This is a genomic window from Microbacterium sp. NPDC059771, from assembly GCF_042732495.1.
GTDB lineage: Bacteria > Actinomycetota > Actinomycetes > Actinomycetales > Microbacteriaceae > Microbacterium > Microbacterium sufflavum.
In genome coordinates, this window is sequence record NZ_JBHWHK010000001.1 from 2125165 (window position 1) to 2236505 (window position 111341).

General features: G+C 70.3%; 110 protein-coding genes, 5 tRNA genes and 1 pseudogene (2 of these 116 only partly in view). 53 read left to right on the plus strand and 63 right to left on the minus strand.

Annotation, left to right across the window (positions count from 1 at the left end):
- Positions 1-1523: the 5' portion of a long-chain-fatty-acid--CoA ligase gene (locus ACFV3I_RS10085; RefSeq protein ID WP_378822766.1), read on the minus strand. The gene continues 178 nt to the left of window position 1, outside the view; only the first 1523 of its 1701 coding nucleotides appear in the window; the start codon lies at positions 1521-1523; its stop codon lies off the left edge, out of view.
- 64 nt (positions 1524-1587) lie between these two features.
- On the opposite strand from ACFV3I_RS10085, the gene gatC reads away from it, so the two are divergent.
- The 6 genes from gatC to ACFV3I_RS10115 are packed head-to-tail and all read left to right on the plus strand — an operon-like array spanning position 1588 to position 7146.
- Positions 1588-1887 (plus strand): Asp-tRNA(Asn)/Glu-tRNA(Gln) amidotransferase subunit GatC, encoded by a 300-nt coding sequence (gene gatC / locus ACFV3I_RS10090; RefSeq protein ID WP_136031845.1) that lies wholly within the window; start codon positions 1588-1590, stop codon positions 1885-1887.
- A complete protein-coding gene (gatA, locus tag ACFV3I_RS10095; RefSeq protein WP_136031847.1) occupies positions 1884-3401 on the plus strand; it encodes an Asp-tRNA(Asn)/Glu-tRNA(Gln) amidotransferase subunit GatA in 1518 nt (505 codons plus the stop codon). The genes gatC and gatA overlap by 4 nt, the downstream gene beginning before the upstream one ends.
- On the plus strand, positions 3401-4918 hold the full coding sequence (gatB, locus tag ACFV3I_RS10100; RefSeq protein WP_136037384.1) for an Asp-tRNA(Asn)/Glu-tRNA(Gln) amidotransferase subunit GatB: 1518 nt from the start codon (positions 3401-3403) through the stop codon (positions 4916-4918). Before gatA ends, gatB begins: the two co-directional genes overlap by 1 nt.
- A 47-nt stretch (positions 4919-4965) precedes the next feature.
- Positions 4966-6225, plus strand: coding sequence for a DNA polymerase IV (locus tag ACFV3I_RS10105; RefSeq protein WP_136037383.1), 1260 nt, complete (start codon positions 4966-4968; stop codon positions 6223-6225).
- Positions 6226-6263: 38 nt separating this feature from the next.
- Positions 6264-6581, plus strand: coding sequence for a hypothetical protein (locus tag ACFV3I_RS10110; RefSeq protein WP_136031854.1), 318 nt, complete (start codon positions 6264-6266; stop codon positions 6579-6581).
- The gene (locus tag ACFV3I_RS10115) at positions 6565-7146 is read left to right on the plus strand and encodes a hypothetical protein (protein WP_378822768.1); all 582 of its coding nucleotides are present in this window, start codon (positions 6565-6567) and stop codon (positions 7144-7146) included. Before ACFV3I_RS10110 ends, ACFV3I_RS10115 begins: the two co-directional genes overlap by 17 nt.
- Positions 7147-7162: 16 nt before the next feature.
- Here ACFV3I_RS10115 and ACFV3I_RS10120 read toward each other — a convergent pair whose 3' ends face one another.
- The 6 genes from ACFV3I_RS10120 to orn all read right to left on the minus strand — a co-directional run bounded on the left by ACFV3I_RS10120 (position 7163) and on the right by orn (position 9769).
- Positions 7163-7645 (minus strand): DUF2017 family protein, encoded by a 483-nt coding sequence (locus ACFV3I_RS10120; RefSeq protein WP_378803674.1) that lies wholly within the window; start codon positions 7643-7645, stop codon positions 7163-7165.
- Positions 7642-7932, minus strand: a complete 291-nt coding sequence (gene clpS, locus ACFV3I_RS10125) for an ATP-dependent Clp protease adapter ClpS (protein WP_136031860.1) — start codon at positions 7930-7932, stop codon at positions 7642-7644. The genes ACFV3I_RS10120 and clpS overlap by 4 nt, the downstream gene beginning before the upstream one ends.
- A gap of 2 nt (positions 7933-7934) precedes the next feature.
- On the minus strand, positions 7935-8282 hold the full coding sequence (locus ACFV3I_RS10130) for a metallopeptidase family protein (protein WP_247638756.1): 348 nt from the start codon (positions 8280-8282) through the stop codon (positions 7935-7937).
- Between the two features lie 33 nt (positions 8283-8315).
- The gene (locus tag ACFV3I_RS10135) at positions 8316-8945 is read right to left on the minus strand and encodes a LysE family transporter (RefSeq protein WP_378822769.1); all 630 of its coding nucleotides are present in this window, start codon (positions 8943-8945) and stop codon (positions 8316-8318) included.
- A gap of 88 nt (positions 8946-9033) precedes the next feature.
- Positions 9034-9106 (minus strand) — tRNA-His (locus ACFV3I_RS10140).
- Positions 9107-9142: 36 nt separating this feature from the next.
- The gene (gene orn, locus ACFV3I_RS10145) at positions 9143-9769 is read right to left on the minus strand and encodes an oligoribonuclease (protein ID WP_247638757.1); all 627 of its coding nucleotides are present in this window, start codon (positions 9767-9769) and stop codon (positions 9143-9145) included.
- Positions 9770-9830: 61 nt separating this feature from the next.
- Between orn and ACFV3I_RS10150 the strand changes: the two genes are divergently transcribed.
- Positions 9831-9903 (plus strand) — tRNA-Arg (locus ACFV3I_RS10150).
- 24 nt (positions 9904-9927) lie between these two features.
- Here ACFV3I_RS10150 and ACFV3I_RS10155 read toward each other — a convergent pair.
- The gene (locus tag ACFV3I_RS10155) at positions 9928-10197 is read right to left on the minus strand and encodes a hypothetical protein (protein ID WP_247638758.1); all 270 of its coding nucleotides are present in this window, start codon (positions 10195-10197) and stop codon (positions 9928-9930) included.
- Positions 10198-10402: 205 nt separating this feature from the next.
- On the opposite strand from ACFV3I_RS10155, the gene ACFV3I_RS10160 reads away from it, so the two are divergent.
- The 4 genes from ACFV3I_RS10160 (at position 10403) to ACFV3I_RS10175 (ending at position 13803) form a co-directional block, all read left to right on the plus strand.
- Entirely contained in the window at positions 10403-10981 is a 579-nt protein-coding gene (locus ACFV3I_RS10160) for a single-stranded DNA-binding protein (RefSeq protein WP_247638759.1), read from the plus strand.
- A 73-nt stretch (positions 10982-11054) separates the two neighbouring features.
- Entirely contained in the window at positions 11055-11549 is a 495-nt protein-coding gene (locus ACFV3I_RS10165; protein WP_240744576.1) for a DUF6993 domain-containing protein, read from the plus strand.
- 81 nt (positions 11550-11630) lie between these two features.
- Positions 11631-13310 carry an energy-dependent translational throttle protein EttA gene (gene ettA / locus ACFV3I_RS10170; RefSeq protein ID WP_136031871.1) on the plus strand — a complete coding sequence of 560 codons (1680 nt, stop codon included), beginning with the start codon at positions 11631-11633 and terminating at the stop codon, positions 13308-13310.
- Positions 13311-13314: 4 nt separating this feature from the next.
- Positions 13315-13803 carry a thioesterase family protein gene (locus ACFV3I_RS10175; RefSeq protein ID WP_136037378.1) on the plus strand — a complete coding sequence of 163 codons (489 nt, stop codon included), beginning with the start codon at positions 13315-13317 and terminating at the stop codon, positions 13801-13803.
- 36 nt (positions 13804-13839) lie between these two features.
- Here ACFV3I_RS10175 and ACFV3I_RS10180 read toward each other — a convergent pair whose 3' ends face one another.
- Entirely contained in the window at positions 13840-14730 is an 891-nt protein-coding gene (locus ACFV3I_RS10180) for an acyl-CoA thioesterase II (protein ID WP_247638760.1), read from the minus strand.
- Between the two features lie 51 nt (positions 14731-14781).
- On the opposite strand from ACFV3I_RS10180, the gene ACFV3I_RS10185 reads away from it, so the two are divergent.
- On the plus strand, positions 14782-15447 hold the full coding sequence (locus ACFV3I_RS10185) for a hypothetical protein (RefSeq protein ID WP_136031878.1): 666 nt from the start codon (positions 14782-14784) through the stop codon (positions 15445-15447).
- Between the two features lie 150 nt (positions 15448-15597).
- Here ACFV3I_RS10185 and ACFV3I_RS10190 read toward each other — a convergent pair whose 3' ends face one another.
- From ACFV3I_RS10190 to pepN, 4 genes are all read right to left on the minus strand, one after another.
- Positions 15598-17265 carry an FAD-binding dehydrogenase gene (locus ACFV3I_RS10190; RefSeq protein ID WP_247638761.1) on the minus strand — a complete coding sequence of 556 codons (1668 nt, stop codon included), beginning with the start codon at positions 17263-17265 and terminating at the stop codon, positions 15598-15600.
- Complete coding sequence (locus ACFV3I_RS10195) at positions 17262-17711, minus strand: globin (protein ID WP_136037375.1); 450 nt, start codon at positions 17709-17711, stop codon at positions 17262-17264. Before ACFV3I_RS10195 ends, ACFV3I_RS10190 begins: the two co-directional genes overlap by 4 nt.
- The gene (locus tag ACFV3I_RS10200; RefSeq protein WP_136031884.1) at positions 17708-18781 is read right to left on the minus strand and encodes a mechanosensitive ion channel family protein; all 1074 of its coding nucleotides are present in this window, start codon (positions 18779-18781) and stop codon (positions 17708-17710) included. Before ACFV3I_RS10200 ends, ACFV3I_RS10195 begins: the two co-directional genes overlap by 4 nt.
- A gap of 78 nt (positions 18782-18859) precedes the next feature.
- Positions 18860-21412: an aminopeptidase N gene (gene pepN / locus ACFV3I_RS10205; RefSeq protein ID WP_247638762.1), complete on the minus strand. Its 2553-nt coding sequence runs from the start codon at positions 21410-21412 to the stop codon at positions 18860-18862.
- 164 nt (positions 21413-21576) lie between these two features.
- On the opposite strand from pepN, the gene ACFV3I_RS10210 reads away from it, so the two are divergent.
- From ACFV3I_RS10210 to ACFV3I_RS10230, 5 genes are read left to right on the plus strand one after another with little or no spacing between them, the layout of a single operon-like run.
- Positions 21577-22761, plus strand: a complete 1185-nt coding sequence (locus ACFV3I_RS10210; protein ID WP_136037372.1) for a ferrochelatase — start codon at positions 21577-21579, stop codon at positions 22759-22761.
- 39 nt (positions 22762-22800) lie between these two features.
- Positions 22801-23286 (plus strand): ribose-5-phosphate isomerase, encoded by a 486-nt coding sequence (locus tag ACFV3I_RS10215; protein WP_136037371.1) that lies wholly within the window; start codon positions 22801-22803, stop codon positions 23284-23286.
- A gap of 1 nt (position 23287) precedes the next feature.
- Positions 23288-24286 carry an Fpg/Nei family DNA glycosylase gene (locus ACFV3I_RS10220; RefSeq protein WP_136031893.1) on the plus strand — a complete coding sequence of 333 codons (999 nt, stop codon included), beginning with the start codon at positions 23288-23290 and terminating at the stop codon, positions 24284-24286.
- A 39-nt stretch (positions 24287-24325) separates the two neighbouring features.
- On the plus strand, positions 24326-24967 hold the full coding sequence (locus ACFV3I_RS10225; protein ID WP_136031895.1) for an FMN-binding negative transcriptional regulator: 642 nt from the start codon (positions 24326-24328) through the stop codon (positions 24965-24967).
- Positions 24964-26460: an amidohydrolase gene (locus tag ACFV3I_RS10230; RefSeq protein WP_378822770.1), complete on the plus strand. Its 1497-nt coding sequence runs from the start codon at positions 24964-24966 to the stop codon at positions 26458-26460. The genes ACFV3I_RS10225 and ACFV3I_RS10230 overlap by 4 nt, the downstream gene beginning before the upstream one ends.
- Positions 26461-26526: 66 nt before the next feature.
- On the opposite strand, the gene ACFV3I_RS10235 is transcribed toward ACFV3I_RS10230, so the two are convergent.
- On the minus strand, positions 26527-27012 hold the full coding sequence (locus ACFV3I_RS10235; protein WP_136031899.1) for a Dps family protein: 486 nt from the start codon (positions 27010-27012) through the stop codon (positions 26527-26529).
- 132 nt (positions 27013-27144) lie between these two features.
- On the opposite strand from ACFV3I_RS10235, the gene ACFV3I_RS10240 reads away from it, so the two are divergent.
- The 4 genes from ACFV3I_RS10240 (at position 27145) to ACFV3I_RS10255 (ending at position 29510) form a co-directional block, all read left to right on the plus strand.
- On the plus strand, positions 27145-27711 hold the full coding sequence (locus tag ACFV3I_RS10240; RefSeq protein ID WP_247638765.1) for a gamma carbonic anhydrase family protein: 567 nt from the start codon (positions 27145-27147) through the stop codon (positions 27709-27711).
- Between the two features lie 13 nt (positions 27712-27724).
- Positions 27725-27798 (plus strand) — tRNA-Ile (locus tag ACFV3I_RS10245).
- Between the two features lie 45 nt (positions 27799-27843).
- A complete protein-coding gene (locus ACFV3I_RS10250) occupies positions 27844-29106 on the plus strand; it encodes a globin domain-containing protein (RefSeq protein WP_378822772.1) in 1263 nt (420 codons plus the stop codon).
- A gap of 143 nt (positions 29107-29249) precedes the next feature.
- Positions 29250-29510, plus strand: a complete 261-nt coding sequence (locus tag ACFV3I_RS10255) for a DUF6458 family protein (protein WP_136031905.1) — start codon at positions 29250-29252, stop codon at positions 29508-29510.
- Between the two features lie 50 nt (positions 29511-29560).
- Here ACFV3I_RS10255 and ACFV3I_RS10260 read toward each other — a convergent pair whose 3' ends face one another.
- Entirely contained in the window at positions 29561-29878 is a 318-nt protein-coding gene (locus ACFV3I_RS10260) for a hypothetical protein (RefSeq protein ID WP_136031908.1), read from the minus strand.
- 172 nt (positions 29879-30050) lie between these two features.
- Positions 30051-30968 carry an AraC family transcriptional regulator gene (locus ACFV3I_RS10265; RefSeq protein WP_136037365.1) on the minus strand — a complete coding sequence of 306 codons (918 nt, stop codon included), beginning with the start codon at positions 30966-30968 and terminating at the stop codon, positions 30051-30053.
- A 111-nt stretch (positions 30969-31079) separates the two neighbouring features.
- Here ACFV3I_RS10265 and ACFV3I_RS10270 point away from each other — a divergent pair, with 111 nt between their 5' ends.
- Positions 31080-31979 carry an alpha/beta fold hydrolase gene (locus ACFV3I_RS10270; RefSeq protein WP_378822773.1) on the plus strand — a complete coding sequence of 300 codons (900 nt, stop codon included), beginning with the start codon at positions 31080-31082 and terminating at the stop codon, positions 31977-31979.
- On the opposite strand, the gene ACFV3I_RS10275 is transcribed toward ACFV3I_RS10270, so the two are convergent.
- Positions 31939-32424 (minus strand): Lrp/AsnC family transcriptional regulator, encoded by a 486-nt coding sequence (locus ACFV3I_RS10275; protein ID WP_136032312.1) that lies wholly within the window; start codon positions 32422-32424, stop codon positions 31939-31941. The two genes, ACFV3I_RS10270 and ACFV3I_RS10275, sit on opposite strands and share 41 nt — an antisense overlap.
- A gap of 169 nt (positions 32425-32593) precedes the next feature.
- Between ACFV3I_RS10275 and pdhA the strand changes: the two genes are divergently transcribed.
- The 3 genes from pdhA to ACFV3I_RS10290 are packed head-to-tail and all read left to right on the plus strand — an operon-like array spanning position 32594 to position 36088.
- Positions 32594-33709, plus strand: a complete 1116-nt coding sequence (gene pdhA / locus ACFV3I_RS10280; RefSeq protein ID WP_247638767.1) for a pyruvate dehydrogenase (acetyl-transferring) E1 component subunit alpha — start codon at positions 32594-32596, stop codon at positions 33707-33709.
- Between the two features lies 1 nt (position 33710).
- A complete protein-coding gene (locus tag ACFV3I_RS10285) occupies positions 33711-34721 on the plus strand; it encodes an alpha-ketoacid dehydrogenase subunit beta (protein WP_136037361.1) in 1011 nt (336 codons plus the stop codon).
- Positions 34718-36088 (plus strand): dihydrolipoamide acetyltransferase family protein, encoded by a 1371-nt coding sequence (locus ACFV3I_RS10290; RefSeq protein ID WP_136045245.1) that lies wholly within the window; start codon positions 34718-34720, stop codon positions 36086-36088. The genes ACFV3I_RS10285 and ACFV3I_RS10290 overlap by 4 nt, the downstream gene beginning before the upstream one ends.
- Here the strand turns inward: ACFV3I_RS10290 and ACFV3I_RS10295 are convergent.
- The gene (locus ACFV3I_RS10295; RefSeq protein WP_136032319.1) at positions 36081-36683 is read right to left on the minus strand and encodes a TetR/AcrR family transcriptional regulator; all 603 of its coding nucleotides are present in this window, start codon (positions 36681-36683) and stop codon (positions 36081-36083) included. The two genes, ACFV3I_RS10290 and ACFV3I_RS10295, sit on opposite strands and share 8 nt — an antisense overlap.
- Before the next feature lie 112 nt (positions 36684-36795).
- Between ACFV3I_RS10295 and ACFV3I_RS10300 the strand changes: the two genes are divergently transcribed.
- The 5 genes from ACFV3I_RS10300 to ACFV3I_RS10320 are packed head-to-tail and all read left to right on the plus strand — an operon-like array spanning position 36796 to position 42726.
- Complete coding sequence (locus tag ACFV3I_RS10300) at positions 36796-38349, plus strand: carboxyl transferase domain-containing protein (RefSeq protein ID WP_247638768.1); 1554 nt, start codon at positions 36796-36798, stop codon at positions 38347-38349.
- Positions 38350-38354: 5 nt separating this feature from the next.
- Entirely contained in the window at positions 38355-40280 is a 1926-nt protein-coding gene (locus ACFV3I_RS10305; protein ID WP_378822774.1) for an acetyl/propionyl/methylcrotonyl-CoA carboxylase subunit alpha, read from the plus strand.
- On the plus strand, positions 40277-41428 hold the full coding sequence (locus ACFV3I_RS10310; RefSeq protein ID WP_378803677.1) for an acyl-CoA dehydrogenase family protein: 1152 nt from the start codon (positions 40277-40279) through the stop codon (positions 41426-41428). Before ACFV3I_RS10305 ends, ACFV3I_RS10310 begins: the two co-directional genes overlap by 4 nt.
- 9 nt (positions 41429-41437) lie before the next feature.
- A complete protein-coding gene (locus ACFV3I_RS10315; protein ID WP_378803678.1) occupies positions 41438-41923 on the plus strand; it encodes a MaoC family dehydratase in 486 nt (161 codons plus the stop codon).
- Complete coding sequence (locus ACFV3I_RS10320) at positions 41920-42726, plus strand: HpcH/HpaI aldolase/citrate lyase family protein (RefSeq protein ID WP_378803679.1); 807 nt, start codon at positions 41920-41922, stop codon at positions 42724-42726. Before ACFV3I_RS10315 ends, ACFV3I_RS10320 begins: the two co-directional genes overlap by 4 nt.
- Positions 42727-42763: 37 nt before the next feature.
- Here ACFV3I_RS10320 and ACFV3I_RS10325 read toward each other — a convergent pair whose 3' ends face one another.
- Entirely contained in the window at positions 42764-43351 is a 588-nt protein-coding gene (locus ACFV3I_RS10325) for a histidine phosphatase family protein (protein WP_136032331.1), read from the minus strand.
- A complete protein-coding gene (locus ACFV3I_RS10330; RefSeq protein ID WP_136032333.1) occupies positions 43348-44187 on the minus strand; it encodes a Sir2 family NAD-dependent protein deacetylase in 840 nt (279 codons plus the stop codon). The genes ACFV3I_RS10325 and ACFV3I_RS10330 overlap by 4 nt, the downstream gene beginning before the upstream one ends.
- A gap of 65 nt (positions 44188-44252) precedes the next feature.
- Between ACFV3I_RS10330 and ACFV3I_RS10335 the strand changes: the two are divergent.
- A pseudogene (locus ACFV3I_RS10335) lies at positions 44253-45042 on the plus strand (TrmH family RNA methyltransferase).
- 4 nt (positions 45043-45046) lie between these two features.
- Here the strand turns inward: ACFV3I_RS10335 and ACFV3I_RS10340 are convergent.
- Positions 45047-45874, minus strand: coding sequence for an SGNH/GDSL hydrolase family protein (locus tag ACFV3I_RS10340; RefSeq protein ID WP_136032337.1), 828 nt, complete (start codon positions 45872-45874; stop codon positions 45047-45049).
- A gap of 146 nt (positions 45875-46020) precedes the next feature.
- Here ACFV3I_RS10340 and ACFV3I_RS10345 point away from each other — a divergent pair, with 146 nt between their 5' ends.
- Positions 46021-47763: a DEAD/DEAH box helicase gene (locus ACFV3I_RS10345; RefSeq protein ID WP_136032340.1), complete on the plus strand. Its 1743-nt coding sequence runs from the start codon at positions 46021-46023 to the stop codon at positions 47761-47763.
- A 134-nt stretch (positions 47764-47897) separates the two neighbouring features.
- Positions 47898-48995 carry a VIT1/CCC1 family protein gene (locus ACFV3I_RS10350; protein ID WP_136032342.1) on the plus strand — a complete coding sequence of 366 codons (1098 nt, stop codon included), beginning with the start codon at positions 47898-47900 and terminating at the stop codon, positions 48993-48995.
- A 58-nt stretch (positions 48996-49053) separates the two neighbouring features.
- Here ACFV3I_RS10350 and ACFV3I_RS10355 read toward each other — a convergent pair.
- Positions 49054-49136: transfer RNA gene (locus ACFV3I_RS10355), tRNA-Leu, on the minus strand.
- A gap of 113 nt (positions 49137-49249) precedes the next feature.
- Here ACFV3I_RS10355 and ACFV3I_RS10360 point away from each other — a divergent pair.
- Positions 49250-50545, plus strand: a complete 1296-nt coding sequence (locus ACFV3I_RS10360) for a M20/M25/M40 family metallo-hydrolase (protein ID WP_378803681.1) — start codon at positions 49250-49252, stop codon at positions 50543-50545.
- Between the two features lie 47 nt (positions 50546-50592).
- Positions 50593-51417 (plus strand): undecaprenyl-diphosphate phosphatase, encoded by an 825-nt coding sequence (locus ACFV3I_RS10365; protein ID WP_136032346.1) that lies wholly within the window; start codon positions 50593-50595, stop codon positions 51415-51417.
- A 16-nt stretch (positions 51418-51433) separates the two neighbouring features.
- Here ACFV3I_RS10365 and ACFV3I_RS10370 read toward each other — a convergent pair whose 3' ends face one another.
- Positions 51434-52282 (minus strand): PAC2 family protein, encoded by an 849-nt coding sequence (locus ACFV3I_RS10370; RefSeq protein ID WP_136032441.1) that lies wholly within the window; start codon positions 52280-52282, stop codon positions 51434-51436.
- Between the two features lie 89 nt (positions 52283-52371).
- Between ACFV3I_RS10370 and ACFV3I_RS10375 the strand changes: the two genes are divergently transcribed.
- The 9 genes from ACFV3I_RS10375 to lnt all read left to right on the plus strand — a co-directional run bounded on the left by ACFV3I_RS10375 (position 52372) and on the right by lnt (position 62087).
- On the plus strand, positions 52372-53052 hold the full coding sequence (locus ACFV3I_RS10375) for an HAD family phosphatase (protein ID WP_206251255.1): 681 nt from the start codon (positions 52372-52374) through the stop codon (positions 53050-53052).
- Positions 53049-54062, plus strand: coding sequence for a tRNA (adenine-N1)-methyltransferase (locus tag ACFV3I_RS10380; protein WP_136032350.1), 1014 nt, complete (start codon positions 53049-53051; stop codon positions 54060-54062). Before ACFV3I_RS10375 ends, ACFV3I_RS10380 begins: the two co-directional genes overlap by 4 nt.
- Before the next feature lie 10 nt (positions 54063-54072).
- Entirely contained in the window at positions 54073-55005 is a 933-nt protein-coding gene (locus ACFV3I_RS10385; RefSeq protein ID WP_247638775.1) for a hypothetical protein, read from the plus strand.
- Complete coding sequence (locus tag ACFV3I_RS10390) at positions 55005-55997, plus strand: YafY family protein (RefSeq protein WP_136037354.1); 993 nt, start codon at positions 55005-55007, stop codon at positions 55995-55997. Before ACFV3I_RS10385 ends, ACFV3I_RS10390 begins: the two co-directional genes overlap by 1 nt.
- Entirely contained in the window at positions 55994-56977 is a 984-nt protein-coding gene (locus tag ACFV3I_RS10395; protein WP_136032356.1) for a YafY family protein, read from the plus strand. The genes ACFV3I_RS10390 and ACFV3I_RS10395 overlap by 4 nt, the downstream gene beginning before the upstream one ends.
- 45 nt (positions 56978-57022) lie before the next feature.
- Complete coding sequence (gene tatA, locus ACFV3I_RS10400) at positions 57023-57259, plus strand: Sec-independent protein translocase subunit TatA (protein ID WP_136032358.1); 237 nt, start codon at positions 57023-57025, stop codon at positions 57257-57259.
- 57 nt (positions 57260-57316) lie between these two features.
- Positions 57317-58075 (plus strand): twin-arginine translocase subunit TatC, encoded by a 759-nt coding sequence (gene tatC / locus ACFV3I_RS10405; protein WP_136032443.1) that lies wholly within the window; start codon positions 57317-57319, stop codon positions 58073-58075.
- Positions 58072-60546, plus strand: a complete 2475-nt coding sequence (locus ACFV3I_RS10410; RefSeq protein WP_378822775.1) for a DEAD/DEAH box helicase — start codon at positions 58072-58074, stop codon at positions 60544-60546. Before tatC ends, ACFV3I_RS10410 begins: the two co-directional genes overlap by 4 nt.
- 98 nt (positions 60547-60644) lie before the next feature.
- Positions 60645-62087 (plus strand): apolipoprotein N-acyltransferase, encoded by a 1443-nt coding sequence (gene lnt / locus ACFV3I_RS10415; RefSeq protein WP_378803863.1) that lies wholly within the window; start codon positions 60645-60647, stop codon positions 62085-62087.
- On the opposite strand, the gene ACFV3I_RS10420 is transcribed toward lnt, so the two are convergent.
- The 4 genes from ACFV3I_RS10420 to ACFV3I_RS10435 form a co-directional block, all read right to left on the minus strand.
- Positions 62084-62467 (minus strand): RNA polymerase-binding protein RbpA, encoded by a 384-nt coding sequence (locus ACFV3I_RS10420; RefSeq protein ID WP_136032364.1) that lies wholly within the window; start codon positions 62465-62467, stop codon positions 62084-62086. The genes lnt and ACFV3I_RS10420 overlap by 4 nt on opposite strands.
- Before the next feature lie 119 nt (positions 62468-62586).
- A complete protein-coding gene (locus tag ACFV3I_RS10425) occupies positions 62587-63363 on the minus strand; it encodes a glycerophosphodiester phosphodiesterase family protein (protein WP_378803683.1) in 777 nt (258 codons plus the stop codon).
- The gene (locus ACFV3I_RS10430; protein WP_247638778.1) at positions 63360-64289 is read right to left on the minus strand and encodes an SPFH domain-containing protein; all 930 of its coding nucleotides are present in this window, start codon (positions 64287-64289) and stop codon (positions 63360-63362) included. The genes ACFV3I_RS10425 and ACFV3I_RS10430 overlap by 4 nt, the downstream gene beginning before the upstream one ends.
- A gap of 8 nt (positions 64290-64297) precedes the next feature.
- Positions 64298-64771 (minus strand): NfeD family protein, encoded by a 474-nt coding sequence (locus ACFV3I_RS10435; RefSeq protein WP_136032370.1) that lies wholly within the window; start codon positions 64769-64771, stop codon positions 64298-64300.
- A 121-nt stretch (positions 64772-64892) separates the two neighbouring features.
- Between ACFV3I_RS10435 and ACFV3I_RS10440 the strand changes: the two genes are divergently transcribed.
- Positions 64893-65657: an SDR family oxidoreductase gene (locus tag ACFV3I_RS10440; RefSeq protein ID WP_136032372.1), complete on the plus strand. Its 765-nt coding sequence runs from the start codon at positions 64893-64895 to the stop codon at positions 65655-65657.
- Positions 65658-65720: 63 nt separating this feature from the next.
- Here the strand turns inward: ACFV3I_RS10440 and ACFV3I_RS10445 are convergent, their stop codons facing one another.
- A complete protein-coding gene (locus ACFV3I_RS10445) occupies positions 65721-66317 on the minus strand; it encodes an HdeD family acid-resistance protein (protein WP_136032374.1) in 597 nt (198 codons plus the stop codon).
- A gap of 180 nt (positions 66318-66497) precedes the next feature.
- Between ACFV3I_RS10445 and ACFV3I_RS10450 the strand changes: the two genes are divergently transcribed.
- Genes ACFV3I_RS10450 through ACFV3I_RS10460 form a run of 3 tightly spaced genes read left to right on the plus strand, consistent with a single transcriptional unit; the run spans position 66498 to position 69710 of the window.
- A complete protein-coding gene (locus ACFV3I_RS10450) occupies positions 66498-66896 on the plus strand; it encodes a helix-turn-helix transcriptional regulator (RefSeq protein WP_206253386.1) in 399 nt (132 codons plus the stop codon).
- 5 nt (positions 66897-66901) lie between these two features.
- On the plus strand, positions 66902-67312 hold the full coding sequence (locus tag ACFV3I_RS10455; RefSeq protein ID WP_247638779.1) for a VOC family protein: 411 nt from the start codon (positions 66902-66904) through the stop codon (positions 67310-67312).
- A gap of 37 nt (positions 67313-67349) precedes the next feature.
- A complete protein-coding gene (locus tag ACFV3I_RS10460) occupies positions 67350-69710 on the plus strand; it encodes an ATP-binding cassette domain-containing protein (RefSeq protein ID WP_378822777.1) in 2361 nt (786 codons plus the stop codon).
- A 538-nt stretch (positions 69711-70248) separates the two neighbouring features.
- Here ACFV3I_RS10460 and ACFV3I_RS10465 read toward each other — a convergent pair.
- Both ACFV3I_RS10465 and ACFV3I_RS10470 read right to left on the minus strand, forming a co-directional pair.
- A complete protein-coding gene (locus tag ACFV3I_RS10465) occupies positions 70249-70677 on the minus strand; it encodes a pyridoxamine 5'-phosphate oxidase family protein (protein WP_247638781.1) in 429 nt (142 codons plus the stop codon).
- A 30-nt stretch (positions 70678-70707) separates the two neighbouring features.
- A complete protein-coding gene (locus tag ACFV3I_RS10470; RefSeq protein WP_136037347.1) occupies positions 70708-71076 on the minus strand; it encodes a VOC family protein in 369 nt (122 codons plus the stop codon).
- A gap of 73 nt (positions 71077-71149) precedes the next feature.
- Between ACFV3I_RS10470 and ACFV3I_RS10475 the strand changes: the two genes are divergently transcribed.
- Both ACFV3I_RS10475 and ACFV3I_RS10480 read left to right on the plus strand, forming a co-directional pair.
- The gene (locus ACFV3I_RS10475; RefSeq protein ID WP_247638782.1) at positions 71150-72487 is read left to right on the plus strand and encodes an MFS transporter; all 1338 of its coding nucleotides are present in this window, start codon (positions 71150-71152) and stop codon (positions 72485-72487) included.
- Positions 72488-72491: 4 nt separating this feature from the next.
- Positions 72492-73670 (plus strand): DUF4232 domain-containing protein, encoded by a 1179-nt coding sequence (locus ACFV3I_RS10480; protein WP_247638783.1) that lies wholly within the window; start codon positions 72492-72494, stop codon positions 73668-73670.
- An 18-nt stretch (positions 73671-73688) separates the two neighbouring features.
- On the opposite strand, the gene ACFV3I_RS10485 is transcribed toward ACFV3I_RS10480, so the two are convergent.
- Genes ACFV3I_RS10485 through polA form a run of 7 tightly spaced genes read right to left on the minus strand, consistent with a single transcriptional unit; the run spans position 73689 to position 82920 of the window.
- Entirely contained in the window at positions 73689-74501 is an 813-nt protein-coding gene (locus tag ACFV3I_RS10485; RefSeq protein WP_136045223.1) for an arginase family protein, read from the minus strand.
- A 41-nt stretch (positions 74502-74542) separates the two neighbouring features.
- Entirely contained in the window at positions 74543-75289 is a 747-nt protein-coding gene (locus ACFV3I_RS10490; protein WP_247638784.1) for an SUMF1/EgtB/PvdO family nonheme iron enzyme, read from the minus strand.
- Positions 75286-76032 carry an SGNH/GDSL hydrolase family protein gene (locus ACFV3I_RS10495; protein ID WP_136037408.1) on the minus strand — a complete coding sequence of 249 codons (747 nt, stop codon included), beginning with the start codon at positions 76030-76032 and terminating at the stop codon, positions 75286-75288. The genes ACFV3I_RS10490 and ACFV3I_RS10495 overlap by 4 nt, the downstream gene beginning before the upstream one ends.
- A 43-nt stretch (positions 76033-76075) precedes the next feature.
- A complete protein-coding gene (locus tag ACFV3I_RS10500) occupies positions 76076-77428 on the minus strand; it encodes an MFS transporter (RefSeq protein WP_136037342.1) in 1353 nt (450 codons plus the stop codon).
- 50 nt (positions 77429-77478) lie between these two features.
- The gene (locus ACFV3I_RS10505; protein WP_241115011.1) at positions 77479-78513 is read right to left on the minus strand and encodes an LLM class flavin-dependent oxidoreductase; all 1035 of its coding nucleotides are present in this window, start codon (positions 78511-78513) and stop codon (positions 77479-77481) included.
- Positions 78514-78572: 59 nt separating this feature from the next.
- Positions 78573-80249, minus strand: a complete 1677-nt coding sequence (locus tag ACFV3I_RS10510) for a DUF885 domain-containing protein (RefSeq protein ID WP_136032400.1) — start codon at positions 80247-80249, stop codon at positions 78573-78575.
- 37 nt (positions 80250-80286) lie between these two features.
- Positions 80287-82920 (minus strand): DNA polymerase I, encoded by a 2634-nt coding sequence (gene polA, locus ACFV3I_RS10515; RefSeq protein WP_205828278.1) that lies wholly within the window; start codon positions 82918-82920, stop codon positions 80287-80289.
- A 45-nt stretch (positions 82921-82965) separates the two neighbouring features.
- On the opposite strand from polA, the gene ACFV3I_RS10520 reads away from it, so the two are divergent.
- Positions 82966-83394 carry a hotdog fold thioesterase gene (locus ACFV3I_RS10520; protein WP_136037340.1) on the plus strand — a complete coding sequence of 143 codons (429 nt, stop codon included), beginning with the start codon at positions 82966-82968 and terminating at the stop codon, positions 83392-83394.
- Here the strand turns inward: ACFV3I_RS10520 and ACFV3I_RS10525 are convergent.
- Together ACFV3I_RS10525 and ACFV3I_RS10530 are read right to left on the minus strand one after the other, a co-directional pair.
- Positions 83369-83932 carry a GNAT family N-acetyltransferase gene (locus ACFV3I_RS10525; protein ID WP_136032404.1) on the minus strand — a complete coding sequence of 188 codons (564 nt, stop codon included), beginning with the start codon at positions 83930-83932 and terminating at the stop codon, positions 83369-83371. The genes ACFV3I_RS10520 and ACFV3I_RS10525 overlap by 26 nt on opposite strands.
- Before the next feature lie 8 nt (positions 83933-83940).
- On the minus strand, positions 83941-84567 hold the full coding sequence (locus tag ACFV3I_RS10530; RefSeq protein ID WP_206253382.1) for a response regulator: 627 nt from the start codon (positions 84565-84567) through the stop codon (positions 83941-83943).
- 92 nt (positions 84568-84659) lie between these two features.
- Here ACFV3I_RS10530 and ACFV3I_RS10535 point away from each other — a divergent pair.
- Both ACFV3I_RS10535 and ACFV3I_RS10540 read left to right on the plus strand, forming a co-directional pair.
- Positions 84660-84742: transfer RNA gene (locus ACFV3I_RS10535), tRNA-Leu, on the plus strand.
- A 22-nt stretch (positions 84743-84764) separates the two neighbouring features.
- Positions 84765-86021 (plus strand): alpha/beta fold hydrolase, encoded by a 1257-nt coding sequence (locus ACFV3I_RS10540; RefSeq protein WP_378822778.1) that lies wholly within the window; start codon positions 84765-84767, stop codon positions 86019-86021.
- Between the two features lie 4 nt (positions 86022-86025).
- Here the strand turns inward: ACFV3I_RS10540 and ACFV3I_RS10545 are convergent, their stop codons facing one another.
- The 24 genes from ACFV3I_RS10545 to carB form a co-directional block, all read right to left on the minus strand.
- On the minus strand, positions 86026-86682 hold the full coding sequence (locus ACFV3I_RS10545; RefSeq protein WP_240744594.1) for an alpha/beta hydrolase: 657 nt from the start codon (positions 86680-86682) through the stop codon (positions 86026-86028).
- Positions 86679-87491 (minus strand): alpha/beta fold hydrolase, encoded by an 813-nt coding sequence (locus ACFV3I_RS10550; RefSeq protein ID WP_247638787.1) that lies wholly within the window; start codon positions 87489-87491, stop codon positions 86679-86681. The genes ACFV3I_RS10545 and ACFV3I_RS10550 overlap by 4 nt, the downstream gene beginning before the upstream one ends.
- A gap of 108 nt (positions 87492-87599) precedes the next feature.
- A complete protein-coding gene (gene pyk, locus ACFV3I_RS10555; protein ID WP_136032411.1) occupies positions 87600-89048 on the minus strand; it encodes a pyruvate kinase in 1449 nt (482 codons plus the stop codon).
- A 58-nt stretch (positions 89049-89106) separates the two neighbouring features.
- A complete protein-coding gene (locus tag ACFV3I_RS10560; RefSeq protein WP_247638788.1) occupies positions 89107-90573 on the minus strand; it encodes a glutamate synthase subunit beta in 1467 nt (488 codons plus the stop codon).
- Positions 90566-95089 carry a glutamate synthase large subunit gene (gene gltB, locus ACFV3I_RS10565; protein ID WP_136044697.1) on the minus strand — a complete coding sequence of 1508 codons (4524 nt, stop codon included), beginning with the start codon at positions 95087-95089 and terminating at the stop codon, positions 90566-90568. Before gltB ends, ACFV3I_RS10560 begins: the two co-directional genes overlap by 8 nt.
- Positions 95090-95233: 144 nt before the next feature.
- Positions 95234-96259, minus strand: a complete 1026-nt coding sequence (gene lgt, locus ACFV3I_RS10570; RefSeq protein ID WP_136037337.1) for a prolipoprotein diacylglyceryl transferase — start codon at positions 96257-96259, stop codon at positions 95234-95236.
- Between the two features lie 10 nt (positions 96260-96269).
- Positions 96270-97073: a tryptophan synthase subunit alpha gene (trpA, locus tag ACFV3I_RS10575; protein ID WP_378822779.1), complete on the minus strand. Its 804-nt coding sequence runs from the start codon at positions 97071-97073 to the stop codon at positions 96270-96272.
- The gene (gene trpB / locus ACFV3I_RS10580) at positions 97070-98338 is read right to left on the minus strand and encodes a tryptophan synthase subunit beta (protein ID WP_136032420.1); all 1269 of its coding nucleotides are present in this window, start codon (positions 98336-98338) and stop codon (positions 97070-97072) included. Before trpB ends, trpA begins: the two co-directional genes overlap by 4 nt.
- The gene (gene trpC, locus ACFV3I_RS10585) at positions 98335-99111 is read right to left on the minus strand and encodes an indole-3-glycerol phosphate synthase TrpC (protein ID WP_378803693.1); all 777 of its coding nucleotides are present in this window, start codon (positions 99109-99111) and stop codon (positions 98335-98337) included. The genes trpB and trpC overlap by 4 nt, the downstream gene beginning before the upstream one ends.
- A complete protein-coding gene (locus tag ACFV3I_RS10590; protein ID WP_136032424.1) occupies positions 99111-99341 on the minus strand; it encodes an HGxxPAAW family protein in 231 nt (76 codons plus the stop codon). Before ACFV3I_RS10590 ends, trpC begins: the two co-directional genes overlap by 1 nt.
- A gap of 44 nt (positions 99342-99385) precedes the next feature.
- The gene (locus ACFV3I_RS10595; protein ID WP_136032427.1) at positions 99386-99976 is read right to left on the minus strand and encodes a Trp biosynthesis-associated membrane protein; all 591 of its coding nucleotides are present in this window, start codon (positions 99974-99976) and stop codon (positions 99386-99388) included.
- Positions 99973-100359 carry a phosphoribosyl-AMP cyclohydrolase gene (gene hisI / locus ACFV3I_RS10600; protein WP_247638789.1) on the minus strand — a complete coding sequence of 129 codons (387 nt, stop codon included), beginning with the start codon at positions 100357-100359 and terminating at the stop codon, positions 99973-99975. Before hisI ends, ACFV3I_RS10595 begins: the two co-directional genes overlap by 4 nt.
- On the minus strand, positions 100356-101117 hold the full coding sequence (gene hisF / locus ACFV3I_RS10605; protein ID WP_136032431.1) for an imidazole glycerol phosphate synthase subunit HisF: 762 nt from the start codon (positions 101115-101117) through the stop codon (positions 100356-100358). Before hisF ends, hisI begins: the two co-directional genes overlap by 4 nt.
- Positions 101117-101956 (minus strand): ATP phosphoribosyltransferase, encoded by an 840-nt coding sequence (gene hisG, locus ACFV3I_RS10610; RefSeq protein WP_136032433.1) that lies wholly within the window; start codon positions 101954-101956, stop codon positions 101117-101119. The genes hisF and hisG overlap by 1 nt, the downstream gene beginning before the upstream one ends.
- A gap of 38 nt (positions 101957-101994) precedes the next feature.
- Positions 101995-102258: a phosphoribosyl-ATP diphosphatase gene (locus ACFV3I_RS10615; RefSeq protein WP_136032435.1), complete on the minus strand. Its 264-nt coding sequence runs from the start codon at positions 102256-102258 to the stop codon at positions 101995-101997.
- Positions 102255-102935: a ribulose-phosphate 3-epimerase gene (gene rpe, locus ACFV3I_RS10620; RefSeq protein ID WP_136032437.1), complete on the minus strand. Its 681-nt coding sequence runs from the start codon at positions 102933-102935 to the stop codon at positions 102255-102257. The genes ACFV3I_RS10615 and rpe overlap by 4 nt, the downstream gene beginning before the upstream one ends.
- 10 nt (positions 102936-102945) lie before the next feature.
- On the minus strand, positions 102946-104316 hold the full coding sequence (locus tag ACFV3I_RS10625) for an RsmB/NOP family class I SAM-dependent RNA methyltransferase (RefSeq protein WP_378823222.1): 1371 nt from the start codon (positions 104314-104316) through the stop codon (positions 102946-102948).
- Positions 104317-104399: 83 nt separating this feature from the next.
- Positions 104400-105317: a methionyl-tRNA formyltransferase gene (fmt, locus tag ACFV3I_RS10630; protein WP_378803694.1), complete on the minus strand. Its 918-nt coding sequence runs from the start codon at positions 105315-105317 to the stop codon at positions 104400-104402.
- Positions 105318-105336: 19 nt separating this feature from the next.
- The gene (locus tag ACFV3I_RS10635) at positions 105337-107295 is read right to left on the minus strand and encodes a primosomal protein N' (protein WP_378822780.1); all 1959 of its coding nucleotides are present in this window, start codon (positions 107293-107295) and stop codon (positions 105337-105339) included.
- A gap of 16 nt (positions 107296-107311) precedes the next feature.
- Complete coding sequence (metK, locus tag ACFV3I_RS10640; protein WP_136033699.1) at positions 107312-108505, minus strand: methionine adenosyltransferase; 1194 nt, start codon at positions 108503-108505, stop codon at positions 107312-107314.
- 88 nt (positions 108506-108593) lie between these two features.
- Positions 108594-108848, minus strand: coding sequence for a DNA-directed RNA polymerase subunit omega (rpoZ, locus tag ACFV3I_RS10645; protein ID WP_025103490.1), 255 nt, complete (start codon positions 108846-108848; stop codon positions 108594-108596).
- A 69-nt stretch (positions 108849-108917) separates the two neighbouring features.
- Positions 108918-109829 carry a guanylate kinase gene (gene gmk, locus ACFV3I_RS10650; protein ID WP_378803696.1) on the minus strand — a complete coding sequence of 304 codons (912 nt, stop codon included), beginning with the start codon at positions 109827-109829 and terminating at the stop codon, positions 108918-108920.
- Complete coding sequence (gene pyrF / locus ACFV3I_RS10655) at positions 109822-110667, minus strand: orotidine-5'-phosphate decarboxylase (protein ID WP_206251229.1); 846 nt, start codon at positions 110665-110667, stop codon at positions 109822-109824. Before pyrF ends, gmk begins: the two co-directional genes overlap by 8 nt.
- Positions 110664-111341 carry the end of a carbamoyl-phosphate synthase large subunit gene (gene carB, locus ACFV3I_RS10660; RefSeq protein ID WP_136044803.1) on the minus strand. It continues 2610 nt past the right edge of the window, so the window shows 678 of its 3288 coding nt (coding positions 2611-3288); its start codon lies off the right edge, out of view; its stop codon occupies positions 110664-110666. The genes pyrF and carB overlap by 4 nt, the downstream gene beginning before the upstream one ends.

Below are 111341 nucleotides of genomic sequence, written 5' to 3' on the forward strand. Positions count from 1 at the left end.
ACGACGATCGCGGCGACGACCTCCTCGCCCGAGTGCTCGCTGGGCAGTCCGACGACGGCGGCGTCCACGACCGACGGGTGCTGCCGCAGCGCGTTCTCGACCTCGGTGGGGGCGACGTTGAAGCCGCCGGTGATGATCAGCTCCTTGATGCGGTCGACGATGCGGACGAAGCCGGCCTCGTCGATCGTGACGATGTCTCCCGTGCGGTACCAGCCGTCGACGAACACGGCGTCGGTCTCCTCCGGCTTGCCGTAGTAGCCGGAGAACACCTGCGGGCCGCGGACGACGAGCTCGCCCGCCGACCCCGCCGGTACGTCCTGCGTCGGGTTCTCAGGGTCGACGACGCGGCACTCCGTTCCGGGGAGGGGGAGGCCGACGGTGCCCGGCACGCGGTTGTCGGCCACGGGGTTCGCCATCAGCACGGGCGAGCACTCGCTCAGCCCGTAGCCCTCGACGAGGTACCCGTGGGTCGCGGCCTCGAAGGGGACGACCAGCTCGTGCGGCAGGGCCATCGCCCCGGAGATCGCGACCTCGATGCCGTCCAGGGAGATGCCCTTCGCCTGCGCGGCCCCGAGCAGCCGGTCGGCGATCGGGGGCACGAGCGGGAGGAAGGTCGCGGGGTGCTTCTTGACGACATCGAGCACGAGGTCGGGGTCGAACTTGGGGAACAGCACGAGCCGCGCCCCCATCGACATCGCGAACGTGAGGCACAGCGTCAGCCCGTAGGCGTGGAACATCGGCAGCACGGCGTACACCACGCAGCCCTTGCCGCGCTGGATCGACGGCACCCATGCCTGCGCCTGCGCCGCGTTCGCCAGCAGGTTGCGGTGCGTCAGCGCGGCGCCCTTCGGAGTTCCGGTGGTGCCCGAGGTGTACTGGATGATCGCGAGGTCGTCCGTGTTCGGTCTCGGATGCGACGCCGGAAGCGGGTCGGAGGCCACGAGCGAGTCCCACACCACGGTTCCGCGCACGCGCTCGGTCAGCGCTGCCCTGGACTCGCGCGCCTTCGCGACGGGCAGCCGCAGAGCGAAGCGGGTGAGGGCGGGCATCGCGCGCGTCACGTCGACGGAGACGAGGTTCGTCACGGCGAGGTCGGCGGGGAAGTCCTGCACGGTGGCGACGACCTTGTTCCACACGATCGCGTGCTTGGCGCCGTGATCCTCGAACTGCTTCCGCAGCTCGCGCGGCGTATAGAGCGGGTTGTGCTCGACGACGACGGCGCCCAGACGCAGCACGGCGTAGAAGGCGATGATGTGCTGTGGGCAGTTCGGCAGCACGATCGCGACCGGGTCGCCCGCACGCACGCCGAGGTCGCGGAGTCCGGTGGCGGCCCGGTCGATCGCGTCCTGCAGTCGGGCGTACGTGGTCTCACGGCCGAAGAACTGCAGCGCGGGAGCGTCGGGGTAGTCGCGGGCGGACGCGGCGACGATGTCGACGAGGGAACCGGTGACGGGGGCGAGATCCTCGGGGACGCCGTCGGCGTAGCTGGCGATCCACGGGCGAGGAGGCTGGAACGTGCTCACGCGCCCAGCTTAGGCGCGCCGCGACGCGCCGAGCGGGCGACGGCACCCCAACTAGACTGGGGTCGTGTCTGAAATCACCCCTGATCTTGTGCGCCATCTCGGCGTGCTCGCGCGCATCCAGCTGAACGACGACGAGGTGACGCGGCTCACGGGCCAGCTCGACGCCATCGTCGACAACATCGCCAAGGTGTCGGAGGTGGCCACGGCCGACGTCGCCGCCACGAGCCATCCGATCCCCTTGAGCAACGTCTTCCGTCCGGACGTCGTCGGGCAGACGCTCACGCACGAGCAGGTGCTGCAGAACGCCCCCGACGCCGCCGACGGCCGCTTCCGGGTGACCGCGATCCTGGGAGAAGAGCAGTGAGCGACATCATCCGGCTGACCGCGGCGGAACTCGCCGACAAGCTCGCGGCGCGTGAGGTCTCCAGCGTCGAGGCCACCCAGGCGCACCTGGACCGTATCGCCGCGGTCGACGGCGACGTGCACGCGTTCCTCCACATCAACGAGCACGCGCTCGACGCGGCCGCTGCCGTCGACGCACGCCGTGCGGCAGGGGAGGAGCTCGGCCCGATCGCGGGGGTCCCGCTCGCCATCAAGGATGTCCTGGTCACCACCGACCAGCCGACGACCAGCGGCTCGCGCATCCTCGAGGGCTATCGGTCGCCGTACGACGCGACCGTCGTCGCCCGCTCGCGCGCGGCCGGTCTCATCCCGCTCGGCAAGACGAACATGGACGAGTTCGCCATGGGCTCGTCGACGGAGCACTCCGCGTACGGCCCGACGCGGAACCCCTGGGATCTCGACCGGATCCCCGGTGGATCCGGCGGCGGTTCGGCCGCCGCCGTGGCCGCGTTCGAGGCCCCGCTCGCGCTCGGCTCGGACACGGGCGGCTCGATCCGTCAGCCTGCTCACGTGACCGGCACGGTCGGGGTGAAGCCCACGTACGGCGGAGTCAGCCGCTACGGCGCGATCGCCCTCGCGTCGAGCCTCGACCAGGTCGGCCCGGTCACGCGCACGGTGCTCGACGCCGGTCTGCTGCACGATGCGATCGGCGGCCACGACCCGAAGGACTCGACGTCGCTCGACGAGCGGTGGCCGTCGTTCGCCGCTGCAGCGCGTGAAGGTGCGAGCGGGGACGGCCTCAGAGGTCTCCGCGTCGGTGTCATCCGCGAGCTTCCCGACAGCGGCTTCCAGCCGGGGGTCGCCGCGTCGTTCCGCAGCGCCCTCGCGCTCCTGGAGGCTCAGGGCGCCGAGATCGTCGAGATCGATGCGCCGCACTTCGAGTACGGCGTCGCCGCGTACTACCTGATCCTCCCGGCGGAGGCGTCCAGCAACCTGGCGAAGTTCGACTCGGTCCGCTTCGGTCTGCGCGTGACGCCGGAGGGTAACCCCACGGTCGAGGACGTCATGTCCGCCACGCGCGACGCCGGATTCGGCGACGAGGTGAAGCGACGCATCATCCTCGGCACCTACGCGCTGTCCGCGGGCTACTACGACGCGTACTACGGCAGCGCCCAGAAGGTCCGCACGCTCATCCAGCAGGACTTCGCCGCCGCCTTCGGCCAGGTCGACGTGATCGCCACGCCTTCGGCGCCGACCACGGCGTTCAAGCTCGGCGAGAAGATCGACGATCCGCTGCAGATGTATCTCAACGACATCACCACGATCCCCGCGAACCTCGCGGGTGTGCCCGGCATCTCGATCCCGAGCGGCCTGTCCGACGACGACGGCCTGCCCGTGGGCATCCAGTTCCTGGCTCCGGCCAGGGAGGATGCCCGTCTCTACCGCGTGGGAGCGGCGCTGGAGACACTCCTCGTCGACTCGTGGGGGGCACCGCTCCTCACCCGCGCACCGCAGCTCGCAGGAGGGAACCGCTGATGGCCGCCGCAGCCAAGCTGATGGACTTCGACAGGGCTCTCGAGCTGTTCGAGCCTGTGCTCGGGTTCGAGGTGCACGTCGAGCTCAACACGAACACCAAGATGTTCTCCGACGCGCCGAACCCGGCGAACGAGGCGTATCACGCCGCCGAGCCCAACACGCTCATCGCCCCGGTCGACCTCGGTCTGCCCGGGTCGCTGCCGGTCGTGAACGAGACGGCCGTGCGCTCGTCGATCAGCCTCGGACTCGCACTGGGCTGCTCGATCGCGGAGTCGAGCCGGTTCGCGCGGAAGAACTACTTCTACCCCGACCTCGGCAAGAACTACCAGATCTCGCAGTACGACGAGCCGATCGCGTTCGAGGGGTCGGTCGAGGTGGAGCTCGAAGACGGCACCATGGTGACCATCCCGATCGAGCGCGCGCACATGGAGGAGGACGCGGGCAAGCTCACCCACATGGGCGGCGCGACCGGACGCATCCAGGGCGCGGAGTACTCGCTGGTCGACTACAACCGCGCAGGGGTGCCGCTGGTGGAGATCGTCACCAAGACGATCTTCGGCACCGAGCACCGGGCGCCGGAGGTGGCGAAGGCGTACGTGGCGGCGATCCGCGACATCGTGCGCGGTCTGGGCATCTCGGAGGCCCGGCTGGAGCGGGGCAACCTGCGCTGCGACGCCAACGTGTCGCTGCGTCCGCGGGGGCAGGAGAAGCTCGGCACGCGTACCGAGACGAAGAACGTCAACTCGATGCGCTCCGTGGAACGCGCCGTCCGGTACGAGATCCAGCGCCAGGCGCAGATCCTCGCCGACGGCGGCACGATCATCCAGGAGACCCGCCACTGGCACGAGGACACCGGCACCACCTCGCCGGGCCGTCCGAAGTCCGACGCGGACGACTACCGGTACTTCCCCGAGCCGGACCTCCTCCCCGTGCAGCCGGCCCCGGAGCTGATCGAGGAGCTGCGCGCGGCACTGCCTGAGCAGCCCGTCGCCCGGCGCCGCCGGCTCATGGCCGAGTGGGGTTTCACGCCGCTGGAGTTCCAGGACGTCCGCAACGGCGGTCTGCTCGACGTCGTCGAGGCGACGATCGCGGCGGGCGCGACGCCGGCGACCGCGCGCAAGTGGTGGACGGGTGAGATCAGCCGCCTGGCGAACGCGCAGGAGAAGGACGCCGCGGAGCTGATCACCCCCGAGAACGTCGCGGCGTTGCAGAAGCTCGTCGACGAGGGGACCCTCACCGACAAGCTCGCCCGCCAGGTGCTCGAGGGCGTCATCGCCGGCGAGGGCACTCCGCAGCAGGTGGTCGATGCCCGGGGCCTGGCCGTGGTGTCCGACGACGGCGCGCTCGTCGCGGCGATCGATGAGGCCCTCGCCGCACAGCCCGACGTGATGGCGAAGATCCAGGACGGCAAGGTGCAGGCCGCCGGTGCGATCATCGGTGCGGTCATGAAGGCCATGAAGGGTCAGGCCGACGCCGCACGCGTGCGCGAGCTCATCCTCGAGCGCGCTGCCCAGTAGCCGTCTCTCCCGGGCCTCGTGTCCGGGGTCCGGGAGAGAATGGACGCATGGGACACGGTGACGGCAGAGGGCGCATGGTGTCCGCGGCCGATGCCGACGACACCGGAACCCGCATCCTGCATGTCGACATGGACGCGTTCTACGCCGCGGTCGAGGTGCTCGACGATCCGAGTCTGCGGGGCCTGCCCCTCATCATCGGCTCGCCGGACGGTCGTTCCGTCGTCTCCAGCGCCTCGTACGAGGCGCGGCGCTACGGCGTTCGGTCCGCGATGCCCGTCTCGCAGGCTCTCCGCCTGTGCCCGACGGCCAGGGTGGTACCGCCGCACTTCCCCCGCTATCAGGCGGTCTCGCGCCAGGTGATGGCCATCTTCGAGTCGTTCACCCCGCTGGTGGAGCCCCTGTCCGTCGATGAGGCGTTCCTCGATGTGCAGGGCGTGCGTCGGCTGTGGGGGAGCCCGGCGAGGATCGCCGCGCAAATCCGGGAGCGCGTCTCGGCGGAGGTCGGCATCACGTGCTCTGTGGGCGTGGCCGAGACGAAGCACGTCGCCAAGATGGCGTCGACGATCGCGAAACCCGACGGCATGCTCGTGGTATCGGCCGCGGAGACGCTCGACTTCCTGGCCCCGCGGTCGGTGCGCGCGTTGTGGGGCGTGGGACCGAAGGCGGCGGAGGCGCTGGAGGCGCGAGGCATCCGTACGATCGGCGACATCAGGGCGACCACGGCCGACATGCTCGACCGTGCAGTGGGCCCGGCGCTGAGTGCGCGGCTGGCGCAGCTCTCGTGGGGCCGGGATGCGCGGGCGGTGGACACCGAGCGCGTGGAGAAGAGTATCGGACACGAGGAGACGTTCGACGTCGATGTCGACGACCGCGCGTTCCTGCGTGCGGAGCTGTTGCGGCTGGCCGATCGCGTGGGCGCGCGGTTGCGTCGTGCCGGGTGGGAGACGTCGACCGTGTCGATCAAGATCCGCTTCGCCGACTTCCGCACGGTCACCCGGTCGCAGACCCTGAGCGACCCGACCGCCGTGAGCCAGCGCATCGGGGAAGCGGCGCAGAGTCTGTTCGAGCAGATCGATCGGCGCGATCCGATCCGTCTGGTCGGCGTGCGGGCCGAGAGACTGCAGCCGGCGGGCGGCTCCGCCCTGGCGCTCTGGGACGACGACGAGGACTGGCGCCGCGTGGAGGGGGCGGTGGACGAGGCGATCGCCCGCTTCGGGACGGCGACGATCAGCCGCGCGCGTCACATCGGTCGCGGCGAGGGTCGCGGGGCCGCGCGGCATCCGAAAGACCACGGCATCGCGGATTGAGGGGCGCGCACGCGGGCGGGGTCGGCTACCGTGGGAGCATGCCGAACATTGCACTGGAACTCGGGAAGCAGGTCGCGTCCTTCGGCGTGAAGAGCGCGTACGGTGAGCCGCAGGATGTCGACGGCGTGAGCGTGACGCCGGTCGCATTCACCTACTCCGGTTTCGGGGGCGGCAGCGGCGACGGTGCCGAGGGCGGCGGTGGGGGCGGTGTCTCGATTCCCGTCGGCGTCTACGTACGCCGCGAGGAGGGGCTCCGCTTCGAGCCGAACATCGTGACGCTGCTCGTCGTAGCGGTGCCCTTCGTGTGGGTCACCGGTCGTGCCCTCACGCGCATCATCCGTGCCCTCAAGAAGTGACGATCCCGTCGCGGCGGCGCTTCGCCAGGCCGCGGCACTGATCGCGCAGGACATCCGCGTCCTCGCTGCGGCGAACCCGATGGTGGTCGTCGACGGCGGGAGCGGTGCTGGCAAGACCTCGCTGGCGGAGCTGCTCGCGCGGAACTGGCCGCTCGTCGGACGGGTGCAGGTCATCGCCCTCGACTCGCTGTACCCGGGCTGGGACGGCCTGGAGTCCGGCGTGGAGCGAGCGGTGGACGGAATCCTGCGGCCGCACGGGCGGGGCCTGCTCGGCTCCTGGCGTCGGTGGGACTGGGAGCAGAACACGGAGGCGGAGAGTCATGCCGTCGACCCATCGCTCGGTGTGATCGTCGAAGGCAGCGGCATCCTCCGTCCGTCGACGGCCGACCTCGCCGATGTCCGCATCTGGGTGGAGGCGGGGGAGGAGTCGCGAAAGGCGCGCGCGCTCGCGAGGGACGGCGACACGTACCGACCGCACTGGGAGCGGTGGGCGGCGCAGGAGCGTCAGCACCTCCTGCAGCACCACCCGCGCGAGCTGGCGACGCGCATCGTCACGGTGCCGTGACCGCCGGTATCCGGTCTCAGGCCCCGATGTCGTCGGCCGCTTCGATGAGCAGTTCGAGCCGGTAGCCGAGCCAGTCGTACACGGCCATCGCCTCACCACCCGCGACGGGCTCCTCCACGGTGAGGCCGAGCCGCGTCGCGATCACCAGACGGATGGCGGTGAGGGTGCGCAGCCAGGAGTCGATGTCGCTTCGCCGGATCGTCACCTCCCGGAGCTCGCGGGCCTGTTCCGGCGTGAACGGCGCCTCCGGGTCGAAGGCGGAGAGCGCCGACCGCACGGTGCGCGCATCCAGGACACGCCGGTCGGTCACGTCGTCGCGAGTGGCCGCTGCGAACGCGGCCGCGGCACCCTCGTCGTCGGGATAGGGGTTGGGCGTCAGTCGGGCGATCGCGGGGTCACTCGGATCCTGCTCGGCGATGAGGGCGAGGAAGTCGTCGACGATCCGCAGGAGCTGGGCGCCCTCGATGGTGGCGACGGTGAGGATGAGGGGGGCGGTCATGCGGATGCCTTCCGCACGGTCGCCCAGAGCCCGTAGTCGTGCATCGCCTGCGCGTGGACCTCCATCGTCTCGCGCGGCCCTGTCGCCACGATCGCGTGGCCCTCGTTGTGCACGGCGAGCATGAGTGCGGTGGCGTGCTCCTCGGTGTAGCCGAAGTAGGTGCGGAAGACACGGACCACGTAGCTCATGAGGTTCACCGGGTCGTTCCAGACGACGACCTGCCAGGGCTCGAGCGGTGCGGCGGACAGATCCGTGCTCTCGTCGAGATCGGGGAGTGCCGTGCTCATCGTCACGCCCATCCCAGCTCGTGCAGGTGCGCATCGTCGATGCCGTGGAAGTGCGCGATCTCGTGCACGAGCGTCGTGTGGATCTCGTCGCGCAGATCATCGAGGGTCTCGCACTGGGCGAGGTGTGGCTCGCGGTAGACGATGATCCGATCCGGGAGTTCGCCCATGCCGTACTGTGTGCGTTCCGTCAGTGCGAGACCGTCGTACATCCCCAGCAGGTCGAGACTGCCGTCCTCGGGGCGGTCCTCGACCACGAACACGACGTTGTCGAGGCGGTCCACCATGTCGTCGGGCAGCAGGTCCAGCTCCTCGATCACGAGGGCCTCGAATGCGCCGGCGTCCATGTCCATCCAGACCAGCCTAGGGGCCATTCGGGACACCGGTCAGTGCAGCAGGACCAGCAGCGCTGCCACGAGGATGAACAGGCCGCCGAAGACGGCGTTGAGGATGCGCTGCCCGCGCGGCGAGGCCGTCAGGCGGCGGAAGGGCCGGGCCGCCACCGCGAAGAACCCCCACATCACCAGCACGTCGACCACGATGACCGTCGCGATCAGCGCGAGGTATTGGGGAAGCTGTGGCTGGTCGAGCCGGATGAACTGGGGAATGAACGCGAGGAAGAAGACGATCGCCTTGGGGTTGAGCAGGTTGACCCAGAAGCCCCGGCGCATCATCGACCAATGGCTCTCGTGCGCCGGTGCGGGGATGGGCGCGTCGTCGAGCGGTGGTGTCGGGCGGCTGAGGATGAGGCGGAGGCCGAGGAAGACGAGGTAGGCGGCGCCCGCGTAGCGGATGAGGGTGAACAGCACCTCGGATCGGGAGACGAGCAGACCGACGCCCGCGGCGACGATCACGACATGAACGATCAGAGCGATCTGCTGGCCGATGATGCCCCAGATGGAGCGCCGCCAGCCCTGCGACAGGGAGTTCGACATCGTGTTGATCGCGCCAGCGCCGGGCGTGAAGCTGATCACCACCGACGCGGTGAGGAGCGAGAACCAGACCGCCAGTGACACGGCTCCAGTCTAGAGCCGCAGGGCAGCGTCGATCCGCGCCTCGAAACGGAAGAAGCCCGGTTCCGAGGAACCGGGCTTCTTCTCTCCGGGTGAGTAACGGGGCTTGAACCCGCGACCTCCTGGACCACAACCAGGCGCTCTACCAACTGAGCTATACCCACCATGCGCCCGCCTGCGCGGGCAACCCTACGAGTCTATTACATGTTCGAGGTGAACTCCGACACGGTGCGCGTCGCGATCTCCTTGGCATCGTCGCTCGACGGCCCCGGCTCGTCGACGAACACGGCCTCCCGGTAGTAGCGGAGCTCACGGATGGACTCGAGGATGTCGGCGAGCGCGCGATGGCCACCGTCTTTCACCGGTGCCTGGAAGAACACTCGCGGATACCAGCGCCGGGAGAGCTCCTTGATGCTCGACACGTCCACGTTGCGGTAGTGCAGCCACTGGTCGACCTGCGGCATGTACTTGGCGAGGAACATGCGGTCGGTGCCGATCGTGTTGCCCGCGAGGGGTGCCTTGCGCTCGAGCGGGACGAAGCGACGGATGTAGGCGAGCGTCTGTTCCTCGGCTTCCGCGAGCGTGACGCCCCGCGGGATCTCCTCGATCAGCCCGGAGGTCTCGTGCATCTTCGTGACGAAGTCGTTCATGTGGGACAGCGCCTGATCGCTCGGCTTGATCACGACCTGGAATCCGGGGTCGAGGGGACGCAGCTCGAAGTCGGTGACGACGACCGCGATCTCGACGAGCTCATCCATGGAGAGATCGAGGCCCGTCATCTCGCAGTCGATCCAGACCAGGCGATCGTTCTCGGAGGCAGCTACCATGTCGTCATCCTATCGAGGGCACCGACATCGCCCGCCTGCCCGCGGTACGGTAGGACTGTCCGCCTCCGTAGCTCAGGGGATAGAGCAGGAGCCTTCTAATCTCTTGGTCGCAGGTTCGAATCCTGCCGGGGGCGCTTCCGATCGACGTAGCGACGGCATCAGCAGTGGCGAAGCGCGGCCACGGCATCGTCGGCACGCCAGAACTCTCCGATCAGCCGGAAGCGGCCGGTCGCGAGGTGCAGCCGCTCCGCCCGGTAGCGCAGACCGAGCGGGTCCGGCACGAGCCTCAGGTGACCGAGGACATACTCCCGCGAGTCCTGGACCCGCCACAGGTGGTCGGCGGCGCGGACGAGATGCTCCTTCTCCGAGGAGAGACGAGGTGCGGCGAAGGGCACCTCGGGGGCCGTGGCGGACGTTCGTTCAGACATCGATTTCTCCCTTCCTGCAACAACGCTAGGACGGGCCACCGACATTCGCGCCGCGCCGGGACACGCGTCTGACCGGGCTCTTCCTCCACGCTTCGTCGATGTCGGCGATGCGTCCCCACAGCGCGTGGATGCGTCAGTCGATGCTCCTGCCGTCACCGCAGGCTGGAGACATCCGGAGAGGCTCCGGCGACAGAAGGAGAACAGCATGACCGAGATGATCACCGTCGTGGGGCGTGTGGCGACCGATCCGCATCAGGGGCACACCGGCGCGGGGGTGCCCGTCACCAACTTCCGGCTGGCGAGCACGCACCGCCGCTTCGAACCGACGACCCAGACCTGGGTCGACTCCAAGACCAACTGGTTCTCCGTGGCGGCGTTCCGGCAGCTCGGTCAGAACGCCAGGGCGTCGCTGCGGGTGGGCGACAGCATCGTCGTGACCGGCCGCCTGCGCATCCGGGCCTGGGAGAGCAATGGGAAGCAGGGCACGAGTGCCGACATCGAAGCCGACGCGATCGGGCACGACCTGCGGTGGGGGACGACCGCGTTCCGGCCGTCGCCGAGACGCTCTCCGGAGACCGTGGCGGAGGGGGAGAAGGATGGGGAGCAGTCTCCCGGTGCCGACTCCGCGAGTGGAAGCGCGCGGACGGCGGCGAGTGGCCGAACCGGAGACGATCTGGGTGACCTGTGGGGCATCGACGGTTCCGGGGACGGGGGTGCGGCGACGGACCAGGCGTTCCCCGACGGCTTCCTCGGAGCGGGAGCCAGGGTGTCGGCGGGGCAGTAGGGGCAGGCGCGCAGCGTCAGCCACGCACCGTCAGCACGCCGGGCTGTGGGTGTGGGCGACGTAGACTCGGCTCGTGCTCCGAACGGCCCCGTCACTCGCCCGCACCGCCCGCGCGTTCGTCGGAGCCGGTGCGATCCTCGTCCTCCTCGTCGGATGCACGGCCGCCGCCGGCGAGCATCCGACGCCGCCGAGCTCCCTGTCGCCCTCGCCCGCGGATACGGCGACGGCGTCGCCGGCACTGCAGCCCGAGGGCACCGCGGAAGACAATCTTCCGTATTTCCGGGCGATCGCGGAGGGTGTGTGGGCCTCGGAACAGCGAGCGGAGGGTCGGGCCTATATCGACGCGCTGGTGGCCGGGGGCTTCGATCGCACCGCCATGCAGGTCACGCCCGACCAGACCACCGTGGGCAACCCGGTGGAGAGCCTCCAGTTCTCGGTGCGCTGGGGAGAGGAGTCCTGCCTGGTGGGACAGGTCGGTCCCTCGACGGGACAGGTGGTGGCCGTCGTCATGCCCCAGCTTGCCGAGGGACGCTGCCTGGTCGGGACGACGCGTCCGATCGACTGGTGATGCTTCGATCACGAACCCTGCCGCCGACGGCCGGTAGGCTGGAGTGTCGATCTTCGACGCCAACAGAAGGAGCGGTTTTCGGTGGCTGAGTACATCTACTCGATGGTGCGTGCGCGCAAGGCGGTGGGCGAGAAGCTCATCCTCGACGACGTCACGATGGCGTTCCTTCCCGGAGCGAAGATCGGCATGGTCGGCCCCAACGGCGCCGGCAAGTCGACGATCCTGAAGATCATGGCCGGGCTCGACACGCCGTCCAACGGCGAGGCGAAGCTGTCGCCCGGCTATTCGGTCGGGATCCTCATGCAGGAGCCGGAGCTGGACGAGTCGAAGACCGTGCTGGAGAACATCCAGGACGGCATCGCGATCAAGGCGAAGCTCGACCGCTTCAACGAGATCTCGGCGCTGATGGCCGATCCCGATGCGGACTTCGATGCGCTGCTCGCCGAGATGGGCACCCTGCAGGAGGAGATCGACGCGGCCGACGGCTGGGACCTCGACTCCCAGCTCGAGCAGGCCATGGACGCACTGCGCACGCCCCCCGGCGACGCCGCGATCGCCCCCCTCTCCGGTGGAGAGAAGCGACGTGTCGCCCTCGCCAAGCTCCTGCTGCAGAAGCCGGATCTGCTGCTCCTCGACGAGCCGACCAACCACCTGGACGCGGAGAGTGTGCTGTGGCTCGAACAGCACCTGCAGTCGTACAAGGGCGCCGTCATCGCCATCACCCACGACCGGTACTTCCTCGACCACGTGGCCGAGTGGATCGCGGAGGTCGACCGCGGTCGGCTGATCGGCTACGAGGGCAACTACTCGACCTACCTGGAGAAGAAGGCCGAGCGTCTCGACATCCAGGGCAAGAAGGACGCGAAGCTCGCCAAGCGCCTCAAGGACGAGCTCGAATGGGTCCGTTCCAGTGCCAAGGGTCGCCAGACGAAGTCGAAGGCGCGACTCGCGCGCTACGAGGAGATGGCCGCGGAGGCGGAGCGGACGCGGAAGCTCGACTTCGAGGAGATCCAGATCCCCGCGGGGCCGCGCCTGGGCAACGTGGTCATCGAGGCGAAGAACCTGAAGAAGGGCTTCGACGGACGCTCGCTGATCGATGGCCTCAGCTTCAGCCTTCCGCCGAACGGCATCGTCGGCGTGATCGGTCCGAACGGCGTCGGCAAGACCACACTGTTCAAGACCATCGTCGGTCTCGAGCCCCTCGACGGCGGCGACCTGAAGATCGGCGAGACGGTCAAGATCAGTTACGTCGACCAGTCGCGCTCGTCGATCGACCCGAACAAGACGCTGTGGGAGGTCGTCTCCGACGGGCTCGACTTCATCACGGTCGGCAAGACGGAGATCCCCTCGCGGGCCTACGTGTCGAAGTTCGGCTTCAAGGGTCCTGACCAGCAGAAGAAGGCCGGTGTGCTCTCGGGCGGTGAGCGCAACCGCCTGAACCTCGCGCTCACGCTGAAGGAGGGCGGCAACCTGCTGCTCCTCGATGAGCCGACCAACGACCTCGACGTCGAGACGCTGAGCTCGCTGGAGAACGCCCTTCTCGAGTTCCCCGGCTGTGCCGTGGTCATCACCCACGACCGGTGGTTCCTCGACCGCATCGCGACGCACATCCTGGCGTACGAGGGCACCGACGAGAAGCCCGACCAGTGGTACTGGTTCGAGGGCAACTTCGAGGCCTACGAGCAGAACAAGATCGAGCGCCTCGGGCCCGACGCGGCCAAGCCGCACCGGTCGACCCACCGCAAGCTCACGCGCGACTGACCCGATGACTGCGCCTTCGCCGGGAACCCGCCTGCACATCCCGATCCACCTCCGCTGGGGGGATCTGGACGCGTTCAACCACGTCAACAACACCTCGATGCTCAAGCTGCTCGAGGAGGCGCGCGTCCGCGCGTTCTGGCGGGCGGGTCCCGGCGAGGAGGCGCCGTCCACGGCGGTGCTCGACTCCGGCATCGACGAGGGCATCCTGACGCTGATCGCGCGGCAGGAGATCGAGTACCTCGCGCCGGTGCCGTATCAGCGTCGACCGCTCGAGGTGCAGATGTGGTTCGGCAAGCTCGGCGGGTCCAGTGTCGAGGTCTGCTACGAGGTGCACAACGACCCGGCCGCGGAGCCGCGGGTGCTGTACGCGCGGTCGACAGCAGTGATCGTGCTCGTCGAGGCCGCGACGGGTCGCCCCACGCGACTCACCTCCGAGATGCGCGAGGCCTGGGAGCCGTACGTCGGCCCTTCCATCGAGTACGCGCACCGCTGACCTCGACGGCCGTGTGACCCGCGCCGAACGCTCGGATCAGGATGCCTCCGACGGCACGCGGATCATAATCTCCTGCGCCACGCTCGCCACCAGCGAGCCGTCGCGCGTGTAGATCCGCCCGGTGGCCAGCCCGCGCCCGCCGCGCGCGTTCGGGGACTCCTGCGCATACAGCAGCCACTCGTCGACGCGCGCGGGACGGTGCCACCACATCGCGTGATCGAGGCTCGCGACCTTGAGTCCCTGGTGTGCCCACGAGACCCCGTGCGCGCGCAGGATGGACTCCTGGATCGTCATGTCGCTGAGGTACGCCAGTGCCGCGCGATGCAGCCGCTGGTCGTCGGGGAGCGGAGCGCGCAGTCGCATCCAGACGGCCTGACGCGGGACCCGGGCATCGTCGTTGGGGAGGTACAGCGGCGACTCGACGTGACGGATGTCCGCGGCGCGATCGGTGAGCATCCGCCGCGCGCCCCCGGTGAGTCCGGGAACGCGATCCTCGTCGGGGAACAGCGTCTCCGGGTCGGGCACGCCCTCGGGCATGGGCTCCGCGTGCTCGACTCCCGGATCCGCATCCTGGAAGGACGCGATCATCGAGAAGATCGGCACCCCGTTCTGGTACGCCTGCGTGCGGCGCGTCGAGAATGAGCGGCCGTCATGGATGCGGTCGACGGCGATCGTGATGCCCTGACTCGCGTCACCGGGCCGCAGGAAATAGCCGTGCATCGAATGGACGGCGCGATCCTCCGGCAGGGTGCGCTCCGCCGCGAGGAGCGTCTGCGCCAGCACCTGGCCTCCGTAGATGCGGCCGCTCGGCATCGGGTGCGAGGAGCCCGTGAAGATGTCCTCGGTCGTCCGGGCCTGGGTGGCGTCGAGGTCGAGAACCTCGAGGAGTCGATCGACGGTCTGGATGGCGTGGTCGTCCGCGCTCATGGGTTCCTCTCCGCGACCGCAGGCGCCGCACCTCTTGGTAGTTTAGAACGCGTGCCGCCTACGCTCCTGCTCGCCGATCCCGACACGGCGAAGGATGTCCTGACGTTCGTGGGCCGCGCCGGTCGCGCGGGCGACGGGGGAGTACGACTTCAGGCCTCGCGCGGGGTCCTGGCGCTGACCACGGCCGTGCTCTCGCCGCAGACCCTGTTCGATCAGACCCCCACGATCCTCGCGATGCGTATCGTGCACGCGGACCCTGAGCTCGAATGCGACCTGGTCGTCGACAGCCTGTCGCCCGCCGACACCCCCGAACGCCTCATGCTGCCGGACACCGGCCTGTCGCCGTCCTGGGCCGGGGTATCCCCGCCGCGCCAGGGCTGGACCGTGGAGGCGTCGCTGGAGGCGTCCGTCGTCGCGCAGCGCGCACAGTGGGGGATCTCCGCCGTGGCGCGGGGGGCGGGCGCCGGCTCGGGCGAGGAAGCGGTTCGCGCGCTCCGAGCGGCCATCTGGGGCGAGCCCGACGACGATCTCGGCGGGCTGCCGCGCGGTGTGGCGTTCGCCGCGGACGCCATGGGCTTCATCTCGGGCGAGGAACAGGTCGGGGTGTCGCGCGCCGGTCGCTGGTCGCGGCTCGCCTTCCGTCGCGGGCATGTGCTGGCACGAGGCCCCGTGGCATCCGGGCTCACGGGCGTGCGGGCCACCGGCACCCGAGCCTGACGGCGCTGCCACCTCGGAGCGACGGGACGGGCGCCAGGGCCTGATGGGACGGCCGAAGCGCCGGCGTGACCCGAGGGCGAGAGCCACGCTCGTCGATCGACCGCGCCGGGGCGTATCCGAGGGTTTCGCCACGAGCCCCGTGGCGCGGGGTCAGTCCGCCGCCGCGGCGGCCGACCTTCCCGCCTGTCGCCCGGAGAACAGGCACCCTCCGAGGAACGTGCCCTCCAACGCCCGGTACCCGTGGACACCGCCACCGCCGAAGCCGCTCGCCTCGCCCGCGGCGAACAGGCCAGGGATCGGGATGCCCTGGGCGTCCAGCGCACGACCGTCGAGGTCGGTGTGGATGCCGCCCAGCGACTTGCGGGTGAGGACGTGCAGCTTGACCGCGATCAACGGGCCGGCGGCCGGGTCCTGCAGCCGGTGCGGCGCTGCCGTCCGGATGAGCTTGTCACCGCGGTAGCCGCGCATCGAGCGCAGCATGCCGATCTGGGCATCCTTGGTGAACTCGTTCTCGATCTCGTGGTCGCGCGCGACCACCTCGCGCCGCACGGTGTCGATGTCGAGCAGCTCGCCACCGTCATGCCGGCTCATCTGCTCCAACAGCGACTCCAGGTCGTTCTCGACGATGAAGTCCTGTCCCTCGTCGAGGAACGCCTGGACGGGGCCGGTCGGTCCTTTGGCGAGCCGCGACTTCAGCAGCAGCCCTACATCCTTGCCGGTGAGGTCGGGGTTCTGCTCGCTCCCGGACAGGGCGAACTCCTTCTCCACGATCTGCCGCGACGTGACGAACCAGGAGTGGTCGTGACCGGTGCGCCGGAGGTGCGCGAGCGTCCCGAGCGTGTCGAACCCGGGGAACAGCGGCACGGGGAGGCGCGCGCCCGTCGCGTCGAGCCACAGGGACGAGGGGCCGGGGAGGATGCGGATGCCGTGCGCGGGCCACACCGGATCCCAGTTCGTGATCCCCTCCACGTAATGCCACATGCGGTCGCCGTTGATCAGGCGGGCGCCGGCGGCCGCGGTGACGGCCTGCATCGAGCCGTCGACATACGCCGGGACGCCGGAGAGCATGTGCGCCGGCGGCGTTCCCAGCCGTTCGGGCCACGCCGCACGGACGAGCTCGTGGTTGCCGCCGATCCCTCCGGACGACACGACGGTCGCCTTCGCCGTGATCTCGAACGCGCCGATCACCTCGCGGGAGGACGGCACTCCCCGTTCCGCACCGCTGGAGGCGAGGACGGAGCCGCGGGCGCCGGTGACACGTCCATCCGTGACGATGAGGCTCTCCACGCGGTGCCGCGCGAGCACGGTGAGCCGACCGCTGCGCTCGCCCTCCTCGACGGCCGCGGCGAAGGGGGCGACGATCCCGGGGCCGGTGCCCCAGGTGATGTGGAATCGCGGCACCGAGTTGCCCGGTCCGATCGCGCCGTAGCCGCCGCGCTCCGCCCAGCCGACCACGGGGAAGAAGCCCACGCCGAGGCTGCGCAGCCATGAGCGCTTCTCCCCGGCGGCGAACTGCAGATACGCCTCGGCCCAGCGGCGCGGCCACTCGTCCTCCGGGCGGTCGAAGCCCGCGTTGCCGAACCAGTCCTGGGTGGCGAGCTCGAGCGAGTCCTTGATGCCGAATCGGCGCTGCTCGGGGGAGTCCACGAAGAAGAGTCCGCCGAACGACCACCACGCCTGGCCGCCGAGGTTCGTCCGCGGCTCCTGGTCGACGACGATGACGCGGCGTCCGGCCGCCAGTGCCTCGCGGGCGGCGACCAGTCCGGCCAGCCCCCAACCGATCACCAGGACGTCCGTGGTCGGGGGCTTCGTCGTCATGTGTTCTCCGTTGATTCCTGACGTGCGCGGGTCTCGAGCGTCGGGCGCCCGTGGGGAGTCGTGCCGATGCCGGACGGCTCGAATGTGTTCACCATGGCATAGGCGGCGCGCTCCAGGTAGTCCCAGAGCGTGGATTCGTGCAGCGGAGACAACCGAGCCTCGTCGACGGCGGTGCGCATGTGACGAAGCCAACGATCACGCGCGTCCGGGTCGATGTGGAACGGCATGTGACGCATGCGCAGGCGCGGGTGTCCGCGGGTCTCGCCGTACGTGGTCGGACCGCCCCAGTACTGTTCCAGGAACATCCGCAGGCGGTCCTCGGCGGGGCCCAGATCCTCCTCGGGATACATCGGCTTGAGCACCGGATCGAGGGCGACCTCGCGGTAGAACACGGAGACGATCTTCCGGAACGTCTCTGCGCCCCCGACCTCGTCGTAGAACGTCATCTGTCGCCATTCCCCTCGGTCGACGGCTTCTTGCGGCGCCAGATGCCGCGGTCCGGGATGACCGGCACGCCCGTGACGGCGTTCGGCCGGGTCTTCGGCGGGTTCGCCCCGCGCACGCGCCGTGCGCCTTCGAGCCCTGTCGGCACGACATCGGACATGCGCGGCACCGCGATCTCCTTCTCCAGCAGAGCGGCCCGCAGCCGGCGCCGCAGCTCCTGTGCGACGTCGTCTCTGGCGTTCGCCCTGGTCTTGATGACGACGCGGACCACAAGGGCGTCGCCGTCGATGGATTCCAGGCCCCACAGCTCGGGCTTCTCGACGATGCGCGTCCGCCACTTGGGGTCCTTCGCGAGGCCCTGTGCCGTCTCGAGCATGATGTGCTCGACCTGGTCGAGGTCGGCGTCCGGGGCGACGCCGGTGTCGACGATCGCGCGTGCCCATCCCTGGGACATGTTGCCGATGCGCGTGACCTCGCCGTTGCGGACGTACCAGAGCGTCCCGTTCACGTCTCGCACCTGGGTGATCCGCACGCTCACGTACTCGACCACGCCGCTCGCCAGACCAAGGTCGACCACGTCACCGATGCCGATCTGGTCCTCCGCGACGAGGAACATCCCGTTGAGCACATCTTTGACGATGTTCTGGGCGCCGAAACCGAGACCAGCACCCACGGCGGCGGTCAGCAGCGTGAGCGACCCGAGCAGGCTGGGACTGAGAGCGTTCACGACCAGCACGATCGCGATGACCACCAGCATCACGTTGACGATGTTCTGGAGGATCGTGCCCAGGGTCCTCGTGCGCTGGACCAGACGCATATCGGCGAGCGGAGAGCGTTCGAGCGCCTGGGTGTCGTCGACCGACGCCTTGTTCTTCGCGCTGTCCACGATCCGGTGCACGACGCGCCTGATCACGCCCCGCAGCACGAAAGCGATCACCACGCAGGAGGCGATGATGATCGCGACGACGAGCGCTTTGCCGCCGATGTGTCCGAGCAGGGTCAGCAGGTCCTGGACCCAGTCGGGAAGCGGGGTGGGAGTGGGGTCTGGCGTGGTCTCGAGAGGGAGGATCATCGCTGCCGAGTTTACCGAGCGGGCCTCTGCCCCGGCTGGAAGCGCGGCGGCAGAGGCCCGGACGGAGGGTGGCGCCGATCAGTCCTCGGCGTCGCGGGACTGCGCCGCCAGCGCGCGCTCGACGTCGGCGAGGTTCTCCAGCACGAGGCGACGGAGCGCCGGCGGAGCGTCCTGGTGCGAGGACAGCCACGAGCGCGTCGCGTCGCGCAGCGCCACGTCGGCCAGCGCCGTGGGGAACAGGCCGACGATGAGGTACTGGGCGATCTGGTAGGTCCGCGACTCCCACACCGGCAGCAGCATGTCGAAGTACTTCGGCACGAACTCGCCGAGCACGTCGGCGCCTGCGGGGTGCACGAAGCCGAGGGCTGCCGACCGGACGATCGTGTTCGGCGCGTCATCCCGCTCGATCAGAGAGGCCCACGCGGCCTGCTTCGAGGCGGCGTCGGGAAGAGCGGCTCGTGCCTGCGCGGCGAACTCCGCGCCCTTGGCGGTGTTGTCGGCGGCGAGAGCGGCGTCGATCGTCGCGGCGTCCGTCGCTCCGATGGTCGCGAGTCCGACGAGCAGCTGCCAGTTCAGGTCGGCGTCGATCTCGAGACCGGGGAGGGTCTCCTCGCCGGAGCGCAGGCGCCCGACGATGCCGGCGTGCTCAGGGGTGACCAGGGCGTTCGCGAACGCCGTGACGAACTGGAGCTGGCTGTCGCTGCCCGCTTCTGCGGCTTCGGCGAGGGCCCACAGGCCGTCCGCGACCTTGAGTCGCGCCGCCTGGCGCTCCTCGGGTCGCACGTACAGCGTGGCCGCCGTGCGCAGCTGGGCGAGCGTCGTGCGGACCGTGGTCGACTCGGTCTCGCGGCCGATGTTGCCCAGCACGAGGTCGATGTAGTCCGAGGCCGCCGTCTCCGCGTCGCGCGTCTGGTCCCAGGCGGCGCCCCACACGAGGGAGCGCGCAAGCGGGTCGTGGATGTCGGCGAGGTGTGCGATCGCCGTCGCCAGCGACTTCTCGTCGAGACGGATCTTGGCGTAGGCGAGGTCGTCGTCGTTCAGCAGGATCAGGTCGGGGCGCGCGAGGCCCTGCAGTTCGGGGACCTCGGTGCGGTCGCCGTCGACATCGACCTCGACGTGGTGGACGCGCGTGAGCGTGCCGTCCTGCAGCGAGTAAAAGCCGATGCCCAGGCGGTGCGGACGGATGGTCGGGTAGTCCGCCGGGGCGGTCTGGGTGATCGCGAAACGCGAGATCTTGCCGTCGTCGCCCTCGGCCACCACGGGCTCGAGCGTGTTGACGCCGGCCGTCTCCAGCCACTTCTTCGACCAGGTGCCCAGGTCGCGTCCACTCGTGGCCTCGAGCTCCGACAGCAGGTCGCTGAGCTCGGTGTTGCCCCACGAGTGCTTCTGGAAGTACTGCGACACCCCGGCGAAGAACGCCTCGATGCCGACCCATGCGGCGAGCTGCTTCAGCACCGAGCCGCCCTTGGCATAGGTGATGCCGTCGAAGTTGACCTGCACGTCTTCCAGGTCGTTGATCTCCGCGACGATCGGGTGCGTGGAGGGGAGCTGATCCTGGCGATAGGCCCAGGTCTTCTCCATCGCGTTGAACGTGGTCCAGGCCTCGGTCCATTCGGTGGCCTCGGCCGTCGCGATGGTGGAGGCCCACTCCGCGAACGACTCGTTGAGCCACAGGTCGTTCCACCACTTCATGGTGACCAGGTCGCCGAACCACATGTGCGCGAGCTCGTGCAGGATCGTGACGACCCGGCGCTCCTTGACGGCGTCGGTGACCTTGCTGCGGAAGACGTACGTCTCGGTGAACGTGACCGCACCCGCGTTCTCCATCGCCCCGGCGTTGAACTCGGGCACGAACAGCTGGTCGTACTTCGCGAACGGGTAGGGGACGCCGAACTTCGATTCGAAGTACGCGAAGCCCTCACGGGTCTTGTCGAAGATGTAGTCGGCGTCGAGGTGCTGCCACAGGCTCTTGCGGCCGTAGACGCCGAGCGGGATCACGCGGCCGGAGGCGCTGGTGAGCTCGGAGAACGTGGACTCGTAGGGTCCCGCGACGAGGGCGGTGATGTAGGAGGAGATGCGCGGCGTCGGCTCGAATCCCCAGGTGGCGGTGACGTCGTCGTCGTGCACAATGGGCTCGGGCGTGGGGGAGTTGGACACGACCTTCCACGCCGCGGGCGCCGTGACCGTGAACTGGAACGTCGCCTTGAGGTCGGGCTGCTCGAAGACCGCGAAGACGCGGCGCGAGTCCGGCACCTCGAACTGCGAGTACAGGTAGACCTCGCCGTCGACGGGGTCGACGAATCGGTGCAGGCCCTCGCCCGTGTTGGTGTAGAGGCAGTCCGCGTCGACGACGAGCACGTTCTCGGCCTGCAACCCGGACAGCGCGATGCGAGAGTCGGCGAAGACCTCCTGCGGGTCGAGCTGCTCGCCGTTGAGAGAGATCTCGCGCACGTCGCGGGCGATCAGATCGATGAAGGTGAAACCGTCGGGCGTCGCGGAGAAGCGCACGACGCTGCGGGAACCGAAGACCTCGGCGCCCTTCGTCAGATCGAGGGCGACCTCATAGGAGTGCGTGTCGATGACATCGCGGCGCTCCTGCGCTTCGATTCGGGTGAGGTTCTCTCCAGGCACAGCTGTACTCCCAGGGGTGAGGGGATGTCACCGGGGTCGGCGCAGTTGGCGCCGACGGCAACCATGACAGCCTACGCCAGTGCGCGAGGCGGGCTCACGCTCTGTGCGCATTCTCCCGGCGGCGAGCGGACACCGGTGCCTCGACGAGGTGGGAGGATGGAGGGGTGACTGCGATCGAGCCGAATGTCGTCCCCTTTGCCTCGCCTGCCGCCGCCAGCGGTGCGCCCTTCGTGACCACGCCCGTCGCGTACGATGCGATCCTCCTCGCCGGCTTCGGTGGCCCGGAGGGTCAGGAGGACGTGATCCCGTTCCTCCGCAACGTGACGCGCGGCCGCGGCATCCCCGACGAGCGGTTGGAGGAGGTCGCGCACCACTATCGTCACTTCGGCGGCGTGAGCCCCATCAACGGGCAGAACCGCGTGCTCAAGGAGGCGCTCGAGCAGGCGCTCGTCGCGCGCGGCATCGAGCTGCCCGTGTACTGGGGCAACCGCAACTGGGCCCCCTACCTCGAGGAGGTCGTGCCCGAGGCGGCGCGCAACGGGCACACCACGCTGCTCGCGTTCGCCACGAGCGCCTACAGCTCGTTCTCCAGCTGCCGCCAGTACCGCGAGGACTTCGCGCGCGTGCTGGAGGAGACCGGCCTCGGGGAGACCGTCACGATCGACAAGATCCGCCCGTTCTATGACCACCCGGGTTTCGTCGAGGCCTTCGAGTCGGGAGTGCGGGAGGCCATCGAGGGCTTCCTGGCGCAGGGCATCGCCGCGCCGGACATCCAGATCCTGTTCTCGACGCACAGCATCCCGACGGCCGACGCCGAGCGTTCCGGCGCCCGCGACATCGACTGGGGCGAGGGCGGCGCCTACGCCGCGCAGCACCTGGCCGTCGCGGCCTGGGTGATGGACCGGGTACGGCAGTCCGTGCCGGCGGCGGCCGACGTGGCCTGGGAGCTCGTCTACCAGTCGCGCTCGGGGCCCGCGTCGCAGCCGTGGCTCGAGCCGGACGTGTGCGACGTGATCGGTGAGCTTCCCGCGCGAGGGCGGCGCGCGGTCGCGGTCGTGCCGGTGGGATTCATGAGCGACCACATGGAGGTGCTCTGGGATCTCGACACCGAGGCGGCGGAGGCGGCGGAAGACGCGGGACTCGCGTTCACGCGCACGCCGACGCCTGGCGTGTCGCCGACGTTCGTCGAGGGGATCGTCGACCTGATCGAGGAGCGGCTGCAGGGGCGTCCGAACGAGGAGCGCGCTCACGTCACATCGCTCCCCGGCGGCTTCGACGTCTGCCGGCCCGGCTGCTGCGAGAACGTCAGGGCGGGGTTCAAGCCGGCGGCCGCCGGCGTCGCCCCGTGACCGGAACGGGTGTCGGCGGCGGCTTCTAGGATGGAAGCCATGCGCATCCACATCGCCACCGATCACGCTGGACTCGATTTCTCCACGCAGCTGCAGGAGCACCTGCGGGCGGCGGGGCACGAGGTCGTCGACCACGGTCCGGTGGAGTACGACGCGCTCGACGACTACCCGGCGTTCTGCATCCGGGCTGCTCAGGCGGTGGTCGCCGATCAGGAGGCGGGCGTCGAGGCGCTGGGTGTCGTGTTCGGCGGATCCGGCAACGGCGAGCAGATCGCGGCGAACAAGGTGCGCGGTGTCCGCGCGGCCCTGGTGTGGAACCTCTCCACGGCCGAGCTCGCACGGGAGCACAACGACGCCAACGTGATCTCCATCGGCGCGCGGCAGCACACGTACGACGAGGTGACCTCCTTCATCGACCGGTTCATCTCGACCCCGTTCTCGGGCGACGAGCGTCATGTGCGCCGCATCGGACAGATCGCCGACTTCGAGCGCGACGGCTCGCTGCTCCCGGATCCGCGGGGCTGACATGCCCGAGGGTCACTCCGTCCACCGCATCGCCCGGCAGTTCGACCGCAACTTCGTCGGCAAGGTGCTCCGCGCCTCCAGCCCCCAGGGACGCTTCGCCGAGGGGGCGGCGATCCTCGACGGGCGCACGGCGACGAGCGTGCAGGCGGTCGGCAAGCAGATGTTCCTGGAGACCGAGGGCGACCTGTGGCTTCGCGTGCACCTGGGGCTCTACGGTGCCTGGGACTTCGCTGGCGAGATCCTCGTCGACCCCACGATCGCGTCTGCGAATGGACGTATGGGTCAGACGAACCAGCGAGGCACCGTGCTGGAGGACCCGATCCTGGACGACGCCGGAGAGAACTCTCTCGCCTCGATCGGCGCCCCGCGACGCACGCGGGTGCACGTGCGCATGTCCGAGCAGACGAAGGGTCTCGCGGACGAGGGGGTGGAATGGCCGCCGCCCGTGGTGGGGCAGGTGCGTCTGCGGCTCATGACCGACATCACGGCCGCCGACCTGCGCGGCCCTACGGCGTGCGTTCTGCAGACGCCCGAGGAGATGCTCGCGACGGTCGCCAAGCTCGGTCCGGATCCGCTCGTCGGTGATCCGGCCGAGAACGAGGAGCGCTTCGTCCGCGCGGTGCGCAAGAAGTCGACGCCCATCGCGCTGCTGCTGATGGACCAGGCGGTGGTGAGCGGCATCGGCAATGTGTATCGCGCGGAGATGCTCTACCGGCAGCGGCTCAATCCGCACACGCCCGGACGAGACGTGCCGGAGGATGTGGTGCGCGCCCTCTGGCACGACTGGGTGCGCCTGCTGGCGATCGGTGTCGAGACGGGTCAGATGATGACGATGGACGACCTGTCGCCCGACGAGTACCGTGCTGCGATGGCGAGCCGCGACGACCGGCATTGGGTGTACCACCGCGCCGGACTCCCGTGCCGGGTCTGCGGCACCGAGATCGCGCTCGAGGAGATCGGCGCGCGCAAGCTCTACTGGTGCCCCCGCTGCCAGGCGTGAGTCCGCGCTGGCGTGTGCGGGCGCCCCTAGGCTGAATCCATGCGACAGAATCCGAGCTTCACGCTCGCCGACGTGACCGAGATCCGGCGCGTGATCGAGGCCAACCCCTGGGCCACCATCGTGAGTTCGACCGACGACGGGCTCGTCGCCTCGCACTATGCCGTGCTGCTCGACGACGACCGCGACGACCTGACGATCGTGGCCCACGTCGGGCGTCCCGACGACCTCATCCACGGGCTGGGGGAGCGGGAACTGCTGGTGGTCTTCCAGGGCCCGCACGGCTACGTGTCGCCCGGCTGGTACGGCGATGTCCCCGCGGTGCCCACATGGAACTACACGGCCGTGCACCTGGCGGGCACACCCGAGATCCTGACGCCGGACGAGAACCTGCGGGTGCTCGACCGCCTCGTGGAGCGGTTCGAGAACGGCATGCCCGAGCCGCGGCTGATGTGGCAGCGTCCCAACGACGCCGCGTTCGTGGAACGGCTCGCCGCAGGGACAGTGGGATTCCGCCTCACCCCCGCGCGCGTCGTCGCAAAGCGCAAGCTCAGCCAGAACAAGCCCGTCGAGACGATCGAGTCGGTGATCGCGGCACTCGAGAGCGAAGGCCCGTACACCAACCGTCCTCTGGCGGCGGAGATGCGGCGCGCTCAGGTGGCGCGCGAGGGGAACCGGGCATGACGGCGCGGAACGACACCGTCGGGACGGTGCGCGCCGTTCGTCTGGCCGGTCCCGGCCGGGAGTTCCTCATCGACGACGAGCCGGTGGACCTTCACCTCGACGGCGGCGTCATCGTCGACATCGCGCCGACCGGCGCCCTGCGACCGCGTGGACAGGTGCTCGACGCCGATGGTCTCTGGGCGGTCCCCGGCTTGTGGGACAACCACGTGCACACGGTCCAGTGGGCGCTGGCGGCGGAGCGGGTCCCGTTGCATGACACGACCTCGGCGGCGGAAGCCGCGCTGCGGATGGGTGAGGCGCCGACGCTCCCCGACGGACGCCGCGTCGGTACGGGATTCCGCGACGCCCTGTGGCCGGATCGGCCGAGCCTGGAGCTGCTGGACGCGACGACGGGAGCGGCGCCCACCTACCTCATCAATGCCGACGTGCACAGCGTGTGGCTGAACACCGCTGCTCTCGCCCGCGAAGGCTTCCGTGCTGACGACGGGGTCCTGCGCGAGGAGGACGCCTTCGAGATCTCGCGCCGCCTCAACGCGGTCGACCCGGCGCACAGCGACGAGGCCGTGCTCCGCGCCGGTGAGGCCGCAGCGGCGCGAGGCGTCACCGGACTGGTCGATTTCGACATGGCGTGGAACGCCGCTGCTTGGCCGCGCCGCATCCGTGCGGGCTTCGCCTCGCACCGCGTGGAGTTCGCGTTCTATCCCGCAGACCTCGATCGTGCCGTGACCGAAGCGCTGCGTAGCGGCGAGCCGCACGAGGAACCGGACACTCCCGCGGAGGCGCGCGGTCTGATCCGTGTCGGCTCGCTCAAGATCATCACGGACGGGTCGCTGGGAACCCGCACCGCCGCGTGCTCTCACGCCTATCCGGACGACCCCGGCAACTACGGGGTCCTGACGGTACCGGGCGATGAGCTCGTCGCTCTGCTGACCACCGCGACCGGCGCGGGCATCACGGCGGCCGTGCACGCCATCGGCGACCGCGCTGTCACGTCCGCCCTCGACGCCTTCCTGGTCACCGGGGCGACCGGTTCTCTGGAGCACGCCCAGCTCGTGCGTCATGCCGACCTGGCGCGGTTCGCGCGCCTCGGTGTGATCGCCAGCGTGCAGCCGCAGCACGCCGTCGACGACCGTGACTTCGTCGAGCACCACTGGGCAGGGCAGACCTCTCTCGGTTACCCGCTGTCGTCTCTGTTCGCCGCCGGTGCCGAGGTGCGGTTCGGTTCCGACGCCCCGGTGGCGCCCCTCGACCCGTGGCAGGCCCTGTCGGCGGCGGTCTGGCGCACGGATGACGAGCGGGAATCGTGGCACCCGGAGGAACGCCTCACGGTCGACCAGGCGTTGAGCGCCAGCGTGCGCTCCACGCTCCGCCCCGGGGAGATCGCCGATATCGCGCTCACGTCCGCGGATCCGCGCACCGCAGATGCCGCCGCGTTGCGCGCGATGCCCGTGGCCGCCACCCTTCTCGCGGGCCGCGTGACCCACGTCGGCTGAGCCTCGCGCACGCGGAGAGGGCGGCCCCGGTATCCCGGGGCCGCCCTCTCCGAAGGTGCTGACTGGTCAGGCCGCGATGTGCGAAACGAGGAACCAGCGGTCCTTCTCCAGTCCGCGCTGGATCTCGATCGCGACGTCCTGGCTGGTCAGGTCGACCTCGTCGAGGCCCTCGACGGCCGCCTTGACGTCGACGAGGATGGCGTCGATATCGGCGATGACCGCGCGGATGAGTTCATCCGACTGCGCGAAGCCGGCGGCGACCGACGTCGAACCGGCCTTCTCTGCGACGGCCGAGACGCGCGCGTCGATCGGGAGTCCGAGGGCGACGATCCGCTCGGCGGCGGTGTCGGCGAAGTCGCCGGCATGGGCGACGATGGTGTCGAGGAGTTCGTGGACGCCGACGAAGTTCGCCCCGCGCACGTGCCAGTGCGCCTGCTTGCCGTTGATGGTCAGGGCCTGAAGGCCGAGGACGACGGGGGAGAGGAACTGCGCGGCGCCGGCGGCGACGGTGGGGTCGATGGCGGTGGGGGAAACGGTCTGTGCCTTGCTCATCTTGTGCTCCTCCGGGAGATTCTCGTGTCTGATGGGAACAACGCTACTCAGCTGAAAATGTTCCGCAAGCAAGATGAGGCATCGCTTACCGCCGCGAATCGGCGCGGGACGGGCGACGGCTAGAGTCGCTGCATGAGCGACGACGCGACCATCCTGTCTCTGCCCGGCCGCACTCCCGATCTCGACGACTCGGTGTTCCTCGCTGCGGGCGCCAGGGTGATCGGGGAGGTGACCATCGGGGAAGGGTCCAGCGTCTGGTACAATGCGGTCCTCCGGGCGGACTCCGCTGCGATCACGATGGGCGCTGGCAGCAACGCACAGGACAACGTGTCGATCCATGTCGACAGCGGACACCCGGTCGTGATCGGAGACGATGTCTCGATCGGGCACAACGCCGTCGTGCACGGCTGTCGGATCGGCGACGGTTCGCTCATCGGAATGGGAGCCGTGGTGCTGTCAGGCGCCCGTATCGGCTCGGAGTGCCTCATCGCCGGCGGCGCGCTCGTACTCGGCGACGCGGAGGTGCCGGACGGCTCGCTGGTGGCAGGCGTCCCGGCCCGCGTTCGTCGCGCGCTGAGCGACGAGGAGCGTGCCGGGTTACGGGAGAACGCTCGGATCTATCGCTCACACGTCGAGACCCATCGTGGTGCGGCGCACGCCGACGCGTCCGGGGAGGAGAGCGGTTCGGACGGGCGGTAGTCTCGGAGGGCAGGGGGCGGTGGCCAAGCTGGTTAAGGCAGTGGGCTCATAACCCAACGATCGCGGGTTCAAGTCCCGCCCGCCCTACGACTCGGATTTGCACGGGATCCATGCCGCCATGGGGCGCACCGGATGAGGAGGCTGAGAGCATCCGCACTCCGAAGGGAAGTCATGCAGCTCTCACCAGAATCCGAGACCGTCGTTCGCGCCACCGCCGGTGTGGTCGCCGAGCACGCCGAGGAGATCACTCGACTGTTCTATCCGCGGATGTTCGCGGCGCACCCCGAGCTTCTCCGGGTCTTCAACCGGGCGCACCAGGCGCACGGTGAGCAGCCGAGGGCCCTCGCCGCCTCGGTCGTCGCATTTGCCGTGTCCCTGATCGATCCCGAGGCGCCCGATTTCACGCCCGTGATGCGGCGCATCGCTCACAAGCACGTCTCGCTCGGGATCCGCGCGCGTCAGTACACGATCGTGGGACACCATCTGCTCGACGCCGTGGGGATCGTGCTGGGCGACGCGGTGACCCCGGAGGTCCGTGCTGCCTGGGACGAGGTGTACTGGCTGTTAGGGTGCTCACTCATCGCGGAAGAGGCTCGACTGTATGCGTTGGCCGGCACCGACCCCGAACACCCGTGGCGCAAGCACCGCGTGGTCGAGCGGATCGCGGAGACCGACGACGTGGTCACCCTCGTGCTCGAACCCCTCGACGGTGCGGTCGCCGATCACCGCGCGGGGCAGTACGTGGCCGTCGCCGTGGATCTGCCGGACGGCTCACGGCAGCCGCGTCAGTACACGCTGTCGTCTGCGCCCGGGGGCGGAGCACTGCGGGTGACCGTGAAACGGGTGCGCGGGATCGATGGTACGCCCGACGGCCAGGTGTCCACGTGGCTGCACGACAACGCGATGCCCGGCACGATCCTCGACGTCTCACAGCCCGCCGGTGACGTCGTCCTCGATGAGTCGCACGACCCGCTGGTGCTGGTCTCGGCAGGGATCGGCATCACCCCGGTCGCGGCGATGCTGGACGGCGTTCGACGCACGCAGCCCGAGCGCACTGTGCGGCTCTTCCATGCCGATCGCACACCGTCGTCGCACGCGCTCGTCGGCCCCGTGCAGGAGAACCTCAGCGGCCTGGAGGATGCGACGGCGGTGCGCTGGTACTCGTCGGCCCCGACGGACGCTCCTGTCCTCGACGGCGTGCGCGCCGGGCGGATGGACCTGACGGATGTCGAGCTTCCCGCCGGGGCGCGGGTGCTCCTGTGCGGACCCCTCGGCTTCATGCGCGACATGCGCGCGTCACTGCTCGGGCGCGGCGTGCCCGCGGAGCGGATCGACTACGAGGTGTTCGGCCCCGACACCTGGATGCGCCATCCAGCGGACGCGTCGGCGGCGTGAGCAGCGAGCGGTCGAGGACGCCGGTTCACCGGGGCCTCCGGAGACCAGAACGACAGGAGAGGGCCGTGTCAAGCCCCTCCTGTCGGCCGTCCGGACGCGCCAGCCTCTTTCTGTGCGGCGTCCGCCGCTGAACGGGAGGCAACATGAGCATCGGCACTGGAATCGTGCTCTTCGTGATCGGGGCGATCCTCGTCTTCGCGGTGAACGTCGAGGTGACCTGGGTGAATCTCGACATGGTCGGATACATCCTCATGGGAGCCGGAGTCGTCGTCTTCTTGATCGGCATCGTGCTCCTGGCACGTCGCCGTCGGACCGAGACCGTCTCGCGCACGTATGTCGATCCCGCCACGGGGGAACCCACCACCCGACGGTCGGTGAGCTCGAGTTCCGACGACGGACTCTGAGCGACACGGACGGCTCGCGGGGACCCTGGGCCCCGCGAGCCGTCTGCGTGTCAGCTGAGGTCGGCGCCCTCGAGATGCTCCTCGACGAGGGTGATGCCGCCGCTCGAGTTCGCCGAATGGGCGAGCTCCTCGATCCACCGTCGACTCAGTTCCGGCGGCTCGGGAGCGTCGAACACGAAGCGCAGCGGGATGGAGGGATGCAGCCACAGCGTGGAACGGCCGGGTGCGTCGCCCTCGGGGTGCCGCCAGGAGAGCGTGAAGCTCTCATTGCGACGAAGCTTGGTGGCGATGACGACCTTGAGGTGGGCGAGCGCCCTGTCGTCGATCTGGATCGGGGTCTGAGTGTCTCCGTAGTAGAGGCTTCCCATCGTCAACCGACCTTGGTGCTGCAGAGGACTGCGGTGTTCATGGGGGCTCCTCGAAACATGCTGGGGGCCGGACGGGGTGATCCGGATACTTCGGACTCTAATCGGCTCAGCCGATAGAGCCCGAGAGGGCGCGCAACTCGCCGTCACGCACGAAACAAGTGTGCGCGTGGTGTCAGGTCCGGGGCAACGTCGGCGGCATGGAGTACGCCTCACGATAGGCCGCGGCGAAGCGCGAGGAGTTGCTGAACCCCCACCGCCGCGCGATCGTCGCCACGGAGGCCCCGTTGCGGGCCAGCAGGTCTCTATGGGCTCCGTCGAGGCGGGCCCGACGCAGTGCCTCGGTGGGGGTGATGTCGAGCGCCCGACGGAAGGCGTACTGAAGTCCCCGCGTGGACATGTACGCGGCGGCTGCCACGTCATCGATCGTGATCGGGAGATGGGCGTTGTCGTCGATGTACGCGAGGGCGCGCCGCACCGACGCAGGGGCGCCCGACCGCTGGCTCGGACGCCGCAACGCATCACTGAACGTCGTCGAGAAGCTCGTCATCGTGAGCATCAGCGCGTGGCGCTCGAACTCCTTCCCGACCAGCGGGTCGACGGGCTCGCCTTCGACGAGCGTGCTCTCGAGGTAGGTGAACATCGCCCCCCACCGGTCGGCGTCGGCGCGGGAATGGGGCGAGAGCCCGGTGGCTTTGAGCTCCACCCGGTCGTCTCCCGTCACCTGACGCATCGTGGCCTGGGCGGCCGACCGATCGAAAACGAGGGCGCGCACGCGGGCTCCGTGCTCCCACGTCGCGTCCACCTGGGTGCCGTCGGTGAGCCACGGCACACCCGCGTCGAGCGGTTGGCGATGCGACCACACCTGCGCGTCCGGAGAGTCGACACGGCACACCAGCAGTTGATCGTCCGGCTGCGTTCTGGCGTGCACCTGTGCGGCGAGGTCGTAACGGAGGACCGTGGTGGCCCCGAGCTCCATCGAACGCCAATCGAAGCGGAAGCGATGGGGGTCGACGTCTTCGAGCGTGGCGGACGGCACGAACTGCTTCCAGGTGGGCTCCACCTGCGCGACATCCCTGGATGTGAACTGCACCTTCGGCCCCTCGTTGCGTGACCGACCCGAAGAGGAAGGCCACTTGGGACGATAACCCATCATGCTGACACCGAGGCAGAGGGTGGCGTCGGTCGCTCGTAGACTCGGGGTATGACCGTGCCTTCCCCCTACGCGGACCGCCTGAGCACCCTCCCCGTGGAGAGCCACGAGGTCGCCGTCCGCGGCGGTGTCACGGCGTACTGGGAGTACGGTCCGCGCGACGCCGACACGACCATCGTCGCCGTGCACGGGTTCCGCGGCGAGCACCACGGCCTCGAGCCGGTGCTCGCGTACCTTCCGGAGGTGCGGGTGCTGGTCCCGGATCTCCCGGGCTTCGGGGAGACCGCGCCGCTCCCCGGACGGCGCCACGACCTGGACGAATACGCCGCGTGGTTGTCGGACTTCGTCGCAGCGACCGCCCCCGGAGCGGTGATCCTCGGCCACTCCTTCGGCTCCATCGTCGCGGCGGCCGCCGTCGCGGGAGGTCTCGCGACGCCGCGCCTGATCCTCCTCAACCCCATCGGCGCGCCGGCACTGGAGGGGCCGAAGGGGCTGATGACCCGGCTGGCGGTGCTCTACTACGCCCTCGGCGCGAAGCTGCCCGACCGGCTCGGTACCGCGGTGCTGCGGAACCGGGTCATCGTGCGCGTGATGAGCATCACGATGGCGAAGACCCGCGACCCGGGGCTGCGCCGCTTCATCCACGATCAGCACGACACCTACTTCTCCCGGTTCTCCGACCGCGATGTGCTGCACGATGCGTTCGTCGCGAGCGTGTCGCACGACGTGCGCGAGTTCGCGCCGCGCATCGACGTGCCGACGCTGCTGGTCGCGGCGCAGCGCGACGACATCACGCCCATCGAGGCGGAGCGGCGGCTGGCGACCCTGTTTGCCGACGCGGAACTCGTCGAGATCGCCCACGTCGGTCATCTGATCCACTACGAGACCCCGGTCGAAGCAGCCGGGGCGATCAGGCGCTTCCTGAGGATTCCCGTCGCGCGAGGCCGATGAGCCCCGCCACCCGGAACGGGATCACCTCGCCCATGGCCAGGGAGGTCTCGGTGCGCTCGACCCCGTCGATCGACAGGATGCGCGCGTCGGTGTCGAACAGGTGCCTGGCGTCACGGCACGCGACGCGGGCGAGGAGGTCGATCGACCCGCTGAGTCCGTGCGCCTGCACGACCTCGGGGATGCGCGCGAGTTCGGTGATGATGCGGGGAAGCTCGGTCTGGCGTACGCCGATGCTGACGAAGGCCTGCAGCGGGAAGCCCAGGACGTCGGGGGAGAAGGCGCGCTCGTAGGAGAGGAAGACGCCGGTCTGATCCAGGCGGGCCATCCGCGCCTGGATCGTGTTGCGTGACAGCCCCATCTTCTCCGCGAGCGCGACGATCGTGATCCGCGGATCGTCGGCGAGCGACGCGAGCAGCTCGAGATCGATTCGGTCCAGTCCAGGCATAGTGCCAAACCCTAGCAGGCCCGAACTGGCGAAAAATGAGCAACATGCTCAAGTGGTGGACGATTGCTTGAGCGAGGTGTTGAGCAGACGTACCCTCAGACCATGCCGGTGATGACGCCGGCACCGTTGCGCGAAGCCCCACGAGGGCCGCCGAACGAGGAGGACGACGATGTCACCGCAGGCCACACCGATCGCAGACACCGCCCAGGATCTGGAACTCTCGGAGCGCCTTCTCGCCCCGGACGGGTCCCGCGTTCCGAACCCGCGCCTCGACCCGTTCGTCGTGGACGTGGACGCCGCGCAGCTCCGCGCGCTCCACCGCGACATGGTCGTACTGCGTCGCATCGACGCGGAGGGCGTGGCGCTGCAGCGTCAGGGTCAGCTCGGACTGTGGGCGCCGTGTCAGGGCCAGGAGGCGACGCAGATCGGCACCGCCCGAGCTCTCGACCCCCGCGACTTCGTGTTCCCCAGCTACCGTGAGACCGGCGTGATCTACGCGCGCGGCGCCCAGCCGGGCGATTACGTGCGCATGTGGCGCGGGGAGGAGGGGGCGGCGTACGACCCCGCGGCTCTCGGTGTCGCGCCGCTGCAGATCATCATCGGCGCGCAGACGCTCCACGCCGTCGGCTACGCACTGGGGATCCAGTACGAGAAGGCGGCGGAAGTGGCGGTCACCTATTTCGGGGACGGTGCGACGAGTCAGGGTGACGTGAACGAGGCGATGATCTTCGCCGCCTCGTACCAGGCCCCCGTCGTGTTCGTCTGTCAGAACAACCACTGGGCGATCTCGGAGCCGGTCGCCGTGCAGTCCCAGTACCCGATCGCGGGACGCGCGCCCGGATTCGGGATCCCCAGCCTGCGGGTCGACGGCAACGACGTGCTCGCGTGCCTGGCGGCGATGCGGTGGGCCCTCGACCATGCGCGTTCCGGCCGTGGACCCGCGTACATCGAGGCCGTGACCTACCGCATGGGCCCGCACACCACCGCGGACGACCCCACCCGGTACCGCGACGACGCGGAGCTGGAGGCCTGGCGTCGGCGGGATCCGATCGCTCGGCTGGAGGCGTACCTGCGCCGTGTGGGGGAGTTCGACGACGACCACGTGGCGGACACGCAGGCGGCGGCTGACGCGGTGGCGAAGGAGATGCGGGCGGCCTGTCTCGGAATGGTCACGCGTCCGCCGCTGGCCGTGTTCGACGGCGTGTACGCCGAGCCGCACACGGGGCTGGAGCGTCAGCGCGACGAATACGCCGCGTATCTCGCGTCGTTCGAGAGCGAGGTGTGACATGACCCAGCTCACGCTCGGCAAGGCCCTCGGCGCCGGACTGCGCCAGGCCATGCGCGACGACGACCGGGTCGTGCTCCTCGGCGAGGACATCGGCAAGCTCGGAGGGGTGTTCCGCATCACCGATGGACTGCTCGACGAGTTCGGCGCCGCGCGCGTGATCGACACCCCGCTCGCCGAGTCGGGCATCGTCGGCACGGCGGTCGGGCTCGCGTTCCGCGGCTACCGCCCGGTGGTCGAGATCCAGTTCGACGGCTTCGTGTACCCGGCATTCGATCAGATCGTGTCGCAGGTGGCGAAGCTGCACTATCGGACTCAGGGCCGGGTGAAGATGCCCCTCACGATCCGCATCCCGTGGGCCGGAGGCATCGGAGCCGCGGAGCACCACTCCGAGTCGCCGGAGGCCTACTTCGCGCACACCGCGGGGCTGCGCGTCGTCGCGGTGTCGAACCCGGAGGACGCGTACCGCAGCCTGCGCCAGGCGATCGCCTCGGACGACCCTGTCGTCTTCTTCGAGCCCAAGCGCCTCTACCACCACAAGGGCGAGGTCGACCTGGAGGCACCGCTCGCCGACGCGCCGCCGATGGGACTCGCCCGTGTCGTCCGTGCGGGCACGGACGCGACGGTGATCGCCTACGGTGCGATGGTGACGACGGCGCTGCAGGCCGCCGACGCCGCTGAAGACGAGGGGCTGTCGTTGGAGGTCGTCGATCTCCGCTCGCTCTCGCCCGTGGACTACGACTCGGTCGCCGCCTCGGTGCGCAAGACGGGCCGGGTCGTGGTCGCGCACGAAGCCTCCAGGGAAGCCGGGCTCGGTGCCGAGGTCATCGCCAGCATCACCGAGCGCTGCTTCGAGTACCTCGAGCACGCGCCGCTGCGCGTGACCGGACACGACGTGCCGTATCCGCCCGCGAAGCTCGAGAAGTACCATCTGCCCGACCTCGACCGCATCCTCGACGCTGTCGATCGCGTGATGGACCGCCCGAACAGCCTGACGGGAGCGGACGCATGATCGCCGAGTTCCGTCTGCCCGACCTGGGGGAAGGGCTCACCGAGGCGGAGGTCGTGCAGTGGCTCGTCTCGCCCGGCGAGAAGGTGGCGCTGAACCAGACCCTCGCCGAGGTCGAGACCGCGAAGGCCGTGGTGGAACTGCCCTCGCCCTACGAGGGCACCGTGTCCAGCCTGCATGCCGAGGCGGGCGAGACCGTGGCGGTGGGGGCACCGCTCATCGCCTTCGACGTCGCCGGTGAGGAACCGCAGACTCCGACCCCCGCGATCGAGGGTGCCGAGGCCGAAGGCAGCGAGAAGACGCAGCCGAACCTCGTCGGCTACGGTGCTGCTCCCACGACGGCGGGCCGGCCCGCGCGGCGTGCCCGTCGGATCGGTGGCGCGAGTCCGGCGGCGGACACCGCGGTCCTGGAGGCGGCTCCCCACGACGCCTCGCCCTCGGCGTCCGTGGAGACCGTGATCGAACGGCCGCGCTCGACGCCGCCCGTGCGGGCGCACGCGAAGCGCCTCGGCGTCGACCTGGTGCTGGTCGCGGCGGAGGTCGGCGACCGGCTGATCACACGTCAGGATGTCGACGCGTACGCCGAGCGGCTCGCGGCCCGCTCGGACGCGACGCGCACGCCCGCGCCCGTGCCGGGGAGCGCCGCTCGTCCGACCGGCCACCAGCCCGACCGCGAGACCCGCATCCCGATCCGGGGAGTGCGCAAGCACACCGCGGCGGCGATGGTGCAGAGCGCGTTCACGGCGCCGCACGTCACCGTGTTCCATACGGTCGACGTCACCGCGACGATGGACCTGCTGGCACGACTGCGCGAGGACCGCGCACTCAGTGGCCACCGGATCGGTCCGCTCGCCGTCGTCGCGAAGGCGGTGTGCCTTGCCCTCGGCGGGGCGCCGGGCCTGAACGCGCGGTGGGATGAGGAGGCGGGCGAGATCGTCCAGTACGGCTACGTCGACCTCGGGATCGCCGCGGCGACCGAGCGGGGCCTGATCGTGCCGATGATCCGCGATGCGGAGCGGATGACCCTGGTGGAACTCGCGGATGCCATCGCGGCGCTCGCAGAGACAGCTCGCGCGGGCAAGACGTCGCCCGCGGAGCTGTCCGGCGGCACGTTCTCGATCTCGAACATCGGAGTGTTCGGCGTGGATGCCGGGACGCCGATCCTGCCGCCGGGTCAGTCGGGCATCCTCGCGGTCGGTGCGGTCAGGCGGCAGCCGTGGGAACACGCCGGAGAGATCGCGCTGCGTCAGGTGATGACGCTGAGCCTCTCGTTCGACCACCGGATTGTGGACGGCGCGGAGGGCGCCGCGTTCCTGAAGGCCGTGGCCGACGTGCTCGAGGAGCCCGGCAGGGCGATGCTGCTCAGATGAGGGCGCGCAGCGCCGCCTCCGCCATCGTGACCAGTACGGTCGCGGTGGCGGAGTGCCGCCTCGTCGCGGCTCGCGTGCTGTGGGGCGTCGAGTTGATCAGCCCGAAGCACGCCTGGACGCGCAGCCGGAGTTCGTCGCGGGCGACGTCGTCGCGGGGATCGATCGCGGCGAGCGCGTCCATCCAGAGCTCGATGTAGGCACGCTGGAGCCGGCGGACCTCGGCGCGGTCGGCGTCGGCCAGATGCGCGACGTCGCGGTCCTGCACCTGGATGACCTCGGCGTTGCCGAGCGCGAAGTCCACGTGGAACCGGATGAGTGCGCGCATGCGCTCCTGAGGGTCGGCGGCGGACACCGCCACGCGGTCACCCCCGTCGACCAGGTCGTGGCTGACCTTCACGAGCACGGCGCCGAGCAGGGCCTGTTTTCCCGCGAAGTGTCGGTAGACGGCGGGGCCGGAGACGCCGACCGCTGCGCCGATCTCCTCGAGGCTCACGCCGGTGTAGCCGCGGTCGGCGAACAGCCGGGCGGCCGCGTGCAGCAGCGCGTCGGACCGCTCTGCTTTCGCGCGGTCCCTGGCGGTGAGCGGGCTTGTCATCTCAGTTAATCCTCGCTAACCTGAATCATCGGGTTAGTGAACACTAACCGAGAATGCGTGCACCGCGCCAGGGCAGTCCGTGGCGCGGTCGTGGGTCGAGGAGGACATCACGATGCCGGCAACCCAGGAAGATCTGGCGCACGAGCTGCGTGCTCGGATCGCGACCGCCGCCATCGGCGGTCCGGAGGCGTCACGCGAACGTCACGTCGCGCGCGGCAAGCTGCTTCCGCGCGACCGGGTCGCGCGGGTGCTCGACGAGGGCAGCCCCTTCGTGGAGATCGCTCCGCTGGCGGCGGACGGCCTGTACGGGGGAGAGGCGCCGGGGGCCGGGGTCATCGCGGGTATCGGACTCGTCCACGGCCGCCACGTCATGGTCGTCTGCAACGACGCGACAGTGAAGGGCGGCACCTACTACCCGCTCACGGTCAAGAAGCACCTGCGGGCACAGGAGATCGCGCTCGAGAACCGCCTTCCGTGCCTGTATCTCGTCGACTCGGGCGGGGCGTTCCTGCCGCGACAGGACGAGGTCTTCCCCGATCGCGACCACTTCGGGCGCATCTTCTTCCACCAGGCGCGCCTCTCGGCCGCGGGTGTTCCGCAGCTCGCCGCCGTGCTCGGGTCGTGCACCGCCGGGGGAGCGTATGTCCCGGCGATGAGCGACGAGACGGTGATCGTGCGCGATCAGGGCACCATCTTTCTGGGCGGACCTCCGCTCGTGAAAGCCGCGATCGGCGAGGTCGTCTCCGCGGAGGAGCTCGGGGGTGGAGCGCTCCACGCGAAGCGCAGCGGCGTCGTCGACCACCTCGCGGAAGACGACGAGCACGCACTGGAGATCCTGCGGGACATCGTCGCGACGCTTCCCGCGCCCGCCCCGCCCGCCTGGGAGGTCGTCGAGAGCAGACCGCCGTCCGAGACGGGCTCACTGTACGACGTGGTCCCGGTGGACGTGAACGCGTCCTACGACGTGCACGTCGTGATCGACCGGCTCGTCGACGGCGATACCTTCCGGGAGTTCAAGGCCGAATACGGCACCACCCTCGTCACCGGCTTCGCGCGCCTCCACGGACACCCGGTCGGCATCGTCGCGAACAACGGCGTGCTGTTCAGCGAGTCGGCGCTCAAGGGCGCCCACTTCATCGAGCTGTGCGACCAGCGCGGCATCCCGCTGCTGTTCCTGCAGAACATCACCGGCTTCATGGTCGGGTCGGATGCGGAGGCCGGAGGGATCGCGAAGGACGGGGCCAAGATGGTCACCGCGGTCGCGACCACCCGTGTCCCGAAGCTCACCGTGATCATCGGCGGGTCGTTCGGGGCGGGCAACTACTCGATGTGCGGGCGCGCCTACTCCCCGCGGTTCCTGTGGACGTGGCCGGCGAGCCGCATCTCGGTCATGGGCGGTGCTCAGGCCGCATCCGTCCTGGCCACGGTGAAGGAGGACCAGCTGGCCGCGCGCGGTGAGACCTGGGCGCCCGACGACCGTGCGGCGTTCGAGGAGCCGATCCGCGAGCAGTACGAGCGGCAGGGCGAGCCGTACTACGCCACGGCGCGCCTGTGGGACGACGGCATCGTCGACCCCGCGCAGACCCGCGACCTGCTCGGGCTGGCGCTCGATGTCGTCTCCCGCACCCCGCTGCCCGAACCGCGCTTCGGCGTCTTCCGGATGTGAGCCCCATGTCTTCGTCACCCTCTCTCTCGTTCGCCACCGTCCTCGTCGCGAACCGCGGCGAGATCGCCCGACGCATCATCGGCACGCTCCGCGCTCTGGGTATCCGCAGTGTCGCGGTCTACAGCGATGCCGACGCGGGGGCACCCCATGCGCGCGAGGCCGACGTGGCGGTCCGCATCGGGCCGGCTCCGGCGGCCGAGTCCTATCTCGACATCGATGCCGTCGTCGCGGCCGCGCGGGCCACCGGCGCGCAGGCGATCCACCCCGGCTACGGCTTCCTGTCCGAGAGCGTCGGGCTGGCGGAGGCGTGCGCCGAGAGCGGAATCGTGTTCGTCGGCCCCTCCGTGACGGCTCTGCAGGTCATGGGCGACAAGGCCAGGGCGCGGGACCACGTCGCGCGGAGCGGGGTGCCGGTCGTTCCGGGGTTCGACGCACGCGGACTGTCCGACGCGGAGATCGAGGAGGAGGCGGACGCGGTCGGGTTCCCCCTCCTGGTGAAGCCGAGCGCGGGCGGAGGCGGCAAGGGCATGGAGGTCGTCGCGGACGCGGCCGCACTGCGCCCCGCCCTGTCCTCCGCGCGACGGGTCGCCGCCGCGGCCTTCGGCGACGACGCGCTCATCCTCGAACGGCTCATCGCCCGGCCGCGGCACATCGAGGTGCAGGTCTTCGGCGATGCACACGGCCGGGTGGTGGCGCTGGGCGAGCGCGAGTGCACGCTGCAGCGACGGCATCAGAAGGTCATCGAGGAGGCGCCGTCGGCCGGCATCCCCGAGGACACGCGCGACCGGCTCCTGACGGCGGCGGTGCGCGCGGCGGAGAGCGTCGCCTACGTCGGCGCCGGCACCGTGGAGTTCCTAGTCGATGCGGACGCCCCGGAGAACGTGTTCTTCATCGAGATGAACACGCGCCTCCAGGTCGAGCACCCGGTGACGGAGGAAGTGACCGGGCTCGACCTCGTGGCGCTGCAGCTGCAGGTCGCCGACGGTCGTCCCCTCGAGGTCGAGCCGCGCGGGCGGGGTCATGCCGTCGAGGCGCGCGTGTACGCCGAGGCTCCGGAGCGCGGCTTCCTGCCGTCCACCGGGACCGTGCTGCTGTTCGAGGCCCCGGATGGGGTCCGGGTCGACGCGGCTGTCGAGACGGGCAGCGTGGTGACGGGCTACTACGATCCGATGATCGCGAAGGTGATCGCTCACGCCGACGACCGGGCGACCGCCCTCCGCCGCCTGGACGACGCCCTGGCGCGCACCGTGGTGCTGGGGGTCGACACGAACATCGGGTTCCTGAGGCGGCTGCTGCACGACGAGCGTGTCGTCGCGGGCGACCTCGACACGGGGCTGATCGAGACGCTGCTCCCGCTGGAGCCGAGCCGACCCTCCGCATCGCAGCTCGCCGCTGCAGCCGCCGCTCTCCAGCCCGTCGGGGCATCGCCGCGAGCCGCCGACCCGCTGTGGGGACGACTCGCCGGGTGGCGGCTCGGCGCCGATCCCGCTCCGGTCGCGCCCCTCACCGTGCTCACGGATGACGACGCGGTGGTCGAGCTGCACGACGCCGATCCCGGACGTTCGACGGTGCGCGCGGCCGTGGATGCCGACGGGGCGGTGTGGGTCGTCGAAGACGGGGCCACCATGAGGCTTCTGCCCGTGGATCGGCGCGCGCGCCTCCAGCGTCGGCTGGCCGCGACCGGCGACGGTGGTCGCGCGAGCGAGCCGGAGGGACGAGCCCCGATGCCGGGGAGCGTGGTGGCCGTGCACGTCGCGGACGGCGCGGTCGTCGCGGCCGGCGAGCCGCTCGTCGCGATCGAGGCCATGAAGATGGAGCACCAGGTGCTCGCCCCGCACGACGGGGTGGTGCACCTGTTGGTCGCGATCGGCGACCAGGTACGGCGCGACCAACCGGTCGCCCGGGTGACGACGATGGAGGACGACCGATGATCGAGAGCCTGACCGACGAGGAGCGCGAGCTCGCGGGGATGGTGCGGGAGTTCGCCGACACCGTGGTCGCCCCGCAGTCCTACGAGGCCGACCGCACGCACACGCTCTCGATGGACGTGGTCGCGCAGATGGGCGAGCTCGGGCTGTTCGGCCTTCCCTTCCCCGAGGAGTACGGCGGACAGGGCGGCGACTATATGGCGCTCGGCATCGCGATCGAGGCGCTGGGCCGGGTCGACCAGTCGATCGCGATCACGTTGGAGGCGGGGGTCAGCCTGGGCGCGATGCCGATCTACCGGTTCGGCTCGGAGGAGCAGAAGCGCGAACTGCTGCCTGACCTGCTCGCCGGACGCGCTCTCGCCGGGTTCGGGCTGACGGAGCCGGAGGCGGGAAGCGACGCCGGCGCCACGCGCACCACGGCACGGCTCGACGGCGACGACTGGGTGATCGACGGCTCCAAGCAGTTCATCACGAACTCCGGCACGCCGATCACGCGCTTCGTGACGGTGACCGCCGTGACCGGCGCGACCGAGGGACGCAAGGAGATCTCGACGATCATCGTGCCCAACGGCACCCCGGGGTTCACGGTCGAACCGCCCTACGACAAGGTCGGCTGGAACGCCTCGGACACCCACCCGCTCACGTTCGACGGGGCGAGGGTGCCCGCCGGCAACCTGCTGGGGGCGCGTGGCAGCGGGTTCCGCAACTTCCTGAGCATCCTCGACGAGGGTCGCATCGCGATCGCCGCCCTCTCCACCGGTGCGGCCGAGGGGTGCCTGGAGGCGGCGGTCGCCTACGCGAAGAGTCGCACGATCTTCGGCAGCGCGCTCAGCACCCGGCAGAACGCCCAGTTCACGCTCGCCCGCATGCGTGCGCGCGTGCACACCGCGCGACTCGCGTGGCACCATGCCGCCCGGTTGCGCGACGCGGGCTCCCCGTTCGCGGAGGCCGCGGCGATCGCGAAGCTCGTGGCGGGCGAGGCCGCGATGGACAACGCGCGGGATGCGACGCAGATCTTCGGCGGCAACGGCTTCATGAACGAGTTCCCCGTGGCACGCCACTACCGCGACTCCAAGATCCTCGAGATCGGCGAGGGCACGACGGAGGTCCAGCTGCTGGTGATCGCCAGGGCCCTGGGGCTCGCCGGGTAGCGTGGAGGGATGAGCATGCGCGACATCGAGCAGCGCGGACTGTACTTCGAGGAGTTCGACACGGGAGTGCGGTACCTGCATCGACCGGGGCGCACGGCGACCGAGGCCGACAACGTGCTCTTCACGACGCTCACCATGAACACGCAGGCACTGCACCTCGACGCCGCCTTCGCCGACGCCAGCGAGCCGTTCCACGCGCGACTGATCAACTCGATGTGGACCCTGTCCACGATGGTCGGGACCTCGGTGGCGCAGCTCACGCAGGGCACGCTCGTGGCGCAGCTCGGCATGGGCGACGTCGCGTTCCCGCACCCGCTGTTCGCGGGCGACACCCTCACCACGGAGACCGTCGTGGAGGAGAAGCGCCTGTCATCCTCCCGCCCGGGGACGGGGGTCGTGCGACTCGCGCACACGGGGCGGAACCAGGACGGCACCGTGGTCGCCACGGCCACGCGCACGGTGCTGGTCCGCTGCCGCCCGGAGGCGTCCGCATGAGCTTCGACCTCGGCCCCGCGCTGCTGTTCTGCCCGGCGGATCGCCCGGAGCGCTTCGCGAAGGCGCTCGACCGCGCCGACGCGGTCATCCTCGACCTGGAGGACGCGGTGCTTCCGGGGGCGAAGGCCGAGGCCAGAGCGAACGTGCGATCGGCCGCGCTCGACCCGGAGCGTGTGATCGTGCGGGTGAACGCGCCGAGCTCCGCCGAGTTCGACGCCGACCTCGCGGCCCTGGCGGAGACGGGCTTCCGGACGGTCATGGTCGCGAAGAGCGAGAGCGCGTCCGATCTCGACCGTCTCGGCGACGCGTACGACCTGATCGCGCTGTGCGAGACGGCGCGCGGTGTCCACGCGGCGCCCGACATCGCGGCGCATCCGCGGGTGGTCGCCCTGATGTGGGGAGCGGAGGATCTGGTCGCCTCACTGGGCGGCACCTCGTCGCGGACCCCGGCCGGCCGTTACCGCGACGTCGCCCGCTACGCCCGCGCCCGCGTGCTGCTCGAGGCGGGGTCGTACGGCAAGGCAGCCATCGATGCCGTGCACGTCGACATCGGCGACCTGGAAGGGCTGCAGCAGGAGGCCGCCGACGCTGCGGCATCCGGCTTCCGCGCCACGGCGTGCATCCACCCGAGCCAGGTGTCCATCGTGCGAGAGGCCTACCGTCCCGACGCCGAGACCGTCGCCTGGGCGAGGGCCGTGCTGGAGGCAGCCGCCACGGAGCGCGGGGTCTTCCGGTTCGACGGTCGCATGGTGGACGAGCCCGTGCTCCGGCACGCGCGCTTCGTGGTCTCCCGCGCCCGCTGAGGCCGCGTCATCCACCGCGCGACAGAGCGCCGGGGCGTCAGAGCACGGGCGACTCGTCGAGCAGTCGCAGGTACCCCGGTGCCGCGACGAAGCGGTGCGCCGAGCCGTTGCCCAGAACGGTGCCCTCGCGGGGGAGCGTGCCGCCGGAGACGTGATCGATCACGGCGCGGATCACTCCGCCGTGCGTGACCACGAGCACCGACTCCGCCTGCGGGGCCGAACGCCGTCGCGCCTCCCTGGCGATGCGGTGCAGGGCCGCGATCGCCCTCACCCCGACGTCGGGCAGCGACTCGGCGCCGGGAACCTCCGCGTGCCAGTCGCCGTACGTCGAGATGTAGTCGGGGACCAGGAGTCCCTCGCCCTCGCCGAACTCCCGCTCGCGCAGGTCGGGGACGACACCGGCGATGTCGAGCCCGAGACGCTGCGCGATGATCTCCGCGGTCTCCCTGGCGCGGGAGAGCGGGCTCGTGTACACGGCGTGGTGCGCGGTCCCGGCGAGCTTCTCGGCGGCCCAGCGTGCATCCTCGCGCCCGGTGTCGTTGAGGGGGATGTCGGTGGAGCCCTGGATGCGCCTCGCGAGGTTCCAGTCGGTCTGTCCGTGGCGGATGAGGGTGAGGTGGGTCACTGCAGCAGCTCCTGGAGGGCGGGAAGGACGTCGCTGGTGCCTGCGGCGAGCGTGGCGTCCGCCCAGGCGTCGGCGCGTGTCGGTTCGCGGTTGACGATGATGAGCGGGATCCCCCGGCGTCGGGCGCGGTCGACGAGCCGCACGCCGGAGTTGACGACCAGGGACGAGCCAGCGACGATCAGGGCCGTGCTGGAGCGCAGCAGGGATTCGGCCGCGCGGAATCGGTCCTGGGGCACGTACTCGCCGAAGAACACCACGTCGGGCTTGAGCATCCCGCCGCACACCGTGCACGCGGGGATCACGAAGCCGTCCGTGCTCTCGGGCAGCACATCGCCGTCCGGTGCGAGGGCCACGTTCTCAGGCACGGTGATCCAGGGGTTGAGCTCCTCGATCTGCACGGCGATGTCGCGTCGGTCGAACACCTGTCCGCAGTGCAGGCACAGGACGCGGCGCATGGTGCCGTGGACCTCGATCACGTGCGAGCTGCCGGCCCGCAGGTGCAGGCCGTCGACGTTCTGGGTGATGACACCGGACACGGTCCCGGCGGTTTCCATCGCGGCGACGGCCAGGTGTCCCGGGTTGGGGGCGGCCTGTGCGAACGCGCGCCAGCCGAGGTGCCCGCCCACCCAGTACCGCCGTCGGGCGGCCTCGTCACCGAGGTACGTCTGGATCGTCATGGGGTCGCTGCGCGTGCGCGCGCCTTCGCCGCGATAGGCGGGGATGCCCGAGTCGGTCGAGATCCCGGCTCCGGTGAGGAAGGCGATGCGCCGGCCGCGGAGCAGGTCGGCGACCCTGCCGAGGGTGGCCGATGACTCGGCGGTGTTCGACGCGCTCACAGGACCTCCCCGTGCGAGTCTACGGCGCGGCGACGGGGCCGGTCTCGCGCTGGCAGAGTGGAGGGATGCACCTGACGTCCGTGACCGACCTCGACGACCCGCGGCTCGACGACTACCGCGGGTTGACGGACACGGCGCTGCGAGCCGGCCGAGGGGCTCTACATCGCGGAGACGACGACGGTGATCGAGCGCGCGGTGGCGGCCGGTCACCGCCCGCGCTCCGTGCTCGTCGCCGAACGTCGGGTCGAGGAGATGGCGCGTGTGCTCGGAGAGCTGCCGGTCCCGGTGCTGGTCGTTTCCGACGAACTGGCCGAACGCGTCACGGGCTACGCCGTGCACCGCGGAGCCCTCGCGTCGATGCAGCGCCCCGCCCTCGCCCCGGTCGCCGACGTGATCCGCGGGGCCCGGCTCGTTCTGGTGCTGGAGGGGCTCGGTGACCACGCGAACGTGGGCGCCGCGTTCCGTGCGGCCGCCGGGCTGGGGGCCGACGCGGTGCTGGTCTCGGCGCGCTGTGCCGATCCGCTGTACCGCCGGAGCGTGCGGGTGAGCATGGGAACGGTGTTCCAGGTGCCGTGGACCCGCATGGCCGACCTGGGTGAGGGGATGCGCGACCTCACCGCGCAGGGGTTCGACATCGCCGCTCTCGCCCTCGACGACGGCGCGGTACCGCTGGATGTCTACGCTGCGGAGCGCCCGGAGCGGGTCGCCCTGCTGATGGGCTCGGAGGGGGACGGTCTGTCGCGGGAGGCGCTGGCAGCGGCAGACACCGTGGTGACGATCCCCATGTCGGGCGGCGTCGACTCGCTCAACGTCGCCTCCGCCGCTGCCGTCGCGCTGTGGGCGCTGCAGAACTGACCGATCAGTCGCGGCCGGGGAGGATCACCGGTCCGGGCTCCGGTCGCTTGGCGGCGATGTTGTCGCCCGAGGACTGATGCCGCAGCCGCCGCAGCACCCACGGCACGAGGTGCTCCCGCGCCCAGCCCAGGTCTTCGGCTCTGGCCGCACGCCACGTACGGAGGGGGAGCGGCTCGGGCTGCATGGCCTCCAGATCGTTCGGGACGTTGAGGGCGCGCAGCACCATGCGGGCCACCTCGTGATGCCCGAGCGCGTTGTAGTGCAGACGGTCGTCGTCGAAGAATCGCGCGTCCTGCACGACCTTGAGCGCCCACTGGTCGGCGACGATGCAGTCGTGCCGCTCCGCGATCGCGCGCACGTTCTCGTTGTAGATCGCGACCTTGCCGCGGAAGGGTCGGAACACCGGGGTGAACCCGGTGTCGATCCCGGTGAACAGGATGACGGCGGCGCCCGTGGACGACAGGCGCGACACGGCGTCCTCGAGCTGGGCGGCGATCGCGTCCGGGTCGGTGCCGGGGCGGATGACGTCGTTGCCACCCGCGCAGATCGAGATCAGGTCGGGTCGCAGCGCCACGGCCGGCTCCACCTGGTCGGCGACGATCTGGGCGATGAGCTTGCCGCGCACGGCAAGGTTGGCGTACGCGAAGTCGTCGACCTGCTGTGCGAGGACCTCGGCGACGCGGTCGGCCCAGCCGCGGTGGGCGCCGGGGTTCACGGGGTCGGGGTCGCCGATGCCCTCGGTGAAGGAGTCGCCGATGGCGACGAACCGTCGCCACGGATGCGGAGTCTCGTTCGGGACGTAGGGGCTCCTGGTCGATTCCTGGTCGCTCATCCGGCTCTCCTTCGCGGGGGCTTGCGGGCGGCGGTCGGCCGCTGCGCAGTGACCGAGCCTACCCGTCGGGGGTTCCGCGGGGGCGGACGCGCGCGGCGATCGCGGCGGATGCCGTGGTGTCCCCGGCAGCGATTATCGTGGAGTCGATGCTCTCTCCCTCCTTCCCTCAGCGCGCCCCGTGGGGAACGGCGAGCAAGCTGCGCGCGTGGCAGCAGGAGGCCCTCGACGCCTACTTCCAGGCCGACCAGCGCGACTTCCTCGTCGCTGCGACCCCGGGCGCCGGCAAGACCACGTTCGCGCTGACGCTCGCGGTGGAGCTCATGCGGATGGGCGAGGTCGACCGGGTGATCGTGGTGGCCCCGACGGAGCACCTGAAGACGCAGTGGGCCGATGCGGCGGCTCGGGTGCACATCCGGCTCGACCCGCGGTTCCGCAACAGCCACTGGGCCCCCGCGCGGCACTATCACGGCGTCGTCGTCACGTACGCGCAGGTCGCCGCGAAGTCGTCGATCCATCGCCACCTCACGGAAGACGCGAAGACCCTGGTCATCCTCGACGAGGTGCACCACGGCGGCGACGCGCTGAGCTGGGGCGATGCGATCCGCGACGCGTACGGCCCTGCCAAGCGGCGGCTGCTCCTCTCGGGCACCCCGTTCCGCAGCGACACCGCGCCGATCCCGTTCGTGGAGTATCTGCCGGACGAGACCGGTGCCCGCGTGTCCAGCACCGACTACGCGTACGGCTATGGGCGTGCTCTCGCCGACGGTGTCGTCCGTCCGGTCCTGTTCCACATGTACGCGGGCAAGATGCGCTGGCGCACGAGCGCGGGCGACGAGCTGGAGACCCATCTCGGTCAGGACAACACGAAAGACGTCACGTCGCAGGCATGGCGCACGGCCCTCGACCCCGAGGGCGACTGGATGCCGGCCGTGCTCTCCGCCGCCGACCGTCGCCTCACCGAGATCCGCCATCACGTGCCGGACGCGGGCGGGCTCGTGCTGGCGACCGATCAGACGGTGGCCAGGGCGTACGCGAAGATCCTCCACAGCATCACCCGCGAGCAGCCGACGATCGTGCTGTCCGACGATGCCACGGCGTCGGAGCGCATCGAGAAGTTCTCCGCCGGCACGCAGCGCTGGATGGTCGCCGTGCGCATGGTGTCCGAGGGGGTGGACGTGCCGCGGCTCGCGGTGGGCGTGTACGCCACCTCGTCGTCGACCCCGCTGTTCTTCGCGCAGGCGATCGGCCGGTTCGTGCGGGCCCGACGCCGGGGCGAGGCGGCCAGCGTGTTCCTGCCCCACGTGCCCGTGCTGATGAAGCTCGCGAACGAGATGGAGAAGCAGCGCGATCACGCGCTCGACCGCGGCTCGAAAGACGAGGACGGTCTCGACGACTCGCTCCTGGAGAGCGCGAACCGCGAGGAGGAGACCTCCGACGCACTCACCCAGGAGTTCAGCTACCAGGCCATCTCGTCCGTCGCGCACTTCGATCGCGTCGTGTTCGAGGGCAAGGAGTTCGGTCAGCTCGCCGAGCCGAACACGCCGGAGGAGGAGGAGTTCATCGGCTTCCCCGGTCTGCTCGAGCCCGAGCATGTCCACGAGCTCCTGATGCAGCGCCAGGCGCGACAGTCCCGGCACCGGGAGGTGCGCGAGGCCGCGGAGCCGGCGACGGCCACCACGACGCTTCCCGCGCCGCTCCACCGCACCCTCCGCGAGCAGAGGCAGCTGCTGAACAGCCTGGTCGGGTTGTACGCGCGCCAGTCGGGACAACCGCACGGCGCCGTGCACGCCGAGCTCCGGCGCATCTGCGGGGGGCCGGCGGTCGCGCAGGCCACGGTCACTCAGCTGCAGTCGCGCATCGAGGTCCTCCGCAAGCGCGTCCGCTCCTGACCGGGATCACGACCGCGTCTGCTTCGGATCCCCGAAATGCTGGCAATCGGTGCCAGGACGCGGTTGCGCGCTCCGCTCGCGGATAGCGTGGAACGGTTGCCCGCGCATCGGGCACGCTGATTCCTGGAGGACCCATGACTGCCCCTGCCGCCGCGGATTCGACGGCCTCTGACCGCCGCCGATGGGCCCGCTACCTCGTGGAGGAGCGCGCCGAGGGAGCCGTGTACAGCCGCCTCGCCGCCCGTCGGACGGGGGAGGAGCGCGCGATCCTGCTGGGACTGGCCGAGGCCGAACGCCGGCACGAGAAGCACTGGCTCGATCTGCTCGGCGGTGAACCGCGGCGGCTTCCGAGGGCGGGCCTGCGCTCGCGTCTTCTCGGCTGGATGGCGGGACGGTTCGGGTCGATCTTCGTCCTCGCGCTGGCGCAGAGTGCCGAGGCTCGGTCGCCGTACGATGCCGAGCGCTGGGCGACCCCTGCGATGCGCGCTGACGAGAAGGTCCACCACGAGGTCGTGCGCGGCCTGGCGGCGCGCGGACGACGACGGCTCTCCGGCTCCTTCCGTGCGGCGGTGTTCGGCGCCAACGACGGTCTCGTGAGCAATCTCGCCCTCGTGCTCGGCATCGGGGCGACCGGGGTGAGCTCGGGCTTCGTCCTGTTCAGCGGGATCGCCGGCCTGCTGGCCGGGGCGCTGTCGATGGGTGCGGGCGAGTTCGTGTCGGTGCGGTCGCAGCGCGAGCTGCTCGCGGCGACGGAGGCCAATGAGGACGCCGCGGCCGCCGCCGCCGACCTCGACATCGACGAGAACGAACTGGCCCTCGTGTACCGCGCCCGCGGGATGGATCAGACGGAGTCGCTCGCCCGGGCTCGTCGGATCGTGTCGGCCGCCCAGGAGGGCGTGCGTCGGGCGGCCACGGGTCCGGTCGCGGTCCAGGGGGCCGACGACCACGAGATCGTCGGCAGCGACTGGACGGCGGCCATCTCGAGCTTCCTGCTGTTCGCGTCCGGAGCGATCGTGCCCGTCCTCCCGTGGATCTTCGGGCTCGAGGGGCCCACGGCGATCATCGTCGCCCTCGTCCTGGTCGGCATCGCGCTGCTGAGCACGGGAGCCATGGTCGGGGTGCTGTCGGGCGGGCCGCCCCTGCGCCGCGCCCTGCGTCAGCTCGCGATCGGCTTCGGAGCCGCGGCGATCACCTATGCGCTGGGCCTGCTGTTCGGCGTGGGTGCCGTCTGACGGGGAGGCGGTACGACGAAGGCCCCGGATCCGTGGGGATCCGGGGCCTTCGTGTCTGTGCGCGGAGGGGGACTTGAACCCCCACGCCCTATCGGGCACTAGCACCTCAAGCTAGCGCGTCTACCATTCCGCCACCCGCGCAGGTGTGGGATGTGTCGTTGCCGACCGAAGAATGACATTAGCACGTTCTGAAGGGGCGATCGAACTGGGCGCGACGCCCGGGCGTGGCACGCTGTTTCGATAGCCTGGGACGCATGACCGATCCCTCGCTGCCCGAGGTCGCGCGCGTCGCGAGCGACCTCATCCGCTTCGACACATCCAACTACGGAGGCGGAAACGCGAAGGGGGAGCGGGAGGCCGCGGAGTACGTCGGCGCCTATCTGGAGGCGCTCGGGCTGCCGGTCGAGTACTACGAGCCGGTGCCGCGACGCACGAACGTCATGGCGAGGGTGCGGGGACGCGATGCGAGCAAGCCCGCCCTCGTGGTCCACGGTCACCTCGACGTCGTACCGGCGGTCGCCGAGGACTGGAGCGTCGATCCGTTCGCCGGGATCGTGCGCGACGGCATGCTGTGGGGCCGAGGCGCGGTCGACATGAAGAACATGGACGCGATGATCCTCACGTCGGTCGCCGACATCCTCCGCGCGGGGGAGCAGCCGGAGCGCGATCTCGTACTCGCGTTCTTCGCCGACGAGGAGAACGGTGGTGTCGAGGGTTCGGCGCTCGTGGTCAAGGATCGCCCGGAGTGGTTCGCCGGGGCGACCGACGCGATCAGCGAGGTGGGCGGATACTCCATCTCGGTCGAGGATCGCCGGGCCTATCTCCTGCAGGTGGGCGAGAAGGCGCTGATCTGGATCCGGCTGGTCGCCACCGGTCGCGCGGGCCACGGCAGTCGTCTGCATGAGGAGAATGCGGTGACCAGGCTCGCCGAGGCCGTCGCCGCGATCGGCCGCACGCGCTGGCCCATCCGACTGACGCCCACCACGACGGCGCTCCTGGAGGGCCTCAGCGCGCTCAGCGGGCGCAGCGTCAACGACCCGGACGCGCTGGCGGCGGCCGCGGGCCCGGCGGAGGCGTTCCTGCGCTCCACGTTCCGCACCACCACCAATCCGACCGTGCTCACCGCGGGATACAAGCACAACGTGATCCCCGAGCGTGCGGAGGCGCTGATCGACGTGCGCGTGATCCCCGGCACCGAGGACGACGTGCTCGCCGAGCTCCAGCAGATCGTGGGCGACGACATCCGCATCGAGACGGTGGTGCGCGACATCGGCATGGAGACGGCGTTCTCCGGCGAGCTGGTCGACGCGATGGTCGCGGCTCTCGGACGCCACGATCCGGGCGTTCCCGTCATCCCGTACCTGCTCGGCGCCGGGACCGACAACAAAGCGCTGGCGGCTCTCGGCATCACCGGGTACGGCTTCGCACCGCTGCGACTGCCCGCCGACCTGGATTTCACGGGCATGTTCCATGGAGTCGACGAGCGGGTGCCCGTAGACTCTCTTGTCTTCGGTCAGCGGGTGCTGACCGATCTGCTGCGCACGTACTGAGTGACGCTCGCGCCCTCCGTGCCCTCCCGAGATCTGAAGGCCCTGCCATGCATCTGTTCGAAGCGCTCATCCTGGGGATCGTCCAGGGACTGACCGAGTTCCTCCCGATCTCATCGAGTGCGCATCTGCGCATCCTCGGGACCTTCCTGCCGTCGGGGGAGGATCCGGGTGCGGCGTTCACCGCCATCACGCAGATCGGCACCGAGGCCGCCGTCGTCGTGTTCTTCTGGCGCGACATCGTCCGCATCGTGTCCCAGTGGTTCCGCTCGCTCACCGGCGCGGTGCCGCGCAACGACCCGGATGCGCGCATGGGGTGGCTGATCATCATCGGCAGCGTTCCGATCGTCGTGCTCGGTCTGCTGTTCCAGGACCAGATCGAGACGGTGTTCCGTTCGCTGTGGCTCGTGGCGATCATGCTCATCCTGTTCGGCATCCTGCTCGGAATCGCCGACTACGTGGGCGCCAAGCGGCGCAAGCTCGGAGATCTGACGTATCCGCACGGCATCGCGTTCGGTTTCGCGCAGGCTCTCGCGCTGATCCCCGGCGTCTCGCGGTCGGGCGGCACGATCACGATGGGGCTGTTCCTGGGTTACGAGAGGGCGGCTGCTGCGCGCTATGCCTTCCTGCTCGCGATCCCCGCCGTCTTCGGCAGCGGCTTCTACCAGGTGTTCAAGAGCTGGGGCGAGCCGTCGTTCTTCTCCTTCGGCGACACGCTCGCGGCGACCGGTGTCGCCTTCGTGGTGGCGCTCGGAGTGATCGCGTTCTTCATGAGCTGGATCTCGAAGCGCAGCTTCCTGCCGTTCGTGATCTACCGCATCCTGCTCGGCACCGTGCTGCTCGTGCTGCTGGGTATGGGCGTCATCCCCGCCTGAGCGCGGCGCGTCCCCGTCAGCGCTTGCGGTCGCCCGGACCGTCGTCGCGGCGGCGCAGGTAGCGTTCGAACGCCTGGGCGATCGCGTCGCCGGAGGCATCGGGCGAGTCCCAGGTGTCGCGCGTGCGCTCCAGCTGACGGATGTACTCGGCCATCTCCTCGTCCTCGGATGCCGCAGCGTCGATCGACGCCTCCCATGCGGCTGCCTCGGTGCGCAGGTGCCGGCGGTCGACGTCGACACCGGTGAGCTCCTCGAGTCGGTCGAGGAGGGCGAGCGTCACCTTCGGCGAGGGGGCGGCAGAGGCGACGTAGTGGGGCACGCTGGCCCAGAGGCTGACCGAGGGGATCCCGGCGTTCTCCGCGAAGTGCTCGAACACCGTGAGGATGCCGACGGGACCTTCGTACACCGATCGCTCGAGGCCGTGCGCCTCACGCACCTGGTCGTTCTGGCTCGAGGCGAAGATCGAGATGGGTCGGGTGTGCGGCACGTCCGACAGCATCGCGCCGAGGGTCACGAAACCGGTGACGTCGTCGCGCAGCGCGACGTCGATGAACTCCGAGGCGAACGCCTGCCAGGTGCGGGCGGGCTCGGCGCCGGTGAGCAGCCAGAACTCCGGGCCGGGCCCGGGGTTCCGCGGACGCCAGAGCCCGGCCTCCGGCCAGGTGAGCTGACGTCGCCCCTCCGCATCCATGCGAGTGGCGGGACGCGTGTACTGGTAGTCGAAGTACAGCTCGGGGTCGACGGAATGCACGAGGTCGTAGTCGCCGGACGACTGCAGCGCCGCGATCGCGCCGCTGGCCGCTTCGCCCGCATCGTTCCAGCCGTCGAACGCGGCGATGACGATGCGGGGACCGAGGACATCCACCATGTGCTCCCATCGGGTTCGCGGTTCCGGTCACCCCAGGCTAGCCCGCGACGGCGGGATGTGGGCCGCGCCCGGCTAGCATGGGTTCAGTGAGCAGCAAGCCCCGCGCGGTCCTCTGGGACATGGATGGAACACTCGTCGACACCGAGCCCTACTGGATGGCGGCCGAGACCGCGCTGGTCGAGTCGTTCGGAGGGACCTGGACGCACGAAGACGCCCTGCGGCTCGTCGGCAGCGGGCTCCTCGACAGCGCGATCATCCTGCAGGACGCGGGCGTCGACATGGAGCCGGAGGCGATCGTCTCGCACCTCACCGACGCCGTGCAGCAGGCGTTGCGCACGCAGGGGGTGCCGTTCCGCCCCGGGGCTCGCGAACTGCTGCGCGACCTGCGCGCCGCCGACATCCGCACGGGCCTGGTCACGATGTCGCTGCGCCGGATGGCCCTGGATGTGGTGGACCTGATCGACTTCGAGGCCTTCGACGTCGTCGTCGCCGGCGACGACGTGGACAATCCCAAGCCCCACCCTGAGCCGTACCTGCAGGCCGCTGCCCTGCTGGATGTCGACATCGCGGAGGTCGTGGTGATCGAGGACTCCCCGACGGGGCTGCGAGCGGGTCTCGCGTCGGGGGCGCTCACGCTGGGAGTGCCGCACATCGTGCCGCTCGACGGCCTCGGCGCCCACCAACTCTGGCCCACACTGCACCTCCGCGGTGCCGCGGACATCGCCGAGCTGTTCGGCGCGCACACGACCACGGAGGCGACCCGATGACGGCGACCCAGCGACCGAGCGGTCCGTTCCGCGAGGGCGACCGCGTTCAGCTCACCGGCCCGAAGGGGCGCCTGCACACGGTCACGCTGCGCGAGGACGGCGAGCTGCATACGCACCACGGCGTGCTGCGGCACCGCGACCTGATCGGGCTTCCTGACGGCTCCGTCGTGGCGAACAGCTCCGGGCACGAGTATCTGGCCCTGCGCCCCCTGCTGCGCGACTTCGCGATGTCGATGCCGCGCGGTGCGGCGATCGTCTACCCGAAGGATGCAGCGCAGATCGTGATGCAGGCGGACGTCTTCCCCGGGGCGACGGTGGTCGAGGCGGGCGTCGGCTCCGGCGCGCTGTCCCTGTCGCTGTTGCGCGCGATCGGACCCGCCGGGACCCTGATCTCGTTCGAGCGGCGCGAGGAGTTCGCCGACGTGGCCCGCAGCAATGTGGAGACGTTCTTCGGCGAGACCCCCGACACCTGGCGAGTGGTGGTGGGCGATCTCGTCGAGGCCCTGCCCGCCGAGGTCGAGGCCGGTTCCGTCGACCGGGTCGTCCTCGACATGCTCGCCCCGTGGGAGTGCATCGATGCGGTGGCCGACGCGCTCACACCGGGCGGCGTGGTGCTCTGCTACATCGCGACCGCGACCCAGCTCTCGAGGGTTGCGGAGTACATCCGCGGAACCGGTCTGTTCACCGATCCCGATGCGTCGGAGACGATGGTGCGCGGTTGGCACGTCGAGGGGCTCGCGGTGCGACCGGATCACCGGATGGTGGCGCACACCGGCTTCCTCCTCACGGCCCGCCGGCTCGCGCCCGGCGCGGTCGCGCCGTCGGTCAAGCGGCGCGCGTCGAAGAGCAGCTACAGCGACGCCGACGTCGAGCTGTGGACGCCGGGGGCCGTCGGCGACCGCGAGATCACGGACAAGAACCTCCGCAAGCGGGCTCGCGAGGCGGGAAAGGCAGCCGAAGGCGCGCGCCAGGCCGCCGCGTCGCGCGAATCCGGGCAGTCGACGGAATAGACTGGAGCGCGTGCGTAAAACGTCCGCCGTTCTGGCCACCCTCAGTCTCGCCGCCCTCGCTCTGACCGGGTGCAGCGTGACCGCGTCTTCCGCCGACGCCTCGTGCGATCGCACGGGCCACGCGAACGGCATCGGCGACGCCGTGACTGTCGACGGAGAGGTCGGCTCCACGCCCGACGTCGACATCTTCAGTCCCCTCCGCCTGACCGAGACGTCGTTCACCGACGCGGTGACCGGAGACGGCCGTCGCATCGTCGACGACGCGCAGCCGATCATCGTGCAGCTCTCGATCTACAGCGGCGAGACGGGTGAGAAGGTGTTCGCCACGTCCTACGACAGCGACAGCACGCGCGCGTCCAGCATCGAGTCGTGGGCCTCGCAGGCGCCCGGCCTTGCCGACGTCCTCGAGTGCGCGACCGCCGGAAGCCGCGTCGTGGCCGGGCTCACGCCCGACGACTTCGGTGCCGCGAATCTCAAGGGCTTCGGCATGGCGGAGGACGACGTCGCCGTCTTCGTGGTCGACGTCGTTGATGCGTTCCACCCGCGCGCCGAGGGCTCGCTGCAGTTCAACGACGCGCAGGGCATGCCGACCGTGGTCCGTGCTCCCGACGGCACTCCCGGCGTGATCATCCCGGACAGCGCCGCACCGAAGAAGCAGGTCGTGCAGACGCTCATCCTCGGTGACGGAGAGAAGGTCACGAAGGACGACTCTCCGCTCGTTCACTTTACGGCCGTGGGCTGGGACGACAAGAAGGTCATCCAGAGCTCCTGGGGCCAGCAGGCCGTCGACCAGATGGCGCAGATCGCACCCCCCGTGGCTGAGGCCCTCGTGGGGCACACGGTCGGCTCGCAGGTGCTCGTCGTGCTCCCGAAGACCGAGAACTCCGTCGCGATGGCCGTCGTGGTGGACATCCTCGGCATCGCCCCCTCAGCCGCTCCGTGATGGCCGCCCGGATCCCTGCCGAAGAGCGCCTGACGAACCTCGTCGTGGCGCTGATGGCGACGGAGATCGGGCTGACGAAGCAGCAGATCCTCGACAACGTCTCGGGGTATCGGCAGCGGGCGGACGCGGGTACGCGCTCCGATGCCCTGGAGAAGATGTTCGAGCGCGACAAGGACGAGCTCCGGTCGCTCGGCGTGCCGATCGAGACGATCGGCGATGCTGCCGACCCGAACGATCTCCGGGAGGCGCGGTACCGCATCCCCCAAGCGGAGTACGACCTGCCGAGCGACATCGAGTTCACCGCGGCGGAGCTCGCGGTGCTGCGCCTGGCGGGAAGCGTGTGGAGTGCGGAGTCGGTCTCGGGCGACGCCCAGTCGGGCGTGCGCAAGATCCGCGCTCTCGGTATCGACGGCGATGAGCCGATCATCGGCTTCGCTCCGCGCATCACCGCACGGGACGCGGCCTTCTCTCCGCTGCAGGACGCGATCGAGCGCAGCCGTGTGGTGTCGTTCGACTATCTGAAGCCCGGGGAGGATGCGCCGCGTCGTCGCCGCGTCCGGCCGTTGGCACTGGTGGACTATGAGGCGCGCTGGCACGTCTACGGGGTCGATGTGGATGTGGAGGAGGACCGCACCTTCCTGCTGAGCCGCATCGTGGGCGACGTGGCGGTGAGCGCGACGTCGTTCGACCCCGCCCTGCGCGAGGGAGCGGGGGAGCGCGCGCTGAGCGGACTCGAGCAGGTCGCGGCGGCGAACTCCGCGCTTCTGGAGGTGACTCCGGGCACCGAGGCCGCGCTGAGGCTCGGACGACGCGCGACCGCCGCCGCGCAGGGCATCCGCGTGCCATTCGTGGACCTGCACATCCTCGCCGACGAGCTGGCCTCGTACGGTCCCGAGGTACGGGTGGTCGAGCCTGCCCCGCTGCGTGACGCCGTGGTCGCCCGGTTGTCCGCTGTCGTGGATGCGCACACCGACACGGGGGCACGCGCATGAGCCCGCAGCAGAAGCCGCTCCTTGCCGCTGATCGCGTACGTCTGTACCTGACACTCGTTCCCTACCTGCTCGAGCACGGGCAGGTATCTCTCGCGGAGGCCGCGGAGGAGTTCGGCGTCACGCCGCGCGAGATGCGCGCGATGGTCGAGAAGCTCACCGTGATCGGATTGCCGGGCGAGGCCGGATTCTGGCAGCAGCCTCAGGAGATGTTCGACATCAACTGGGACCTGCTCGAGCTGGAGGACGTCATCGAGATCACGAACGACGTCGCGCTGCGCCGGGTTCCGCGGTTCACCGCCCGGGAGGCCGCCGCGCTCCTGGCCGGGCTGCAGATGGTGGCGGCCGTTCCGGCGGTCTCCGACTCGGGTCTCGTCGCCGGTCTGATCTCGAAGCTCTCCCGCGGTGCGGCCGATGCCCCCGCCGATGTCGTCGTGGCGCCAAGCGCCGTCGACGAGGTCCGCTCCGTGGTGTCGCGCGGGCTGCAGCAGGGCGTCGCCGTCTCGTTCACCTACCAGGCGCCTGACTCGACTCCGACCACGCGCACCGTCGATCCCGTCCAGATCCTGATCACGAACGGGCAGTGGTACCTGCAGGGATGGTGCCACATGCGCGAGGCGATGCGTACCTTCCACCTGGATCGGGTGAGCGAGCCGACGCTGACCGACATCCCCAGTACCCACGGCGGTGACCAGGTTCCCGAGGCGTTCGCCGGTCTGGAGGACGAAGGCGAGGTCACGGTGCGCGTGCCGGAGCGGCTCGCCCCGCTGCTCAGCGGGTTCCTGCCGGCGGAAGCGATGGAGCCCGCGAACGGCGTCGTGACGGCCCGTCTGCATCTGGCGGACCCGCGCGGCATCAAGCGCCTCGCGGCCAGGTTCGGCGGAGCGATGGAAGTCCGGGAGCCGGGAGTCGCTCGGTCGGCGACGCGTGAGTGGGCGGAGGCGGGACTCGCGCTGTACCACCAGCCCGATACGCAGGATTGATCTGTAGACTGGGGACGAAAGCCCCCCGACGACGGGAATGTCGATATGTTCGCTGGAATGCAAGGCTGGCACCTGCTGATCGTGCTCGCCGTCATCCTCCTTCTCTTCGGCGCTGCCAAGCTGCCGGCGCTCGCGAAGAGCATGGGGCAGTCCGCCCGCGTGTTCAAGGGTGAGATGAAGGCGATGAAGGAAGAAGATGCGACGCGCGCCGAGTCCGCCGTCGCTGAGCCCACCTCGGTGAAGGACACGGGCGCCGAACCTGAGACTCCGCCTCGCGCCTGACCGGCCGTGGCAGCCATCGAACCGACCGTGAAGGCGAAGGCCGACCGGGATCGGCGGATGTCGCTCGGCGCGCATCTCGTCGAGCTGCGGAAGCGTCTCATGTACGCTGCCCTCGCGCTGGTGGTCGGCATGGTGATCGCGTTCATCGTCGCGGACCCGGTCATCCACTTCATCACGGAGCCCATCCGGATCATCACCGAGAAACGCGGCGACGATTTCAGCGCGCTGAACTTCGGCACGGTGACCGCGGCCTTCGACATGCGCATGCGCATCGCCTTCTCGATCGGGCTGTTCCTGTCCGCGCCCATCTGGCTGTGGCAGGTCTGGGCGTTCATCATGCCGGGGCTCACGCGCAAGGAGATCAAGTACACGGTCGGCTTCGTGCTCGCCGCGGTTCCGCTCTTCTTCGCCGGCTGCTACCTCGGCGTCATGATCATGCCGCACGTGATCGAACTCATGTGGAGCTTCACCCCCGAGGGCGGGACGAACTTCTACTACGCGCAGGAGTACTACGACTTCGTCTTCAAGCTGATGATCGTGATCGGGGTGTCGTTCGTGCTCCCGGTGTTCCTGGTCGCGCTGAACCTGGCCGGCGTCATGTCGGGTCGCGCCATCCTCAAGGGTTGGCGAGTCGCGGTCCTCATCGCGACGATCTTCGCCGCCCTCGCGACTCCCGCCGCCGACGTCGTGAGCATGCTGATGCTCGCCGGGATCCTCATCGTGCTGTTCTTCGCCGCCGCGGGACTCTCTCTGCTCTTCGATCGGCGCAAACGGAAGAGGGATGCGGCCGCCGGCATCGTCCCTGACGCCGTATGAGTTCTCCGTCCGACCGTTACGCGCAGGCGCAGGACGCGGCGAGCCATCCGCAGACCGTCGCCTTCGCCGCGCGCCAGCGATTCCAGCTCGATCCGTTCCAGGTGGCCGGGTGTCACGCCCTGGAGAACGGGCGCAGCGTGCTGGTCGCGGCGCCGACCGGAGCGGGCAAGACGATCGTCGGTGAGTTCGCGATCCACCTCGCGATGCAGAGCCCGACGGACAAGGCGTTCTACACGACGCCGATGAAGGCCCTGTCGAACCAGAAGTTCCGCGAGCTCGTCGACGTCTACGGCCCCGACGAGGTCGGGTTGCTCACCGGCGACACGAACATCAACGGCAACGCCCGCATCGTCGTGATGACGACCGAGGTGCTGCGGAACATGATCTACGCGGACTCCGCCGCGCTCCGCGACCTGCGCTACGTCGTGATGGATGAGGTGCACTACCTGGCCGATCGGTTCCGCGGAGCCGTGTGGGAGGAAGTGATCATCCACCTGCCCCCGCGCGTGCGTCTGGTCTCCCTCAGCGCGACGGTGTCGAATGCGGAGGAGTTCGGCGACTGGCTCGACACGGTGCGGGGCGACACGGAGGTGATCGTGTCCGAGGTGCGGCCGGTGCCCCTGGAGCAGCACGTGCTCGTGCGCGACGACCTGCTTCCGCTGTTCGACGACAGGGCGGGTCTCGCGACGGCCCAGGTCAACCAGGAGCTCATGCGGATCCGCTCCTTCACGGGCTCGACGTACGAGGCGAATCGGCAGGCGCAGTCGTATCGCAGCAACCGTCACGCTGGACGGCAGGCGCAGCGCCCGCCTCGCGGCGGACGACGCCCGGTGCGCTCGGCCAACGCGCGTCGCATCGAGCGGATGGATCGCCCGGATGTGGTCGAGCTCCTGGAGCGGTCGAGTCTCCTGCCCGCCATCTTCTTCATCTTCAGCCGTGTCGGCTGCGATGCCGCCGTGCAGCAGGTCCGGCGCGCGGGCATCCGCCTCACCTCGAACGAGGAGCGGGCCGAGATCCGCGCCATCGTCGAGGAGCGCACGCGCACCCTGCAGGACGAGGATCTCGGTGTGCTCGGCTACTGGGAGTGGCTCGACAACCTCGAGCGCGGCGTGGCCGCCCATCACGCCGGTCTGCTTCCGGCGTTCAAGGAGGTCGTCGAGGAACTTTTCCAGCGCAAGCTCGTGAAGGTCGTGTTCGCGACCGAGACGCTCGCTCTCGGCATCAACATGCCGGCCCGGACCGTCGTGCTGGAGAAGATGGAGAAGTTCAACGGCGAGGCGCGTGTCGCGATCACGTCCGGCGAGTACACGCAGCTCACCGGGCGGGCGGGTCGCCGGGGGATCGACGTGGAGGGCCACGCGGTCGTGCAGTGGACCGAGGGCATGGATCCGCAGGCCGTGGCCGCCCTCGCCTCCCGACGCACGTATCCGTTGAACTCCAGCTTCCGGCCGACCTACAACATGGCCGTCAACCTGATCGACATGTTCGGGAAGGGCAGGGCGCGGCAGATCCTGGAGTCGTCGTTCGCGCAGTTCCAGGCCGATCGCGCCGTCGTCGGCCTGGCGCGCCAGGTGCGTGAGGCGGAGGAGTCTCTTGCCGGTTATCGCTCCGCCATGGCCTGCGAGCACGGCGACTTCCCCCAGTACGCCGCGATCCGCCGTGAGCTCAGCGACCTGGAGAAGAAGAACCGGCAGGACGCGAACGCGCCGCGCGCCGCACGGGACAAGCGGATGAAGCGCATCCAGTCGTTGCGCACGCAGATGCAGCGACATCCCTGCCACCGCTGTCCGGATCGCGAGGCGCACGCGCGGTGGGCCGAACGCTACTGGAAGCTCAAGAGGCAGACCGATCGCACGCGCCGCCAGATCGAGAACCGCACCGGGACCGTCGCGCGGGTGTTCGATCGCGTGGTGGAGGTGCTGGAGACACTCGACTACCTCCGCCGAGACGACGACGAGACCCTGCTGACGGAGGCCGGCCGCACCATGCGGCGGATCTACGGGGAGCGTGACCTCCTGGTCGCCGAGTCGCTGCGTCAGGACCTCTGGAAGAGCCTGGACGCTCCGTCTCTCGCCGCCATGGCCTGCTGCCTCGTGTACGAGCCGCGGCGGGACGAGTCGAACACGGGGGAGCGAGGTCTGCCCCGGGGGCCGTTCCGCGCCGCGTACGACCGGACGACAGCCCTCTGGGCCGAGCTGGACGACCTCGAGCGGGATCACCAGCTGCCCGGCAGCGAGCCCCTGGCCGCCGGCCTTGCGGGGGCGATGCACACCTGGGCGCGTGGGGGTGCGCTCGACCGCGTCCTGATCGACGCCGACATGGCCGCCGGAGACTTCGTCCGCTGGGCGAAGCAGACGATCGACCTGCTGGACCAGCTCTCGATCGTCGCCGAAGACCCCGCTCTCGCGCGCACCGCTCGGCTCGCCCTCGACGGCGTGCGGCGGGGCATCGTCGCCTACTCGTCGATGTGAGGGTGAGCGCCGTGACCGATCCGTCCGTCCCCGTCCGCCCGCGTGCCCTCCTGCCGCTGTGGGGCGCCGTGCTCGCTGCTGTCGGGGCGGCGGTGCTCATGGATCTCGCGTTCCCCGAGGCCACGGTCTGGATCCTCGCGTTCCCGGCCACCGGGCTCCTGCTGCTCGCGTTGATCGGGCGACGGGCGGGCGGCGCCCTGCTCGTCGGCCTCGTGTACGGCGTCGTCTTCTTCGGTCTGCTGGTGTCCTGGACCTCCCGCTACCTCGGGCCTTTGCCCTGGGCGGCGCTCAGCGTTGTCGAGGGTGCGCTGACCGCGGTCGCGCTCGTCCCCATCGCCCTGGCCTACCGCTGGCTTCCGCGGGCATTCCCCGGCACGGCTGGCCGCCTGCTCATCCTGCCGACGGTGGTCGCCGCACTGTGGGTCGGGCGGGAGCTCTTCCTGGGCTGGTGGCCCTACGGCGGATTCCCGTGGGCGCGCCTGGGCATGAGTCAGGCCGAGAGTCCGCTCGCTCCGGTCACCTCGTGGCTGGGGGTCAGCGGGCTGAGCTTCCTGATGGTGCTGCTGACGGCCATGGTGATCGAGCTGATCCGGACCGGGTCCTGGCGGCGTCCACTGCGGCTGGTCGTTCCCGCAGCAGTCGTGGTGGTGCTGGTGTTCACCCCGCTGTTCCCGACGGCAGCCACGGGGACGATGCGCATCGGAGCCGTGCAGGGGAACGGACCGACGGGCTACTTCGACTCGCGCGAACCGTTCTCCGTGATCCAGGCCCAGACCGAGGCGACTGCGCCCCTCTACGGCGAGGATCTCGATCTGCTCGTGTGGCCGGAGGGATCCCTCGACGCCGATCCCGCCGAGAGCTCGGCTCTCGCCCGCCGGATGACCCTGGTCGCCAATCGGGTGGATGCCCCGTTGCTCGCCAACGCGCCGACCGCGCGAGGCGACCGCTTCTACAACACGTCGATGCTGTGGACCCAGAGCGGTGAGGCGTCGCAGTCGCACGACAAGCGCCACCCCGTGCCGTTCGGTGAGTACGTTCCCGACCGCGCGTTCTTCAATGCGCTGGTCCCTGATCTGATCGGGCTCATCCAGCGCGAGTACACGCCGGGCACGAACGCTCCCATCGTCGAGGTCGACGGTGTGAAGGTGGGTCTCGCGATCTGCTTCGACGTGATCTACGACGACGTGATCCTCGAGGGCATCGGCGACGGCGCACAGGTGCTGGTGTTCCAGACCAACAACGCGGACTTCCGCGGTACCGACGAGAACCTCCAGCAGCTCGCGTTCGCGCGCATGCGGGCGATCGAGACGGGCCGGAGTGTGGTGAACATCTCCACGGTCGGCACGAGTCAGGTGATCCGCCACGATGGCCGGACCATCACCAGCCTGGACGCGGATGAGGCCGGAGCGATGCTCGAGGATGTCGAGCTGCGCTCCGGCCTCACGGCGGGTGTCGTCCTGGGCCCCTGGGTGCAGCAGGTGCTGCTGTGGGGTGGGGTGGGCGCGCTCGTGGTCGGGTGGTGGCGCGCCCGTCGGCGTTAGGCGCCGATCTTCTCCCTGGTGGGATCTTCTCCCGCGCCGCGGCGGGCACGGATGAAGGCGAGCCGCTCTTCGAGGAGCTCCTCGAGCTCGGCGCGGGTGCGGCGCTCCATCAGCATGTCCCAGTGCGTGCGGGCGGACTTCTCGTCGCTCGCCTCGATGGTGACGGACTGACCGTCGACCTGCAGTCGGGCCTCAGCACCGCAGGCGCGGCACTCCCAGGTCTGCGGGGGTTCGGCGTCGGCCGCGAACATCAGGGTGGTGTCGTGTCCGCACGTGTCACAGGTGTAGGTGGTCTCACGGCGCTCCATGAAAACGACGCCCTCTTCGCTCTGTAGGCTCTGGGCGCCGAGTCGGATGCCGCGCAGGCTGCGATCTGCCATTGTGTGGTCCTCTCGTCGCTGTCAGGTATAACGCTCGAGCCTGTGGGCTTCATCCACGTGACCGCGATCTCGGCGGTATTCACAGTGGAATCCCAGCGCCGGCGGGTAAAGAGCTCGCCCTACTCTGGAGCGAGGACCGAGACCGCGAGGTCGGCGCGGTCCGACACGATCCCGTCCACCCCCATCCGGTGGAGGCGACGCATCTCATCCGGGTCGTTGACCGTCCAGACGTGCACCTCGATCCCGGCCCGATGCGCCGCCCGCAGGAGCGCGGGGGTGAGGACGGTCAGGGCGCCACGACGCTCCGGTATCTGGAGCGCGTCGATGTCACGCAGGGCACGCGCGGGGGAGAGGCGGAGGGCCGACAGTGCGCGGGCCGAGGCGATCGTGCGGCGTCCGCCCGACGTGGCGGGGCGCTGCGCGGCCCCGGCGCGTCTCACTTCCTCGACCGTCGCTCGACGGCTCGCGTCGGAGAAGCTCGTGATCAGGACGCGCTCGGTGTGCGGGGCGAGGACGGGGCCGAGGAGTCCGGCCGCAGCCGGCGTCTTGACGTCGATGTTGAAGCGCACGTCGGGGAAGGACGAGAGCGCATCACCGACGGTGAGCAGCCCGCCGTGATCGGCGAAGAGTGCACGCAGCTCACGGGTGCGGACCTCGGTCACCGCGCGCGAGTCGTCAGCGAGGCGGCGCAGGTCGGGGTCGTGCACCAGGACGACGTCCCCGTCGGCGGTCACCTGGCAGTCGGTCTCGATGTACTCGACGCCGGCCGCGTGCGCGGCGGCGAAGGCCCCCGCCGTGTTCTCCCACACCCCGGATTCCTCGCCTGCGGCGGTCACCAGACCGCGATGCGCGAAGATCCGCGGGGAGCGGGCGTTCGAGAAGAACGGGTGCGTCACACGCGGGGTGCGGGGTCCGTGGGCCCCTGGCTCGGCTTCGGGGTGAAGGCGCTGCCGATGCCCTTCAGTGCCTCCGTCAGTTCGCTGGGCACGATCCACAGCTTGTTGGACGGGCCCTCGCTGATCTTCGGCAGCATCTGGAGGTACTGATACGCGAGGAGCTTGTCGTCGGGAGCGCCCTGATGGATCGCGCTGAAGACGTTCTGGATCGCCTCCGCCTCGCCCTGGGCACGGAGCACGGCCGCCTGCTTGTCGCCCTCCGCCCGCAGGATCTCCGCCTGCCGCAGACCCTCCGCCTCGAGGATGGCGGACTGCTTGGTGCCCTCCGCCGTGAGGATGGCGGCACGACGGTCCCGCTCGGCGCGCATCTGCTTCTCCATGGAGTCCTGGATCGAGACGGGCGGGTCGATGGCCTTCAGCTCGACGCGACCGACGCGGATGCCCCACTTGCCGGTGGCCTCGTCCAGCACCACGCGGAGCTGCCCGTTGATGTTGTCGCGGCTGGTCAGTGCCTCTTCGAGGTTGAGACCGCCGACGACGTTGCGCAGGGTGGTCGTGGTGAGCTGCTCGACGGCGCCGAGGTAGTTGGCGATCTCGTATGTCGCCGCGCGCGCGTCCGTCACTTGGAAATAGACGACGGTATCGATCGACACGACCAGGTTGTCCTCCGTGATCACCGGCTGGGGCGGGAAGGAGACGACCTGCTCGCGCATGTCGATCAGCGGGCGGAGGCGATCGATGAAGGGCACCAGGATGTTCAGCCCGGGGGAGAGGGTCTTGTGGTAGCGCCCGAGCCGCTCGACGACACCCGCGGTCGCCTGGGGGATGATGCGGATGGCCCTGGCGATGGTGACGATCACGAAGATGATGACCGCGATCACCAGGATCCAGATGATCACCGTGGGGATGAACGATGCGTCGTCCACGTGTTCTCCTAGTCGTTGAGGGGACGGACGATCGCCGTGGCGCCGTTGATGGCGGTGACGGCGATCGGAGCGCCCTGGGGGATGGGCACGGGGGAGGACGAGCGGGCCGTCCAGGTGTCGCCGTTGGCGAGCTTGGCTTGCCCGGACACCTGCGTGATGTCGCTCAGTGCGAAGCCGCGCAGATCGACCAGAGCATCCACGTTCGACCGGGCCGGGTCGGCGCCGCGATGCAGCCGCCGCAGCAGCGGAGGCCGGAGGAACAGGATGAAGAGGGCGGCAGCGATGCCGGCGATGATGATCTGGATCCACACCGGCACGCCGAGGAAGTCCGTGACGAGTCCGACCAGGCCGCCGAAGCTGAGCATGAGGAACGTGAAGTCCAGCGAGAGCATCTCGATCACGAGGAAGACGGCGATGAGGACCAGCCATCCGATCCACGCCCACTGGTCGATGAACACGACGAAAGTCGAGAAGTTGTCCATTCGGCCTCCTTTGTGGTCAACGTATCACGCGCTGCCCCGGCGATCGGGGTGCCCTCGCGACCGCTTGGTAATGTGAGAGAGCCGTGCGCTCACGGCGTTTCACGCATCATGAGGAGTCACCGTGACCGACGTTCTTCCCGCAGGATCCCTCGACGGCAAGGTCGCCCTCGTGACCGGCTCGTCCCGGGGGATCGGCGCCGACACCGTCCGCTACCTCGCCGAGGCGGGCGCCGACGTCGTGATCAACTTCCGCAACAAGGCTCCGCGCGCGGAGAAGCTCGCTGCAGAACTGCGCGAACTCGGTCGGCGGGTCCTCGTCGTCGGCGCGGATCTGACTGACACGGCGTCGGTGGACGCCATGTTCGACGCGGTGCGCGCGGAGTTCGGCCGCCTCGACGTGCTCGTGCTCAACGCCTCGGGCGGTATGGAGTCCGGGATGGCGGAGGACTACGCCCTCACGCTGAACCGCGACGCGCAGCTGAACGTGCTGAACGCGGCCACCCCGTTGCTCGACGACGGCGCCCGTGTCGTCTTCGTGACCAGCCACCAGGCCCACTTCATCCGCACCACCCCGACGATGCCGGAGTACGAGCCGGTCGCCCTCTCCAAGCGCGCCGGTGAGGATGCGCTGCGCGAGCTCATCCCCGGTCTCGCCGAGAAGGGCGTCGGTTTCACCGTGGTCTCCGGTGACATGATCGAGGGCACCATCACGGCCACGCTCCTGGAGCGTGCGAACCCCGGGGCCATTGCGGAGCGCCGCGAGTCGGCCGGGCGCCTGTACAACGTGTCCGAGTTCGCGGCCGAGGTCGCGAAGGCGGTCATCGATCCGGTCCCCGAGGACAACACGCGGCTCGTCGGCGACGTGAGCGCCTTCACCGCCTCCTGATCCTCGGATACGACTCCGCCCCGGCCCGCTTGTGCGGCACCGGGGCGGAGTCGTCTCGTGCGGTCAGACGGCGGGGGAGCCCTGCACGTCGGCGATCACATTCTTCTCGTCCTTGCCCAGCGTGATGGCCCGGACGATCTGGACGATGCCGAGCACGATCAGCGAGATGCCGAGGAGCAGCCAGAACGCGAAGCCCGCGATGGCCGGCGAGAACAGCACGATGATTCCGGCGACGATGCTGAGGATCGCGTAGAGCACGGTCCAGACGCGGGACCCGTCGCTGCCGAGGAGCGAGAGGGCCACGACACCGTCGACGATCCAGCTCACGCCGATGAAGATGACCACGACCAGGGCGAGCGTCGCCGCCGCCACGTTGAGGTTGAAGAACGCGATGACTCCGGCCGCGATGTACAGCAGGCCGAGGACGATGTGGCCGACCCGTGCCCAGCCGCCCTTCGCCTGCGAGAAGATGCCGAGCCCGATGTAGACGATGCCGGCGACGACGAGGTACGACGCGAAGATCGCCGTGACGATGACGGCCGACTTGACCGGCCAGACGAGCAGGACGATGCCTGCGAGCAGGGCGAGGACGCCGGACACGGCGAGGGCGATGCGGATGGAGGAGAAGAACGACTTCGTCTCGTTGATTGCTTCAGACATGGTTGGGGACCCTTTCTGAGAAGATCCTGTGAGGATGCCCCCCAGGGTAGCGCTCGGCAGGCGTTCGCGGGGGAGGACCGCCGGAACGCGTCGCACTCCGACACCACGCGACACCCCACGTCATGGCAGGATCGTCTCGTGACGGCGGTGGATGATGCCCGGCTGCGTGAGCTCGTCCTGATGCGCAAGGTGCGGGACCGGATCGATCGCGAATACGCCAGACCGCTCGATGTCGAGGCGTTGGCCCGCGGCGTGCACATGTCGGCGGGGCACCTGAGTCGTCGGTTCCGTGAGACATACGGCGAGTCGCCGTACGCGTACCTCATGACGCGCCGGATCGAACGTGCGATGGCGCTGCTGCGTCGCGGAGATCTCAGCGTGACGGAGGTCTGCTTCGCGGTGGGCTGCTCATCGCTCGGAACCTTCAGCACGCGGTTCTCGGAGCTGGTCGGTGTCCCACCCAGCGTGTACCGTGAGCGCGCCGCCACCGTCGAGGGGATCCCGTCGTTCCAGGCGAAGCAGGTCATCCGACCGATCAGGAATCGAGAAGCGCCGCGTCCCGACGCGGACCTAACGTGAGCATCATGAACATCAGCATCCACTACGCGTTCCTCCCGCACACCGACGCCGAGGCGGCGCTCCGGTTCTACCGCGACGCCCTCGGCTTCGAGGTGCGCAACGATGTCGGCTACGACGGGCTGCGTTGGCTGACCGTCGGCCCGACGGACCAACCGGAGACCTCCCTCGTGCTGCATCCGCCGGCGACGGACCCGGGCATCACCGACACCGAGCGGCAGACCATCCTCGAGCTGATCGCGAAAGGAAGCTACGGCGCGCTCACCCTCGCGAGCGATGACCTCGACGCCGTGTTCGAGCGTCTCGTGGAGGCGGGGGCCGATGTCGTGCAGGAGCCGATGGATCAGCCGTACGGCGTGCGCGACTGCGCGTTCCGCGACCCGGCGGGCAACCTCCTCCGTATCAACCAGGCCGGCTGACGCCACCGGCGACGCCGCCCCGAACAGAAGGACACCGATGACCGCTGCACCGCACCCCGCGGACACCCACGACCTGATCCGCGTGCAGGGTGCGCGCGAGAACAACCTGAAGGACGTCAGCGCCGACATCCCGAAGCGACGGCTCACGGTGTTCACCGGTGTGTCCGGCTCGGGCAAGAGCTCGCTGGTCTTCGACACGATCGCCGCGGAGTCCCGCCGCATGATCGACGAGACGTACAGCGCGTTCGTGCAGGGATTCATGCCGTCGGTGCCGCGCCCCGACGTCGACGTCCTGGAGGGTCTGACCACCGCGATCATCGTGGACCAGGAGCGGCTGGGCGCCAACCCGCGCTCGACCGTCGGGACCGTGACCGACGCGAACGCCATGTTGCGCATCCTGTTCAGCAAGCTCGGGCAGCCGTACATCGGCGGGCCGACCGCGTTCTCGTTCAACATCCCGACGCAGAAGGCCAGCGGCGTCATGACCGGGCCGGGCGGCGAGAAGAAGATCGTGAAGGACGCGATCTACCTCGGCGGCATGTGCCCGCGCTGCGAGGGCAGGGGAGCGGTGTCTGACCTCGACCTGTCGCAGATCGTCGACGAGTCCCGGTCGCTCGACGAGGGCGCCATCATGGTGCCCGGGTACACGGCAGACGGCTGGATGGTGAAAGGCTTCTCGCAGTCGGGCTTCTACCCCGCGGACAAGCCCATCGCGGAGTTCACCGAGAAGCAGCGGCACCTCTTCCTCTACGGCGAGGTCACCAAGGTGAAGATCTCGGGCATCAACATGACCTACGAGGGCCTGATCCCCAAGATCACGAAGTCGATGCTCTCCAAAGACCTCGACGCGCTGCAGCCGCACGTCCGTGCGTTCGTGGAGCGCGTCGCCACGTTCGCGGTATGCCCGGAGTGCGACGGGACCCGCCTCACCGAGGGCGCGCGGTCGTCGAAGATCGAGGGGATCAGCATCGCCGACGCGTGCCGCATGCAGGTGACCGATCTCGCCGCCTGGGTGCGAGGCCTGACGCTTCCCGGGGCTGCGCCTCTGCTGGAGGCCCTCAGCGCGAACCTCGACGCTTTCGTCACGCTGGGCCTCGGCTACCTCAGCCTGGAACGCCCGTCCGGGACGCTGTCGGGGGGTGAGGCGCAGCGCATCAAGATGCTGAGGCACCTCGGGTCCGCGCTCACCGACGTCACGTACGTGTTCGACGAGCCGACAATCGGCCTGCATCCGCACGACATCCAGCGCATGAACAGGCTGCTGCTGCAACTCCGGGACAAGGGGAACACGGTCCTGGTCGTGGAGCACAAGCCCGAGACGATCGCGATCGCCGATCACGTGGTCGACCTCGGTCCAGGAGCGGGGAGCGCGGGCGGCGAGATCTGCTTCGAAGGTACGGTCGACGGATTGAAGGCCAGCGGCACCCGCACGGGGGAGCACCTGGACGACCGCGCGAAGCTCAAGCCCGCCGTGCGCACGGGCGCCGGGCGGATCGAAGTCCGCGGCGCCTCGACCAACAATCTGCAGCACGTCGATGTCGACATCCCGACGGGCGTGCTGACGGTCGTCACGGGTGTGGCCGGATCCGGCAAGAGCTCCCTGATCCACGGCTCGGTGTCCGGTCGCGAGGGCGTCGTGGCGATCGATCAGTCCGCGATCAAGGGGTCGCGGCGCAGCAACCCCGCGACGTACACCGGTCTGCTGGAGCCCATCCGCAAGGCCTTCGCGAAAGCCAACGGCGTGAAGCCCGCTCTGTTCAGCGCGAACTCCGAGGGCGCGTGCCCCACGTGCAAGGGCGCCGGCGTCATCATCACGGAACTCGGGTTCATGGACACGATCGAGACACCCTGCGAGGACTGCGGCGGTAAGCGCTTCCAGGCGGCGGTCCTCGAGTACGCCCTCGGAGGCAAGGACATCACCGAGGTGCTCGATCTGCCCGTTGCGGAGGCGCGGGCCTTCTTCAGTGAGGGCGAGGCGAAGCTTCCCGCGGCGGCCGCGATTCTGAGCCGCCTCGAAGACGTCGGTCTGGGCTACCTGTCGCTGGGCCAGCCCCTGTCGACGCTGTCGGGCGGAGAACGTCAGCGCATCAAGCTGTCCATCCAGATGGGGAAGAAGGGCGACATCTACGTGCTCGACGAGCCCACGACGGGGCTGCACCTCGCGGACGTCGACACGCTCCTGGGGCTGCTCGACCGGCTCGTGGACGCGGGCAAGACCGTGATCGTCATCGAGCACCATCAGGCGGTCATGGCGCACGCCGACTGGATCGTCGATGTCGGACCCGGCGCCGGGCACGACGGCGGCCAAATCGTGTTCGAAGGGACGCCCGCAGATTTGGTATCCCAAAAATCGACGCTCACGGGGGAGCACCTGGCGGAGTACGTGAGCGGACGCTGATCACGCAGACGTGATCGCCACGGGACCGCGTCGTGCGTGCGACGACGCGGTCCCGTTCGGCGGAGCGTTCACGTCGACGCGGATCGGCGAGAGAGGCGTCCAGCGCCGCACCGTTCGGGAATCGATACAACTGGACCTCGTGGGGCGCGTCGTCACCGGATGTGGAGATCGCACGCTGCAGGAGAACGCCGCCGTGGTCTGGAAGGAACGCCAGCACCACGTCTTCATAGCGGCTCAGTTCCACGGCCAGCCCGGGACGCGCCCAGAGCAGGCAACACAACTCGATCGGGCGTTCGTGTGCAGCGTTCCTGGGTTCGATCATGACAGCGTGTGGGCGACGTCGCTCGGCCGCGGTGCCCCTCGTGCATTAACCGATAATGCACATTATGTCAGGTCAGACGAGAAGCGGGTGGGGTCGTCGACCCTGCCGCCTCTCCCTGCCGCCCTTACCCGCCACCGCTGCACGAGCGCCCAAGCGGTGCGTCGCGCAGTACCGTCGGTCGACCGGTAGGGATTCGCGCGGTCTTGACGCGGCCGCTCAGCTCCAGAGGGCTTCGACGATCACGGGTACGGCATCGGAGACGTCGTAGGAACGAACCCACCGCGGTCGCACGATGACGAGCGCGAATCCAGGATCGGTCACGCGCGATCCCGGAGCGTGCCGCAAGAACACCGGCTCCAGCTCCTTCGCCCGCGCGGCCGAAGCCACCTCGGCGCTCCCCTCGAGCTGCAGGGTCACCGACCCCTCTGTGCCCACCACGAGCGCCACTGCACCATTGACCACGAGGTTCGCGACCTTGCGCGACTCGGAGCGGCTCGTGAACAGGATCGTCCCATCGTCGAGAGCCACCATTCCAACGAGCGCGGCCTCCGGCTCGCCGCCCGCTGACACGGTCGCCGCGACGCCGCGCCCGTGCTCACGGATGAACATGACCACCGAAACTCTGTCGTGGGGATCGATGGCCATGCTCACGAGACTAACGCCGTCGCCCCGGACTCACGCGGCCGACCAGACTCCCAGCTCGTTGCCCGACGGGTCCGCGAAGTGCAGCCGTCGTCCGCCCGGGAAGTCGTACGGCTCCTGCAGGATGCGCCCGCCGGCGGGTTCGATCGCGTCGCGCGTGGCATCGAGGTCGTCGGAGTAGAGCAGCACGAGGGGGCCTCCGACGGGGCGCGGCTCCTCGGCGAGGAGCAGTCCCCCGACCTCGCTGCCGTCTCCCCTGCCCGAAGCGATCCCGGCGTACGTGGGGCCGTAGTCGACGAACTCCCACCCGAACGCCGACGCATAGAACTGCTTCGCTGCGGCGAGGTCGGTGACGACGAGCTCGACATAGTCGATGGTGTGGTGCTGCGAGGTTCCTGTCATGCGGCGCACGCTACCGGCGGGCACCGACATCGCGCTCGTCCGGCGCGTCGGCGGGCAGGAGTAGCGTGGAACGGTGCCGCCCCTCTCCCCCGCATCCGCCTCTCCGGGGTGGCGCGCGTGGACCATCTGGTCGGTCGGTGTCGCCGCCTACGTGCTCGCGATCACCAACCGCACCTCGCTGGGGGCCGTGGGTGTCGAGGCGGCGGATCGCTTCCAGGCCGACGCATCCACCCTCGCGCTGTTCGCCGTCGTCCAGCTGGCGGTCTATGGCGGGATGCAGATCCCGATCGGCGTGCTCCTCGACCGCTACGGGTCGCGGCCCATCATCACGATCGGGATGCTGCTCATGGCGGCCGGGCAGCTCACCATGGCGCTGTCCCCCAGCGTCGGCATCGCCATCGTCGCGCGTGTGCTCCTGGGCGCGGGCGACGCCGCGGTATTCCCCGCCGTGCTGCGCCTCGTGGCGACCTGGTTCCCCGCGCAACGCGGACCGCTCATGGTGCAGTTCACCGGGATCATCGGTCAGGCGGGGCAGCTCATCGCCCTGGTACCCGTCGCTGCACTGTTGCACGCGACCAGCTGGAGCATCACGTTCGGCAGCATCGCCGGGCTCGGACTGCTATTCACGGTGCTGGTCTGGTTCGTCATCCGCAACCATCCGCCGGAGCGGGGCGCGGACGTGACGGTGAACACGGACACCGGCGTCGTCCGCGTCGTCACGTCCGCCATCGACACCGGCGTCGGAATCCGGGCGGCGTGGGCGCACCCGGGAACCCGCCTCGCGTTCTGGTCCCACTTCACCACCCCGTTCGCCGGCACGGCCTTCGTCCTCCTCTGGGGCATGCCGTTCCTCACCGTCGGCGAAGGGCTTCGGCCCGCGGCTGCCGCTGGGATCATCTCGATCTACGTGGTCGCCGGAATGGTCCTGGGGCCGGTGATCGGCGATCTGTCGCGGCGCCTTCCGAACCACCGTTCCCTCGCCCTCGTGCTCCCGGCTGTCGGGGTGCAGGCGGCGGCATGGATCGCGGTGATCGCCCTCCCCGGGCCGGCTCCGGCGTGGCTGCTCACCGTGCTCGCCGTCGCCCTGGCCACCGGGGGCCCGGCATCGATGATCGCGTTCGATCACGCCCGCACCCACAACCCGAGCCACCGGCTGAGCACCGCCACCGGCGTCACCAACGCGGGGGGCTTCATCGCCGCACTCCTCGCGATCTTCCTGATCGGGCTGCTCCTCGACGTGCAGGGCGCAGGCACGCCCGAGACCTACTCCCTCGACGCATTCCGGCTGGCGTTCCTCGCGCCCCTCCCCCTCTGGGCGCTGGGTGTGACCTTCATCCTGATCGAACGCAAGCGCACACGCATCCGCATGGGCCTGGATCCCGAGCGACGCCGGCGCTCGCCCCTAGGATGAGCGCATGGCCTCCGCTCCCCCCTCGGCTCCTTCCCGTCTCGACGAGTCGGACCGGCGGCGGATCGCTCGCCTCCCCCGTGGCGTCACGGCCGGTCTGATCCTCGCCGCGCTGTGGCTGCTCGCCGGAGGTGCCGCGAGGCTCTGGGGCTCCGACATCGTGGTCACCCGACTCCTCAGCTTCTTCGGCGTCGGTCCCGTCCAGGCCAACACCTGGGGCCTCCCGGCGGCATGGACGCCTGTCCTGCTCGTGCTCGTGGCGGCGGTGCTGGCATCGGTCACCTGGTTCGTGTCCGACCGCGTCGCTCCATCCGGCCGCGGCATCTGGGCTCTGTGGTTCGCCGCCGTCATCGCGGGGGCCGTGCTCGGGCTCGGGCTGGACGCGATCCGGGCGATCTCGTACCTGCAGGACTTCGGCCTGCGCGGACTCACCGTGGCCGTGGTGGAAAGCGCTCCCGTGACGACGTACTGGGCGGTGATGAGCGGCTGGATCCCGGCCGTCCTCCTCGGCCGTCGTGACGGGCAGGCGGCTCCGCCGGTTCGAGCGCGCACCGCGCTGATCAGTGCGCTCGTCAGCGTCGCGCTGTTCGTCGTCGGCGGCGGGCTCGCCGACGACGCGCGACAGCAGGACATCATCCGTGAGAACGCCGCACAACAGGCGACGACGGACGACACCGGCGCGCTCATCGATCCGACCGCCGTCGGCGATCCCGTCGCCGAGACCGCTCCGGGCGTCGGTGCACCGACCCTCCAGACCGACGCCTGCACCGGCGACCGCGCCACGCTGCTCCTCGGTGCAGCGGACGGAGCCACAGGACACCGGGCCCAGGCGATCCACCTGGTCAACGTGAGCGAGCAGCCGTGCGTGATCGAGGGCTATCCGGACATCGCCTTCGCCGACCAGAACGGACACGCGCTCGACGTCGAGGTGGTTCCGGGATCGTCGTTCCTCGCCACGGACGACGGGAGCGCCACGATCACCGTTCCCCCGCAGGGACAGGCGACCGCGGTGCTCGGCTGGGACGCCAACGCGACCGCGGGGGCGCTCGTGGCACGGCAGCTCTACGCAGCTCGCCTTCCGGGGCTGGAGCGCGGTTCGTGGCCGGTCGAGCTCGACATCGTCGCGGGATCCACCGTCGAGGTCACGGCGTGGAAGCTCGACACGTCCGCCGGGGCAGCCCCGTAGCCGGTACGCTCCCTGTCTTCAGCGCAGCAGGTGCTGGACGGTCTCGAGGACGAGCTCCACGCTGACGCGCTCCGGGACCTCGGCGTCGCCCGCTTCGAACTCCGCCAGCTCGACACCGCGGACACTCTCAGCCGGGAGCGAGGCGAACAGCGCGGCGATCTGGTGCGGGAGCAGCCCGTCGCCCACGCGGTACGCGGCGGGGATGTACCCGGGCTCGAGCACGTCCCAGTCCACGTGGATCCACACGGGTCGTCCGGCGACGAGCTCCCGGAGTCGCTCCGGGGTGCTCTCCCCCGGGCTGAGCACCGTGACGCCGTTGGCCGCCAGCAGCTCGGCCTCCGCGGGGTCGATGTCGCGCCCGCCCACCACGACCACCTGGCGCGGATCCACCCCGGCACCGTGACCGCTGTCCCAGAGCCCGCAGGCGGCCGCGAGCACCATGCCGCCGAGGTAGCCCGATCCGGTCGTGTCCGGTGTGTTGAAGTCGCCGTGCGCGTCGATCCACAGCACGACCGCATCGGGGTGATGCTCCGCGACGGCCGGGAGGGTGCCGAGGCTCGCGGCGCAGGTGTTCGTCACGAGCAGCGGGGTCGCGCCCGAGGAGATCGCTGTGTCGACGGCGTGACGCAGGCCCGTGAGCGTCGTCGCCGCGGCAGGCAGCGCCTCGCTCCAGTCGTCCTGGCGGGAAGCGTCGGGAGTGCCCACCACCTGCGCGTCAGTGCCGAGGAGCGCGGACAGGGCGTCGGCCACGAGCCGGGCGCCCACCAGGGCCCCGTCGGTGCGGTCGGCCACACGGCCCTGGGACAGGATGAGCGAGAACGGGGAGGACATCCCCCCAGTCTCCCATCCTCGCCCGGCACGGCCGCGACGACTCAGCGGCGGCGGGGCGTCCAGCCGCCCGGCAGCGGCCCGTCGACGGAGGCGCGCGCGCGGTCGCCGGCGGCCGACCACCCCTGGGCCTCTCCCTCGTGGTCGAAGCCGCCGCGAGCGACGCGGAAGCCCACGTCGTCATGGTGCATCCGGGGCGCTCCCCCGCGGCGGACGGACGCACGCACGCTCCACACCTCGTCGGCGAACCCGCCCCCGCGGAAGACGCGATAGTCGTCGTACCGCGCAGGGTCGAGCAGGTCCCAGCACCACTCCCACACGTTGCCGAGCGTGTCGAACAGCCCGTGGAGGTTGGGCAGCTTCCCGCCGACGTCCTGCGGCGCGGAGACGTGATCAGCCGCTGTCCACGCCGCATCGGCGAGTGGTGCATAGTGCGGGCCCGCGGAGCCGGCACGGCACGCGAACTCCCACTCCGCCTCGGTCGGCAACCGGTACCCGTCCGCCGTCGTGTCCCAGGTCACGTCCTCGCCGTCGAAGCGGTACACGGGGTCGAAGCCCTCCCACTCCGACGCCGCATTGCAGAAGTGCACGGCTCGCAGCCAGCTCACGTCGGCGGCCGGGCGGCGGGGATGTCGCACGGCGACGCCCAGCACGTCGGCCAGTTGCTCCTCCGTCACCGGGAAGACGCCGAGCAGGAACGGCTCCAGGGTTACCTGCCGCGTCGAACGCGTCCGTGCATCGTGCAGTGTGACCTCTCCGGCGGGAAGGCGCGTCAGCTCGATGTCGCTCACGCGGGCGTGCACTCGATCCAGGTCGGGTACTTCGCCGTGCGCCCGTCACCCGAGGAGGTGCGGGTGACCCGGCGACGCACCCAGGGACCCACGAACTCGCGATAGTACGCGAGACCCGACGGGCCGAGACCCGGGCGGTCGAGTGGCGCCCACCAGGCCTCCGGGGGTTCGAAACCCAGTGCGTGGAGCACCCGCGCAGCCACCCGGTGATGTCCGGCGGCGTTCATGTGCAGGCGGTCCTCCGACCAGTACGGCGGCTTCGAGAGCTCGCGGTCCGGCCAGTTCAGGGCGCGGATCACATCAGGGCGATCCTCGATGCGGCGCAGCACGGCCTCCGACAGCAGGTCGCCCCGGCGTTGCACGAGCGACCCCATGGGCAGTTGGCCGCTCGGGTTCGCTCCGGAGAGCAGGATCATGGTGACGCCCTCCTCGTCGCAGCGCCGGAGCACGCGGCTGAACGCGTCGGCGATGTGCTCGGGATCGGCCCGCGGACGGAGCATGTCGTTGCCGCCCCCGTTGAACGACAGATGGGTGGGGCGCAGCGCCAGCGCGGGCTCGAGCTGCTGCTCCACGATCGGCCAGGCGAGCTTGCCGCGGATCGCGAGGTTGGCGTACTGGATCGGGTGACCGGCGGCGTCGGCCCACCCCTGTGCCGCGATGTCCGCCCATCCGCGCTCGCGCCCGTCGGGCAGCACATCCCCCACGCCCTCCGTGAAGGAGTCGCCTATCGCCACGAATCGCACATCGGTCACGGACCCAGCCTATTGCCGTGCCCGGACAGCGGCGTCAGCGGTCGTCGAGGGCTGCACCGCGTCGATCCACGAGCCCCCACGACGCCCCCGCCGCGAGGAGGAAACAGGCGGCGAAGACGACGAAGAGCACCGGCGCACCACCCGCGAGGAGCAGCACCGGGGCCGCGATCGGTGCCACGACCGAGGCGATGCGGCCGATGCCCGCGGCCCATCCGGCGCCCGTCCCCCGCAGCGAGGTCGGATAGATCTCCGGTGTCACCGCGTACAGTGCCCCCCAGGCGCCGAGGTTGAAGAACGACAGCGCCATACCGGTCGCGATGATCGCGGCCTCGGTGCTCGCGGTGCCGAAGAGCACGGCGGAGACGGCCGAGCCGAGGAGGAACACCGACAGCGTGACGCGGCGCCCCCACACCTCGATCAGCCACGCGGCCACCGCGTACCCCGGCAGTTGCGCGAGCGTGATGATGAGCGTGAAGCCGAACGACCGCACGAGGTCGAAACCCGCGTCGACGAGGATGCTCGGAATCCAGATGAACGCTCCGTAGTACGCGAAGTTCACGGACAGCCACACCAGCCACAGACAGAGCGTGCGCACGCGGAACTCCCGGTTCCACAGCGTCGCGAGCCTCGCCCCGGCCGTGGCGGCGATCGCCCGCGAGGCCGGCTCCTTGCGGATCGCGGGGGCCGCCGTCATCCCCGCCTCGGCCTCGAAGGCGGACACGATCCGGTCGGCCTCCGCGATCCTGCCGCGCGAGGCGAGCCAGCGCGGCGACTCCGGAAGGCCCCACCGCACGATGAGCGCGTAGACGGCGGGGATCGCACCCACCGCGAACGCCCAGCGCCACCCGGACTCCGACGCCGGGATCACGAGGAAGCCGATCAGCGCGGAGGCGGTCCAGCCCACGGCCCAGAACGCTTCGAGGATCACGATCAGGCGTCCCCTGATGCGTGCCGGGGCGAACTCGCTGACGTACGTCGAGGCCACGGGAAGCTCGGCGCCCAGTCCGAGGCCGACGAAGAAGCGCAGCACCAGCAGGGCCGCCACTCCCCCGACGAGGGCGCTCGCTCCGGTGGCGACGCCGTACACGAGGAGCGTCAGGGCGAACACCTGACGACGGCCGAACCGGTCGGCGAGCAGTCCCCCGAGCGTCGCCCCCACAGCCATGCCGACGAAGCCGATCGATGCGATGAGCCCCGCTTCGCCCTTCGACAGGTCCCACTGCTGCGTGAGAGCCGCGATGATGAACGAGATGAGACCGACGTCCATCGCGTCCAGCGCCCACCCCACCCCGGAGCCGGAGAGCACTCGCAGGTGCCGGCGCGTGAACGGGAGGACATCGAGGCGCTGGGCGAGCGAGGTGCGGCTCGGCAGGGCGGTGTTGGCCATGCCACTCATCGTAGAGGCGGGCGGGCGCGGTGCCCGCCCGCCCGCCGTCGTCAGTCGCGGTCGGCCAGCAAGCGCCGCACGCGCGGAATCACCTCGGTGCCGTACAGCTCGATGCTGCGCATCATCGCCTCGTGCGACAGGGTGCCGGTGGCGTACTTGAGGTCGAAGCGGCCGAGGCCGAGCGTCGTCACCGTGTCGGCGATCTTCGTCGCCACGCGATCAGGCGAACCGGCATAGAGCGCGCCCTCCGGCCCCACGTCGTTCTGGAAGCGCGCACGGCTGTACGGCGGCCATCCACGCTCGCGTCCGATGGTGTTGTTCATCGCCTCGAAGCCCGAGTACGCGGCGTCCCAGGCCTCGGCGTCCGTGTCGGCGATGTGTCCCGGCGAGTGCACCGCGACGGGGTGCGACGTCGTGCCGAACGAGGCGACGGAGCGGTGGTACAGGTCGACGAAGGGCCGGAACCGCGCGGCCGGTCCGCCGATGATCGCGAGCATCAATCCCAGACCATGGCGTGCCACGCGCACGACCGACTCCGGACTGCCGCCGACGCCGACCCACGTCCGCAGACCCTTCTCGGTCTTCGGGAAGACGTCGGCGTTCTCCAGCGATGCCCGCATGGTGCCCGACCAGGTCACCGGCTTCTCCTCCAGGAGGTGCACGAACAGGTCGAGCTTCTCCTCGAACAGCGTGTCGTAGTCGCGCAGGTCGTAGCCGAAGAGCGGGAACGACTCGATGAAGGAGCCGCGACCGAGCACGACCTCGGCGCGACCGTCGGACAGCGCGTCGAGCGTGGCGAACCTCTCGAACACCCGGACGGGATCATCGGAGGACAGCACGGTCACGGCGGTGCCGAGACGGATGCTCTTCGTCCGGCCCGCGATCGCCGCGAGCACCATCTCCGGAGACGACACCGCGAACTCGCGACGGTGGTGCTCCCCCACGCCGAAGAAGTCGACGCCGACCGCATCGGCCAGTTCCGCCTGAGCGACGACGTTGCGGATCGTCTGCGCCGCCGTGAGCAGCTCGCCGTCCTGATCCCGCGTGATGTCCCCGAAGGTGTCCAGCCCGAATTCGATGTCCATGTCATGCCTCTCTATTCAGCTGAATGAACAGCGGACGCCGAAGGGGCATTCCCGTGGTCTCAGCGCGGAAGCAGAGCGCTGCGCAGCGTGTCGAGACCGACGCCGCCCAGGTCGAGTGCGCGCTTATGGAAGTCCTTGAAGGAGAACGCGTCGCCCTCCGCCTGCTCGACCGCATCCCGCACCTGCTCCCAGATGCGCTGACCGACCTTGTAGGACGGCGCCTGCCCCGGCCAACCGAGGTAGCGGTTCACCTCGAACTGCACGAACTGGTCCGACATGTTCACGTTGCGGCGCAGGAAGTCGAGTGCATAATCCGCGTCCCAGACACCTTCGCCGTCGAGGCGGGGCTTGCCGAGGTGCACTCCGATGTCGAGCACCACCCGAGCGGCGCGCATGCGCTGTCCGTCGAGCATGCCGAGGCGGTCGGCGGGGTCGTCCAGATACCCGAGCTGCTCCATCAGACGCTCGGCGTACAGCGCCCAACCCTCCGCATGACCGGACGTTCCCGCCAGCAGCCGGCGCCAGGAGTTCAGCTCGGCGCGGTTGTACACGGCCTGGGCGATCTGCAGGTGGTGACCGGGAACTCCCTCGTGGTACACCGTCGTGAGCTCACGCCAGGTGTCGAACTCGGTCACGCCCTCGGGAACCGACCACCACATGCGACCGGGGCGGGAGAAGTCGTCCGTGGGAGCGGTGTAGTAGATCCCGCCCTCCTGCGTCGGGGCGATCATGCACTCGAGCGTGCGGATCGCTTCGGGGATGTCGAAGTGCGAGGCGCCGAGCTCCGCGACCGCGCGGTCGCTGGTCTCCTGCATCCACGCCTGCAGTGCCTCCGTGCCCACGAGCTTGCGTGCGGGATCGCCCTCGAGGTGAGCGACGGCCTCCTCGACCGATGCTCCCGGGAGGATCTCGTTCGCGATCGCCGTCTGCTCGGCGACCATCCGAGCGAGTTCCTCGCGGCCCCACTCGTACGTCTCGTCGAGGTCGATCGTCGCCCCGAGGAACCGACGCGAGTTGAGGGCATAGAGCTCGCGTCCGACCGCATCCTGCTCCCCCGCCTCGGGGGCGAGCTCCTCGGCGAGGAAGCGGCGCAGTTCGCCGTAGGCCACGCGCGCGGCGGCGGAGTTGTCGGCGAGCGTGCGCGCGAGCGACGCGGGCAGCTGCCCCTCGTCGGGGTCGGCGTGCGCGACGAAGGCCGCGAAGAACCCGTCGTCGGCGATGTAGCGGTCGATCTGCGTCGCGACCTCCGCGACCTGGCGCCGTGCGGGCGTGACCCCCTCGGCGATCCCCGTGCGCAGCGTCTCGACGTACCCGCGCAGGGCACCAGGGACCGCCGCGAGACGGGTCGAGATGACCTCCCAGTCGTCGACCGTCGACGTCGGCATCAGGTCGAACACGGCGCGGACGTCCTGCGCCGCGGAGGCGATCACGTTGAGGTCGCGCAGATGCCACTTCGCGTCGTGCAGTTCGAGGTCCAGGCGCAGCTCGGCGCTCAGGTCGGTCTTCGTGACTTCGTCGATCGCGTCGACGGGCTCGAGCGCGGACAGCTTGTCGAGCGTCGCCCTGGTCGCCGCGGCGACCTCTTCGTGGCCTTCCGGGCTCAGGTCGCCGAATCGATCGTTGACCTCCGAGCGACCGATGTAGGTGCCCAGGGTCGGGGCGAGCACGGCGATGGTGTCGACCCAGTCATCGGCGACCTTGTCGATGGCGGAGGGGGTGCGGGGTGCGGAAGTCATGGTTTCCAGCCTAATCCCCGACCCCTCGCCAGTGAGGTCAGTGCGCGGCCTCGTTCCAGTCGCGACCGCGCCCGACCTGCACGTCGAGAGGGACGGAGAGCTGCGCGGCATCGCCCATGCGGGTGCGGACGATCTGCTCGACCCGATCCCACTCCCCCGACGCGACCTCCACCACGAGCTCGTCGTGGATCTGGAGGAGCACCCGGGACGAGAGCTCCGCGGCCTGCAGGTCGTCGTGGATGTGGAACAGCGCGATCTTCATGATGTCCGCCGCACTGCCCTGGATCGGGGCGTTGAGCGCGGCACGCTCGGCGTTCTCGCGCAGCACCCGGTTCGGGCTCGCGAGGTCGGGGAACGGGCGGCGCCGACCGAAGATCGTCTCGGTGTAGCCGTCTTCCTTCGCCTTCATGACCGACGCGCGCAGGTAGTCGCGCACCGCGCCGAAGCGGGCGAAGTACTCGATCATGAGCTGCTTGGCCTCGGCCTGCTCGATGCGCAGCTGCTTCGACAGACCGAACGCCGACAGCCCGTAGACCAGACCGTACGACATGGCCTTGACCTTGGTGCGCATCGCCGGGGTGACATCGCCCGGCTCGACGCCGAACACCCGCGCACCCACGAACCGGTGCAGGTCTTCGCCGCTGTTGAACGCCTCGATGAGCCCCTCGTCGCCCGACAGGTGCGCCATGATGCGCATCTCGATCTGCGAGTAGTCCGCGGTCAGCAGCGTCTCGTACCCCTCGCCCACCTCGAACGCACTGCGGATCCGACGTGACTCCTCGGTGCGCACCGGGATGTTCTGCAGATTGGGGTCGGTGCTCGACAGCCGGCCGGTCTGGCTCCCCGTCTGCACGTACGTGGTGTGCACCCGATGGTCCGGTCCGATCGCCCCGTCCAGCGACTCGATGATCTGCCGCAGCTTGGTCGCCTCGCGGTGCTGCAGCAGCAGGCTCAGGAACGGGTGCGGGTGGGATTCCTGCAGATCGGCCAGCACCGCGGCGTCGGTCGAATAGCCCGTCTTGGTCTTACGCGTCTTCGGCAGCTGCAGGTCTTCGAACAGCACCTCCTGCAGCTGCTTGGGCGAGCCGAGGTTGAACTCGCGCCCGACCACCGAGAACGCCTCCTGCGCGAGCACATCCGCTCGTGCCGCCAGCTCGCTCGAGAACGTGGACAGCACCTCGTGTGAGACGGCGACCCCCGCGAGCTCCATGTCGGCGAGGGTGAGCAGGGTCGGCAGCTCGATGTCGGTGAGCACGGCGGCGACCGGCTCCGGCAGGTCGCCGCGCAGCGCCTCGGCCACGCGCAGGACGAACCAGGCCTCCTGCGACGGTGTCGCCCCTTCGGTCTCGGGAACCAGCTGCGAGGGGTCGGCCTCGGGCAGCTTCTCTCCGAGGTAACGCTGCACCAGGTCGGACAGCGTCTTGTCGGGGAAGCTCGGGCGTAGGAGCCAGCCCGCGAGACTCGTGTCGTACGCCAGTCCGCCGAGCCGGATGCCGTGGCGCCGCAGCGCCTTCACCTGCGGCTTCGCGTCGTGCAGCACCTTCGGGGCAGAGGACTCGAGCCAGTCGCGAAGAGCCGCGGCCGCGTCGTCGGACCAGTCGAGCTCGCGCAGCTCCGTCTCGGTGGCGGCCCCCAGGCGCACGGGAGCCCCCGCCGCGATCGTCACGCGCAGTGCCACATCGCTCTCCTGCGCGGCAGCCCACGAGGCGAGCTCGGCGCCGCTCACCTGCGCGGGAACGGGCATCTCGACCACGGCCGCCGGGTCGTCGGCCACCTCGCCCGCGCCCACCGCCTCGAACACCCGCGGCAGCAGGGTGCGGAACTCCAGGCGGGCGAAGATGTCGCGCACGGCCTGGGCGTCGATGGGCGTGACCGCGAGGTCTCCCGGGGCCACCGGCAGCTCGACGTCGGTCAGGAGGCGGTTCAGCTTGCGGTTGCGACGCACGTCGTCGATGTGGTCGCGCAGGTTGCCGCCCACGACGCCCTTGATCTCGTCGGCGCGATCGAGCAGCTCGTCGAGAGAGCCGAACTGGGTGAGCCACTTGACCGCGGTCTTCTCCCCCACCTTCGGGACGCCGGGCAGGTTGTCACTGGTCTCGCCCACGAGCGCCGCGATGTCGGGGTACTGTTCCGGGCGGACGCCGTAGCGCTCCTGCACGGTCGTGGGGTCGTAGCGCTTGAGCTGGGACACGCCCTGCACGGACGGGTACAGCAGGGTGATGTCGTCGGTGACCAGCTGGATGGTGTCGCGGTCGCCCGACACCACGAGCACGTCGTAGCCCTGCGCGGCGCCCTGGGTCGACAGCGTGGCGAGGATGTCGTCGGCCTCGATGCCCTCCTGCGTCAGGACGGGGATGGACATGGCCGCGAGACAGTCCTGCAGCAGCGGGATCTGGCCCTTGAACTCGGAGGGGGTCTCCGAGCGGGTGGCCTTGTACTCGGGGTACTCGTCGGTGCGGAACGAGTGCCGTGACGTGTCGAAGGCGATGGCGAGATGCGTCGGCTGCTCGGCCTTGATGAGGTTCACCAGCATCGACAGGAAGCCGTAGATGGCGTTCGTGTGCTGGTTGTCCTTGGTCGTGAAGTTGTCGACCGGGAGGGCGAAGAAGGCGCGGTAGGCGAGCGAATGGCCGTCGACGACCATGAGGGTAGGCTTTGCGGAGTCCGTCACCCTGTCAGCCTAACGAGGAGCACGGACACCCGCAGAGGAGGATGCATGGGCGAGGTCGCGACCAGCGAAGGGCTCGAGTGGGCGGCCGCCCGCGGCATGGGCGCACTGGCCGAGAAGATGGGCATGGAGTTCGTGGAGTTCGGCGTCGACCGGTGCGTCGCGACCATGCCGGTCGCCGGCAACACCCAGCCCGTCGGCCTGATGCACGGCGGCGCGTATGTCGTGCTCGGCGAGTCCCTCGGCTCGATGGCGGCGAACCTCCACGCCGGAGAGGGGCGCCTCGCGGTCGGCGTCGACATCAACGCGACCCACACCCGCTCCGCGACCTCCGGGACCGTCACCGGGGTATGCACGCCGGTGCACCTCGGACGCAGCATCACGGTGCACGAGATCGTCGTCACGGATGATCAGGGCCGACGCTGCTCGACGATCCGCATCACCAACATGATCAAGGACGTTCCCTCGGGGCGCTGAGAGGCTCCTCCAGCAGCAGCTGGAACAGCAGGTGATCCTGCCACTCCCCCGCGATGCGCAGGTACTTCGGCGCCAGGCCGATGCGCTCGAAACCGCATCCCGCCAGCACGCGCTGCGAAGCCAGGTTGTGGAGCAGCGTGGCAGCCTGCAGCCGATGCAGGTGGAGCTCCGTCCTCGCGTGCTCCGCGACGAGGGTCACCGCACGCCCGGCCAGCCCGCGCCGCAGCCGTGAGGCGTCGATCCAGTAGCCGAGGTCCGCGCTCCAGAACGCGCCGCGGACGATCGAGTTCAGGTTGACGCGGCCGCGGATCGAGCCATCATCCCCGACCACGACGAACCGCAGGCTCCGTCCCGCCTCGGCTTCCGCCAGGCACTGCGCGACGTGCCGCTCCTGCCACTCGTCGGTGAAGAAGGCGGCGTCGCGCTCGGGCTCCCACGGAGCCAGGTGTGCACGATTCGCGCGATAGGCCGCGGCGATGCCGGGGCCGTCGCCCGCTCGCACGGGCCGCAGCAGGTGCTCGGCGTCGAGGCGGAGCACCGGACCGGCTACTTCTTCGGGGCGAGCTGCTCGATGATGGCCTTCGCGACGTCCTGCATCGTGAGGCGGCGATCCATCGAGGCCTTCTGGATCCAGCGGAACGCCTCGGGCTCGCTCAGGCCCATCTTCTCGTTCAGCAGTCCCTTGGCACGGTCGACCAGCTTGCGGGTCTCGAAGCGCTCGACCATGTCGGCGACCTCGGCCTCGAGCGTGATGATCTGCTCGTGACGCGCGAGCGCGATCTCGATGGCCGGCAGCAGGTCGTTCGGGGTGAACGGCTTGACGACGTACGCCAGGGCGCCCGCCTCGCTCGCCCGCTCCACGAGCTCCTTCTGGCTGAAGGCCGTCAGCAGCACGACCGGGGCGATGTTGCCCTTGTGCAGCTTCTCGGCCGCACTGATGCCGTCGAGCTGGGGCATCTTGACGTCCATGATGACCAGGTCGGGGCGCAACTCGGTCGCGAGGGCGACGGCCGTCTCCCCGTCACCGGCTTCGCCGACGACATCGAAGCCGTTGTCGCGAAGGATCTCGACGATGTCGAGACGGATCAGCGACTCGTCTTCGGCGACGACGACGCGTCGGGGTGCGGATGCCGTGGGCTGCTCAGCCTGTTCTTGCTCGGTCACGGACTCCATCCTACTGGAGAGGGCGCGGCGCTCGGCCGAAGCGCTCATCGGCGCCGGGTGATCGGCTCGCCCTGCGCTACAGTCGAAGACGCGACACACGGGCCGGCGTGGCGGAATGGCAGACGCGGAGCACTCAAAATGCTTTGTCCGAAAGGGCGTGTGGGTTCGAGTCCCACCGCCGGCACACGGTGCGCTATACATGCTCTATGCACAGCGGGGACGCACCGGCAGCGCATGCCCGGAGGTCGCATCGCACCGCGCGGGCCACTCTCGTCGTCCTGGCGGTCGCGCTCGTCATCCTGCTCCTGATCGCCGCCGAGGTGTTCAGGCGCACGAGCGCGGAGGAGGCGGAGCGCGCGAGCGATCCGGCCTTCGTCACCGCCCCGACCCCGCTGCCCTCCGGAGCCCCGGGCTCGCTCATCCGCTCCGAGGAGATCGACAGTGCTCCCGTCGGCACGAGAGCGTGGCGCGTGCTGTACCACTCCCGCGACCTGGCCGGTTCGGACATCGCCGTGTCCGGCCTGGTCGTCGTGCCCGAGGGGCCGGCGCCGGAGAACGGACGCACGGTCGTCTCCTGGGCGCACCCGACCACGGGAGCGGCGACGGCGTGCGCCCCGTCGCTCGCGCTCGATCCGTTCGAGCTCATCGCCGGGATGCACGAGCTGCTCGCCGAGGGATACGCCGTCGTGGCCACCGACTATCCGGGCCTCGGTGTGGAGGGCGCGTCGTCCTATCTGCTGGGCGTCCCGGAGGCGCACAGCGTGCTGGACATCGTGCGTGCGGCCGGCCGCCTCGACGGGGCGGGGACGAGCGCTCGCGTCGTGCTGTGGGGGCACTCCCAGGGCGGTCAGGCGGCGCTCTTCGCCGCCGAGCGAGCCGAGACGTACGCGCCCGAGCTCTCGGTGCGCGGGGTGGCGGTGGCGGCGCCGGCGGCCGATCTCAACGCCCTGACGACCGACGACATCGTCGACGTTTCCGGGATCACCATCGCCTCGTTCGCCATCGCCGCCTACCGGGATGCCTACGCCGAACGGTTCGGCGAGGAGGCTATCCTGTCGATCCTGACCCCGGAGGGCGCGGCTGCGACTCCCGACATGGCCGCGCTCTGCCTGCTGACCCACACCGAGGAGATCCACGCGATCGCCGAGCCCCTGGTCGGCTCCTACGTCACCGCCGATCCCGCCACGACCGAGCCCTGGCGGACGATGCTCGCCGAGAACAGCGCGGGCGGCCAGCCCATCACGGTCCCCGTGCTCGTCGGCCAGGGTGAGGCGGACGAGCTCGTGCGTCCCGCCGCGACCGACGGGTACGTCGCCCGCCTCTGCGCGGCGGGGACGGATGTCGCCTACCACCGGTTCCCGGCGGTCGACCACGGCTATGCGGCGTACGCGACCCTGCCCGAGCTCCTCCTGTGGCTCCCGACGCTGGACTCGCCACGGGAGCCCCGCGATACCTGCGGGTGAGCGCTCAGGATTCCGCCAGTGCCGCGAGTTCGGCGAGCACCCGGGGATGGGCGAGGATGCGGAAATGGCCGCCGGTGTCGAGCACGACGTTCTTCGCCCCCGGCAACGCGCTGCCCTCGGGGATGTGCGGGTCGAACTCCGCATAGACCGACACGATCCGGGCGTTGACCTCGACCTCGCGCGCGAGCGCCAGGATGGACGGGTCGTCCGGAGAGAAGGCGCGCAGCACCCGCCCCGGCATGCGCCGGGCGTACCGGGAACCTCCGAACGGCGTCGCGACCGCCAGCATCGCCCGGATGCGGTGCCCCTCCGGTCCGGTCATGGCGAGCTTGCCCGCCAGACCTCCCTTGCTGTGCGCGACGAGGATCACCCCGGTGAGGTCGCGCGCACGCAGATGCTCCGCGATCTGCTCCGCCTCGTCCGCGACCGGGAACCGGTTGCGCCGCAGCGCATCCACCACGTGGACCGGATGACCCCGCTGGTGCAGCGCGACGATGAGCGGCTCCAGGAACCGCCACGTCTCGTACACCCCGGCGAGCACCACGATCGGCACGCCATCTCCGTCGGTGAACGCCCTCGCGTCATCTCGTCCGAAGAAGGAGCGGACCTGCCAGAACCCCGCATACGCGTAGTCGGCGGCCCACCAGCCCAGCCTCCTCACGACGTCGATGGCGCGCTCCGCTTCTCGCCTATGCTTCCCGACGTCGCAGCGTGCGGCCAGGCACCGGCCGTGTGCGTCAGGATCGCCGACGCGACGGCGCGGGGCGCGGACTGCTGGGCCACGTGGTGGTGACCGGGAATCTCGACGAGACGCGAGACGCGGGCGCTGTCCCGCAGCCGGCGGCACCACGCGCGACCCGCGATCGGATCCGCTCCCCCGCGGATCACCAGCAGCGGCACGGTCAGCTCCGCCACCCGCTCCTGAAGCCGATAGCCGATCATGTGGCGCGCCTGCCGCAGATACCACCGCACGCCGCAGCGGAGGTAGTCGGTGAAGACGATCGTGTTGATCGCGGGCGTCTCCCCCACGGTGTCGATCGCGAGGGCACGCGCCTGTGCCGGAATCGTGCGCCACCGCTCGTCCACGACCGGGCCGATCGCGACCACGGCGCGCACGTACTCCGGGCGGTGCAGAGCAGCCTCCACGGTCCATTGCGCGCCCATCGAGTGTCCGACGAGCACCACGCGGTCATCGCCGAGCGTTCCGATCACCTCGGCCAGTGCACTGCCCATCCGCTCCACCCCGACGTCGACGGAGGGCTTGGGCAGTCCGCCGAAGCCCGGAAGATCCATCGACACCACACGGGTGTGCTCCGCGAGCGCCTCGTGCAGGCGGGACAGGTAGCGGTGCGACATGCCGATGCCGTGCACCAGCACCATCGTGGGGACGACGGATCCCGCCGGTCGCGGAGTCTCCCGAAGGCGGAACATCAACCCCGACGTGAGCACGAGGCGCGTACGAACGACCATGCGCCCACGCTATCCGCCCCGCCCGCGCGGTCGCAGAGGGTTGACGCGGGCCCGGGACATACGGAAGGGGCGGGGCCGTAGCCCCGCCCCTTCCGGACACCTCGTGCGTCAGACGCCGGCCTTGTAGATCGGCGCAGCACCACGCATCGCGTCGCCCACCTTGTGCACGCGGAGGTCGTTCGTCGAGCCCACGATCCCGGGAGGGGAACCGGAGATCACGACGACCTTGTCGCCCTCGACCGCCAGGCCGTTCTCGAGCAAGTACTCGTCGACCTGGTGGTACATCAGGTCGGTGTGCTGGACCATGTCGACCAGCGTGGAGCGCAGGCCCCACGTGAGCGCCATCCGACGACGGATCGCCGGCTCCGGGGTGAACGCCAGCATCGGGATGCGCGAGCGCAGACGCGACAGGCGGCGGGCGGAGTCGCCCGACTGGGTGAAGACGCAGAGGAACTTCGCGTCGACGAACTCCGCGACCTCGAGGGCGGCCAGCGTGATGGCACCACCCTGCGTGCGGGGCTTGGTCGTCAGCGGGAGGATCCGCTCCAGGCCGTGCTCCTCGGTGGACTCGATGATGCGGGCCATGGTCTCCACCACGACGACCGGGTAGTCGCCCACGCTGGTCTCGCCCGAGAGCATCACCGCGTCGGCGCCGTCGAGCACCGCGTTCGCGACGTCGGAGGTCTCCGCGCGCGTGGGCACCGGGCTGTTGATCATCGACTCGAGCATCTGCGTCGCCACGATCACCGGCTTCGCGTTGCGCCGGGCGAGCTCCACCGCGCGCTTCTGCACGATCGGCACGGCCTCCAGAGGCAGCTCGACACCCAGGTCGCCACGGGCGACCATGATGCCGTCGAACGCGTCGACGATCTCCTCCAGCGCATCGACCGCCTGCGGCTTCTCGATCTTGGCGATCACGGGGACGCGCACGCCCTCCTCCGCCATGATCTCGTGCACGCGCGACACGTCTTCCGCGTTGCGCACGAAGGACAGAGCGATGAGGTCGGCACCCGTGCGCAGACCCCAGCGCAGGTCGTCCTCGTCCTTCTCGCTCAGAGCGGGGACGTTCACGGCGACACCGGGCAGGTTGATGCCCTTGTTGTTCGACACGGCGCCGGCGACGACCACGCGCGTGGTGACGGTGACGCCGTCGGTCTCGACCACCTCGACGCGGACCTTGCCGTCGTCGATCAGCAGGAAGTCACCGGGCTTCACGTCCTGGGGCAGCCCCTTGAACGTGGTGCCGCAGATCTCCTTGTTGCCGATGATGTCTTCGGTGGTGATCTTGAAGATGTCGCCCTTGGCGAGCTCGTACGGCCCGTCCTCGAAACGGCCGAGACGGATCTTCGGTCCCTGCAGGTCGACGAGGATCGCCACGGCACGGCCGGAGTCCTCCGCCGCGCGACGCACGTTCGCGTAGTTATTCTCGTGCACGGAGTAGTCGCCGTGGCTGAGGTTCAGACGTGCCACGTCCACACCCGCATCGATCAGTGCACGCACCGTCTCATACGTCGAGGTGGCCGGACCCAAAGTGGCGACGATTTTCGCGCGTCTCAAAGAACTCTCCAGGGTAGAAGTGGGGGATGAACGTTCGGGCGACGGTGCCTGCCCCAGCCTACGCGGGCTGGAGACCGATCGCGACATCGCTCGGACGCACCGGCTCGGGCAGCACCGTGGTGCCCATGAGGTAGCGATCGACGTTCGCCGCCGCCGCACGACCCTCCGCGATGGCCCACACGATGAGCGACTGCCCGCGTCCGGCATCACCGGCCACGAACACGCCGGGCACCGACGACTCGTACGACGCGTCGCGGTGGAAGGAGCCGCGGCCGGTCACCTGCGGACGGGTGTCCTCCGTGTAGCCGTCCTGCTCCGGACCCGTGAAGCCCATCGCGATGAGCACGAGATCGGCGGGGATCTCCCGCTCGGTGCCGCTCTTGGGAACCCGGCGTCCGTCGATGTACTCGGTCTCGGCCACCCGCAGCGCGCGCACCTCGCCGACCTCGTTCGACAGGAACTCCACCGTGGAGGCGAGGAACACGCGCTCCCCGCCCTCCTCGTGCGCGGACGACACCTCGAACACGGTCGGCATCATCGGCCACGGCTGGTGGTCGGGGCGCGTGTCGCCGGGCTGCTTGCCGATCGCCAGGTTCGTCACGCTCAGCGCTCCCTGACGGTGCGCCGTGCCGATGCAGTCCGCACCGGTGTCGCCGCCGCCGATCACGATGACGTGCTTGCCCTCGGCCGTGATCTGCCCTGGCACCGCGTCGCCGGCGACCGCGTGGTTGGACTCCACGAGGTACTCCATCGCGAAGTGCACGCCGTCGAGGTCGCGCCCGGGGATGGGCAGGTCGCGGGGAACCGTGGCTCCGGTCGCGATCACGACCGCGTCGTACCGCGCGCGGAGGTCGGCCCAGGAGATGTCCTTGCCGATCTCGACACCCGCACGGAACCGGGTCCCCTCCTCCTGCATCTGGCGCAGACGCGTCTCGAGCTGCGTCTTCTCCATCTTGAAGTCGGGGATGCCGTAGCGCAGCAGCCCGCCGATGCGATCGTCGCGCTCGAACACCGCGACCGTGTGCCCCGCGCGCGTCAGCTGCTGGGCGGCGGCGAGGCCCGCGGGCCCCGAGCCGACGACGGCCACCGTCTTGCCGGTGAGGCGCTGCGGCGGCTCGGGCTCGACCCAGCCCTTCGCGAAGGCCTCGTCGATGATGGAGACCTCGATCTGCTTGATCGTGACCGCCGGCTGGTTGATGCCCAGCACGCACGAGCTCTCGCAGGGCGCCGGGCACAGGCGACCGGTGAACTCCGGGAAGTTGTTCGTGGCGTGCAGACGCTCGATCGCGGCCCGGCCCTCACCGCGCCACGTGAGGTCGTTCCACTCGGGGATGAGGTTGCCGAGCGGGCAGCCCGAGTGGCAGAACGGCACACCGCAGTCCATGCAGCGACCGGCCTGACGGCGCAGGACGGCCTTGTCGCCCGGCTCGTAGACCTCTTTCCAGTCCATGATGCGCACCGGCACCGGACGGCGAGCGGGAAGTTCCCGCTCGGTCACCTTCAGAAAGCCTTTGGGGTCAGCCACCGGTCACCTCCAGGATGCGGTTCCACACGATGTCGCCGTCGGGGTCGATCCCCTCGGCCAGAGCCTCCTCGCGCATGCTCCGCACGGCGGCGAAGTCACGGGGAAGCACCTTCACGAACTCCGCCGCGCGCGCGTCGAAGTCGTCCAGCAGCTCGGTCGCGCGCGGGGACGCCGTACGTTCGACGTGCTCGACGAGCAGTCCGCGCAGCACCTCCAGGTCGGCGCGGTCCAGCGGCTCCAGCCGCAGCTCTCCGCTGCCGAGCGACTGCGCGTTCACCTTCGCGGTGTCGAGGGCGTGCACATAGGCCACTCCCCCGGACATGCCGGCGCCGAAGTTGCGCCCGGTCGGCCCGAGGATCACCGCGAGCCCGCCGGTCATGTACTCCAGGGCGTGGTCGCCCACGCCTTCGACGACCGCGGTCGCCCCGGAGTTGCGCACCAGGAACCGCTCGCCGACGACACCGGAGATGAACATCGTGCCCGAGGTCGCGCCGTAGCCGATCACGTTGCCCGCGATCACGTTCTCGTGCGGTGCGATCGACGCCCCGCGCGGCGGACGGATCGTGATGTCGCCGCCCGAGAGGCCCTTGCCGACGTAGTCGTTCGCGTCGCCCTCGAGGCGGAGGATGATGCCCGGCGGGAGGAACGCGCCGAGCGACTGCCCCGCGGTCCCTGTGAGGGTGACGTCGATCGTCTCCTTCGGCAGCCCGGTGGCACCGTGCCGCGACGTCACCTGATGGCCGAGCATCGTGCCCACCGCGCGCTCCGTGTTGGCGATCGGCAGCTCCACCACGACGGGCTCGCCGTTGAGCAGCGCCCCCTTCGCGATGTCGATGAGCTGCACGTCGAAGTGCTTGTCGAGCTCGTGGTCCTGCGCGCGACCGCTGCGGCGCGGCTCGCCGGCCGGGAACGCCGGGCCCTCCAGCACGGGGCTCAGGTCGAGACCCTCGGCCTTCCAGTGCTCGACGGCCGCATTCGTCTCCAGGAGCTCGGTGCGTCCGACGATCTCGTCGATCGAGCGGTAGCCCAGCTCGGCGAGGAGCTCGCGCACCTCTTCCGCGATGAACTCCATGAAGTTGACGACGAACTCCGGCTTGCCCGTGAACCGATCGCGCAGCACCGGGTTCTGCGTGGCGACGCCGACCGGGCAGGTGTCCAGGTGGCAGACGCGCATCATGATGCAGCCGCTCACCACGAGCGGAGCCGTCGCGAAGCCGAACTCCTCCGCGCCGAGCAGCGCGCCGATCACGACGTCGCGCCCGGTCTTGAGCTGGCCGTCGACCTGCACCACCACGCGGTCGCGCATGCCGTTGAGCATCAGCGTCTGCTGCGTCTCGGCGAGCCCCAGCTCCCAGGGGGTACCCGCGTGCTTGAGGGAGTTCAGCGGGCTCGCACCCGTGCCGCCGTCGTGGCCGGACACAAGGATGACGTCGCTCAGCGCCTTCGCCACACCCGCCGACACCGCACCGATGCCGGACTGGCTCACCAGCTTCGTGTGGATGCGTGCCTCGGGGTTCGCGCGCTTCAGGTCGAAGATGAGCTGCTTGAGGTCTTCGATCGAGTAGATGTCGTGGTGCGGCGGCGGCGAGATGAGCCCGACGCCGGCCGTGGCGTGACGCGTGCGCGCGACCCACGGGTACACCTTCGTCGGCGGCAGCTGACCGCCCTCGCCGGGCTTCGCGCCCTGGGCGAGCTTGATCTGGATGTCGTCCGCCTCGGTGAGGTACAGGCTCGTGACGCCGAAGCGGCCGGAGGCCACCTGCTTGATCGCACTGCGCCGCTCGGGGTCGACCAGACGGTCGGGGTCCTCGCCGCCCTCACCGGTGTTCGACTTGCCGCCGATCCGGTTCATCGCGATCGCCAGGGTCTCGTGCGCCTCCTTGGAGATGGAGCCGTAGCTCATCGCCCCGGTCGAGAAGCGCTTCACGATCGCGGACACCGGCTCGACCTCGTCGAGCGGGACCGGCTTGCGGGTGCCGGTGCGCAGCGTGAAGAGTCCGCGGAGGGTCTTGAGCTCGGCCGCCTGCTCGTCCACGAGCTTCGTGTACTCGCGGAAGATGTCGTACCGCCGCGTCCGGGTGGAGTGCTGCAGCTTGAACACCGTCTCCGGGTTGAACAGGTGCGGGGAGCCGTCGCGGCGCCACTGGTACTCGCCACCCGTCCACAGGCGCTCGTGCGCGCGGGCTGCGGCATCCTCGGGGTACGCGTAGTCGTGCCGCGCCTGGTTCTCGGCGAAGATCTCCTCGATCCCGATGCCGCCCAGCTTCGACTCCGTGCGGGTGAAGTAGGCGTCGATGAACTCCTGGCTGAGACCGACGGCCTCGAACACCTGGGCGCCGGCGTACGACGACACGGTGGAGATGCCCATCTTCGACATGATCTTCAGCACGCCCTTGCCGAGCGCGTAGATCAGGTTCTTGACCGCCTTCTCGGGCGTGATGCCGGTGATGTAGCCGGTGCGGACGAGGTGCTCGACCGTCTCCATCGCCAGGTACGGGTTGATCGCCGACGCGCCGTAGCCGATCAGCGTCGCGACGTGGTGCACCTCGCGCACGTCGCCGGCCTCGACGATCAGGCCCACCTTCATGCGGTTCTCGCGCCGGATGAGGTGGTGGTGGATCGCCGACACCATGAGCAGCGACGGGATGGGCGTGAGGTCCTTGTTGGAGTCGCGGTCGGACAGGATGAGGAACTCCGCGCCGTCCGCGATGGCCTGGTCGACCTCGGCGCACATCTCCGTCAGGCGCTCTGCGAGCGAGTGCGGGCCGGAGTCGAAGTGGTACAGGCCGCGGATCGTCGCGCTCGACCGGCCGGGCAGCGCCTTGTCGATGTGGCGGATCTTCGCCAGTTCGTCGTTGTCGATCACGGGGAAGTCGAGCGACACCGTGCGGGTGTGCTCCGGACCCCAGCTGAGCAGGTTCGACTCGGGACCGAGGCCGAGCTTGAGGCTCGTGACGACCTCTTCCCTGATCGAGTCCAGCGGCGGGTTCGTGACCTGGGCGAACTGCTGCGTGAAGTAGTCGAACAGCAGTCGCGGGCGCTTGCTGAGCACCGCGATCGGGGTGTCCGAGCCCATGGCACCGAGCGGCTCGACGCCGGTCTGGCCCATGGGGGTCAGCAGGATGCGCACTTCTTCCTCGGTGTACCCGAAGGTGCGCTGGCGGCGGGTGATCGACGCCGGCGGGTGCACGATGTGCTCGCGCTCGGGCAGGTCGGCCAGGCGCACGGCCCCCGCGTCGAGCCACTCCTGCCACGGGTGCAGCGTCGCCAGCTCCTGCTTGATCTCGCGATCTTCGACGATGCGGCGCTGGGCCGTGTCGACGAGGAACATCTTGCCGGGCTGCAGACGTCCGCGGCGCTTGATGCGCTCGGGCTCGAAGTGCAGCACGCCCGTCTCCGAGCCGATCACGACCAGTCCGTCGGTGGTCTCGGTCCAGCGCCCCGGGCGCAGTCCGTTGCGGTCGAGCGTCGCGCCGACCAGCGTGCCGTCGGTGAAGATGAGCGCGGCCGGGCCGTCCCACGGCTCCATCTGGTTGGAGTGGTACTCGTAGAACGCGCGCAGCTCCGGCGTGATGTCGGCCTGCTTCTCGTACGCCTCCGGCACCATCATCATGATCGCGTGCGGCAGGCTGCGACCGGTCAGGGTGAGCAGCTCGAGCACCTCGTCGAACGAGGCCGAGTCGCTCGCGCCGTCGGTGCAGATGGGCAGCAGCGGCGAGATGTCGCCGAGCAGCTCGGACTCGAGCTGCGACTGGCGGGCGCGCATCCAGTTGCGGTTGCCGCCGACCGTGTTGATCTCGCCGTTGTGCGCCAGCATGCGCAGCGGCTGCGCGAGCGGCCACGACGGGAACGTGTTGGTGGAGTAGCGGGAGTGCACGACCGCGAGCTCGGACGCGAACCGCTCATCCTGCAGGTCGGGGTAGAACGGCTCCAGCTGCAGCGTGGTGACCATGCCCTTGTAGCCGAGGGTGCGGCTGGACAGCGACACGAAGTAGGCCCCGAGCTCGTGGCCGGCCCGCTTGCGCAGGCGGTAGGCGACGCGGTCGAGGGCGATGCCGGTGAGCGGCGCGTCGGCGTGCGTGGCCCCGCCGGCGCTCACGAAGAGCTGCTCGAACGCGGGGCGGGCCTCGTCGGCGAGCTTGCCGAGGTTCTCGTTCGCGGTGGGGACCTCACGCCACCCGAGGACGCGGAGGCCCTCGGCGCGCGCGATCTTCTCGATGCCGGCCTTCTGCTGGCGGCGCTCGCTCGAGTCGCGAGGCAGGAACGCGAGTCCTGCGGCGTACTCCCCCACGGGCGGCAGTTCGAAGCCCGTGACCGCGCGGAGGAAGGCGTCTGGCATCTGCGTGAGGATGCCGGCCCCGTCTCCCGTGCCCGCGTCGGACCCGATGGCCCCGCGGTGCTCCAGGTTGCGCAGGGCCTCGAGGGCCAGCGCGATGATGTCGTGCCCGGCTTCGCCGCGCAACGTTGCGACCATGGCCAGGCCGCAGGCGTCCTTCTCGAACGCCGGGTTGTACATGCCCTGCTTCGGGGGGTATGCGCCGGAGGCGCCGTAAGGGGGCTGGAAGTACACCAGTTACCGTCCTCAGATCTTCAGTGAAACCCGGGGACGTCGTCGGCCCGCTCGTTCAGTGCAATGGTTCTCCCGCCGCGGGACGCGGCGTTATCGGGAGCCGTCCTCGCTCGTGGGAGCAGTGCTTGTGGCGGTGGCTCCTGCGGTGACCTCGTCGGTCGGAGGCTCGCTCACGTCCACGAAATCAGAGGGATTGTCTTGCGATTGTACATCAGCGTCCAGGTCCTTCCGGCCGCGGCCGGGCTGATACGGCGAAGGCTCCAGACCCGGGTGACGGCGCGTCTGCACCACGAGGATGACGAGGCCGACGACGACGCCGATGATCGCCGCCCAGACGTTGCTGCGCAGACCCAGGATGATCTCGCTCGGGTCGATGCGGATCGACTCCCACACGATGCGACCAGCGCTGTACCAGATGAGGTAGATCGCGAACAGCCGGCCCCACTGGAAGAAGAGCTTGCGGCTCAGCCACAGCAGCACGATCACGCCGAGCCCGTTCCACAGCACCTCGTACAGGAACGTCGGGTGGAACAGCGTGCCCTCGGGGAGCCCGGGAGGGAAGGCCGAGTTGGTGGACTCGATCTCGAGGCCCCACGGCAGGTCGGTCGGCAGGCCGAAGAGCTCGTGGTTGAACCAGTTGCCGAACCGGCCCATGGCCTGCGCGAGCAGCAGCCCGGGAGCGAGTGCGTCGGCGAACGTCCAGAAGCGGATACCGGTCCAGCGGCAGCCGAGGTACGCGCCGATGGCGCCGCCGATCAGCGCGCCGAAGATGGCGATGCCGCCCTCCCAGATCGCCCACACCGAGCCGGGCTCGAAGGGGTTCCAGGTGTTCTTGCCCTCGCCGAAGTAGAAGTTCGGGTGGGTCAGCACGTGGAAGATGCGGGCGCCGATGATGGCCAGCGGCACCGCGAGGATCGAGATGTCGATCACGACCCACGGCTCCGCACCGCGCTTCGTGAGGCGGTGGTTGGTCAGCAGCACCGCGACGATGATGCCGGCGATGATGCAGAGCGCGTAGAAGTGGATCCGCACCGGGCCCAGGTCGATGTACGCGACGGGAGGACTCGGGATGCTGGCGAGCACGCCGGTGAAGCTGCTGGGGAGCGCGAGGGACATGAGTGCGATTCTAGTTCTCGGGGACGGAGCGCACCGACGACGTGCCGGTGGCGAGGGTTCGGGCGACGGCCGCGAGGGCGGGGACGCCGCCGTCGCGCAGGGCGCGCACGAGCGCGGTGCCGACGATGGCGCCGTCGGCGTACTCGGAGACACCGGCGATCTGCTCGGCGGTGGAGATGCCGATGCCGACGCAGGCGCGCAGGGCGCCGTGCTCGCGCAGGCGGGCGACGAGGGTGCGTGCGGCGCGATCGAGCTCGGCCCGCTCCCCCGTGATGCCCATCGTGGAGACGGTGTACACGAAACCGGTCGACGACTTCACCACGAGCTCGAGGCGCTCGTCCGACGAGGTCGGCGCGGCCAGGAACACCCGGTCGAGCCCGGTCCGCTCGCTCGCCGCGATCCACTCCGCCGCCGCGTCCGGCGTGATGTCGGGCGTGATCAGCCCGGCGCCGCCCGCCGCCAGCAGATCGTCGGCGTAGCGATCGACGCCGTACTGCAGCACCGGGTTCCAGTAGGTCATCACGAGCACCGGGACGTCGGTCGCGGCGGTGATCGCGCGGATCGCGGTGAAGAGGTCCTTCATCCGGAAGCCGGCGGCGAGGGCGGCGGTCGTCGCCTCCTGGATGATCGCGCCGTCCATCACGGGGTCGCTGTAGGGCGGCCCGAGCTCGATGATGTCCACGCCGTTCTCGGCGAGGGCGATCGCCGCCTGGATGCTCGTCTCCAGGTCGGGGAAGCCGACGGGCAGGTAGCCGACGAAGGCGCTGCGGCCGGCGTCGTGCGCGCGCTGGATGGCCTGTTCGACGCGGCTCACAGCTGCGGCTCTCCCTTCGAGGCGGCTTCTTCGGCGGAGCTCTCCTCGGTCGCGTCGTGCGCGAGCGCCGCCTCGTCGTAGAGCTCGAAGTACCGGGCGGCCGTGTCCATGTCCTTGTCGCCCCGGCCGGAGAGGCAGATCGCCAGGACGGCGTCCGGTCCGAGCTCGCGGCCGATCCGCAGGGCTCCCGCGAGGGCGTGCGCGGACTCGATCGCCGGGATGATGCCCTCGGTGCGGCTCAGCAGCCGCAGGGCCTGCATCGCCTCGTCGTCGGTCGCCGGGATGTACTCCGCGCGGCCGATGTCGGCCAGCCACGAGTGCTCCGGGCCGACGCCGGGATAGTCGAGCCCGGCAGAGATCGAGTGCGACTCGACCGTCTGGCCGTCCTCGTCCTGCAGGACATAGGTCTTCGCGCCGTGCAGCACACCGGGACGACCGCGCTCGATCGACGCCGCGTGCCGCGGGGTGTCGACGCCGTCGCCGGCCGCCTCGACGCCGTACAGGCGCACGCCCTCGTCGTCGAGGAACGCGTCGAACATGCCGATCGCGTTCGAGCCGCCGCCCACGCACGCGAACACCGCGTCGGGCAGCCGGCCCACCTCGTCGAGCAGCTGGGCGCGCGCCTCCTCGCCGATGATCTTCTGGAAATCGCGGACCATCGCCGGGAACGGGTGCGGCCCCGCGGCGGTGCCGAAGATGTAGTTCGTGGTCTCGACCGAGGCGACCCAGTCGCGGTACGCGTCGTTGATCGCGTCCTTCAGCGTGCGCGAGCCCGAGGTCACCGGCACGACCTCGGCGCCCAGCAGGCGCATGCGGGCGACGTTCAGCGCCTGGCGCTCGGTGTCGACCTCGCCCATGTAGATCGTGCAGTCCAGGCCGAACAGGGCCGCCGCGGTGGCCGTCGCGACACCGTGCTGTCCTGCACCCGTCTCGGCGATCACCCGGGTCTTGCCGAGGCGCTTGGTGAGCAGCGCCTGGCCCAGCACGTTGTTGATCTTGTGCGAGCCGGTGTGGTTGAGGTCCTCGCGCTTGAGGAACACCCGCGCGCCCCCGGCGTGCTCGGCGAACCGCGGCACCTCGGTCAGCGCCGAGGGGCGTCCGGCGTAGGAGGACAGCAGGTGGGCCAGCTCGGCACGGAACTCCGGATCGGCGATCGCCTCCTCGTACGCGACCGTCAGCTCGTCGATCGCGGCGATCAGCGACTCCGGCATGAACCGGCCGCCGAAGTCACCGAAGTACGGGCCGTGCTGGTCACGCAGACTCACTTCGCCTCCAGGAAGCTCTCGAGCGTGGCGATCGGATCTCCGGTCACCAGGGCCTCACCGATCAGCACGACGTCGGCACCGGCCGAACGGTAGTGCGCGACATCGGCGGGGGTGAGCACCGCGGACTCCGCGATCTTGATCGCCGTGTCCGGGATGCGGTCGACGAGCCGACCGAAGAGGTCACGGTCGAGCTCGAGGGTCTTCAGGTCGCGCGCGTTCACGCCGATCAGCGCGGCGCCGAGATCGATCGCCACGTCGAGCTCCTCCGCCGAGTGCGTCTCGACGAGCGGGGTCATGCCGAGCTCCAGGATGAACGCGTACAGGTCGCGCAGCACCTCCGGCTCGAGCCCGGCGACGATCAGCAGGACGAGATCAGCACCCGCCGCCCGCGCCTCCAGCACCTGATACCGCGTGGCGATGAAGTCCTTGCGCAGCACCGGCAGCGACACCCGCGCGGTCACGGCCTCGAGATCCGCCAGACTGCCGCCGAAACGGCGCTCCTCGGTCAGGACGCTGATCGCCGAGGCGCCGCCCTGCTCGTACAGCGACGCCTGGTGGGCGGGGTCCGGGATCTCGGCGAGTGCGCCACGGGACGGGCTCGCCCGCTTGACCTCGGCGATGATCTTGACCCGCTCGGCGGGAGCGAGGAACGCCAGGGCGTCCTTCGCCGCCGGGCGCGCGAGAGCCTCGCGCTCGACGACCTCGATCGGCCGGGAGAGGGAGCGACGCTCGGCGTCTGCGACAGCGCCGGCCGTCAGGTCGGCGAGGACCACTAGTGCGCCTTCGGGGAGTACTTGGGGCCCTTCACGCCGTAGCCCGCCTTCGCGAGCGCCCAACCCACGATGGCCCCGATCGGGATCAGCGCGGCGGAGATCCAGACCAGGGTCGGCTGCTCGAAGCAGAACGCGACGGTCGCGGCGGTGAAGCCGACGAGCATGATCACGACGGCGGTCCAGGCCGCAGGCGAGTGTCCGTGGCCAGGGTCGGCGATCGGGTTGGTCATGTTTCCTCCGGGGACGACGTGCGGATGTGTTCAGTCTATCGGGGTCAGCGCGTGGGATCCGTCCCGCGGGACAGGTCGTCCCACGAGTCGACCGCGTCGACCGGGCCCTCGTGCGTCGCGGGGTGCGCGGTCTCGGTGCGGTAACGGCGGCCGCCCGACTTCCACTGACGCCAGGTGACCAGTACCAGCACGGCCGCGAGCAGCAGGATCACCCAGCCGACGAGCGCGACCCACGGCCACGCGGACGCCACGATGTGCGCCGCCACCTCGTGCACGGCGGTGTCGCCCGCGAGCCCCGTGGTCTCGGTCACGGTCGCGGCGACGGCGTCGAAGGGCTCAGCGACCAGCAGCTGCACGGTCGACCAGCCGAGGAACACCGCCGCGACCGCGGCGAGCACCCCGAAGACCAGTCGCACCGCGCGACCGGCGATCGACAGGGCCGCGCCGAGCGCCAGCACCGCGAGGCTCAGCGGCGCGAGCAGCACCATCGCCGCGGCCCCCGGCACGAGGATCGCCTCTCCCGCATCGGCGCGCTCGACCGTGAACCAGGTCTGCGTGGAGGAGATGATGCCGAGGGCGCCGGCGAGCAGGAAGCCGGAGACCGCGAGCGAGCGCCCCCGCCGGGCGAGGCTCACGACGCCGCCGATCCGTCGACGGCACCCAGGTCGGTCGTGTCGAAGCACGTGCGGGTCCCCGTGTGGCACGCCGGGCCGGTCTGGTCGACCAGCAGCAGGATCGCGTCGCCGTCGCAGTCGAGTCGGGCCTCGCGCACCACCTGGATGTTCCCGGAGGTGTCGCCCTTGCGCCAGTACTCCTGCCGGGACCGCGACCAGTACGTCGCACGACCCGACGTGAGCGTGCGCCGCAGCGCCTCCGCATCGACCCATGCGAGCATCAGCACCTCGCGCGTGTCCCACTGCTGCACGATCGCGGGCGCCAGGCCCTCGGCCGTGAAAGCCACCTGGGCGATGCGCGCCTCGACATCCGGCTCGCTCTGCCCCTGCTGCGCCTCCGTCATCGGACCAGCACCCCCTCCGCGCGCAGCGCGTCCTTCACGTCGCCGACCGTGAGCGCTCCCGTGTGGAAGACGCTCGCCGCGAGCACGGCGTCGGCACCCGCCTTGATGGCCGGGGCGAAATCGGTCGCTCGTCCGGCGCCGCCGGAGGCGATCACGGGCACCGGCGCCGCCTCGCGCATGAGCCGGACGAGTTCCAGGTCGAACCCGTCGCGTGTTCCGTCCGCGTCGATCGAGTTCACCAGCAGCTCACCCGCCCCGCGCTCCGCGGCCTCCCTGGCCCAGTCGAGAGCGTCCAGCGTGGTCTGCGTGCGACCGCCGTGCGTCGTGACGACGAAACCGGAATGCGTCGTGTCGGCGCGCTTCACGTCGAGCGAGAGCACGAGCACCTGAGCGCCGAAGCGGTCCGCGATCTCGCCGATCAGCTCGGGCCGGGCGATCGCGGCGGAGTTCACCCCCACCTTGTCGGCGCCGACGGACAGCAGCCGGGCCACGTCCTCCACGCTGCGCACTCCCCCGCCGACCGTCAGCGGCACGAACACCTGCTCGGCGGTGCGCTGCACGACGTCGTAGGTCGTGGCCCGCGCGTCGACGGTCGCGGTCACATCGAGGAAGGTGATCTCGTCCGCGCCCTGCGCCGCATAGTGCCGGGCGAGCTCGACCGGATCCCCCATGTCGCGCAGGTTCTCGAAGTTCACGCCCTTCACGACGCGGCCGTCGGCCACATCGAGGCACGGGATGACCCTGCTCGCGAGAGTCATCAGAGCCTCGCCGCGTGGATCGCCGTGACGAGGATCGCCCTGGCCCCCAGCGCGTACAGGTCGTCCATCACCTGGTTGACCCGGCGACGCGGGATCATCACGCGCACGGCCACCCAGGCCGGGTCGCGCAGCGGGGAGATGGTGGCCGACTCCCGGCCGGGAGCGATCGCGACCGCCTGGTCGACCAGCTCGGTCGGCAGGTCGTAGTCGAGGAGCACGTACCGGCGGGCCACCATGACGCCTCGGAGACGGCGCAGCAGCGTGTCGACGCCGTCCGCGTCACCCGGGCGGCTGATCAGCACGGCCTCGGACTCCAGGATGACGGGGCCGAAGATCTCCAGCCCCGCCTGTCGCAGCGTGGTCCCCGTGGAGACCACGTCGGCGACGGCATCGGCGACGCCGAGGCGCACGGCCGACTCCACCGCACCGTCGAGTTGCACCAGCTCGGCGTTCACGCCGTGCTCCCGGAGGAACGAGCCCACCAGTCCGGGGTAGGCCGAGGCCACGCGCACGCCGTCGAGGTCGTCGATCGACGTGAAGCGTCCGGGAGGGCCGGCGAAGCGGAACGTCGACGCGCCGAAGCCGAGCTGCTCGATCTCGCGCGCCGGCTGCTGCACGTCGAGCAGCAGGTCGCGTCCGGTGATGCCGACGTCGAGGGCGCCGGAGGCGACGTACGTGGCGATGTCACGCGGACGCAGGAAGAAGAACTCGACGTCGTTCTCGGTGTCGACGACGTGCAGGGTCTTGGGGTCGCGGCGGCCGGCGTAGCCCGCCTCCGCGAGCATCTCGGCGGCGGTCTCGGACAGCGAGCCCTTGTTGGGAACGGCGATGCGCAGCATGAACGGCTTTCAGTTCGAAGGAGTGGGGGCGGAGCGCATCACAGATGTCGATAGACGTCCTGCAGGGTGAGGCCCTTCGCGAGCATCATCACCTGCAGGTGGTACAGCAGCTGCGAGATCTCCTCCGCCGCCGCCTCGTCGGACTCGTACTCGGCCGCCATCCACACCTCGGCGGCCTCCTCCACGATCTTCTTGCCGATCGTGTGCACGCCGCCGTCGAGCTCCGCGACCGTGCCCGACCCTTCCGGTCGGGTCTCGGCCTTGACGCTGAGCTCGGCGAACAGCTCGTCGAAAGTCTTCACGATTCCAGGCTAGCGGCTCGCGCGAGGTGCCTGAGCCGCGAGACCGCCGCCTCCACGTCGTCCTGCCCGTACACGGCCGAGCCCGCGACGAAGGTGTCCGCCCCCGCGGCCGCCGCCTGCGCGATCGTGTCGTCGGAGATCCCCCCGTCGACCTGGAGCCACACCTGCGACCCTCGACGTCGTGCCTCCTCCGACAGCGCGCGCAGCTTCGGCATCGTCTCCGGCATGAACCCCTGACCGCCGAACCCGGGCTCCACCGTCATCACCAGGATCTGGTCGAACTCGTCGAGGACCGGGAACAGTCCTTCGACCGGGGTGTCCGGCTTGACCGCGACACCGGCTCTGGCACCGATGTCGCGCAACCGCCGCGCGAGCGACACCGGGTCGACCGCGGCCTCCAGGTGGAAGGTGACGCTCGCCGCGCCCAGCTCCGCGTACCCGGGTGCCCAGCGCTCGGGGTCTGTGATCATGAGGTGCACGTCGAGCGGGACGGGACTGGTCTCCTGGATGCGCTGCACCATCTGCGGCCCGAACGTGAGGTTGGGCACGAAATGGTTGTCCATCACGTCGACGTGGGCGAAGTCGGCCGTCGCGATGCGGGCGAGCTCCGTCTGCATGTTGACGAAGTCGGCGGCGAGGATGCTCGGGTTGATGCGCGGTGCGCGAGGAAGCTCCACGGTCTCTGTCCTACCCTTCGGTGTCGTCGGTGCGCTGCAGGAGCGCGAGGAACATGGCGTCGGTGCCGTGGCGGTGCGGCCACAGCTGGGCGCTGCCCGTGGCGGCACGACCGTCGTCGGCGAGGTCGATCGGCGAGCGGGAGACGTCGCGCACCACGCGCCGCGCATCCAGCTCCACCACGTCGGCGCGGTCCCGCAGCACCTCCCGCACGACCCCGGTGGTCTCGGCCAGGTGCGGCGAGCACGTGACATAGGCCACGACGCCGCCCGGAGCGAGCGCGTCGAGAGCGGCGGACAGCAGGTCCACCTGCAGCGGCACGAGCTCGGACACATCGGCGGGCGTCTTGCGCCAGCGCGCCTCCGGACGACGTCGCAGTGCTCCCAGCCCGGTGCACGGCGCGTCCACGAGGATGCGGTCGAACCCGCCGGGGTTCTCGCGCGCCAGCTCTCTGCCGTCGCGCTCGTGCACGGTCACGTCTCCGGGGACGGCCCGCAGGGCCTTCCGCACCAGTCGAGCGCGCGTCGGCACGACCTCGTTGGCCTCCAACGTCACCTCGTGCTCGCGGGCGATCGCGGCCAGCAGCGCCGTCTTGCCGCCCGGCCCGGCGCACAGGTCGAGCCACCGCTCCCCCGCCCGGATCGGTGCCGCGGCGGCCAGCGCGAGGGCGACGAGCTGCGACCCTTCGTCCTGGACGCGCACCGTGCCGGCGGACTCCGCGACCGGACGACGAGGGTCGCCCCCGGGTGACGCGAACGCGGTCGGCGCGAACGGGCGGCGGGGCTCACCCGGCTGCGCGAGCCCGGGGAGGGCCACCAGCGTCACCTCGGGCGACGCGTTGTCGGCCTCGAGCAGGGCGTCGAGCTCGTCGACCCTGCCCTCGGCCGCCATTGCGCGCCGCAGTGCCCGGATGACCCACACCGGATGCGCCGCGCGGAGGGCGAGACGCTCATCGTCGGAGCGCGCCTCGGCCTCGATGCGCTCCATCCACTGCCCGGGCGACTCGCGCGCCACGCGACGCAGCACCGCGTTCGCGAAACTGGCCGCGCCACGGCCCGCCCGCGTCGCCACGAGGTTCACCGACTCGTTCACGGCCGCGTGCGAGGCGACCCTGGTCGCCAGGAGCTGATGGACCGCGAGCCGCAGTGCGTCCAGCACGGCCGGATCGATCGAGGAGGTGCTGCGATCCGCGGCCGCCGCGATCACCGCGTCGTACGTGCCTCGGCGGCGCAGCGTCCCGTAGGTGAGCTCGGTGGCGAGGGCCGCGTCCTGCGCGTCCAGCCCGGCCTCCGCGATCGCCGGGGGAAGCACGAGGTTGGCGTACGCGTCGGAGTCGGACACCGCCCGCAGCACCTCGTAGGCGACGAGCCGCGCCGGCTGCACCGTCCGTCGGGGCCCGCGCTCGTCGGTGCGCGCTGCGGGTCGGGGACGGCGGACCCCCGGCTGCTGGTGTCCCTCCTGCCTGCTCACGATCCCGCCCGTCGCTCGCCGCCCTGCAGGCCCCGCCACCAGTCGGCGGCGTTCATCGCCCCCTTGCCTGCCGGCTGCACGCGGGTCACCGCGAGGGGCGCGGTCGCGGTGCCGATCAGCAGCGCCGTCCTGGTGCCCGAGAGCACGCCGGGAGGCACCTGCTCCTCCCCGGCCGCGGGCTCGGCGGCGAGGATCTTCAGGCGCTGTCCGTCCACCGTCGTGTGGGCGCCGGGCTCGGGCGTCACCCCGCGGAACCGTGCGAACACCGACGACACGGGCTGCGTGAAGTCGAGGAGTCCGTCCGCCAGGCTCAGCTTCGCCGCGAACGTCGGCTCGCCCTCCTGCGGCACCGCCCGCGCCTCTCCCGCCGCGATCGCCGCGACCACCTCCGCGGTCAGGTCGGCGCCGTCGCGCGCGAGCGCCTCCAGCGCCTCGCCGGCCGTCGCCGACGACGGCACCGCCACGGTGCGCCGTGCGAACACGTCGCCCGCGTCGAGCTCCGGCACGAGCTGGAAGACGCTGGCGCCCAGCACCTCGTCGCCCGCGATCAGCGCGCGCTGCACCGGCGCCGCGCCACGCCAGGCGGGCAGCAGGGAGAAGTGCAGGTTGATCCACCCGGCGTCCGGCGTCGACAGCAACGGCTCGCGCACGAGCCCGCCGTAGGCGACGATCACGCCCAGCTCGGGCTCGAGCGCGGCGATCTCCGCGGTCACCGCGTCATCCAGACGGGCCGCCCGGATGACCGGGAGGCCCCGTTCTGCGGCAGCCTGGGCGACGGGCGACGGCGTCAGCACGCGCTTGCGGCCGAGCGGCGCATCCGGTCTCGTCACCACCGCGGCGATGTCGTGCTCCGCAGCGAGGCGATGGAGTGTGGGCACGGCAGCGGAGGGCGTGCCGGCGAAGACGAGGCGCATGAAGGTTCTCCGGAAGGGGTCAGAGCTCTGGATCGAGGATATCGAGGCGCACCGTGAGCGCGCTCCGGGCCGCGCGCGCTCGGCCCCGCCGTCCGTTCACGGCCTCCGCCACCACGGCTGCGCGCAGGACGGTCGCCACCCGCACCCCGGCGCCGTAGTCGAAGCGGACCAGGGCGCGCACGCGCGGAGGGTCGTCGTCGCCCTCGACGGGGACGGGGCCGAGCACGGCGTCGGACGGCAGCGACAGCTCCCCGAGCGCGGCAAGAGCGCGGGCGACCGCGGCCGACGTGCCCTCCACGAGCGCGACGCGCGCGGTGGGCGGCATGTGCAGCGGGGCACGGTTCTCCAGCTCCGAGCGCGCGTAGCCCGCCTGGTTCCACGTCGCGAGGGCCTTGGCGACCGCGCCGTCCACCCCCACCAGATGCACCGGAGCCCCGGGGGCGGCCAGCGCGGCAGCGTTCGACCACCAGCGCAGACACGCCTCGCCGATCCGCAAGTCGGGCGACTGCAGCATGCGCGGCCCGTCCAGCAGCACGACCGCGCGGTACCCGCCCTCCGCGAGGGGCTCGGCGCCGCGGGTCGCCACGACGAGCGCGGGGCGGGCGTCCACCCGCTCCACGGGGTGGCTGCCGTCCGCCACGATCACGCGCACGCCGGGAAACGCCCTGCCGAGCTCCTCCGCGGTGCGCTCACTGCCCGACGACGCCAGCCGCAGCCGCGGGGACGAGCACGCCGGACAGGTCCACGCACTCGCGCCGCGCCCGCACCAGCCGCACACCGGAACGGCACCGCGATGCCGCGCGCCGAGCGGCCCGCCGCAGTGGGCGCAGCGCGCGGGGGTCCGGCAGTCCGCGCACACGAGCGACGGCGAGAACCCCGGGCGCGACACCTGCACCAGCACGGGCCCCTCCGCGGCCGCCGCCCTCGCCGCGAGGAACGCCGACGACGGCAGCCTCTGGGCGGCGGGACGCTCCAGCTCCTGCGGTGTGCTCAGCAGCACGCGCGGCAGCACCCGGCGCCCGGCCCGCACGTCGCGCAGCCAGCCGCGCGCCACGAGCCGCTCGACCTCCGTCGTGCGGGTGTGCCCGGCGAACAGCAGCGCGGAGCCCTCCGACTCCTGCCGCAGCAGCGCCGCATCACGCGCGTGCACATAGGGGGCGAGCGGCTCGCCGAGCAGCGGGTCCCCGTCGTCCCACACGACCACCAGGCCCGCCGTCACCGGGGCGTACACGGCCGAGCGGTTGCCCACCACGATGCACGGGGCGTCCTCGAGGGTCCGCAGGAACGCCCGGTAGCGGTCGGGGTTCGCCTGGCGCGAGTCGTGCCGCACCACGGCCTCCGGAGGCACCACGGCCTCGAGCGCCGCGAGCAGACGGTCGAGGTCGCGATGGTCGGGCACCACGAGGATCGTCGAGCGTCCCGCGGCGAGAGTGCGCGCCGCCGCGGCCGCGAGCAGTCGCGCCCAGCCCTGTGCGCCGTCGTCCAGCTGCGGGATGGCCTCGACCGCGGCGCGGCCTCCCTCGTCGAGCACGGCATCGAGACCGTCGTACGCCGCCAGCACACGCTCCGCCTCGGCCGACTGCTCGGCGTCGGGCGCCACGACCGGGGCGTCGGCGCGCCAGGCCTTCTCCACGCGCACCTGTCGCTTCGGGATCACGAGCCGCAGTACATCGGACGCCGAGCCCGCGGCACGGTCGGCGACCCGCCGCGCCAGGCGGTACAGGCGGTCGGGCAGCACCGGGACCGCCGACACCACGGTCTCCACCTCGGACAGGGGTCGTTCCGCGTCGCTCTCGACGTCGACCTCCACCACATAGCCGTCCACCACGCGGCCGGCGGTGCGCAGCGGCACCTTCACCCGCACGCCGGGCTCGACGGGCCCGAGCTCGGCGGGAAGGGCGTAGTCGAAGAGCCGGTCGAGCTGCGGCAGCGGCGAGTCGAGGAGCACGCGCGCGATGCGACGGCTCTCGGGCGACATCAGGACCTCGGCCCCCTCAGAGCCCGGCAGCGCGGCGCAGCTCGTCGGCGCGGTCGGTGCGCTCCCACGTGAAGTCGGGGAGCTCGCGCCCGAAGTGGCCGTACGCCGCGGTCTGCGCGTAGATCGGGCGCAGCAGGTCGAGCTGCTCGATGATCGCCTGCGGGCGCAGGTCGAACACCTCCTCGATCGCGCGCGTGATGACCTCGTCCGACACCCGGCCGGTGCCGAACGTCTCGACGTAGAGCCCCACGGGGCGCGCGACACCGATCGCATAGGCGACCTGCACCTCGAGGCGGTCGGCCAGTCCCGCCGCCACGGCGTTCTTGGCCACCCAGCGTGTGGCGTAGGCGCCGGAACGGTCGACCTTGGACGGGTCCTTGCCGCTGAACGCGCCGCCACCGTGACGCGCGGCACCGCCGTACGTGTCGATGATGATCTTGCGTCCGGTGAGGCCCGCGTCGCCCTTCGGCCCGCCCGTCACGAACGGACCGGCGGGGTTGATGTAGTAGGTCACGTCGTCGAGCGCGAGGCCCGTGGTCGCCAGGACGGGGTCGATCACGTGCTCGCGCACCTGCGCCTTGAGCTCGTCCTGCGAGATGTCGGGGTGATGCTGCGTGGAGAGCACGACCGCGTCGATCGTCTTCGGGGTGAAGCCGTCGTACCCGAGCGTGACCTGGGTCTTGCCGTCGGGGCGGAGATACGGCAGCAGGCCGCTGCGGCGCACCTCGGTCAGGCGTTCGGCGATGCGGTGCGCCGTCCACGCGGCCATCGGCATGAGCTGTGGCGTCTCGTTCGTCGCGAAGCCGAACATGATGCCCTGATCGCCGGCGCCGAGGCCGTCGAGCGGATCGACCGACGTGCCGTCACGGTGCTCCTGGGCGTTGTCGACGCCGTGCGCGATGTCGGTGGACTGCTCCCCGACGGAGACGCTCACGCCGCAGGAGTCCCCGTCGAACCCGGTGTCGGACGATGTGTAGCCGATGCCGTTGACCACCTGGCGCACGATCGTCGGGATGTCGACGTAGGCGTCGGTTCGGATCTCTCCGGCGACGTGCACCAGCCCGGTCGTGACGAGCGTCTCGACGGCGACACGGGACCCCGGGTCCTTCGCGAGCAGGCCGTCGAGGATGCTGTCCGAGATCTGGTCGCAGATCTTGTCCGGGTGCCCTTCGGTGACGGACTCGGACGTGAACAGACGCAGCGCGCTCATCGATGCTCCAGAACGGGGACGGACGGGGGGAGGGTGTGGCACCCATTCTGGACCGCGCCACCGACGAAGCGGCGGCGCGGTCGTCGAGTCACTCCGCGTGACGCAGGCGGAGCTTGTCCTCGTTGATCTCGTGCAGCGCGATGGTCAGCGGCTTGTCCTCGACGGACGAGTCCACGAGCGGACCGACGTTGTCGAACAGGTTGCCCTCGTGGAGGTCGGAGTAGTAGTCGTTGATCTGGCGTGCGCGCTTGGCCGCGTAGATCACGAGCTCGTACTTGGAGTCGACGCGCTCCAGCAGGTTGTCGATGGGGGGATCGATGATGCCGTTGTTGCGTCCGGCCATGGGGGGGACCTCCTGATCAGGCGACGGGGTTCGTCGCGAAGACGGTGCTGCGGGCGCGCGAGGAAAGCGTCAGCGCGCAGAGCTTGTAGACAAGTCTACGACCTCGCGAGCGGCGGTGGCGACGTCCTCGTTCACGACGAGGTGGTCGAACTCATTCTGCGCGGCCAGCTCGACCTTCGCGGTGCGCAGTCGCCGCGCCCGCTCCTCCGCGTCCTCCGTCCCGCGGCCGACCAGCCGGTGCACCAGCTCGTCCCAGCTCGGAGGAAGCAGGAAGATGAGCGTCGCCGAGGGCTCCGCGGCGCGCACCTGCCGTGCGCCCTGCAGGTCGATCTCGAGCAGCACCGTCTTGCCCTCGGCCAGCGCCGCATCGATCGGAGCGCGCGGGGTGCCGTAGCGCGAGCGGTTGTGCACCACGGCGTACTCCAGCAGCTCGCCGTCGGCGATCAGGCGGTCGAACTCGGCGTCGTCGACGAAGTAGTAGTGCACGCCGTCGATCTCGCCGGGACGCGGCGCCCTGGTCGTCGCCGACACCGACAGGTGGATCTCGGGGTTGTTCTCCCGGATGTGCGCCGCGACGGTGCCCTTGCCCACCGCGGTCGGCCCGGCCAGCACCAGCAGGCGACTGCGGGCCTCGCGCGGCGTGGCCGGCGGGAACCGGCCGTCGAGCCACTCCTCCAGGACACGTCGTTGACGCGCTCCGAGGCCGCCGAGCCGCTTCACCGGTGAGATACGCAGCTCCTCCAGCACGCGGTCGCGCTTGCCGGCACCGATGGCCGGGAGCGCCAGGAGGAAGTCGGTGATGCGCAGCGAGCCCTCGACGGAGTCCGGGTCGGCGGTCGCGCGTCGCAGCACGGCCTGCGGCGTCACCACACGCATCATCAGGTCGCGCTTGAGCGAGGCGCGGGCCCGGCGGCGCTCGACCGCACGGCGGGCGGCGGCGGCCCTGTCGACCTCGGGAACGGTGCGGTTGGTGTCAGGCACGGGTCACCTCGCGGTACTGGGCGGCACGTCGGGCGATGGTCTCGGCCAGGTCGTCGGGACCCGCGGAGAGGATGCTGCGGCTCTCGCTCGCGAGCACGGTGGGCGACAGCGAGCCGAAGCGCCGCCCGAGGTCCGCCGGCTCGGCCCCCTGCGCACCGAAGCCGGGCGCGAGGATCGGCGCCGCCGGGCTGATCGCGTCGATCCCGGTCGCGGCGAGGTCGAGCGTGGCACCGATCACGAAGCCGAAGCTGCCCCACTCCCCCGCCGGGGTGCTCGTCGCGTTGCGCGCCGAGACCTCGGCGACGACCGCCGCCGACACGGTCTCGCCCGACGCGGTCCGCGCGCGCTGGAGGTCGGCGGCCTCCGGGTTGCTCGTCGCCGCGAGGACGAACAGGCCCTTGCCGTGCTCGTCCGCCAGCGCGAAAGCGCCGCCGAGAGCGCCCACGCCGAGGTAGGGACTCACGGTGAGCGCGTCGGCCTCCAGCGGCGTCCCCGGAGCGAGCCACGCCTGCGCGTAGTCGTCCATCGTCGACCCGATGTCTCCGCGCTTGGCGTCGGCGATCACCAGCAGCCCCGCCGTCCGCGCCGCGGAGACCACGTCCTCCAGTGCGGCGATCCCGGCGGATCCGTAGCGCTCGAAGAACGACACCTGCGGCTTCACGACGCCGACGTGATCCTGCGCGGCGGCGACGGTACGCAGCCCGAACTCCCGCACCCCGGCGGCGTCGGCGGAGAGCCCCCACGCCGCGAGCAGGGCGGCGTGGGGGTCGATGCCGACGCAGAGCGGTCCGTGCGCGTCCAGCGCCGCGCGGACCCGCTCTCCGAAGCGTGCGGTCATACCGCGGCCGCCCGGTCGAGCGCGTACTCCTGCAGGCTCTTCACCTGGAAGCCCTCGTCGGCCGCGTCCATGCCGCTCACCGCGGCACCCAGCACCGCGATGGTGGTGAACAGCGCCTTGTCGGCGGCGACGGCGGCCGCGCGGATCTCGTAGCCGTCCGCGCGCGCCGCCCCACCGGACGGCGTGTTCACGACGATGTCGATCTCCCCGTCGTTGATCAGGTCGACGATGTTGCGCGCTCCGGACTCCTGCGTCTCGCTGTACTTCTCGACCACGGTCACCGCGATGCCGTTGCGCGACAGGATCTCCGCCGTGCCCTCGGTCGCCACGATCGTGAAGCCGAGCTGCTGCAGCCGGTGGGCCGGGAGGATCACCGCGCGCTTGTCGGAGTCGGCGACCGAGATGAAGACGGTGCCGGAGGTCGGCATCCCGCCGTACGCCGCGGCCTGGCTCTTCGCGAACGCGGTCGGGAAGTCGCGATCGATGCCCATGACCTCACCGGTCGAGCGCATCTCCGGGCCCAGGACCGAGTCGACCGTCTTGCCGTCGGCCGTGCGGAACCGCTTGAACGGCAGCACGGCCTCCTTGACCGAGACCGGGGCGTCCAGCGGCACCCGGGAGCCGTCCTGCTCCGGCAGCATGCCCTCGGCCCGCAGCTCGGCGATGGTGGAGCC

What these genes read in the sequence shown, in the direction of transcription:
- metK (WP_136033699.1), bottom strand. Translation starts at nt 108,505, where the DNA reads ATGAGCGCGCTGCGTCTGTTCACGTCCGAGTCCGTCACCGAAGGGCAC.
- ACFV3I_RS10220 (WP_136031893.1), top strand. Translation starts at nt 23,288, where the DNA reads ATGCCCGAGGGTCACTCCGTCCACCGCATCGCCCGGCAGTTCGACCGC.
- hisG (WP_136032433.1), bottom strand. Translation starts at nt 101,956, where the DNA reads ATGCTGCGCATCGCCGTTCCCAACAAGGGCTCGCTGTCCGAGACCGCC.
- ACFV3I_RS10480 (WP_247638783.1), top strand. Translation starts at nt 72,492, where the DNA reads ATGGCCTCCGCTCCCCCCTCGGCTCCTTCCCGTCTCGACGAGTCGGAC.
- ACFV3I_RS10380 (WP_136032350.1), top strand. Translation starts at nt 53,049, where the DNA reads ATGACGGCGACCCAGCGACCGAGCGGTCCGTTCCGCGAGGGCGACCGC.
- ACFV3I_RS10590 (WP_136032424.1), bottom strand. Translation starts at nt 99,341, where the DNA reads ATGACCAACCCGATCGCCGACCCTGGCCACGGACACTCGCCTGCGGCC.
- ACFV3I_RS10180 (WP_247638760.1), bottom strand. Translation starts at nt 14,730, where the DNA reads ATGAGCGCGGACGACCACGCCATCCAGACCGTCGATCGACTCCTCGAG.
- lnt (WP_378803863.1), top strand. Translation starts at nt 60,645, where the DNA reads ATGGATCTCGCGTTCCCCGAGGCCACGGTCTGGATCCTCGCGTTCCCG.
- pyrF (WP_206251229.1), bottom strand. Translation starts at nt 110,667, where the DNA reads ATGACCGCACGCTTCGGAGAGCGGGTCCGCGCGGCGCTGGACGCGCAC.
- ACFV3I_RS10255 (WP_136031905.1), top strand. Translation starts at nt 29,250, where the DNA reads ATGAGCATCGGCACTGGAATCGTGCTCTTCGTGATCGGGGCGATCCTC.
- tatC (WP_136032443.1), top strand. Translation starts at nt 57,317, where the DNA reads ATGTCGCTCGGCGCGCATCTCGTCGAGCTGCGGAAGCGTCTCATGTAC.
- ACFV3I_RS10160 (WP_247638759.1), top strand. Translation starts at nt 10,403, where the DNA reads ATGACCGAGATGATCACCGTCGTGGGGCGTGTGGCGACCGATCCGCAT.
- ACFV3I_RS10450 (WP_206253386.1), top strand. Translation starts at nt 66,498, where the DNA reads ATGCGCAAGGTGCGGGACCGGATCGATCGCGAATACGCCAGACCGCTC.
- hisI (WP_247638789.1), bottom strand. Translation starts at nt 100,359, where the DNA reads ATGACGGAGGCGCAGCAGGGGCAGAGCGAGCCGGATGTCGAGGCGCGC.
- ACFV3I_RS10275 (WP_136032312.1), bottom strand. Translation starts at nt 32,424, where the DNA reads ATGCCTGGACTGGACCGAATCGATCTCGAGCTGCTCGCGTCGCTCGCC.
- ACFV3I_RS10195 (WP_136037375.1), bottom strand. Translation starts at nt 17,711, where the DNA reads ATGACGTTCTACGACGAGGTCGGGGGCGCAGAGACGTTCCGGAAGATC.
- ACFV3I_RS10540 (WP_378822778.1), top strand. Translation starts at nt 84,765, where the DNA reads ATGCACAGCGGGGACGCACCGGCAGCGCATGCCCGGAGGTCGCATCGC.
- ACFV3I_RS10285 (WP_136037361.1), top strand. Translation starts at nt 33,711, where the DNA reads ATGACCCAGCTCACGCTCGGCAAGGCCCTCGGCGCCGGACTGCGCCAG.
- ACFV3I_RS10360 (WP_378803681.1), top strand. Translation starts at nt 49,250, where the DNA reads ATGACCGATCCCTCGCTGCCCGAGGTCGCGCGCGTCGCGAGCGACCTC.
- ACFV3I_RS10225 (WP_136031895.1), top strand. Translation starts at nt 24,326, where the DNA reads ATGCGACAGAATCCGAGCTTCACGCTCGCCGACGTGACCGAGATCCGG.
- ACFV3I_RS10530 (WP_206253382.1), bottom strand. Translation starts at nt 84,567, where the DNA reads ATGGAGTCCGTGACCGAGCAAGAACAGGCTGAGCAGCCCACGGCATCC.
- ACFV3I_RS10105 (WP_136037383.1), top strand. Translation starts at nt 4,966, where the DNA reads ATGGGACACGGTGACGGCAGAGGGCGCATGGTGTCCGCGGCCGATGCC.
- ACFV3I_RS10520 (WP_136037340.1), top strand. Translation starts at nt 82,966, where the DNA reads ATGGGCGAGGTCGCGACCAGCGAAGGGCTCGAGTGGGCGGCCGCCCGC.
- tatA (WP_136032358.1), top strand. Translation starts at nt 57,023, where the DNA reads ATGTTCGCTGGAATGCAAGGCTGGCACCTGCTGATCGTGCTCGCCGTC.
- ACFV3I_RS10460 (WP_378822777.1), top strand. Translation starts at nt 67,350, where the DNA reads ATGACCGCTGCACCGCACCCCGCGGACACCCACGACCTGATCCGCGTG.
- ACFV3I_RS10395 (WP_136032356.1), top strand. Translation starts at nt 55,994, where the DNA reads ATGAGCCCGCAGCAGAAGCCGCTCCTTGCCGCTGATCGCGTACGTCTG.
- rpoZ (WP_025103490.1), bottom strand. Translation starts at nt 108,848, where the DNA reads ATGGCCGGACGCAACAACGGCATCATCGATCCCCCCATCGACAACCTG.
- ACFV3I_RS10465 (WP_247638781.1), bottom strand. Translation starts at nt 70,677, where the DNA reads ATGGCCATCGATCCCCACGACAGAGTTTCGGTGGTCATGTTCATCCGT.
- ACFV3I_RS10510 (WP_136032400.1), bottom strand. Translation starts at nt 80,249, where the DNA reads ATGACTTCCGCACCCCGCACCCCCTCCGCCATCGACAAGGTCGCCGAT.
- ACFV3I_RS10635 (WP_378822780.1), bottom strand. Translation starts at nt 107,295, where the DNA reads ATGTCGCCCGAGAGCCGTCGCATCGCGCGCGTGCTCCTCGACTCGCCG.
- ACFV3I_RS10365 (WP_136032346.1), top strand. Translation starts at nt 50,593, where the DNA reads ATGCATCTGTTCGAAGCGCTCATCCTGGGGATCGTCCAGGGACTGACC.
- ACFV3I_RS10435 (WP_136032370.1), bottom strand. Translation starts at nt 64,771, where the DNA reads ATGGACAACTTCTCGACTTTCGTCGTGTTCATCGACCAGTGGGCGTGG.
- ACFV3I_RS10345 (WP_136032340.1), top strand. Translation starts at nt 46,021, where the DNA reads ATGCTCTCTCCCTCCTTCCCTCAGCGCGCCCCGTGGGGAACGGCGAGC.
- ACFV3I_RS10310 (WP_378803677.1), top strand. Translation starts at nt 40,277, where the DNA reads ATGATCGAGAGCCTGACCGACGAGGAGCGCGAGCTCGCGGGGATGGTG.
- ACFV3I_RS10340 (WP_136032337.1), bottom strand. Translation starts at nt 45,874, where the DNA reads ATGAGCGACCAGGAATCGACCAGGAGCCCCTACGTCCCGAACGAGACT.
- ACFV3I_RS10305 (WP_378822774.1), top strand. Translation starts at nt 38,355, where the DNA reads ATGTCTTCGTCACCCTCTCTCTCGTTCGCCACCGTCCTCGTCGCGAAC.
- ACFV3I_RS10485 (WP_136045223.1), bottom strand. Translation starts at nt 74,501, where the DNA reads ATGTCCTCCCCGTTCTCGCTCATCCTGTCCCAGGGCCGTGTGGCCGAC.
- ACFV3I_RS10260 (WP_136031908.1), bottom strand. Translation starts at nt 29,878, where the DNA reads ATGGGAAGCCTCTACTACGGAGACACTCAGACCCCGATCCAGATCGAC.
- ACFV3I_RS10250 (WP_378822772.1), top strand. Translation starts at nt 27,844, where the DNA reads ATGAGGAGGCTGAGAGCATCCGCACTCCGAAGGGAAGTCATGCAGCTC.
- ACFV3I_RS10295 (WP_136032319.1), bottom strand. Translation starts at nt 36,683, where the DNA reads ATGACAAGCCCGCTCACCGCCAGGGACCGCGCGAAAGCAGAGCGGTCC.
- ACFV3I_RS10290 (WP_136045245.1), top strand. Translation starts at nt 34,718, where the DNA reads ATGATCGCCGAGTTCCGTCTGCCCGACCTGGGGGAAGGGCTCACCGAG.
- ACFV3I_RS10200 (WP_136031884.1), bottom strand. Translation starts at nt 18,781, where the DNA reads ATGATCCTCCCTCTCGAGACCACGCCAGACCCCACTCCCACCCCGCTT.
- ACFV3I_RS10320 (WP_378803679.1), top strand. Translation starts at nt 41,920, where the DNA reads ATGAGCTTCGACCTCGGCCCCGCGCTGCTGTTCTGCCCGGCGGATCGC.
- ACFV3I_RS10350 (WP_136032342.1), top strand. Translation starts at nt 47,898, where the DNA reads ATGACTGCCCCTGCCGCCGCGGATTCGACGGCCTCTGACCGCCGCCGA.
- clpS (WP_136031860.1), bottom strand. Translation starts at nt 7,932, where the DNA reads ATGAGCACGGCACTCCCCGATCTCGACGAGAGCACGGATCTGTCCGCC.
- ACFV3I_RS10315 (WP_378803678.1), top strand. Translation starts at nt 41,438, where the DNA reads ATGAGCATGCGCGACATCGAGCAGCGCGGACTGTACTTCGAGGAGTTC.
- ACFV3I_RS10175 (WP_136037378.1), top strand. Translation starts at nt 13,315, where the DNA reads ATGACTGCGCCTTCGCCGGGAACCCGCCTGCACATCCCGATCCACCTC.
- ACFV3I_RS10215 (WP_136037371.1), top strand. Translation starts at nt 22,801, where the DNA reads ATGCGCATCCACATCGCCACCGATCACGCTGGACTCGATTTCTCCACG.
- ACFV3I_RS10235 (WP_136031899.1), bottom strand. Translation starts at nt 27,012, where the DNA reads ATGAGCAAGGCACAGACCGTTTCCCCCACCGCCATCGACCCCACCGTC.
- orn (WP_247638757.1), bottom strand. Translation starts at nt 9,769, where the DNA reads ATGGTAGCTGCCTCCGAGAACGATCGCCTGGTCTGGATCGACTGCGAG.
- ACFV3I_RS10550 (WP_247638787.1), bottom strand. Translation starts at nt 87,491, where the DNA reads ATGGTCGTTCGTACGCGCCTCGTGCTCACGTCGGGGTTGATGTTCCGC.
- ACFV3I_RS10410 (WP_378822775.1), top strand. Translation starts at nt 58,072, where the DNA reads ATGAGTTCTCCGTCCGACCGTTACGCGCAGGCGCAGGACGCGGCGAGC.
- ACFV3I_RS10470 (WP_136037347.1), bottom strand. Translation starts at nt 71,076, where the DNA reads ATGACAGGAACCTCGCAGCACCACACCATCGACTATGTCGAGCTCGTC.
- ACFV3I_RS10390 (WP_136037354.1), top strand. Translation starts at nt 55,005, where the DNA reads ATGGCCGCCCGGATCCCTGCCGAAGAGCGCCTGACGAACCTCGTCGTG.
- gatB (WP_136037384.1), top strand. Translation starts at nt 3,401, where the DNA reads ATGGCCGCCGCAGCCAAGCTGATGGACTTCGACAGGGCTCTCGAGCTG.
- hisF (WP_136032431.1), bottom strand. Translation starts at nt 101,117, where the DNA reads ATGACTCTCGCGAGCAGGGTCATCCCGTGCCTCGATGTGGCCGACGGC.
- ACFV3I_RS10230 (WP_378822770.1), top strand. Translation starts at nt 24,964, where the DNA reads ATGACGGCGCGGAACGACACCGTCGGGACGGTGCGCGCCGTTCGTCTG.
- ACFV3I_RS10500 (WP_136037342.1), bottom strand. Translation starts at nt 77,428, where the DNA reads ATGGCCAACACCGCCCTGCCGAGCCGCACCTCGCTCGCCCAGCGCCTC.
- ACFV3I_RS10445 (WP_136032374.1), bottom strand. Translation starts at nt 66,317, where the DNA reads ATGTCTGAAGCAATCAACGAGACGAAGTCGTTCTTCTCCTCCATCCGC.
- ACFV3I_RS10240 (WP_247638765.1), top strand. Translation starts at nt 27,145, where the DNA reads ATGAGCGACGACGCGACCATCCTGTCTCTGCCCGGCCGCACTCCCGAT.
- ACFV3I_RS10270 (WP_378822773.1), top strand. Translation starts at nt 31,080, where the DNA reads ATGACCGTGCCTTCCCCCTACGCGGACCGCCTGAGCACCCTCCCCGTG.
- ACFV3I_RS10110 (WP_136031854.1), top strand. Translation starts at nt 6,264, where the DNA reads ATGCCGAACATTGCACTGGAACTCGGGAAGCAGGTCGCGTCCTTCGGC.
- fmt (WP_378803694.1), bottom strand. Translation starts at nt 105,317, where the DNA reads ATGCGCCTCGTCTTCGCCGGCACGCCCTCCGCTGCCGTGCCCACACTC.
- ACFV3I_RS10190 (WP_247638761.1), bottom strand. Translation starts at nt 17,265, where the DNA reads ATGACGACGAAGCCCCCGACCACGGACGTCCTGGTGATCGGTTGGGGG.
- ACFV3I_RS10455 (WP_247638779.1), top strand. Translation starts at nt 66,902, where the DNA reads ATGAACATCAGCATCCACTACGCGTTCCTCCCGCACACCGACGCCGAG.
- lgt (WP_136037337.1), bottom strand. Translation starts at nt 96,259, where the DNA reads ATGTCCCTCGCGCTCCCCAGCAGCTTCACCGGCGTGCTCGCCAGCATC.
- ACFV3I_RS10300 (WP_247638768.1), top strand. Translation starts at nt 36,796, where the DNA reads ATGCCGGCAACCCAGGAAGATCTGGCGCACGAGCTGCGTGCTCGGATC.
- ACFV3I_RS10130 (WP_247638756.1), bottom strand. Translation starts at nt 8,282, where the DNA reads ATGGACATGGACGCCGGCGCATTCGAGGCCCTCGTGATCGAGGAGCTG.
- ACFV3I_RS10420 (WP_136032364.1), bottom strand. Translation starts at nt 62,467, where the DNA reads ATGGCAGATCGCAGCCTGCGCGGCATCCGACTCGGCGCCCAGAGCCTA.
- ACFV3I_RS10505 (WP_241115011.1), bottom strand. Translation starts at nt 78,513, where the DNA reads ATGGACATCGAATTCGGGCTGGACACCTTCGGGGACATCACGCGGGAT.
- gltB (WP_136044697.1), bottom strand. Translation starts at nt 95,089, where the DNA reads ATGTACAACCCGGCGTTCGAGAAGGACGCCTGCGGCCTGGCCATGGTC.
- pdhA (WP_247638767.1), top strand. Translation starts at nt 32,594, where the DNA reads ATGTCACCGCAGGCCACACCGATCGCAGACACCGCCCAGGATCTGGAA.
- ACFV3I_RS10155 (WP_247638758.1), bottom strand. Translation starts at nt 10,197, where the DNA reads ATGTCTGAACGAACGTCCGCCACGGCCCCCGAGGTGCCCTTCGCCGCA.
- ACFV3I_RS10120 (WP_378803674.1), bottom strand. Translation starts at nt 7,645, where the DNA reads ATGACCGCCCCCCTCATCCTCACCGTCGCCACCATCGAGGGCGCCCAG.